This is a genomic window from Halorussus salinisoli, assembly GCA_005239435.1.
Classification (GTDB): domain Archaea; phylum Halobacteriota; class Halobacteria; order Halobacteriales; family Haladaptataceae; genus Halorussus; species Halorussus salinisoli.
This window is the reverse complement of sequence record SZNP01000010.1, coordinates 111619-220344: the sequence shown is the minus strand read 5'-3', so window position 1 is coordinate 220344 and position 108726 is coordinate 111619. Positions and strand designations below refer to the sequence as shown.

The window sequence follows — 108726 nt, the reverse complement described above, 5'->3', positions numbered from 1 at the left end:
AGGCGGCCAGAGCGGCGGGGCGACACCCGTACCCATCCCGAACACGGAAGTTAAGCCCGCCTGCGTTTCGGCCAGTACTGGAGTGCGCGAGCCTCTGGAAACCCCGATTCGCCGCCTCCCACTCATACACCGGCCCGCTGCAGCACCGTGCTGCAGTGGGCCGTTTTCATTTCGAACGGGACCCTCACAGTCGCTAGCGACGGCCACGGTCGTCGAGCCGTCCGACAAAACCACCACCAACGCAACGTTCATGCCTCGCCCGTCCGTCAACGAGACGATGACAGTCGCACGCACGGTCGAACTGGAAGGACACGTCATCGACTCGGGGATGATGCAGCAGTGTTTCGGCGTGGTGATGGACCTCGGCGGCAACTTCGACGTCGAGGTCTTCGACGTAGGCAAGCACAAAGACGAGGAGTCGTACTGCCGGATGACGGTGACGGCCGACGACGAGGAGAACCTCCGCGAGATTTTGCACGAGCTCCACCAGAACGGCGCGCACCTCCCCGATCCACCGAACGCGACGCTGAAGCCCGCCCCGGCAGACCGGGTGGTACCCCATGGCTTCTACTCGACTACGAACCATCCCACACAGGTCAGGTTCGAAGGCGAGTGGCTTCCGGTGCAGAACGTCGAGATGGACTGTGCTGTCGTCGTGGAACCGGACGCCGAGGGCGGCCCGCGAGCCTACACGAAGGTACTGAACGCCATCGAAGAAGACGACTTGGTGGTCACGGACGAGGCGGGCGTCCGCGTCGATCCGCCCGAGCGTCCGCGCGGGTCGGGAAGCCCCTTCGGGTTCATGCAGGGCGGCGTCTCGGCCGAGCGCCCGTCGGAGTCGCTCATCCGCGAAATCGCCGACGCCATCGAAGAGACGAAAGCCGACGGCGGGTCGGTGCTGGCAGTCGCCGGGCCTGCGCTCGTCCACTCGGGCGCGGGCGACGCCTTCGCGCGACTCGTCCGCGAGGGCTACGTCGACATGCTCTCGGCGGGCAACGGCTTCGCGGTTCACGACCTCGAACGCGGCCAGTACGGCACCTCGCTCGGGATGGACGTGGAGACGCTCGAAAACCCCCGGAAGGGACACAAACACCACATCTACACAATCAGCGAGATTATCCGCGCGGGCGGTATCGAGCAAGCGGTCGAACAGGGACTCGTCGAAGACGGCGTGATGTACGAGTGCGTCGACAACGACGTGCCCTACGTCCTCGCGGGGTCCATTCGGGACGACGGCCCGCTCCCGGACACGATTACCGACTCGGTCGAAGCCCAGAACGCCATCCGCGAGCAGGCCCACGAGGCGGACCTCGTCCTGATGCTCGCCACGCTCCTCCACTCGGTCGCGGTCGGCAACTGCCTGTCCTCGACGACGCGCGTCGTCTGCGTCGACATCAACCCCGCGACGGTGACGCAACTGCTCGACCGCGGAAGCGCACAAGCCATCGGCATGGTGACGGACGTGGGAACCTTCGTGCCGACGCTCGCGGACCAGATTTTGGACGAGTCGTAACCGGCCGTTACCGCCATCCCTCCGACAGCGCCTCCCGATACCGACCGACGAGCGACGCGCCCAACCGTCGCTCGACCTGCGTGAACCCCAGTAACTGAAGCGACTTAGCGTACGCCAACAGCCCTGCCGCGCTCCCGGTCACCGGAGCGACGGCCCCCGGCACCGCGACTTTGACGCCCAGCGCGACCAGCGCGAGCGGCACCGCCGCTATCAGCGGTTTCGCGTGGAGGCGCGTGAACGGCTGTAGCCCCTCGAGATAGTACAGCACCGCGACTTCGAGACCGTTGTTCACGGTGAGCATCAGCACGTAGCTGATTACCAGTCCTGGAAGTCCGAACTGGGTCGTTAGCGGAATCGCGGTCACGGCCAAGAACGCGGTAATCACCACGTTGACCACGAGGAGCGCCCGCTGGTTGTCTGTCATCGTCAGGAGGATGCCGACGCTCCCCGCGGCGCACGCGGCGTACTGCGCGACGATGAACCCCGGCAGGAGCGGCGCGTACTCCACGAACGTCGGCCCGAACAGCCTCATTACGGACTCTCGATACACCACGACTGGAATCGAGAGCGCCGTGACCCCGACCAGCACTAGCCTGCTGGTGACGTGGTAGAGTCGTCGCAGGGCCTCGCGGTGGCCCTCCTCGTTGAGCGCGGCCGCGACCGGCGGGATGAACTGGTTGATACCCATCAGCGGCAACCGGACCAGCGTGCCCAGCAGGACCCCGACCGCGAACACGCCGCCGGCCACGCTCGACAGGAACACCGCGATGAGCGGGTAGAACCCGAGTCGCTGGGTCGTCGTGGCGAACCCACCGACGAACAGCGGGAGCGTGAATCGCAGATACTTCCGGCGGAGTCGACCCGCGTCGACGCCGCGAAGCCGAGGTCGGAACCCGCGCTCGCGCGCCAGCCACCCCGCGGCGGCGACTCCGGTCAGCCCCATGACGAGCATCACGCCCACGGCCGCCAGCGCGAGGTCGTGGAAGAGATAGGCGGCGACCGCACCGACGGCCAGTTGTGCGGTCGGGAAGCCGACCCGGAGCGTGAGATTCAGCGGGCCGACCGCTTCGATGCCCCGAAGAATCTCGGTGACGGTGAACAGCCACACGCCCGCGGGCAGGCCGACCGCGAAAACTTGCAGAAACAGCCGGAACTGCTCGCCTTCGTCGGCCAACTCAGTCACGAGCGGCGCGGCCGCGAACAGCACGACCCCGAACGCCGTGGCGACCCCGACCAACAGCAGACTCGCGAACGTGGCGAGGGCGTCCCGCTCCTCGGCCGACTCCGCGTTGGGCAGAAACCTGCTCAGTCCGCTCCGGAACCCCAGCGCGAGTCGGAGGAGAAACCGCTGGAGTCGTCGCGCCAGCGCGAACGCACCGTAGGAACTCGCGGCGAACCCGTTCGTCAGGATGGCGGTGAACGCCAGCGTGAATCCCCGCTGGAGCAAGATGGCCGGAACCGAGACGGTCGCACCGTGGGCGACTCGTTCCAAGGCGTCTTCGAGGCGGGCTTCCACCGGGTCGGGAGACGAGTCACTCTCGGCAGACGACTCACGGTTCTCGGTGGACGACCCACTGCTCTCGACCGACGTTCCCGGTTCGGAGACCACGGACGAGTTTGCTCCAACTGGTGGATAAATCCGCTGGTGTCGAGCGATTACTCGTCGGTTTCTCGGCTCTCCTCGGCGTCCCGAATCGCGCGCCACACCGTCTCGTCGGTCAGTGGCATGTCGAGGTGCCGGACGCCGAGCGGTGCGAGTGCGTCGACGACCGCGTTCACCAGCGCGGGCGGCGCACCGATAGTTCCGGCCTCGCCGACGCCCTTCACGCCGAGTTCGTTCCGCGGCGAGGGCGTCACCGTCTCGCGGGTCTCCATCTCCGGGACGTCGAACGCCCGGGGGACGGCGTACTCCTGCATCGAATCCGTCACCAGCGTCCCGTCGTCGTCGTAGACGGTCTGCTCGTATCGGGCCTGTCCGATTCCCTGTGCGACCCCGCCGTGAATCTGTCCTTCCACGATGGTCGGGTTGATTCGCTCGCCGCAGTCGTCGGCCGCCACGTAGCGCGGAACGTCTATTTCGCCCGTGTCGGGGTCCACCGCCACGACCGCGACGTGGGTGCCGTGGGGGTAGGTCGTCCCGTCGGCCTCGTAGAACGTGGTGGCTTCGAGCCCCGGCGAGAGGTCCTCGGGGAGACCCGGCCGGTAGGCCGCCGCGGCGACCTCGGCGAAGTTACGCGTTTCCGTCGCTCCGGCGACTCGGAACTCGCTGTCTTCGAGCGCGACCGCCTCCGGGTCGGCGTCGAGCAGGGTGGCCGCGATTCGGCGGGCCTTCTCCCGGACGTCGCGGGCGCTCGCTGCGACCGCGTTGCCGCCCGCGATGGTGCTTCGACTGGCGAAGGTACCGGTCCCCTGCGGAATCTCGTCGGTGTCGCCCTCCGAGACCGTCACGTCGTCGTAACTCACGCCGAGTTCGTCGGCCACGATCTGTGCGTAGGTCGTCTCGTGGCCCTGTCCGTGGGAGTGGGTTCCGGCGGAGACCCGGACGCTACCTTCGGGGTCCACGCGGACGACGCCGCTCTCGACGCCGAAACCGGTCGATTCTACGAGGCACGCCACACCGACGCCGACGTAGCGTCCCTCGTCGTCGCGTTCGGTCGCGCGCAGGCCCTCGTAGTCGATGGCGTCGAGCGCCTCGTCCATCGTTGCCTCGTAGTCGCCGCTGTCGTAGGACGCCCCGACCGCGGTCTCGTGCGGCAAGTCCTCGGGTGCGAGTTGGTTCCGGCGGCGGAGTTCCACGGGGTCGGTCGCGAGTTCGCGGGCCGCGGCGTCCACCAGTCGCTCCGTGACGTAGATGGCTTCGGGCCGGCCGGCCCCCCGGTAGGAGTGGACCGGCGCGGTGTTGGTGAACGCCACGGTGGTCTCGCAGTAGATGGCCGGAACGTCGTACTGACTGGCGAGTAGCGTCCCGTAACTTCCGGGCATCGCCGGACCGACGCCGAGTCCGTACCCGCCCGTGTTCGCCCACGTTTCGACCCGAATCCCTCGAATCTCCCCGTCGTCGTCCACCGCGATTTCGGCGCTGGTCCGGTGGTCCCGGCCGTGGTTGCCCGCGAGGTAGTTGCCTCGCCGGGTCGCGGTCCACTTGACCGGGCGGCCGAGTTCCATCGCGGCCCACCCGGCCATCGCCTCGCCGGGGTAGGGCGTGTTCTTGTGGCCGAATCCGCCGCCGACTCGGGGCACCGAGACTCGGACGTCCCGCTCGGGCAGGCCGAGCGAGTGCGAGAGCTTTCGACGCTGGCTGTGAGGCCCCTGCGCGGTCATCTCGACGGTCAACCGCTCGTCGCTCGCCGACCACCGCGCGAGCGCGGCCCGGGGTTCCATCGCGGTCGGCATGAGCCGATTGTTCTCCGAGTCGAGCGAGACGACGCGGTCGGCCTCGGCGAACGCCGCGTCGGTCGCGTCTTCGTCGCCCAGTTCGGTCGTGACTGCCACGTTGTCGGGCGCGTCCTCGAAGAGAGTCGGCGCGCCCTCCTCGGTCGCCGCCACGGGGTCCACCACCGCGTCGAGGGGGTCGTACTCGACTTCGACCGCGCGGGCCGCGTCGGCCGCGGCGTAGCGGTCCTCGGCCACCACCGCGGCGATTGGCTGGCCCTGATACCGGACTCGTTCGCGGGCCAGCACGGGGTGGCCCGGCGGGTCGCAGTCGAGCGGTCCCGTGGTGATGGGAAGGACGCCGGGCGCGTCGGAGGCCGCCACGTCGTCCCAGGTGAACACCGCGACCACGTCGTCGCGCTCGGCCACCTCTTCGGCGTCGACGCCCGCGACTCGGGCGTGACCGCGCTCGCTCCGGACGAACTGCAGATAGGCCATCCCCGGCGCGCGCAGGTCGTCGGTGAACTCGGCCGTTCCCCGGAGCAGGGCGTCGTCTTCCCGGCGCGAGACTCCTTCCCCGACAAGTTTCTCGTCGGCCACCTCGGCGCGCTCACCGGCCCCGTCAGCGTCGCGCTGGTCCGCGTCGCGCTTATCCGCGTCCCGTTGACCCGCCTCGTCGGGCGCGCTCGTCGCGTCACTCATCGGTCGCCACCTCCGAGTCGGCGCGCTCTGCACGCACCCGACTGGACGCGGTCGAGCGCCGTGCTCAGCGCGCGCTCGGCGTAGGACTCCAGCAGGTGGAGTCGGAACTCCCCGGAGGCTGCCACGTCCGAGCGAACCTCGGCCGGGTCGAGGGTCTCACCCGCGCGCTCAGCCGCGGCGGCGAGTGCGTCCCGATCGGGGTCGCCACCGACGAGAACGTCTTCGGCCGCGAGCGACTCCTCGACTGCGGTCAGTCGTACTGGACCGTCGGCCACGCCGCTGGCCGCGAGGCGCGCGTCGGTCACGGTTCGGTCCGCGATTCGGAGCGAGGCTGCGACCCCGACGAGCGCGTACCCCGTGGCCGGGTGAGTCTTCTTCGCGTACGCGCCACCCGCGGCGGGTACGGCGTCTCCGTCGTCCGCCTCGGTTCCCGGAACCCGAATATCGGTCAGGAGTTCCCGGTCGCCGAGGTCGGTCCCGCCCGCGTCCTGGAAGAACTGGTCGGCCGGAACTTCGCGCTCGCCGTCTCGCCCGCGGACGACGAGGGTGGCGTCCGCGGCGATCATCGCTGCCGGGAGATCGGCGGCCGGGTCGGCCTCCGCGAGGTTTCCGCCGATGGTTCCGCGGTTGCGCACCTGCACGTCGCCGACCTCCCCCGCGGCCTCGGCGAGAACCGGAGCCACGGCCGCCACCGCGTCCGACTCCGAGACAGTGACGTGAGTCGTGAGTGCGCCGATCGCGACTGGACTGACCGCTTGGCCCGAGTCGTCCGAGTCGCCGGCTTTGGCCGAGTCGAACGACTCGGCCTTCTCGACCCCGCGGAGCGCGTCGATTCCGGCGATGTCGATTGCGACCTCCGGGGCCGCCTCCCCGGTCTTCGCGTCGGGAAGCAGGCCGTGGCCGCCGGCGAGGAGCGCCGAGTCCACGTCGGCGTGGGTTTCGAGCAGTTCGAGGGCCTCCTCGACGCTGGTTGCTCGGTAGTAGTCGAACTCCGGCGGGAACATCAGTTTCCGCCTCCCGGTGGGTTCTCGGTGGGCGTTTCGACAGTGTTCGGGTCGCGCAGGTCCTCGGCGGCCGACTCGACCGCATCGACGATGTTCTGATAGCCCGTGCATCGACAGACGTTCCCCTTGAGCGCGGTCCGAATCTCGTCGCGGTCGGGGTCGGACTCCGTTTCGAGCAGGTCGGTCGCGGTCATCACCATGCCGGGCGTGCAGTAGCCACACTGGAGACCGTGTTCCTCGCGGAACGCCTGCTGGATCGGGTGGAGGTCGTCGCCTTCCGCCAGTCCCGCGGCCGTGGTGACTTCCGAGCCGTCGGCCTGGACTGCGAGGACGGTGCAGGACTTCACGGCTTCGCCGTCGAGGTGGACGGTGCAGGCCCCGCACTTGCCGGACTCGCATCCGACGTTGGGGGCGGTGTAGCCGAGTTCGTCCCGAAGCGCGTGGACGAGCAGGGTCCGGGCTTCGACGATCAGTTCCTCGTCGGTCCCGTCGACGGTCAGGTTGATGTCGTGGCTCGTCATGTCGGTCGGTGGGTCACGGAGTCGGTTCGTCCGCCTGCCGTGCCGGTCGATTCGATGCTCATTACATCGAGTTGCCAGGTATACTCACTAATACTTTTGCTGAACGCGATTGGTGTAGAGAAGCAGTCACTTTCTCGCTCGCTACCGGATTGCCCCGTCTGCTCTCCCTCGAACTATATTATTCGTTTTATCGATGGGTATATTCACATATTGACCTCTGACGATACCACGACCGGTTCGGGCGACTGCTTGGGCTACACGAAGTACGAGTACGCCGACGACGCGGACGCGACCGACACCGACTCGGTGACGATTTCGGTCGGTGGCGGGAGCTGCGAGGGCTACTGCGGCACCACCGACAACTACACGGACGTCCAGAACGGCCGGGCGTGGACCGACGGCAGGACAACACGCCTTCCTTTTAGACACATATTCGATTATTAGACACTGATAGATACTTCCTTCAGAACGACTTCGATGGCCCCGTTGGAACCGGAGGTTTCGACCGACCGCGACCGCACAGCACCCCACGGCGACCGCGAACCTCACGGCTCCGCACGCGTCCGGTCAGAAACTCAATCGAGTGATTCGACAGGACCCCCATCGCACGAAACTTCAAGTAAGAAAACGGGACGAACTCGACCCGTGACCTGAATCGGGCCGGGACGCGTCTGCGGTCGCGCGGCGCGCGGCGTTCCGGAGTCGACCGCACGCGCACCGCCTGTTAGCCACCTCCGGCGAGAGTCATCAGTAGCCAGTCGAGTCGTGGCGGTCAGTCGTCGGCGGTCACGGCCGACCGCTCGACATCGATCTCGCCGGCGTCGAGTTCCTGCTCGACCTCGCGCGCGGCGCGCACGAGGTTCGCCATCTTCTCGTACGCCACCTCGCGCGGGAGGAGTTTCAGCCCGCAGTCCGGACTGACTGTCAGTTGTTCGGGCGGGACGACTTCCAGTCCCTTCTGGATGTTCTCCTTTATTTCGGGTACCGACTCCACGTCGGCGACGTGGGCGTCGACGACGCCGAGCGCGAGGTCCGCCGTGAACTCGGGGTCCTTGAACACGTCCAACTGCTCGTAGTCGCCGTTGGCGAGTTCGAGGTCGAACTCGTCGACCGGGAACTCCAGAATCTCCGGATAGATGCGCGAGTAGTCGCCGTAACAGACGTGGAGACCGACGCGCACGTCGTCCGGAATCCCGTCCACGATGCGTTCGAGACAGTCGCCGACGATGGCGTGGTCGTCGGGCGTCGTGGCCAGCGCAGGCTCGTCGATCTGGACGTAGCGAGCGCCCGCCTCGACCAGTTTCTCGACCTCCTCGTTCACGAGGTCCGCGAGGTCGTTGGCCAGCGCCTCGGTATCCTCGTAGGCCTCGTTGAAGCTCCAGTTCGCCAGCGTGTAGGGGCCCGTAATCGGCACCTTGACCGGCCGGTCCGAGACGCTCGCGGTGAACTCGTACTCGTCCACGAGCCACGTCTCGTCGTACTCTACGTCCGAGACGACCGAGGGCTTGTCGAAGGTGTTGTGGCCCCACACCTTCACCGGCCCGTTGAACTCGTAACCGTCGATGCGGTGGGCGAAGTACTCGACCATCTCGTTGCGGCGCATCTCGCCGTCCACCACCACGTCGAGTCCGGCGCGCTCGTGTTCGCCGGTGATGAGTCGCGCGGCGTCGTCCTTGGCCTCCTGCCAAGCAGCATCGTCGAAGTCGGCGTCCTCGTCCTCGTGGAGGTCGCGGGCGCGGTCTACCCACTTGGGCTTCGGGTAGCTTCCGACGACGGTCGTCAGCAGGAAGTGGTCGTTCGGGTGATTCGCGGGGCGGAACTGGTCGCGGTTCTGGCTCATGCTTTCACCTCTGCGATGTCGGTCGCCTCGCCGAGCGCGGCGAGTTTCTCCTCGAACGTCGAGTAGGGCAGGTAGAACAGTTCGGTGTTGGGCGTCAGGTAGATGGTCTCGAAGTCGGCCGCGGGCGTGTTCTCTTCGAGCCAGTCGGCGCGTTCGGCGATCTGCTCTGGCTCTTCGACCAGCGTGTTCTGGCCGTCGACGACTCCCGCGGCGATGGAGTCTTTGGTGCCGTACTCGTTGATGTTGTAGAGGTTGTCTTCGTGGTTCGCCACGAAGTCGTAGCCGAGCGCGTCGAAGTCGGCGTCCAACAGGTGAGCGTGGACCTTCTCGTCGAGCGCACCCCAGTAGGTCTGAACCACTACGTCGGTGTCGTCCGGGGCGGCAGTGGTCACTGCGTCGATGGCCTCACTGGCGCGTTCGTCTTCGCTTTCACCCGGCGCGTTCTCGACCAGCGACGGTTCGAGGACGAACAGCGTCTCGACCTCGGGGAACGCCGATACTTCACCAGCGAGGAAGTCGGCGATGGCGTCCAGGAACTCGGCGTCGTCGCCGTAGTACTCGTCGGTGGCGAGGTCGGCCAGCGAGTACGGACCGGGCACGACCGCCTGGAGGGAGTCCGAATCCGCGAACTCGCTCGCGGCCTCTAACTCTCCGGCGACGTCGCCGTCGAAGGTCAGGTCGTCGGTCACGACCGGGTCCCGGTAGAAGTTGTTGTTGTCGTAGTACCGGACGATGCCGCGGGTCTCGACCGCGTCGTGGACCGCGAGAGGATGTGCGAGCATGTCGTCCCATCGGAGTTGCCCCTCGACCACGCGGTCGAGTCCGACGTCCTGCTGTCGGCCGATCACTTCTTCGCGGGCCTGCTCGTAGACCGAGGTTATCTCCTCGCCCTCGTCACCGTCGACGAGGTCGTGTTTCTGATGGCCCTTCAGGTCGGCCAAGTCTTCCTTCGCCCAGTCCGGAAGTGGATACACTCCCGGTGTCGTCGCGACGCGTTCTGTCATGTACCCCGACCTACGCAATGCCGATGCTTAATATTTTCCACTCGGGAAATTACCGACGTTCATAGTTGGGTGGTACCACGACTCACGAACCGAGGAGAAAGTACTTCGGTCGCGTCGCAGACGTGTAAACGATGAGAAACTTCATCACTGCAATCGTCGCCGCGTTCGCTTTCGGACTCGTCGTCGGTGCGATAGGATGGGCCGGGTTCGGGAGCCCGGTCGGACAGGCAGACCCCGGACCGGACCCCGAATCGCCGCCCTTCTCGGTGAGCGAGTCAGGCGGAACCTGCCTCGAAACACGCGCTCACGCCGGATGGGCCCACGAGGTCGCAGTCGGCCACTCGTTCGCCGTGACGCTAAACGCCACCGTGGTCCAAGACCGGGGGCAGACCGTCTCGGCGAACGTGAGTCGGACAGCGCCAGAAACCTACCGAATCGACCTCGAAACCGCGCCCGACGAAACCGAAACGTCGGACGAGGGCAAACGGAAATCCGCTCCCGAAGACTGTCGGGTAGCGACCGACGTGCGCCTCGCGACGAGTCTGCCGACCGAGTACCAGGAGTTCGAGGTCGCGGTGAACGGCCGCACACTCCGGACCATCGAGAACCGAGACACCACCGGAAACCTCTACCAGTTACCGAACCCGATAAATGCGACCACCTCAGCGAACTAGCTTCAGCACCGTCAGCGTCTCGAAGGGGAACGACTCGTCCCGGAGCGCCACCGCCGAGAACCCCTCGGCGGCGGCCAGTTCGACCACCTCGTCGACGCCCGTGAGACTGCTCACTAACAGGTAGACAGCGCCCTCCGGCGCGAGGACCCGGCCCACGGACCCGAGGAACGGTTCGATGACCTCCCGGCCGTCCTCGCCGCCCGAGAGCGCGACCTCCATCCAGTCGTCTCGCTCGTCGTCGGGGTCGGTCGGCAGGTAGGGCGCGTTGAAGAGGACGGCCTCGAAGACGCCCGACCGGAAGGGTTCGAGCAGGTCGGCCCGGACCGCCTCCACGCCGCGCTCGCGGGTCTGCGCGCAGGCGTGAGGATTCAGGTCCGACCCGAGGACGCGCGCACCGGTCTCGTCCGCGACTCGCTGTGCGACGTACCCCGACCCGGTGCCGACCTCCAGCGCAAGCGACGGCGGGTGGGCCTGGAGGTCGGCGATGGCGGCGTCGGCCAGAAGGTGGGAGTCCTCGGCGGGTTGGTACACCTCGGTTTCGGCGTCCCGGCGGTCGGCGAGGTCGGTCACTCGTCGTTCACCTCGCTCGCCTCGCGCGGTTCCGACGCGTCGTCGGTCACGCCTCCGTCGGCGGTGGTCTCCGGTACGTCGGACTCACTACCTACCCGGAAACCGCCCGACTCCTCGCGGCCGGTGAGTTCGCGCTGGGGGAACGGAATCTTGACGTCCTCGTCGTCGAAGGCCGACTTGACCGACTCGATGACCGCGGTGCGGGCGCGCCACTGCCTGCGGGCGCTCGGCTTGTCTATCCAGAAGCGCAGGACGAGCGTGACCGCGGAGTCGCCGAACTCCTTGAGGACTACCTTCGGGGTCGGCACGGTCAGCACTTCGTCCAAGTCCTTTATCGTCTCCTGTGCGAGGTCGGCCGCGCGCTCGACGTCGGCCTCGTAGTCGACGCCGACCTCGACTTCGATTCGGAGTCGGCCCTTCCGACTCTTGTTGACGATTTTGGTTCCGCTAACGATGTCGTTGGGTATCATCACGTACTCGCCAGCGAACGTCTGGATGCGGGTGTTGACGATGGAGATGTCGGTCACGATGCCCTCCTCGTCGTCGATTTCTACCCAATCGCCGATTTCGAAGGGCCGGGAGAACATCAACACGAACCCCGCGAGCAGCGCGCCGAGGGTCTGGCGGGCGGCCATACCGACCACGATACCGAGGAACCCGGCCCCGACCAGCAGGCCGCTGAGGTCCACGTTCCAGAGGCCGAGGATGATGGCGACTGCCGAGACGTACACGGTGAGTTGCGACACTCGGTAGACGATTTCGCTCTGGTGCTGGCTGATGGTCTCGTGGCCCTCTACGAATCGGTCGATGGCCTTCTTCACGAACCCGGTCACGATGTAGGCACTCGCCAGCACCGCTAGCGCGACGAGTATCTTGACGCCCTTCCCGGCGGTGTTGTTGATCTGGTCGAGCGCGTTGGCGGTAGTCGTGGCTTGCTCCCAGAGGACGAGCAGACTGACTACCGCCGCCAGCAGAAGCGTCCCGAAGGCCGCGAGCAACATCACGTTGCCGACGTGCCGGGGAAACCGTCGCCGAAGCTTCGGTTGGACGTACCGGGCGGCCCAGACCGCGGCGACGAGACCGAGGAGGATACCGACGGTCGCCGCGACCTGCTGGGTCTCCGTGAAGGTCGCCAACTGGTCGATGGTCGAGAGGATTCCAGCTACGAGGCCGCTCACGGTCGGTCACCGCCTCGCCCGTACTCGTCGGCGACCGTCGCCAGCGCCGCGAACGTCGCTGGCGGAATCTTGCCCGCGCGCTTGCTCAGCACGTCGGGGTCGAGGTCGGTCTCCCCCTCGGCGATGGCCTCGACCGGAGCGTCGGCGTCGTCAAGCCCCGAGATGTGGCCGGTGTTCCGAATCGCGTTCCGGAGGGTCTTGCGGCGCTGGGTGAAGACGGCCTTCACGAACCGGAGGAAGAACGCCTCGTCCCCGACCTCGTAGTCGGGGGCGCGCGGCGTGGTCCGGACGACGGCGCTCTCGACCTCCGGCGGCGGCGAGAACGCCTCCTTCGGCACGGGTTCGACGACCTCCACCTCGGCGTAGTGCTGGGCCGAGACCGAGAGGCGGCCGTAGTCGTCGGTGCCCACGCCGGCCGCCATGCGCTCGGCGAACTCCTTCTGGAACATGAGGACCGTGGGTTCGCCCCGCGGGAGCAGTCGGAAGGTAATCTCGCTGGAGACGCCGTAGGGGAGGTTCGAGACGGAAGCGGTGAAATCTGGGAGTTCGACCTCCAGCGCGTCGCCCTCCACGACCGTCAGGCGTCCGGCCGCGATTTCGTCGGCGAACTCCTCGCGCAGGAACGCCGCGAGGTTGGGGTCACGCTCGACTGCGGTCACTTCGTCGGCGACTCCGAGCAGGCGGTCGGTCAGCGCGCCGTTGCCCGGCCCGATTTCGAGGACGTGCGACAGGTCGAACCCGGCTTCCTCCGCGTATCCGGGTAGACGGTCGAGAACGCGGTCGTCCACGAGGAAGTGCTGGTCTCGGTCGGGATTGCCGCGGACGCCCGCCCGTCTGAGCAAGGCGTCGGGGTCTCGGGGGGAAGCCCCCGAATCGCGTGCGTCGGTCATGTTGTCTCGGGGTAGATACCGAACGTGGGTAAACCCACCGAGTTTGTCGGAACGTGTCAGAAATCGAGTTGGGCGGCCGTGTCGCTTTAAACCATACACAGAGCCGCTAAAAGCGTATATGGATGGTTTTAAGCAAGTTATTTAATTGTGTAGATTCGAATAATCCACATCCGGCGAGTGCTGGCGCGGTGTTGTGCGTGTGCGGTAGCTCCGTGGCTCGAGGAGTAGCTAGCTCCTACCAGTCCCTCACGCCCACAGTCGCAGTGCGGTGCTGGGCAGTTGCGGTCTAAGAGACTCACGGAGTCGCTAGCTTCTCCGTCACGTCTGTCCATCGACAGCGGAATCCCGTCGTGTTCGCGTCCCGAACCCCGACTAAACCCGAAAAGAGGCCGCTTACTGCTGTTGTTCTTCGACGCGCACGAACGTCCGATACTTCAGGTCCTCCTCGCGGAGTTCCTCCAAGATGCGCTCGACCAGCACCTCTTTCGGGTCGTGAAGTCCGGACACCCGTTCCTCCAAGTCGCCGAAACTCTCGAAGGGCTTTCGCTTTCGCTCCTCTAGAATGTTGTTCCGGAGTTTCTTCCCGATGCCGGGCAAGAGATTCAACTGGTGGAGTCGTAGCGTGATCGGTTGGGCGTCGTTGTAGAAGTCCACGAATCGGCGGTCGTTCGACTCCACCACGTCCCGGATGGCGTGTTCGAGTTCCGACTGGGCCGCCCCGGAGAGGTCCTCGTATTCGATTTCCCGCACGCTCGCGACGAGGTCGTTCGACCGGTCGGCGTCGAGTCGGTCGGTGATGGTGAAACTCACGTCCTCTTCGAGCGTGACCTCGAACAGTCGGAACTCCTCGATTCCGAGCGCGTAGGTCAGCGCGGATTTCTGATGCTGTGGTCTATCGTCGTCGGCGCGACCGTGTGGGAGATAGTCCAGCACGACTGCTGGCACCCGCTTCTCGTCGTGATTCTGTTCGCTCATTGTCATGGAATACGGCGACGAACTACTTAAAGAGTTGGTGGCAATCAGTCGTATTTGGCGACGACGTTCAGGATGTCGTCGAGTTCGTCACCCGAGAGAGTGTAGCGCTCTTGGGCGTACACCGCGCGGAGTTCGTCCCGGTCTTTCGGCAGGATGTCGGTGATTTTGTACGCCGTCGGCTCGTCCACCTTGTCGAGTTCGAGCAGTTCCTCTACGAGTTCGCGGGACTCCTCGGCGTCGAGCGTGGCGAATCGGTTGACGTGTTCGATGGCGCGGGCCAACTCGTAGCGCATCTCCCGGTCCTCGTCGAGCGCGCGCTCCTCCTCGACGCCCGCGAGGAGTTCTTTGGCCTCCGCCGTGGTCAGGTGCTCCTCGTGGACCTTCTCCTTGAATATCGTCATGCTATTCCTGCGCTTTCAGGTGCGCGGGGGTGACGATGAGGGTCTTGTCCTTGCCGCGGTCGTTGATACCGACCTTGTAGGCCGCGCCCTGCTTACCGACGACTTCGCCGGTCTGGCCGTCGAAGCGCGGGTGGAATCGGCCCTTCTCGACGCTCGGGTCGATTTTGAGGTGGACCTTCTGGCCCTCCTCGTACTGCTGGACGGCGCGCTGAGGCGGGGAGGTACCGCGCTCTCGGTGGTCGTTCGAGAGTTTATCACGAGTGCTGTGGTAGGGTCCGTTCGAACTCGGCATAGTCGTACCTTCCTCTTGTTCTGTCTCCGTTATAAATGGCACGTTCCGCGTTCTTCGGACTCGAACGTCGCGCCGAGCGCGCCGGAAGGACAAGAGTAACCTGCCGCCCGGTCCTCGGTTTCCACATGGCCGACGACGAGGAGTTCAGATTCGAGACGCGGTCGATTCACGCCGGACAGGAACCCGACGAGGAGACCGGAGCGCTGATGACCCCCATCTACGCCAACTCCACCTACGAACAGGACGCGCCGGGCGAACACCGCGGCTACGAGTACTCCCGGACGGGCAACCCCACGCGCACGGACCTCGAGGCCAACGTCGCCAGCCTCGAAGGCGGCGAGTACGGCCGCGCCTTTTCGAGCGGGATGGGCGCGATAAACACGGTTCTGAACCTGCTCGAGTCCGGCGACCACGTCGTCGCCAGCGAGGACGTGTACGGCGGTACCCACCGAATCTTCACGCAGGTCTACGACCAGTACGACCTCGAATTCGACTTCGTGGACATGACCGACCTCGGCGAGACCGAGGCAGCCATGCGCGATTCGACCGAGTTGGTCTGGGTCGAGACGCCGACCAATCCCCTGCTCAATATCGTGGACATCGAGGGCACCGCGGAAATCGCAGACGAGTACGACGCGCTCTCGGTCGTGGACAACACCTTCGCCACGCCGTATCTCCAGCGCCCGCTCGACCTCGGCGCGGACGCGGTGACGCACTCGCTCACCAAGTACATGGGCGGCCACTCCGACGTGGTCGGCGGGGCCCTGGTGACCGACGACGAGGAACTTGACGACCAGTTCGGCTTCTACCAGAACAGCGTCGGTGCGACTCCCGGTCCCCACGACTGCTTCCTCGTTCTCCGCGGGACCAAGACCCTCCCGGTCCGGATGGACCGCCACTGCGACAACGCCCGCGCGCTCGCCGAGTGGCTAGAGTCTCACGACGACGTAGACCGTGTCTACTACCCCGGACTGGAGTCCCACCCGGACCACGACCTCGCCGCCGAACAGATGGACGACTTCGGCGGCATGGTCAGTTTCGAGATGGACGCCTCGCTCGAAGAGACCGCCGACGTAGTGAGCGAGACCGAGGTCTTCACGCTCGCCGAGAGTCTGGGCGGCGTCGAGAGCCTCATCGAACAGCCAGCGACGATGACCCACGCCGCGATTCCGAAGGAGGAGCGAGTGGCGGCCGGGCTTCGTGACGGTCTGATTCGGGCGAGCATCGGCATCGAGAACGTCGAGGACCTGAAGGCCGACCTCCAGCAGGCGTTCGACGCGGCGCTCGAATAGCACCCGAGGGACTCGTTTTCGAAAGGTGCGTCTCGTCTCGGTGACGCGAGTGTTACCTGAAACCTATTATCTCGGAGCGACTACCGGGACGCATGCCAGACCGACGCCGACCCGCAGACGACTTCGAGATCTCCGCCGACCCGCCGGACAGTCCGATGCACACCACCGGAACCGACCACGTCACTCTCGTCGGAAGCAACGCCGAGGACACCATCGAGTTCTACCGGGACATCCTCGGGATGCCGCTGGTCCTCCGGCAACCGAATCTCGACGACCCCTCCCAGACTCACCTCTTCTTCGACTCGGGCGACGGACGCATCGTCACCTTCTTCGTGAGCGACGACCGCGATTCGGACCCTCGGCCCCAGCGCACGGGCGTCGGCGGGGTCCACCACCTCTCGTTCAGTATCGACCCCGAGAAGTTCGTGGAGGTGCGCGAGGCCCTCGAAGACGCCGGGCGAGGCTACAACGAGTTCGACCGCGGCATCTTCCACTCGCTCTACACGCAGGACCACAACGGACTCGTCATCGAACTCTCGACCGACAAGTGGGCGATTCCCGACGACCGACGCGGCGAAGTGCTGGCGACCGCCCAGCGCATCCGCGAGGAGGACGGCGCCGACTTCGCCGAGGAGCGCCACCTCGAGGCCGCGCTGGACGAACTCGACATCGACGCGGAGAAGTTCGACCTGCCGGACGCCTCGACGGGCACTGGCGTCTGAGGAGCGAGTTCGACCCGCCGGAGCGCCGCCCCGAGTCGGGTCGAACGACGGGCAGTTTGGGGAACCGTTTTCACGCACCCCTTTCTCGGGAAGACCGACACGTGACCGACGAGACGGCCTCCGTCGTCCAGCACGTTCCGTTACTCGGGTATCTCGTGGCGTTCGTCCTGTTGGGCCTCGCCCTTATCACGAGAAGTAACGCGGTCGCGGCGCTCAGTCTCTTCGTTCTCGCTCTTGCGGTCGGTGCCAAGACCGTGTACGTTGCCAGGAACCGACAGCAGGCGCTCGATACCGGAGTCTACTTCCGGCGATACCTACAGTCGGGCGAACCGCCCGAGACCGCGGCCGAGGTCCAGAAGGAGGTCTGGGTTGGAACAGTCGAAACGACTGCCTTCCTCGTGACTGCGGTCGTGATTGCAGTCGCGTAGCTGTTCGGTTGCGGACGACCGGGAAAAACGAATCGAGTAAAAACCGCTTATATTCGACCGACGTTCTGGACTTCGACGCTCTCGACGTTCTCGACGTTCGAGAAGTTCTCTTCGACGGCCTCGGTGCCACCGGTGTCGTCGGGAACGATGACCGTCGGCAGGAGGGCGACGAGACCGAACGCGACTTCGTCGCGCTCGAAGCCGTTGATTTTGGCTCCTTCGGGGAGCGAGCTTTCGAGACGCTCCTGAAGGTCGTCGAGGTCGATTTCGGGGCTCTCCGGCATGACCTTGATTTTAGCGGCTACCTTTCCCATGATTACGGTCCCATGAACCCGCAGTCGGGGCACTCGTAGAGGTTGCTCTGCTTGCGACACTTGGCACAGCGGTAAATCTGCTGCCCGCAGTCGGGGCACTTGAACGACGCCGCGTTCGTCCCGGAGATGTTGATCCCGCAGGAGACGCACCGTCGCGCCTGCTTCTGTTTCGACTGACTCATACCTCCCTGTACCCGACCACGACTTTAAATCGTTTCGATAGGGCGCAACTCCCCATCACTCGCCAGCGAATCGGCCGAGATTGCTCCGAGCCGAGGTGAGGAACGGCCGACCGAAACGAAAACCGGTCGACCGAGACGAACAGCGAGTGACGAGTACCGAAATTCCATCCGACGGGGATTCGAATCGCCTGCAGTCGCGGTGACAGACCGGCGAATCCCTCCGCGGAGGCCCCCGTAACCGCCCGCGGTCCGAAACGTGATTCTTAAGGGGGGAACGAGCGACGTTTCGGGTATGAGTGAAGAACAAGAGGCCGACGTGGCCGACGACGAAGAACAAACGGAAGTCGAAGACGAGGCCACTGAGGGACTCCAGCGAGGGGACTTCATCCGCCTCGACTACACTGCGCGCACCGTAGAGGACGGCAACGTCGTAGACACCACCGACCCCGAGGTCGCCGAAGAAGAGGGTCTCGACGAGGAAGAGCGCGAGTTCGAACCGCGCACTATCGTCCTCGGCGAGGGCCACATCTTCGAGAACGTCGAAGAGGACATCATCGGCGAGGAGATCGGCCACTCCGGAAGCACGACCATCCCCGCCGGAGAGGCCTTCGGCGAGTACGACCCCGACGAGGTCAAGACCGTCAGCGCCGACAAGATTCCGGAAGACGAGCGTTACCCCGGCGCGCACGTCAACGTGGACGGCGACCACGGCCACGTCGAGACCATCATCGGCGGCCGCGCCCGCGTGGACTTCAACCACCCGCTGGCCGGTGAGGAGATCGAGTACGACTACGAAATCGTCGGCGAGGTCGAGGACCGCGTCGAGCAGGCTCAGGGCCTCATCTCGATGTTCCTCGACGCCGACCTCGAGATGTGGATCCAGACCGACGAGGTCGAAGAAGAGACGGTCGTCGAACCCGACGAAGACGACGAGGACGCCGAGCCGGAAACCGAGACCGAGACGGTCGAGAAGGAGACGCTCTACATCGAGAGCACGCCGCAGTTGGCGATGAACCAGCAGTGGATGTTCCAGAAGCAGCAGATCGCCCAGAACGTCATGGACCAACTGGGTCTCGACCGCGTCATCATCCAGGAGACCATCGAGGGCGGCGGCATGGGCCCGATGGGCGGCATGATGGGCGGCGGCATGGGCGGCGCTGACCTCGAAGAGGCGCTCGAAGACGCCGACGTGGACGAAGACGAAATCGTCGAAGAACTCGAAGAAACCGAAGGCGACGCCGAGGAGTAATCCCGACCAGTTCCTGCTTTCTTTTTCGCCGATAGCGCCGCGTCCGTCGAACTGGCACAGACGGAACGTATCTTCTCCCGTAGTGATTGGTGTGAACCGATGGCGTCGCCGAACTCGTGGTGAGACGACCTCGTAACGCGGGTTGCCGTCTTCTGGGCGGGAATCGGACTCGCCCCGACGGTAGTCGGTCTCTACGACGTGACCACGTACTCGTGCGAATCGTCGGCGACGAGCGGATGCGGTGACTCGTTCGAGTTCGTCCTCGTACTCTGGGGACTCCCGATTCTGGTTTTGGCGGTCGGGTCCGTCGGTCGTCGTCTGGCGATCCGGAACTCGAAACGTAGTGAGTCGGGCGATGGAAGGCCGAGAGCGCCAGTGGGGGAGCGGCAATCGCGGTAGACCGAGCGGAGCGATGTGAACCTCGTCAATGGTCCGCATGGCGACGTTTCGTGTTCGATGGGTCCTCGCCGGGCCTCGAACTCTCGGCATCGGCGTCCGGGATACAGGCGTGAAGGAGTCGAGCGACGAAACGGGACCAAAGCAGGTTAGAAAGAGCCCCCGGGTCGGTTGGTCGGCGAGGCGGAATCCGAGGACTGGTCGGCACGCTATCGCGTCGCCGAACACCACGCGAAGCGCTCGGCGGAGGAGGAGTCAGAAGTCCGGTCTCACGCGATGTCCCGACTCGTGTCGATGCGGACCGATTCGGCGAGTTCCAGTTTGATGGTCTCGGGGAGCGCCCGGCCGCCGCGGAACTTGGGCACCGCGAGACGGGTCTCGACCGTGTCGCCGGAGTACTCCGTGTGGAGTTGGAACACCACGTCGGCGACGTGTTCGGTCACGTCGCGGGTGTCCGGCACCGACCGGCCGTCCAGACAGTGGAGAATCGCCACCCCCTCCGTGTTGTGGAGGTGGTTCTGGAGGTCGTTGAGGAAGTTCCGATATCGGCCCTCGTCTTGCTTCTCCAGCAGGTCCACGGGGTCGACGATGAGATTCGAGTCCTCGGGAAGTCGGCGAAAGAGGCGCTGAGAGTGGTCCAGCGGGGCGTCGCCCGGGACGCGTCGCACGTCGGGCGACCCCGTGTGGCCGGGTGCGCGCTCCAGCGCCTTGGTCACGGCGGCCTCGTCGCGGTCTGTCGAGAGGTAGAGCGTCTGGCGGGCCGAAGTGAACTCGTAGAGCAGTAGCTCTGCCTGACTCGCCGGCGGGGCCGAGAGCGAAACGATGCTCCCTTTCGGTAGCCCTCCGTCGAGTTCTCTGTCTAACACGTCGATGCCCGTCGAGAGACGCCGTGCCACGTATTTGCACGATTAAGCGACGTTGTTTCATAAGTATTTGGGCTGAAGTTCTGACACGAGGCTGTCGTATGCGGCCCGTATCCTGTCGCTTGCGAGCGGTTTTCCGCCTCGCAGAACCTCGGCGTCGTTCGAGTCGATTCCAGCGTCGGGGACGACGCCCACGACCGGGCAGTCGAACAGGCGATCGACCCCCTCCGGCGGGTCGTCGGCCCGCGAGACGACCGCACCCGCGACCGGAGTGTCGAGTTCGCGGGCCATCGCGGCGGTCTTGGACGCGTCACGCAGGCAGGCGGGGTCGGTGGTGGTCACGACCAACGCGGCGTCGGCGGCCCGGAGCGGCGCGACCGCGTCCGGTCCCGCACCTGCCGGGCAGTCGAGGAGGACGGCGTCGGCGCATCCCCGGACGCGCGCCAGCGGCCTGGGTACGGCGGAACGGGAGTTCTCGACTGCCGGAGGCCCACTCGCGGCGGGAAGAACCTCGACGCCGGGCGTCGGCGTATCGGCGGTTGCGGCGACCATCCGCGGCGACCACCCTGCGGCCACGGCGTCGAGTCCGGGGTCGCGCGACACGCCAGCCATCGCGTGTAGGTCGGGCATCTCCCTGTCGGCATCGACCGCGACGACGGTCCTTCGCTGGCGGACGAGGGCCCCCGCGAGTGCGAGCGTCGTGGTCGTCTTCCCTGCTCCGCCCTTTCCTCCGGCGACTGCTAACATATCTCCGGTTCGTCGCCCGCTCGGATTTGAACGTTCGGGTGCGACCCCGGTAACGTGGAGGACCAGACAAGAGAGTACCGTTCTCAGGACGCTCTATACATCCTTAGGAAACATTTTCAATCGCTATGAAAACGAAATTCTTGCTGAGAGAGGTGTGGTTCTTACCGAACACCGGGGGTTTCGGGGCGACTCTTCGAGTCGCTCGCCGGTGCTACCCCCGAATCGGCTGATACGCGCCGTTGATGTCCCACTCGTGGATGCAGAAGGGGTCTCCCGCGCGCGAATCGTCCTGTATTCGCCAGTTCCGTACCTCGTCGTCCCATACGTCGCGTCGGCCGCACCGCTGGCACTCGCGTTCTCTCGGCGGGTCCAGTTGGATCATTGCGTGAGAAGAAGACGCACGGGTTGATAAACCACTCCCCTACATCAGAGTTTGCCGGAGTTGGTTCGAAATCCCCACCACGCACCGCAGAAATCGTAGAACTAGTGTCGGTTTAAAAAGCCTCCGCGAGCGCGCGGCCCCTTTCAGTCCCACCCGAGACGGTCGGTCGGCGAGGCGGAATCCGTGGTTCGGTCGGCCTGCTATCGCCTGTTGGTCGGTCTGCCTTCGCGTGTTCGGACGTCGCCGGTCTCGGAGGGAGGAGACCTGTGGCTGGAGTAACTATTTCCGGACCGGCGTAGAAGCACGGTCACATGCGCAGACGCACGCTTCTGCGCTCGGCCGCGGTGGCCGCGACGATTGGGGGGACGACAGTGCTGACGGCGAGTGGGAACCGCGGTGGGCAAGAGACGACGACCGAGGTACAGGAAACGACTCCTCGAACCGGAGCGGAGTTCACCATCGCCACCGAGGCGTGGGAGAACGGCGAGGCCATCCCGACGCAGTACACCTGCGAGGGGGAGAACGTCTCGCCGCCGTTCACCATCTCGAACCCGCCCGAGGGGACCGAAGCGTTCGCGCTGGTGATGGACGACCCCGACGCGCCGAACCCGCCGTTCGTCCACTGGTTGCTCTGGAACGTCCCGGCCGACGCGACCGAGATTCCGGAGAACGTCCCGACGAGCGAGACTGTAGACGACCTCGGCGGCGCAGTACAGGGCGCGAACGACACCGGCGAACTCGGCTACGTCGGCCCGTGTCCGCCGGAGGGCGACCCGCAGCACACCTACCTGTTCAGCCTCTACGCGCTCGAATCGCCGCTGGACCTCGACCCCGGTGCGGAGTACCCGCAGGTGGTCGAAGCCGTCGTGCAGAACGCGCTGAACCGGGCGCAGTACGTGGGGCAGTACGAGCGGAGCGCCGAGACCACGGCCGACGGCGAGCGGACGACCACCCCGGCGGGTGGCGAGACGGTGGACGTGGCAGTCGGACCGGAGGGCAACTACCTAAACTTCGTCCCCGAAGAGGTCGAGATCTCGGTCGGCGACACGGTTCGATGGACCTTCGAGAGCGAAGGTCACAACGTGACCGCCAAACCCGAGGCTTCGACCAAGGTCCAACTCCCCGAGGGCGCGGAACCGTTCGCCACCTACGAGGGGAATCGCTCGTTCATGGTGGTGGAAGTCGGCGAGATGTTCGAGCACACCTTCAGTGTGCCCGGCACTTACGTCTACGTCTGCGCTCCCCACGCGGACCAGGGGATGGTCGGCCGGGTGGTCGTAGAGGGGTAGGTACTCGGCCGACAGCGTGGGGAAGCGGGCGCTCGACCAACGGAATACTTCGGAGCGCGCGCGAGTTCGATTAAGCCGCGTCAAAATTCCACCTCAGAGGGAGGTTTATGATGATAGGTATCACCAAACAGTACGCATGTCCGGGGGACAAGGGGACGACACGGACGGCGAGACACCGCGGCGTCGGTATCTCGACCGGCGTCGGTTTCTGATGGCGAGTGGCACACTCGCGGGAGTTGGCGTGCTAGCGGGCAACGTCGGGGGACAGGACGGCGAAACTACGACCGAGGGCGGACAGGAGACCACGACACGGCAACCAGAGGAGCCGAGTCTGGAGGAGCAGTATCCGGGATTACGCATCCTCTCGGCCGACCCAGAGAACGCCGAGGCGGCCTCACGGACGACCTACGAGAGTTTCATCACACCGCGAGAGGAACACTACATCCGGAACCACTATCTGTCGCCCGACATCGACGCCGACGAGTGGACCGTCTCACTGACCGGCATGGTCGACGAGGAGGTCGAACTCTCGATGGATGAGATTCGCAACGGCTACTCGACCGAAACCGTCACCCACACGATGCAGTGTTCGGGCAACGGCCGGTCGTACTTCGAACCGCAAGTCGGGGGCAATCAGTGGACGTTCGGCGCGGTCGGCAACACCGTCTGGACCGGCACGCCCGTCAGCGAGATTCTGGAGCAGTACGGCGCGAACACCGACGAGGGAGCGTGGCTGTCTGTCATGGGGGGTGACGCACCCGAGGGCGAGGACATCTTCACGCGCTCGATTCCGATGTCGAAGGTGATGGACGACTGCCTGCTGGCCTACGAGATGAACGGGAGTCCGATGAACGCGGAACACGGCTTCCCGGTCCGACTACTGGTTCCCGGGTGGTTCGGTAACAACAACGTCAAGTGGGTCGACCGGATGCACGTCATGGACCGGATGGTCTTCGGCGACGAGTGGGAGACCGAAGACCAGCGACTCTACACCCACTGGCAGCAGTACTCCTACCGACTCATTCCGATAGACGAGGAGGTCAACCAGCAACCCAGCATCTCCATCTTCGACACGCAGGACCAGATGGACTCCGACGAGATTCGCCACCCCTACCTGTACGACCAGATGGTGAAGTCGCTGGTCGGTTACCCGCCCGAAGACGCCACGGTCAGGCCGGGACCGGGCGGAACCGTCGAAATCGTCGGGGTCGCGTGGGCGGGCGACGACGAGGTGTCGATGGTCGAAGTCTCGACCGACGGCGGCGAGACGTGGAACGAGGCCGAGTTCTTCGGTCCGGTGATGGGTCCCGCCTCGTGGCGGCAGTTCCGATACGTCTGGGACCCCGAACCCGGCGACCACACGGTCATGTCGAGAGCCACCGACGAGCAGGACCGGACTCAGCCCGCGACCATCTCCAATCCCGACGAGAAACTGCTCGGTATCGAGGACGACAAGTACCCGTGGAACACGGGTGGCTACGGCGCGACCGCCTACGAACCACTCGCGGTCGAGGTCACGGTCGAAGCGACCGAGGGCGAGACGCCCGGCGGCGAGACGACGACCGATGGCAACGAGACGACGACCGAAGCTGCCGGGACCACGACGACCTCTTCGTAGCGAAGTCCGAGCCGGTTCGGTTCAGTTTTTCAGTCGTCGGCGTACACGTCGAGGAGTTTCACGTCGAACTCGACAGGTAGTCCCGCGAGTTCGTGGTTGAAGTCCACCGTGGCGGTCTCGTCGTCCACCTCGGTTATCCACCCGGTGTCGCCGGTCTCGGACCGGACGAGTTCGCCGGGTTCGGCGTCCACGTCGCTTCGCGCTTCGAGGTCCGCTCGCGGTACCTCGATTACTCGATCGTCGTCGCGCTCGCCGAAGGCGGCCTCGGGGTCGACCCGTACGGTTCGCTCCTCGCCAACTTCCATCTCCCGGACCACCTCGTCGAGTCCCGGTACGACCTTCTGTTCGCCCACGCGGAACTCCAGTGGCTTGTAGTCGCGGTTCCCGTGGTAGATTCCCGACTCGAGTGCCACGTCCACGTCGGTCGTGTCGAAGACCTCCCCGGCGTCCTCGCCCTCGGCGACCCGGCCCGTGTAGTGTACGACCGCTATGTTACCTCGAGAGGCCATAAGCTACCACTCGACGTTCCCCCTCTTGAATCCGGGGGAGTGTTCAGTGGCTCGGGACCGGATACGCGAGTGTAACTCCGAATACGCGGAGACTACGCGACACGCGCTAGATACTACACGTTCACGTCGCCGACCTCCACCCTCCGCCCCGTCTCGGCCGACTCGTAAATCGCCTCGACCGTCTCCACGTCGGCCACGCTGTCGCGGCCGTCCGGTTCCGGAGTCGCGTCGGCCAGCACGCAGTGGGCGAAGTAATCGAACTCCTCGGCGACCTCGTTGACGTACGGGCCGGTGTACTCGACGCGCTCGTCGCCGCACTCGACCGTGAGCGTCGGGTGACTCTCGGAGTCGAACGCCGGATTCAGGACCGCCTGCCCCTCGGTGCCGACGAGTCGGAGTCGGTCGTCGGCCTGCGCGCGGTAGCTCGCGGAGCAGGAGGCGGTCACGGCGTCGGGGAACTCCAACTGGAAGGCGACGTGTTCGTCCACGCCAGTGAACTCGTCGTCGGGCGAGTGGGTCGTGGCTCGGGCCGCGACGGGGTCGGCGTCGAGCAGGAACCGGACCGCGTTCAGGGGGTAGACGCCCACGTCCATCAGCGCGCCGCCGCCCGCCATCTCGGGGTCGAGTCGCCACTGGTCGGGACCGGCCTGCCGGAGGATGTGGCCCGAAAACCAACCGTGGAACGCCACCGGATCGCCGAGAATCCCGTCCCGGACCATCTCCCGAAGGCGGCGCATCGCGGGTTCGACCTGCGGCCGGTAGGCCACCATCAGCGTCACGCCCGCGTCCTCGCAGGCCCGGACCATCTCGCGGGCGCGGTCGGCGTTCACCTCGATGGGTTTCTCGCAGAGGACGTGCTTGCCGTGGCCGGCTGCAGTCCGTGCGTAGTCGAGGTGGAGCGCGTTCGGCCCCGCGACGTAGACTGCGTCGAAGGCATCGACGCCCTCGCCGGCCTCGAACTGGTCGTAGTCGAGAATCGTGTCGACGCCGTACTCGTCGGCGACCGATTCGGCCTTCTCCCGAGAGCCACTCACGAGCGCCGTGACCTCGCAGAGGTCGGTGCGGTCGGTCGTGCCGTCGCTCCTTGCCCCGCCCGCCAGCGCGGGCAGGACGTGTTCGCGGGCGAATCCGCCGAGACCGACGAGGGCTACCCGAACCGTCCCCTCGTCGACGGTCTGCCAGTCTCGGGCCGCGAACTCCTCGAAGTAGGCGTCGAGGTTCATGTCCGTCCTCTCGGTCCGAACGCCGGAAAGCCTACCGGCGTCCGTCGGGCGAGCGACTGGCGCGGGTCCGCCCCGGCAGGCGTCGGCCGGGCGTTTCTTCCCGGCCGACCGAGAACGTCGCGCCGTGGTAGGTCTCGGAATCTGGTACGCGACGCTCTCGGCGCTCGTCTGGGGAGGGTATCTGTTCGGACTGAAACGGTACTTCTCGGGGTATCCGCCCGCGGTGGTCATCGTCGCCGCCAACGCGGCCGGAGTCGCGTGGTATCTCCCGGTTACCCTTCTCTCGCCAGCCGACGGTCCGGTTTCGGGTGAACTGTCCCTCTCGGCGCTCGCGCTCGTCGGCTTCGTACTCGTCGCCAGTGCTGTGGCCTACCTCGCGCTCCTCTACGCACTGTCGGCCGGGGACGTGTCCTACGTCGCGCCGCTCGGGAAACTGGTCCCCGCGTTCACCCTGCCGCTGGAGGTCCTGTTCGTCGGCGAGCATCTCACGCCGTCGCAGGTCGTCGGCGTCGGTTTCGCCACGCTCGCGGTCTACCTCGCCAACTACCAGCACACTGGCCTGCTCGCTCCGATTCGTCGGGCCGCGACGAATCGGCCCGCCCAACTCGCGCTCGGGAGCGCCGCCCTCTACGGCGCGGTGGACGTGGGGACGCGCGTGCTGTTGCAGGGCGTCGGCGTCCGCTCGGACGTGTGGGTCCTCGTCTACACCGGCGGTGTCGCGGTCGTCCTCCTGCCCGTCGCGGTGCGCCAGTGGCCCGACGAGTTCGCCTCGGCCGTGCCGAAGTTCGCCGCGCTGGGCGCGGTCGTCGCGGTGGCGACCCACACGATGACCAAAGCCTTCGCGGTGCTCCCGGCGAGCGTGGTCTCGCCGATTCTCAACACGCAGGCCATCGTCGCGGTCGTCCTCGGCGGTCTCCTGCTCGGCGAGGACCGATTCGCGCTCCGACTGGTGGCCGGTGCGGTCGCAATCGTGGGCATCTCGCTCATCGCGCTCGGCTGAGGCCGCGGTCGGCCGACGGCAAGATTCGGTCGAATCCAAAGGGAAAACTGTTTGAAATCGCTGGCCGCAGTCCCCTACATGAAAGTCCGTATCAGCGACGAGGCGACCGACGAGGAAGCCTCTGCCATCGCGGAGGCGCTCGCCCAGCACGTCCGCGACGAGGTAGAGGTGTTCGTGGGCGACGCCGACTCGCCCGCAGTAGTGCACGAGGCACCCGTAGCCGCCGGGTCGGGGTCCGCCACCGCGGGGTCGGCGGACGCTACTGAGACGGCCGACGACGACCTCGGCCCGACCGACCGAGAGCGCGCCCTCTGGGACGAAATCGAGGACATCGAGTTGGGTGGCCCCGAGAAGTACAAGCAACGCCTCGAAGAGCAGGGCAAACTGTTCGTGCGCGACCGCCTCGACCTCTGGTTCGGGGAAGACGGTATGCTGTTCGAGGACGGCAAGTTCGCCAACTTCGACGCGTGGCATCCCGACAGTCCGGAAGTCGAGGAAGGAAACGACGATAGATTGCCGGGCGACGGACTACTCACGGGCGCGGCCGAGTTCGAGGGCCGCGAGTTGCACTTCATGGCCAACGACTTCACCGTCAAGGCCGGGTCGATGGCCGAGAAGGGCGTCGAGAAGTTCCTCCGGATGCAACAGCGCGCGCTGAAGAACGGCAAGCCCGTCCTCTACCTGATGGACTCGTCGGGCGGTCGTATCGACCAGCAGACCGGTTTCTTCGCCAACCGCGAGGGCATCGGCAAGTACTACTACAACCACTCGATGCTCTCGGGCCGGGTCCCCCAGATCTGCGTCCTCTACGGTCCCTGCATCGCCGGCGCGGCCTACACCCCCGTCTTCGCCGACTTCACCATCATGGTCCGGGGCATGTCCGCGATGGCCATCGCCTCCCCGCGGATGGTCCAGATGGTCACGGGCGAGGACATCGAGATGGAGGACCTCGGCGGCCCGGACGTTCACGCCCAGTATTCGGGGAGCGCAGACCTCGTGGCGGACGACGAGGAGCACGCCCGCGAACTCGTCGCCGATTTGATTTCGTATCTGCCCGACAGCGCCGACGAGAAGCCTCCGAAGGCCGAGAGCAAGCCCCCGGTCAAGTCCCCGGAGGGAATCGACTCCATCGTCCCGCAGGAGCCGAACAAGGGCTACGACATGACCGACGTCATCGACCGCGTGGTCGACGAGGACTCCTACTTCGAACTCAAGTCCGAGTACGGCAAGGAGATACTCACTGCGTTCGCCCGCATCGACGGCCGACCGGTCGGCATCGTCGCCAACCAACCGGCGCAGCGCGCCGGGGCCATCTTCCCCGACGCCGCCGAGAAGGCGGCGGAGTTCATCTGGACCTGCGACGCCTACGAGATTCCCCTGCTCTACCTGTGCGACACGCCCGGCTTCATGGCCGGGTCGCAGGTCGAGAAGGACGCCATCCTGGAGAAGGGCAAGAAGTTCATCTACGCTACGTCCTCGGCCACGGTGCCCAAGCAGACCGTCGTCGTCCGGAAGGCCTACGGTGCGGGCATCTACGCGATGGGCGGCCCGGCCTACGACCCCGAGAGCGTCATCGGTCTCCCCTCGGGCGAGATCGCCATCATGGGTCCGGAGGCCGCGATCAACGCTGTCTACGCCCGCAAGCTCTCGGAGATCGACGACGAGGAGGAGCGAGCGAAGAAGGAGCAGGAACTCCGCGAGGAGTACCGCGAGGACATAGACGTGCATCGGATGGCCAGCGAGGTCGTCATCGACGACATCGTGCCGCCGAGTACGCTCCGGACCGAACTCGAAAACCGGTTCGCCTTCTACGAGGACGTCGAGAAGGAACTACCGGACAAGAAGCACGGGACGGTTCTGTAGTCGCCGGTACTCCGTCCTTCATCCGGACTCGACCCCGCGTACCGCGTCCACGAACACGCCGAGTGCCAGCCCTGCCAATCCGATATCTCGGGCGATTACGTCCCCGAACCGACCCGTGGTCGCCCAGACTATCAGGAGGTAGCCGACCGTCGCCGAGAGCGAGGCGGCCGCGACTGCGGCGGCGATCGCCGTGTACCGGTCGGCCAGCAACGCGACTCCGAAGCCGATTTCGAGCCACCCGTTGAGGAGCATGAAAACGACGGGCGAGACGACCAGAAGCGGCGCGAGCCAGTCGGTGACGTACACCGTCCACGCGCCGGGGTCGAGCAGTTTGTGGACGCCCGCCGCGACCAGCATCGCTCCGAGTCCCCCGCGCGTCAGGACGGCCGACGAGGGAAGTCGGGACGCCGCCCGGCCGAACGTCGATTCGAGGGGCCGTCTCGCGTCGCTATCGGACATGCGTCGGAGTAGGAAGTCGGCGGCCGAAAACCCCCCGTTCGGGCGGCCGGACGACCGTCGGCGAACGTGACGGCCGGACGGGTGAGACCCACCGCGTAATAGCGACCTGCCTCGCCGTAGTGACCCGATAACCCGTATTTCGGGAGGACTGGACGGTGAGTAGCTCGTTCTGCCGCGCTCGTCGGGCCGTCGGTAACTCCGCGACTGACCCGGTTAACGCCGCGTGTCAGGAGCTAAGGAGACGTATAACAATGGACCGTCTCGTCGTTCGTCAGTCCGTCACGAGGCGCGTAACGCGCCGGACTTTCATCATGAGCTCTGACGGACGCCATTGGCCGACGCTGACCCGCACGGGAGACGGACGCCTGACCGCTCCGCTGGCGGGAATCGACGGGTGGGAGCGCACGCTCTGGATACTCGTGGGGGTCGCACTCGTGGGCGACCTGCTCACGACCTACTACGGTCTCCGAATCGGCCTCTCGGAGTCGAACCCGGTCGCCCGCACCGCGATAGACCAGTTCGGCTTCTCGGCGATGGTCGGGATGAAACTGTTCGCCGTCGGCGTCGGCGTGGTCTGTCGCCAGCTTTTGCCGGACCGTCACGGCCTGCTCGTACCCGCCGGGTTGGCGGTGCCGTGGACCGCTGCGGTCGTCATCAACCTCTCGCTGTACGCTATCGTGCTGTAGCACCTGTTGTCCGTCTGTTCTCCACGCCGGCGACCGATGGTGCGGTCGTCGTTGCCGTACTCGTGTCCCGCAGAAGCCGTGACAAACGAAGCAGAGAAATATATACATTTCCAATAGAACCAAAAATATTTCTTCTATAACGGTATTTGAGTCCCTCGCGTGGCCACGGAACCCCGAGAACGCCACCCGCGCTCGCTCGGTCACTGCGTTCCCTCGCTCGCCGACCGACTGGCGACCGGAGGCTACTGCTCGTCCTTCTTCAGCGACAGCACCGTCCGGTCGAACTCGCAGACCAGCGTCTCGTCGCCGCTTCCGTCCTCGCCGTCGTCTGCGTTCACCTTGAACGCCTCGACGTGCATCGTCACGACGCCGCGTTCGCCGTCGCTGGTCTCGCGCTTGTCGGTCACGGTCGATTGGGCGCGGATGGTGTCGCCGTGGAACACCGGATTGGGATGCTCCACCTCGTCGTACGAGAGGTTGGCGACGATGGTGCCGTCGGTGGTGTCGGGAATCGAGAGTCCCACCGCGAGGCTCATCGTGTAGAGTCCGTTGACCAACCGCTCGCCGAACTGAGTATCCGCGGCGAAGTCGGCGTCGAGGTGGAGCGGTTGCTGGTTCATCGTCATGTCGCAGAACTGCTGGTTGTCGCTCTCGCTGACGGTGCGGCGCTTCTCGTGTTCGATGGTCTGGCCGACCTCGAACTCCTCGTAGTAGAGACCGCTCATGGGCGAACGGTCGGTACGTCCCGGCAAAAACCCCGCCGATTTCGGTCGGCGACGCACCGTCGCCCGGTCTCAGGCCGCGCCTGAAACCCGGTAACGAGGCCATAACAAAGGATAAGACGCGAATAAATCGGGTCGCAGTCAGTCACAGTCGAGGCTCACCATGTCTGAAGACGCAAGCCGGTTCGAGTGGGCGCGACCACGAACAGGGGACGAACGCGCTGGCTCTACCACCGGACCCGAAGCGGTGCGAGGGACGCCGCGGGGCGCGACGCCCTCGGCCGGTGAGTCGGACGCACGCGAAGCGAGGCGCACACAGCGCCAGCGTGCGCGTCCGACCGAGGCTACGCGAGACCCGCGCGTGACCGACGCGGACGACCGGGTCTCGACTTCGGAGCGGTCGCGGGTTCGTTTCCGGTTTCGGGCCACCGGCCCGGCCGAAACCGCGCCCGTGGTCCGCGACGGGACGGTGTTTCTCGGCTGTGCGAACGGCTGCACGCACGCGTTCGACGCCGACGACGGAACCGAACGCTGGTCGTTCCGAGTGGCCGGCCGAGTCACCGCGCCCGCTGTCGCGGACGGAGTCGTGTACTCCGGAACGAACGGCGGTACGGTCCTCGCACTCGACGCTGCGACGGGCGACCGTCGGTGGGAGTTCGCGGCCGACGGAGCCGTACAGGCGGCCCCGGCGGTCGCCGACAGAACGGTGTTCGTCGCGGCCGAGGACGGACGAGTCGCGGCCCTCCACGCCGCGGACGGCTCCCGACTCGGGGCGTTTCGGAACGCCGCGCGGGCGCTCTGTGCGCTCGCAGTGGACGGCGAGCGACTCCTCCTCGCGAGCCTCGACGGCGGTGCGTACGCCCACGACCTGACCGACGGCCGCGAACACTGGCGCTTCGAGCCCTCCCTCGCGGTCCGAGACGCGCCCGCAGTCGCGGACGGCGTCGCCTATCTCGGGACGGTAGACGACGGCCGCGTGTACGCCCTCTCGGCGGTCACCGGGCGCGAGCAGTGGAGAGCCGAGACGGGAGCGGGCGTGTGGGCGTCGCCGACAATCGCCGACGGGACCGTCTTCGTGGGAAGTGGAGACGGGACCGTCTACGCGCTCGACGCCGACGACGGGACGGTCGCGTGGCGCACCGACGTCGGTGCGCGAATCTGGGCGTCGCCGACGGTCGCCGACGAGGCGGTCATCGTCGGAACCGACGCAGGGGACGTGTACGCGATAGCCAGGGAGGAAGGGACGGTGCTGTGGTGGTACCGGGCGGACGACGCCGTGGTCGCACCCGTGACCGTCGCCGACAAGACGGCGTACGTGGCCGACCGCGGCGGGGCCGTCACTGCGCTTTCTCTTACCGAGGACTCCGTCTGAAGTGACCGCACTGGAGTCGCGCTCCTGCGAGCTATTCCACGAGGTTGAAAGCCCGTGGCGTCGTTTCTACGCACATGCCACGACGAAGCGTGCTGTTCACGCCGGGCGACCGCCCGGAGATGATGCGCAAAGCGCCGACTGCCGGGGCCGACGTAATCGTCTTCGACCTGGAGGACGCGGTCGCTCCCCGGCGCAAGGAGGAGGCGCGCGAGGCGGTCCGGGCGGTCCTCGCCGACCCCGACTTCTCGCCGGACTGCGAGGTCTGCGTCCGGGTGAACCCCACGGGCATCGCCGCTGACGACGACCTCCGAGGCGTCCTCGGCGACAGCGGCGACGCAGTAGCGACCCTCGACGCCGTGATGGCCCCGAAGACCGAAGACCCAGACGACGCAGAGACGCTGGCCGATTTGCTCGCCGAGCGAGACGCCGACGTGCCGATTCTCGCGCTGGTCGAGACGGCCGCCGGGATTCTGACCGCCGAGGAGATTGCGACGGTTCCCGAAGTGGACGCCCTCGTCTTCGGCGCGGAAGACCTCGCGGCCGACCTCGGTGCGACCCGGACCGACGAGGGAACCGAAGTCCTCCACGCGCGCGAGCAGGTCGTCCTCGCGGCCACCGCCGCCGACGTCGACGCCATCGACACGGTGTACACCGATATCGAGGACGTCGAGGGTCTGGCCGAGGAGACCGAGTTCGCCGTCCAGTTGGGCTACGACGGCAAGATGGCGATTCACCCCGCGCAGGTCGCCCCGATCAACGAGTCGTTCACGCCCGCCCCCGAGCGCGTCGAGTGGGCCGAGCGCGTGCTGGAAGCGAAGGAGGAGGCCGACGCCGAGGGTCGCGGCGTCTTCCGCGTGGACGGCGAGATGATAGACGCACCCCTGATTGCACAGGCCGAGCGCGTGGTGGCGTACGCCGAGGCGGCCGACGAGAAGTAGACGAAAACGCGCGATTCAGGACCTCAGGGCCAGAGACCGCGGGTCGTCTTGGCCTCGGCGATGCGCGAGAGGGCGACGACGTAGGCGGCGTCGCGCCAACTCACGTCCCGCGCTTCGACTTCGGTTCGCACGTCGTTCCACGCCGAGAGCATGTGCTTTTCGAGTTCGTCGTTGACGCGTTCGAGCGACCACTGGCGGCGGTTGATGTCCTGCAACCACTCGAAGTACGACACGGTGACCCCGCCCGCGTTGGCGAGGATGTCCGGGATGACCTCGACGCCTCGCTCTTCGAGGATGGCGTCGGCGGCGAAGGTGGTCGGGCCGTTCGCGCCCTCGACCACGACGTCGGCCTGCACGTCGTTGGCGTTGTCCGCGGTGATGACGTTCCCGATGGCGGCCGGAACCAACACGTCTACGTCGAGTTCGAGAATCTTCTCGTTCGAGAGTTTCTCGGGGGCGTCGTGGTTCATGACGGCCTCGGGTTGCTCCTCGTGGGAGGGGACCGCGTGGGTGTCGAGTCCGTCGGGGTCGTAGATGGCCCCGTTCACGTCGCTGACGGCGACCACGTTCGCGCCCCAGTCGTCGAGCAGTCGGGCGGCGTTCGCGCCGACGCTCCCGAACCCCTGGACGGCGACCGTGGTGTCTTCGAGGTCGTAGTCGTAGTAGTCGGCGGCTTCGCGGGCGACGATGGCGACCGAGCGACCCGGCGCTTCCTGGCGACCCTCGCTTCCACCGACGACAGGGGGCTTGCCGGTGACGACGCCGGGGATGGTCTCGCCCTCCTGCATCGAGTAGGCGTCCATGAACCACGCCATCGTCTGGGCGTCGGTCCCCATGTCCGGCGCGGGGATGTCCTTCTTCGGCCCGACGAACTTCCGGAGTTCCTCGGCGAATCGTCGGGTCAGGCGCTCTTTCTCGTCTTCGCTCAGGTCTTTCGGGTCCACGACGATGCCGCCTTTCCCGCCGCCGAACGGGAGGTCCATGACCGCGCACTTCCACGTCATCCACATCGAGAGACCGACGCACTCCTGTTCGCTCACGTGGGGATGAAAGCGCAGACCGCCCTTGTAGGGGCCGCGCACGTCGTCGTGCTGAGACCGATACCCCGTGAACACCTCGACCGACCCGTCGTCGCGTTCGAGTGGCACCGCGACGCGATGTACCGTCGTCGGGTGCTTGAGGCGCTCGATGACGCCGTCGTCCACGTCGAGATGGGCCGCGGCGTGTTCGAGTTGTCGCCGGGCCGTTTCGAGCGCGGACTCCGGTTCTTCGATCTCTTCGTCGTTACCCGGCTGTTCCGTAGTTTCGACAGTTCCTGAAGGCATGGTGTGGTCGTCACGTCGTCTGTTCGACTCGCACGTCCTGTTGGACCGGTCGAGTCCTCCCAGTCTGAGGCGAGTCGTCGAGACGACGCATCGTAGGCGTAGATTCCCGTAGGCGAATAAAATATTAATGCTATGGTGTTGTCTTAGGACCTTATATACACACTTACACCGTCACTGGGATTGGGAAGTGGTTAGTTCAATCGCCCTCCCGCGTCCGGACGATGCCCCGAACGCCTGTTCCAGTTCCGGAAACTGTATGAATGGCTATCGTGAACTTATAACGCGACGCCAGAATTTACCACCCATGTCCGAGCAAGCAAATCCCTTCGAGAGCCTACAGGAACAGATAGACGACGCCACGGAGTACATGAGCGTCTCCGGTGACGTGGTCGAGCGACTCAAACACCCCGAGCGCGTACTGGAGACGAACCTCTCGGTCGAGATGGACGACGGCGACGTCGAGGTGTTCAAGGCGTTCCGGTCGGAGTTCAACGGTGACCGAGGCCCGTACAAGGGCGGTATCCGCTACCACCCGGGCGTCTCCCGCGACGAGGTGAAGGCGCTCTCCGGATGGATGGTCTACAAGTGCGCGGTCGTGGACATCCCCTACGGCGGCGGCAAGGGTGGCATCATCATCGACCCGGACGAGTACAGCGAGAGCGAACTCGAACGCATCACCCGGTCGTTCGCCAAGGAACTGCGCCCGTTCATCGGCGTGGACAAGGACATCCCCGCCCCGGACGTGAACACCGGCCAGCGCGAGATGAACTGGATCAAGGACACTTACGAGACGCTGGAGAACACGACCGAACCCGGCGTCATCACCGGCAAGTCTCCCGACAGCGGCGGGAGCGCGGGCCGCGTCGAGGCGACCGGTCGCTCGACCATGCTCACCGCCCGCGAGGCGTTCGACTACCTAGACCGGGACATCGAGGGTGCGAGCGTCGCCGTACAGGGCTACGGCAACGCCGGTTGGATCGCGGCCAAACTCATCGACGAACTCGGCGCGAACGTGGTCGCCGTCTCGGACTCCAGCGGTGCTATCCACAACGAAGCAGGTTTCGACCCCGTGGACGTGAAGAGCCACAAGAACGAGACCGGAAGCGTCGCGGGCTACCACGGCGCGGACGAGGAGTTCTCCAACGACGACCTGCTCACGCTCGACGTGGACTTGCTCGTACCCGCGGCGCTCGAAAACGCCATCGACGGCGACCTCGCCAAAGAGGTGCAGGCCGACGTCATCGTGGAGGCCGCGAACGGACCGCTCACGCCGGACGCCGACGACGTACTGCGTGACGCGGACACCTACGTCTTCCCGGACATCCTCGCCAACGCGGGCGGGGTCACCGTCTCGTACTTCGAGTGGGTCCAGAACCGCCAGCGGTTCCACTGGACCGAGGAGAAGGTCAACGAGGAACTCGAACGCATCATCACCGACGCCTTCGACAATCTGGTCGAGACCTACGAGGAGACGGACGCGCCGAACATGCGCACGGCCGCCTACGTGGTCGCTATCCAGCGAGTCGTGGACGCCTACCAAGAGAGCGGCAACTGGCCCTGACGCGACGTCCGGGCCGTGGGCACGTCCGGACCCGTTTTCTTCCGAGGTAACGCACTTTACGGATATTTTATAGTCGTTCGGAGAAAAGGCGTGAGGGCGGCCCTGAAGCATCTTATCCGGCGTTCCGTTCCATTTTTATTCGTGATAATGTAATCGGGGATTTATGTGCTACGTCCGAGAACGGTTCTCCAGAAGAGAATCATGTTCGACATCGAAGACGGGCGGGTCGACCGGGCACAGGTCGGCATCGGCACCCTCATCGTGTTCATCGCGATGGTGCTGGTCGCCGCCATCACGGCGGGCGTCCTGATCAACACCGCGGGCTTCCTCCAGACCAAGTCCGAGCAGACCGGAGAGGAGTCGACCGCGCAAGTAACGAACCGCGTACACGTCGTCAGTACGGTCGGAACAGTCGGTAACGACGACTCGATTCACGACGTGAACCTGACCGTGATGAAGAGTTCGGGTTCCGGAGACGTGAACCTCTCGACTGCGACGGTCGAGTGGCTCGGTCCCGACGGTGCCGCGATTCTGACGAAGGGGCACGAGGCGAACGCTACCAACTACAGCGTGTCACCCATCAAGGACGTCGACGATACGTCGCCGGTCCTCGTACATCAGGGCGACCGGTTCCGGTTCACGATCGACGCCAAGGCCCTGACGGAGAACTCTCACGGTCTCAAGGAGAGCGAGGAGTTCACCATCAAAATCGTCACGTCGGCGGGCGCAGTGACCTATCACCACAGCGTCCCGCAGACGCTGACCAATCAGGACGCCGTCCAGTTGTAGGCCGCGACGTCTCTCCCGACGTTTTGTTCTCCCGCTTTACGTCTGTCCGACCGGCGGCGTGGGACGACGCTCGAAACGCTTCTACGTTTCTTTGGGAATCGAGAAGGTTGCTCGAAGAGCGAACTAGTTCGTCGCCGAGGGCTCTTCGTGTCTACCCGGGAATCAAAGTCCGAGTTCGCGCCCGATGACGAGATGCTGAATCTCGCTGGTTCCCTCGCCGATTTCCATCAGTTTCGCGTCGCGGAAGAACCGCTGGGGTGCGAAGTCCTCGGTGTACCCGTAGCCGCCGAGGGTCTGTACGGCCTCCTCGGAGACCTCGCGGGCGGCCTCGCTGGCGTCGAGTTTGGCGAGGGCGCTCTCGTGGCTCACCGACTCGCCCTGGTCGTACTTCCAGGCCGCCTTGTGGGTCAGCAGGCGGGCGCGCTCTATCTTCCGGTCCATCGCAACCACCTTGTTCCGGATGGCGTCGAACTTCGAGATGGGTTGGCCGAACTGCTCGCGCTCTTTGCTGTACTCCTTGGCGGCCTCGTACGCGCCCTGTGCGAGACCGGTCGAGAGCGCCGCGATGGAGATGCGGCCGCCGTCGAGCGTCTTCTTGGTCTGGTCCCAGCCGTCGCCCTCCTCGCCGAGCAGGCGGTCCTCGGGGAGGCGCACGTCCGTGAGCTTGATTTCGCAGGTCGGCGAGGCGTTCAGGCCCATCTTGTCCCAGACGGTCGTGACCTCGAAGCCGTCGTCCTCCTCGGGGTCCACGATGAACGTCGAGATGCCGTCGTAGCCCGCGCCGGGGTCAGTGACGGCCTTGACGAGGACCGACCCGGCGACGTTGGCGTTGGTGATGAACTGCTTAGTTCCGTTCAGGACCCACTCGTCGCCCTCTTTTTCCGCCATCGTGTCCATGTCGCTGGCGTCCGACCCGCTACCGGGTTCGGTCAGCGCCCACGACCCGAGGTACTCGCCCTCCGCGAGGGGCCGAAGCCAGCGTTCCTTCTGCTCGTCGGTGCCGAACAGTTCGATGGGCTTGGAGGCCAGCGAGACGTGAGCCGCGTAGGAGAGACCGATAGAGCCAGAGACCCGGCCGAGTTCCTCGGTAACCAGCGCGTACATCAACTGGTCGCCGCCGAGTCCGCCGTACTCTTCGCCGACGGGCACGCCCATCATGTCGAGGTCGGCGAGCTGGTCGAAGATTTCCTCCGGGAATCGGTGCTCGTCCTCGATGTCCTGAGCGATGGGCTCGATCTCCTCGTCGCAGAACTCTCGGACGGTGTCCCGAATCATCCGATGCTCGTCGGGAAGGCTGAAATCCATACGCAAATTTTGCGCGAGTGGTAGTATAAAGTCTCCGCAACCGGATTCGACCGGTCCGTCGGCCGTCGAAACGCGGTCAACGAAATCGGTTGTCGTCCCGAAGCGCGAATCGCCGCACGACCCGACCGGGCAAGTGGCTTTTTGAGTGCCGGACGCTTAGTCGGCGCTGATGAGCATCCGTCGGCTGGTACGTGGCACTATCGAGTGGGAGCGACTCGAAGCGGTGTTCGAGCAGATGGCTCGACGCTACGACCAGTCGGAACTCCGAGTCGAATTTCTGGACGCGGACAACTGGCTCTCGACGCCCGCCGTCGTGAACGACCAGTGGTTCGTCAAAATCGTGACCGGCCAGAACTCGCTGGTTCACGCCCTCTTCACCGGAGCGCGCAACCTCGGAGCCTTCTCGTCGGGCACCGAGGGGTTTTTCGAACACTTCGCCGACCCGATGGAGATGTGCGAACACGAACTGGAGGCGACCCGCCGGATGCGCGAAATCGGCCTGAACGTCCCCGCTCCGGTCGAGGCGTTCGAGGTGGACGGCATGGGCGTCCTCGTGATGGAGTACCTGCCGGAGTTCCGGATTCTGGACGACCTGACCGCCGACGAAGTCGAACGCTTCGCTCCCGACGTGTTCGCGGCGCTGTCGGTGATGCACGACAACCAACTCGCCCACGGTGACCTCAGAGGCGAGAACGTCCTGGTACAGGACGACGAGGTGTTCTTCATCGACGCGACCAGCGTCCGGGAAGACGCCATCGAGGAGGCCCGGTCGTACGACCTCGCGTGCGCGCTCGCGGCGCTCGAACCGCGCATCGGCGCGAGAACCGCGGTCACGGCCGCGGCCGAACACTACTCGACCGATCAACTGCTGGGTGCCCGCGAGTTTCTGGACTTCGTGAACATCCGGCCCGACCACGACTTCGACGCCGTGAGCGTCAAGGGCGAAATCGAGAAACTGGCCGACTCGAACGGAGAGTGACGCCGCGCAGACGCGTCGTTGGTCGCTGGATTCCCGGCGCGTTCGGGCGTGACGGGCGCCCGAGGTTTCGGGCGAGTGACCCGAATTGGGAGACTTTTTATCCGTGCCCGTTCCAATTTTTGCCAGAGTATGAGCCAGCAAGCCAGCGAGCAGACCTACGAGCACTACATCGGCGGTGAGTGGACGGAAGGGCACGGCGACGAGACGTTCGAGAGCGTCGACCCGTCGAACCAGGAGGTCCTCGGGGAGTTCCACCGCGGGACCGAAGAGGACGTACACGCCGCACTCGCGGCAGCGAAGGAGGCAGAGGACGAGTGGGCCAGCCTCTCGTACATCGACCGCGCGGAGTACCTCTGGGACGTCTACCACGAACTCCGCGAGCGCACCGACGAACTCGGCGAAATCGTGACCAAGGAGTGCGGCAAGGAGATTTCGGAGGGGAAGGCCGACGTGGTCGAGGCCGCGCACATGGTCGAGTGGGCCGCGGGCAACGCCCGCCACCCGCACGGCGACGTGGTTCCGAGCGAAATCGGGAGCAAGGACGCCTACATGCGGCGCAAGCCCCGCGGGGTCGTCGGCTGTATCACGCCGTGGAACTTCCCGGTCGCCATCCCGTTCTGGCACATGGCGCTCGCGCTGGTCGAGGGCAACACCGTCGTCTGGAAGCCCGCCGAGCAGACGCCGTGGTGCGGCCAGATCATCGCCGAGATGCTCGAAGACGCGGGCGTCCCCGAGGGCGTCTTCAACATGGTGCAGGGCTTCGGCGACGCCGGGAACGCTATCGTAGAGGACGACCGCGTGGACACCGTGCTGTTCACCGGTAGCAGCGAAGTCGGTCACAAAATCGCGGGCAAGGTCGGCGGCGAACCCGGTAAACTCGCGGCCTGCGAGATGGGCGGCAAGAACGGCATCGTCATCACGGAAGAGGCCGACCTCGACATCGCGGTCCACTCGGCCATCATGTCCTCGTTCAAGACGACGGGCCAGCGCTGCGTCTCCAGCGAGCGCCTCATCGTCCACGAGGACGTGTACGACGAGTTCAAGGAGCGCTACGTCGAACTCGCCGAGAACGTCTCGGTCGGCGACCCCCTCGACGAGGACACCTTCATGGGTCCGATGGTCAACGAGGAGCAGGTCGAGAAGTTCGGCAAGTACAACGACCTCGCCCGCAAGGAGGGGGCGAACGTCCTCGTGGACCGCGAGGAACTCGACGACGAGGAGATTCCCGAGGGCCACGAGGACGGCTACTGGGTCGGCCCGTTCGTCTACGAAGTCGATTACGACGAGGACCTCCGGTGCATCAAGGAGGAGGTCTTCGGTCCCCACGTCGCGCTCATCGAGTACTCGGGCGACATGGACCGCGCGATGGAGATTCACAACGACACGCCATACGGACTCGCCGGGGCGGTCATCTCCGAGGACTACCGCCAGATCAACCAGTTCCGCGACGAGGCGGAACTCGGACTCGCCTACGCCAACCTCCCGTGCATCGGCGCGGAGGTCCAACTGCCGTTCGGCGGCGTCAAGAAGTCGGGCAACGGCTACCCGAGCGCCCGCGAGGCCATCGAGGCCGTCACCGAGCGCACGGCGTGGACGATGAACAACTCGAAGGACATCGAGATGGCGCAGGGCCTTAGCGCCGACATCAAGACCGAGAGTGACGACTGAGCTGTGAGGCCCTCGTGGCCGAACACACTCGGTCTCACTCTCGTAGAATCCGACGACTGAACTCCGGGACTCCCACGTGGAGTCGAGGACATTGGTCTCGGATTCGTAGAGCGACGACCGAACCGCGCGAATTTCACTTTTTCACCCCGGCGCGTGCTGGCGCGACTTCGAACGACGAAGGCGCGCCTACTCCGTGTGAGGGCCGAGGACTGCAGGCGGTTGGAGAGGTGTGAACCCCGTGGACGCGGTGCGGTTCTGTACGGATGCGGTACGCCGTGGCTCACGGAGTAGCTAGCTCTCTCGACGCTTTCGACGGTGAATCAGCGGACACCGCGACGTTCTCGACACAGATACGGAGTGCTGACAACCAGCTCGCCGTGCCTATTTCGGAAATACAAATATTGCTAAGGAAAACGGATACCTGGTAAAGGAGAGCAGAAAAGAGTGAGAGATAAGGGTGAACTTAGTTCCCGAGGCGCAACAGCTTCGGCCCCTCGACGGCCATCACGAACGAGACGCTGAGCATCATGAACACCACCGTAAGCAGGCCGTAGAGGTCCCTCGTCCCGAGGTGGGTCGCAGGGGCCGTGCCGAGCCAGTTGCCCGCGATGGCGGCGCTTCCGACGACGGCGGTCCAGAGGAAGTAGCGACTCCACTGGTAGGAGGAACCGCTGTGTGATTCCTCCACGTCGAGGAACCGGTGGAGTCGCTCCGTGTCGCCGGTCAATCGGACTCGACGGTCGTCGGCGTCGTACGCCACGATGTCGTGTTCGCTCAGACGTGGGATGTGAGTCTGGTAGAGCGAGGAGTAGACTTGCTTTCGTTGGCGCGAGGAGAGGTCGGTAACGGCGACGTCGTTCTCCCACGCCGCGATGCGTGCGCTCAGGTCGGTCAGAGTGATCTCGCGCTCCTCCAGGAGGTGACGGAGGACTCGGCGACGGCGCGAGTTGCCGAGTAGGTCGAACATCACCTCCCTCGAGGGGTCGGTCTCCCCACCCGCGTTCGGAGCGGGAGAGCCAGTCGTCGCTTCAGCCATTTGTTTGTTAATGTATACACTATTCCGATACGTAATTAATATTGGGGTTTTTACTCTTGTGGCCGTCTGACGCGAGTCAGACGGGGAGAATCGGATCGTACAGACTTCCGTCATTTCGACCACCGATCTGCTGTCGAGCGATTGGAAACTATCACCGAGCACCGAGTAACCGACAGCAGTCACGGAACGACCGAAAGAGGTCACCGGACGACTGCGGAACGGCGACTCACCCGGAGACCTCGTTCGGGAGTTCGTGGACGCGGAGTCGGACGTACTCGTCGACGCAGTTCTCCCCTCCCGTCGACCGATACCCTTCGTCGGTCGGTAGCCGACCTGCCGAGGCGGGCGCGAAGATTCGCGTCGCAACTATCGCACCGACGTTGCCGCGGAGGGTGTCCGGAAGGTCCACCTCGCCGCCGAGGACGTCGCGGAGGCGCTCGATAGCCTCGTCGTCGCCGAACAACTGGAACGCCTCGGTCGCGTCGACCAACACCCCGTCGTACGCGTTCGTCCCCCGTCCGAACTGGTCTTCCACCTGCGCTTCGGCCGTGTCGAAGCACCCGTTGAACCGGTTCTCGTCGGCCTGTCCCCTGAACTCCGTCACGAAGAGGAACGTATTCACGAAGTCCGACCCGATAATCCCGCGGTCCGGAACGACGAAGTCGTAGTACTGCACGCCGGATTCCTCTTGCGCTCGGACTCCGGACGCCCCTCGAACGCCGACGCCGAATCCGACCCCCGCGGACGCGACGGCGCTTCGCTTGATGAACGTCCGGCGGTCCGTCGAATCGTCGCTCTCGAAGTGTTCTCGTCTCGTCATTCTCTCCCCTCCGTCTCGGGATAGCCGACCCACGCGAAAAACGATTTTCGTCGGCAGAACGAAGGGACCGGAATCCACACGAAGCGGTTCGGCGAGACGCTACGTCCGCCGGTCGTACCACGCCGGGAACTCCTCGCGGACCGCCTCGACTCGGTTCAGATCCACGTCGGTCACGACGAGGGCCGGGTCGTCGCCCGTACTCGCCAGCGTCGTCCCCCACGGGTCGTACACCGTCGAGCGACCGAGGAGTTCGGCGTCGTCGTACGCTCCCGACCCGTTTATGGTGGCGACGAACAACTGGTTCTCGACCGCGCGAGCGCGCGGCAGGAGTTTCCAGTGTTCGACGCGGGGGTACGGCCACGCGCTCGGGACCAAAATCAGGTCCGCGCCCTCGGCCGCGATTCCGCGGTAGAGTTCCGGAAATCGGAGGTCGTAGCAGGTCGTCATCCCGACGGTTGCGCCCTCGAACTCGGCGATTCCGAGCGTCTCGCCGGGGACGAGCATCTGGGCTTCCGCCGACTCGTAGCCGAAGAGGTGGTGCTTTCTGTAGACCGCGAGCCGGTTCCCGTCGCGGTCGAACAAGACGGAGGTGTTGGCGAGTCCCTCGTCCGCCGGAGTCTCGACGCTCTCGGTCTCGGCGAGGTCCTCGACGATGCTCCCCGCGAGTACGCCCACGTCGTGCTCGCGCGCGGCGTCCGCGATGCGGGTGAGCGTGGGGCCTTCGACGGGTTCGGCCTCGCGCTGATAGCTGTCGAACGCGAAGTAGCCGACGTTGAAAATCTCCGGGAGCGCCACGAGGTCCGCGCCGCGGTCGGCGGCCTCGGCGATGGCCGCCTCGGCGCGCTCTCGGTTGGTCTCGACCGCACTGGCTTCGACGTCGAGTTGGGCGAGTGCTAGTCTCACGCCGTGGCCTCCTCTCTGAGCGCGGTTTCGAGGTTGTCGAGTTCCTGGTCGAGATTCTTCTTGAAGTAGCGTTCGACGCCCGGAACCCGCCCCTCGACGGTGAACCGATTGACGAGCCGAGACCCGTCTTCGGTTTCCTGAACCTCGTGTTCGCCCGTCACCCGGAGCGCGGACGACCGACCGACGAACTTCACGTATCGAGGCGGGTCACGCTCTACGTCCTCGGTCTCGACGGGAACCGTCGTGTCGAGAAACGGAATCGGAAGCGTGATGTGCCAGATAGAGGTGTTCTCGCCCGTCTGCTCGTAGTCGGCGACGACGCTGATGACGCTCGCCCGCTTCTCCGGGTCCGCGATGAAATTCCACACGTTCTCCGGCGGGACCGCGAGATCGAAGGTTCGCTCCACCCGGACAGTCATACCGGCGTTTCGGGCCGGGATGTCAAAAACCCGCCGGACCTCCCGCCGGTTACACAGTGGTCGTTCGCCCGTCCCCCTGCCCGTCGAGTTATCCCGGCGTGACCTTCCACGTCGTGGAACGCGCACGCCCCCACTTCTCGATGTCCACTTCCTCACTCTTTTCCGCGAGTTCCGGAAGTCTGACACCGACCTGCTTCGAAGAGAGGCCGAGTTGCTCGGCGATGTTCTTCGAGCGGAAGTAACGCTCACCCTTAGAGACGCTCTCGCGGAGATATGCGAGGATGCGCCGTTCCTCGTCGGTGTAATCAGTCATCCTCAACAGTTGTTAGGGCGTTGTGACCCTTAACGATTTCCCGCGAGAAATCGCTCACTTCGCAGACCTGTCTCGGGTCGGTGACGACCCGGACGGTTCGGGGGACTACCAGTAGAGGTGAACGGCGGCGACGGCGAGTACGCCAGCGGTCACGGCGGCGGCGAAGCCCCACGCCGCGAGTTCGGTGCCCGGCGCGACGAACATCGCCACCGTCGCTCCGGCCGCAAGCAGCGTGAACAGCGTAGTGAGTCCGATACCCTTGTCGCTCGCGACAGTCTCGTGTTCGGCCATGAGTAGCGGTTCTGTCGGCCGGGCCTTAGTTCATTCTACTCGTCGGTCGGTGTCGGTGGGTTTTACGGGGTGGAGTGTGGCCCACGGAGTATGAGCGGGACGCTAAAGACGGTGTTACTGGGGAGTAAGCTCCGAGTATCGTTCACGCTGATACTTACGCTGGGCGTCGTCGTCGCGGGCGGACTCTCGCTGGGCGTCCTCGGCGCGCCGAGCGTCGCCGGCGTCCAGAACAGTTTCGGCAACGTCTCCGAGGAGACGACCGAGGTTCGGACCGACCTCGTGGTCCGGAACCCGAACCCCGTCGGCGTCAGTCTCGGCGGCGTGGCGGTGTCCTACGACGTGACGATGAACGACGTGGCGATGGCCAACGGAACCAAAGACGGCGTCTCCGTCGGCACCGGAAACAGCACGGTCGGGTTCAGCACCCAGATGGACAACGACCGAATTCCGGCGTGGTGGTCCAGCCACGTCCGAAACGGCGAGCAGACCGAGCTCCGGGTAGACGCCTCGGTTCGCTCGGGAACGCTCGGTCGGACCGTCGAAGCCCCACCGGTGAAGCGCCAGATTTCGACCGACGTCATCTCGCAGTTCAACTCCTCCGAGAGTCGCCCCATCGACGCCGATCAGCCGTTCGTCTCGGACCCCGTCGCGTACGTCAACGAGACCAGCGCGCAGTGGGGCGAGGTGACGAAGTCCGAGACGCCCATCGACATGCGCTTCGAGGTGTACAACGCCAAGACGCTCCCGATGGCCGTCACGGAAATCGGTTACACCATCACGATGAACGACCACACGGTCGGGAACGGTACGAGCGAGGACTCCCACGTCATCGAGGGTCACACCTCCGAGACCATCGAGACGAAGACTGCCATCCGGAACGAGAAACTCGACGAGTGGTGGGTCTCACACCTCGAAAACGACCAAGTGACGCGACTCCGCATCGACTTCTACGCCAAGATGGAACTCGGCGGCGAGACGTTCCGGGTCCCGCTTGACGAGATGACCTACACGAGAACCATCGAGACCGACATCTTCGGGACGAAAGGCGAGTCCGACGACGCAGGCGACGCCGACGGGACGACTTCCGGCGACGACTCGGCGACGACCTCCGGAAGCGACACCGCGACCACTTCCGGCGGGAGCGACACCCAGACCTCCGGCGACGACACTGCGACCACGCCGAACGAGACGACGACCGACTCCGACGAGAGCGAGACCTCGTCCTCCGGCGGCGAGACGACGACCACCGACGACGGTCTCCTCGAACTCTCGGACTCCGAAATTCGGTGACGCGGTGACTGAATCCTTCGGAAGCGCGCTAGCCGACCGGTCCACCGTGGGCGAACGAGGTCATCACTGCGCTCCCGACTCCTTCGGTGCGTAGAGTAACTCGAACGAAAATACGTGAACTAAGGATGCCACTTCTCGAAGAAAGGTGCAGAAATTCGTAGTCGTCGGTAGAACTTTATACTCAGCGCCGGGAGATAGAAACACATGACACGGAGTGTAGACGCTCCTGATCGAGTTCTTCTCGGGCGATGAGACAGCCGTTTCGGTGCAGAGAGACGGGGAATCGATAGTTCTGGCGGTCGACGGCCGCGACTACGAACTGAGCAGAGACGAAGCCACCGACCTGCAGGAGGCGGTCGGCGACGCCCTGACCCAACGCCGGGAGTTCTTCCGGACCGCGGGCGTCCACCGCGAGGACGGCACCTACGAGGTCGCCCGCCGAGGTGCGGACTCGTCGGGCAACTCGAAGGTGTTCGAGAGCTTCGAAGTCCTGCGCCGGATGTTCGACCGTCTGCCCGGGGAGTTCACGGCCGACGACGTCGGCCGGACGGGTATCACGGGGTCGCGCCGCCACATGCTGGTGCGCCACTTCGCCGAGCATCCTGCCTTCGACTGCGGAATCACGCGCCGGAACCCCCTGACCGCCGAGAAGACGAACGAGGAACAGTCCTGCGAAGAACCCGTCGCTGGCGACGAGAGCGAGGTGGCCAGCGCGGACTGAGCGTTCGCGTTCCGAACCTCGACGCTCTCGTCGCGTCGCGCGGCTGAGCCAATTCTGTACAGTTTCTTCGAACGGATATAGGGTTGTTTAAGAAATAATATTGTTTCTCAAGAGATTAGAGAACAACCTCTAACAGAGGAGAGTACTGTAGAATTCCGGAACACTGCTCGACCGTGGCGGGCCGACTCCCGAGATGCGGCGTCTCGGGAGGGCGATTCAGTTGATGGTCGTGTGTTCGCTCTCCTCGTTCAACGCGAGGTTCGCCGCGATTTCGGCGTTTCGCATGGCGTACTGGGCGGTCTGCTGGAGGCTGACCAGCACCTCGCGGACCGCCAGTAGCGAGTCGTTGTCCATCTCGGGCAGGTCCGACAGAATCTCGCTCTCGCGGTCGCCGATCTCATGGAACAGCGCCCGGACTTCGAGGGTCTTGTCGTAGTCGCGCTCGACCGCGGATTGGACCGCCTTCGCGGTGATTTCGTCCACTTGGTCGGTGAACTCCCGAATTCGGCGCATAGTCTGACTGTCCACGTCGAGGGTGTGGCCCTCGGCGTCGAGCGCGATTTCCGCGATGTCCTCGGCGTTGTCCGCGGTGAGTTCGAGGTTCTTGGCGATGGACCGGTAGCCGATGAGCGGGAACCCGCTGTCGAGGTCCACCGCACGCGCGAGCGTCGGGTTCTGATAGGCCGTGAAGATGAGGCGCAGGAGCAGAACGAATATCTTGTTGGCCTGTCGCTCCCGATTCAGCGCGCGCTGAGCGAGGTCCGGGTTGCCGTGCGCGAGTGCCTTGACCGCCTCGCCGCGCATGGTCGACCCGGTGTTCTCGAGTCGTTCGAGCAAGTTGTCGAGGTTGAAGTCCTCGGGGTCCACCGAACACCGGATGGCGATGCTGTTGGGCGTCTCCTCGACCACGCCGAGTCCCATCAGTTGGGTCTCGGCCTTGTACACCGCGTTGATGTGGGCGCTCTCCAGGGTTTCCTCGCTCTCGACGTGGATGACCCGTCGCCCGAGGACGTACTGGGCGACGATGGCTCGTTCGACGGCATCGGCGTCCAGATTCTCGGCGTGGATGACCGCCTCCGACTCCTCGGTGTGTGCCGACTCCGGCAGCACCGTCAGCGTTCCCTTGCCGCCCATCCGAAGCGACACCTCGTCACCCTTCTCGACGTTGTTCTCCGACGCCCACTCCGCTGGCAGGGTCATCGCCAGCGTCGAGGGTCCCAACCGCTGAACCTTTCGCGTTTCCATGTGGAGACCCTCGGCACCCTAAGACCTTAAACTTCACTAGTAGACAATTATTGTTCCTTAAACGACCTTCATCATCCGACGCTCGAACCGGCCGACTCGGACCTTCCGCCACCCGCGCAGGGAGTCGTCCACCTCGTCGTCGCCGGTATCGACCCGGAGGACGCCGATTCCGTCGAGTTTCGGCTTCGACGCGACCACTTCGACCTCGGACCTGCGAATCACGTCGGGGGAAATCTGGTCGTTGCCACGGCCGAAGACGAACCCCTGTCCGCCGATGGGAGACACCACGACGACGTTTTTGTCGCCGAGATTCGCCAGAATCTCGTCGGCGGTGACGTCCTCGACCAGCACTTCGCCGTCCCGCCAGAGGTCGACCCCGAGCGGCGACCCCTCGTGGCCGAGTTCCGACTGAATCGCGCCGACGGTGCTTCCCGGACCGAGAACGTAGGTCGTGGCCTCGCTCGACCGGATTTCGTCGGCCACTCCGGCCGCCAGACTCTCGACGGTTCCTCCGCCGACCTGCTTGCTCGACTGGAGGTCATCGGCGACCGGCACCTCGGCGAGTGCCTTCAGTTCGGCCCGGACCTCGCCCTCCCGGTAGGCCTCCTCGTCGATGTCGTTGACTTCGCGGGTCTCGGTCCGGTCGAATGCCGCGGCGACTCGGCCCGCGGCCTCGGGCGTGACGGCGAACACCGCCGAATACACCTTCACCCCCGCGGGAACGCCCAGGATTGGAATCTCGGCCCCTCGTTCGTCCAGCGTCTCGGCCACGTCCACCGCGGTCCCGTCGCCGCCGACGAACAGGACGAGGTCTACCCCTTCGGCGGCGAACCGCCGGACCGCCTCGCGGGTGTCCTCGGCGGTCGTTCGGACGGCCACTGCGTTCGTCTCGGCAGTCGTGGCTTCGTCGGCCGTGGCTTCGTCGCTCGCAGGACCGCCGACCACGTTCGGGTCGAACCCCGCCTCCCGGGCCTCGCGCTCGCCCATCTCGCCGCCGTAGGTCAGAATCTCGGCGTCCGGGTTGCGCTCCGCCAGCGCGCGCAGGGCCGCCACTGCTCGGTCGGGCGCGCGCGCCTCCGCGCCGCGCTCGCGTGCCTCCTCGACCTTCCCGTCGGTGCCTTTCAGGCCTACTCGGCCACCCATTCCGGCGATGGGATTGACGACGACGCCGATGGTTCGCATGGACGTGGCTACGTGAGTCGGGCGCAAAAACGGTCCGATGCGACGCTCCGCCGGGACGAAAAAGAGTGCTGCCGACGCAGTGGCAGGGGCTATTCAGTAGGACTGCGTGCCCTGAAACTGTCCGCCTTGTGGCTGTTGGAACGACTGGCCCTGCGGTTGCTGGCCCTGCGGTTGCTGGCCCATCGACTGTTGACCCATCGGCTGCTGGCCCTGCGCGCCCTGAACCTGCTCGCGGATGCCCATCGTCGGACTCTGCTGGCCGCCGCTGATGGAGTCGAGCAACCTGTTCGTCGAGTCGAGGGCCTGCTGGACCGCCTGGTACGTCTCCTGGACGTGTGGCTGTTGGTACTGCTGTAGAATCGGCAGTCCCTGCTGGGCCACCTTCAGGAACGCTTCGGCGACCTCCGGTCCGTTGATAGAGTCGCGTGCGATGAGTTTCTCGTTCAGCGACGCGAGGTCGGAGAGGTCCTCACAGAGTCGAGCGCACTCGGCCATCTGCGGACCGCTCTCGATGCACTTGTCGGCGCACCACTCTGCGATTTCGACCACGCGGTCGAAGGATTCGAGCGCCTCGTTGAGTTCGTTGGTCATCTCCGCCTCGAACTGCTGGCCGACGCGCTCGTGGGTCATCCGGTGGCTCTGACCGGCCTGTTGACCACCCATCTGCTGGCCACCCATCTGCTGGCCTGTCTGACCCGTTTGCATCGGCTGCTGGCCCATCTGTTGCTGGCCCGTCTGACCGTACGTCTGCTGTCCCATACTCCCCGTCGGCTGTTGATACTGTTCTGACATTATTTCTCACCCCCACGTGGGCGTCGTTCTCCAGTTCGAGGATGACGCCCCTCGTGGGCAAGCGAGGATTCGACGGAAATACAGATAAACCGGTCCGACCGTTACTGATTGTTTAACCGGACAACGGTGTATTTCCGGACTTTCGGCGTCGAAAAAACCGGTTTTTGCGGAGAAAGAAACGTCAAGTTACGCCGAGGTTTCCGAACCGTTCGCCGCGTCAACGACGGGTTTCCCCCGACGAAATCGGGACTCCCCGACGGGGTTGACAAGCGTTAAGGGAACTCACCCGGAATCGTCGGTCATGTTCGTACTCGCAGAATCGGCGACCGTTCCGGCTAACGCCGCAGGTATCGTCACTGGCGTTCTTGGAATCCTGATCACGGCCGCGTGGCTGGCGTACCTCTACCGATAGCTCCAGTCACCCCGGGTCGAAAAACCGGAGCGACGACGTCGCGCGTACGGTCTCCGGACCTCGGCCGCGTTACAGATCAGTCACTCGTTCGGTTCGACGCGCTCGCGGAGCCACGCCGCCGCGCGTTCGAGTTCGTCCTCGTCTGTACTCTGTAACTTGATTCGGACGTGGTCGCCGGGGTAGCTTCCGATGGTCACGTCGAATCGGTCGCGTAGCTCTGCCATTCGTTCGACGAGCGCGCTCTCGGGTTCGTCGGCCTCGACGGTCCGGACGTGGCGGTACTCGCCCGAGAACTCGTCGGCGACCGACTCGAACATCGCTTCCATCTCGTCGGGGACGCCCGGCAGGACGTAGATGCCCTCGATGACGCACCCCGGAGCCACGCCCGCTGGATTCGGGAGCATCCGCGACCCCTTCGGGAGGTGGGTCGTCCCGTCCACGAGGTCGGCGTGTTCGTAGTCGGTGTGGTCGGTAATCCACGCCACGGCCTCGTCGTGTTCTTCGACCGGGACGCCGACCGCGGCCGCGACCGCCTCCATCGTCAGGTCGTCGTGGGTCGGCCCGAGACCGCCGGTGACGAGGACGGCGTCGTACTCGGCCCGCAACTCGTTGATGACGCGGGCGATGTCGGCCACTCGGTCGGGGACGACCACGACGCGTTCGACGCTCGCGCCGCGGTCGGCGAGGCGTTCGCCCAGCCACGCGGCGTTGGTGTTCACGGTGTCGCCCGCCAGCAGTTCGTCGCCGACGGTGACGAGGGCTACCTGCATGGAATCCGGTAGGGGTTCCGCAGATAAAAAGAGGACGCTACCCCATCCCCGGCGGCGGGCCTTGGTCGAACTCGTCGTCGCTGGTGTCGACGTTCAGGCCCATCTCCTCGCGCTCGCGTTCGAGTTGCCGAATCTGGAGGCGGAAGTAGGCTAACCCGAGCAGCGCGAGCAGAATACCGGCGGCGATGATTCCCGTGAAGATGGTGAGGTCGCGCGCGAGGTAGTAGCGTACGACGACGTTGTCCGCCGTCACCTCGGCCCAACTGAGGTGGACCCGACCGTCGATTTGTGACCTGTCGTCGGCGTTCGGCCGGACCTGACTCAGAATCGGTGTCCCGACCCGCATCCCCGCCGGGAGGATGACCTCGTACGAGCCTTCGACGTACGTCGGCGTGCTGAACGACTTGCCGCGGTGCGGTGCGGTGTAGGCGAGTTTCCCGTCCTCGGCGGGGAGCAGGAAGACCGTCCGGGAGTCTTTCTTCTGAACGCGCTCCTGTCCGAGGGTGACGACCGTCCCGTTCGGGTACTGGAACCTGACCGTGCCGACTTCGACGGGGGTCTTCTCGCCGAGCGACTCGCGCTCGAAGATGCTGAGTTCAGACCGGTTCTCGAAGTCGTACACCGCCTGATACTCGCCGCCGGTGATGTTGAGCGTCACCGCGGCGGAGTTGTTCCACTCGTAGGTCGCGTTGCCGTCGCCTTCGAGACGCTTCTCGCTTATCTGGTCGCCGCCGAAGATACCCGCGCATCCGGCGCTGAGGGCGAGGAGCGCGACCGACGCGAACGCGAGTAGGAGTCGCCGATTCATGCTGTGGTTACGGAATTACGCACCGAATTTCCGCTGGCAGGTAGTCGCCGATAGCCGCGAGCAGGCCCGGCGGGTCGGTTTCGTCCTTGCAGACGATGCTCTGCTCTAGGAGACCGAGACGCTCTACCGTCACGATGTCGCGGGCGTGGCCCGCGCGGTTGACCGTCGCGCGCACCTCGCCGCGGGTCGCGCTGTTGACGTTGACGCGGCCCGCGCCGCGAGTCCAGTCGTAGAGACGGTCGCGCTCGGCGTCGGCGAGACGGTGGCTCTCGCCGTCTTCGGCGAAGACGAACCGGAGCGGCATGTGCTGGACGAGTCCGAACCGCTCGACGATTTGGACCGGCGTCCCCTGTCCGAGACCGAGTTCGCTCGCGGGGACGCGAACCTCCTCGCCCGCGTCGAGGACGAAGCCGTCCTCGTCCCACGCTTCGAGCGTGCCGACGTAGGTCTCGCCTGCCTCGAAGTCGGGGGTGATTTCGCCGAACTCCTCGCGCAGGATGTTGCGCGCGACGACCTCGTCGTCTCCTTCGATGGTGACGACTGCGAACTCGTCGCGGCGTACGCCCACGGTGTACTCCACGTCCAAATCTTCGATTTCGTTGCCGACGAGCGACCGGAGCGCGTCGAGCGAGCGTTCGCGGGCGTCGCCCTGCACGTACACCTTCGTTGCGAGTACGACCATCTATGCCTCGGCCTCTTCGAGTTGCTCGACGTTGAGTTCGCCGCGGAGGTCCTCGATTCGCTGTTCCATCGCGTCGATGAGCCGACTGTTCTCCATGGATTCGAGCGGCGACCCGCACTCGGGGCACTCGAAGCCGAAGTCCATCGCCTCGCCGAACTCGAATCGAATCGAGCAGACTTCACACAAATAGAACTCGTGCTGGTACTCGTACTCCTGACGCTGTTCGAGTGCGTCGAGCAGGCGGTACATCTCTTCTTCGAGGTTGTCCGGTATGTTCTCGTACTGGAACGTCCAGAGGTACGTCAGCCATCCCGAGTCCTCGTCGCGCAGGCGGCGGTACGTAGCGAGGTCGTTCTCGTAGAGGATGAACAGTGCGCGCCGAACGTCGTTGAGTTCGAGGTCCAACTCCTCGGCGAGTTCCTCGTCGGTCACTTCCCCGTCTGGCGGGGCCGCGGCGACCGGCATTCCCTTCGGACCGACCAGTTCGTGAAGATATTTCTGAATTACTGGGTCCTCCAGTAAGTCCTCAAAAGCCATTATCGTGTACTGGGGCGTTGGAGCGTTTAAAACCATCGGAGAGGCCCCTCCGTTTCGGGGACACAGATTTCGAATCGGGCGAGCAGTGAGAAAACTCCGAACGTCACTATTACTTGCCCGACCCGCGACAGTTCGGATAGATGACGCTCCGCGTCCTCCACTACTCGGACATCGAGAACGCGTACGACGACCCCGAACGCGTGGGTCGCCTCGCCGGAACCATCGAGGCGCTTCGGGACGACCGTACCGTCGTCGTCGGGACGGGCGACGACACCGCGCCGGGCGTCCTCGCGCTCAGGACCGACGGCCGGCAGGCGCTGGACTTCTTCCGCGCGGTGGACCCCGACTTCGAGACGTTCGGCAACCACGACTTCGACTTCGGGACGGAGTCGCTCCGAGAGATCGTTCGAGAATCTCCACAACGCTGGCTCAGCGCGAACGTCTACGACGAGGACGGCACCGACCAGTTCTCCGACGCCTCTCCCACGGGGGTCGTCGAGCGGGGTGGCGAGCGCGTGGGTTTCGTCGGCGTGACCGACCCACGGACGCCCGACATCGCGGCCGGCGCGACCGAACTCACCGCGACCGACCCGGTAGCGGAGGTACGGCAGGTACTTCCGCCGCTCCGGGATCGAGCGGACCACGTCGTCGTCCTCGCTCACCTCCGGGACGAGACCGAACGCGCCATCGCCGAGTTCGACGGGGTGGACGCCATCCTCGGCGGCCACGTCCACAGCGAGCGCCGCGACCGGTCCGACGGAACCCTGCTCCTGCGGCCGGGTGCGAACGGCCGGGTCGTCTGGGAGGTCGAACTGGGCGACAGAGCGACTGCGACCCGCCACGAAGTCGCTGACGGTCGGCGCGACGAGGCGGTCGCCGAGGCGCTCCGGGACCGGATGGACGCCACGGGACTGACCGAAGTAGTCGGCACCGTCACGGAACCGATGCCCCGCGAGCGCGACCGGCGCTACGGCGGGGAGTGCCGCGTCGCCAACCTCGTCACCGACGCTTACCGGTGGGCGACCGGCGCGGACGTGGGATACACCCAGACGGGCGGCCTCCGCGACGGCGACCCGCTGGCGGGCGAGGTGACGGTGGCCGACCTCGTCGGCGTCTCCCCGTTCGGCGGGCGACTCCAGACCGCCGTCGTCTCTGGCGAGCAACTCCGGGAACTGGTCGAGGCCGTCTTCCTGCCCGACGACGAGGAGGGCCGAATCTGGTGGGGTCACTTCTCCGGCCTCGAAATCGACTACGACCCCGACGAGGGGTGCGTCCGCGAGGTCCGGTTCGACGGCGACCCCGTTGACCCCGAGACGGAGTACTCGGTCGCCACGAACGCCTACGTCGTCGAGTTCGGCTCCGAACCGATTTCGCCGACGGACGTGACCGAGTCGTTCGGCGTTCAGTACGACGCCATCGTGGATTACGCCCGCGAGGAGGGACTCGACGTGCGCCTCGACGGTCGGATTCGGAGCGCATAGCGGTCGCTTGGAGAAACGAACACCTACGTTTAAGACGTATTTATATTTCTCTTAGTAATTCAAAGATATATCTTTACGTACCGATAGCACTCGGCGAACCACCCGAACTCGGCGCACGCTGGGTCTCGAACCGCGAGACTGCGCTAACCGTGTGAGGTCGTCTAGTGCGAAGTCTCGCTGAGCGAAGCGAGGCTCGGAAGACGCGGTTCGTCTTCCGGTGCGACCGACTGTTCGGAGGACGCGGGTCGTCCTCTGGTGGACGACTGAGCGACCGGAGAGAGCGAAGGAGGTGGAGGAAGTTGAGGAGGTCCGAGGCTTTCGCTCGGCGACGCACTATACGGGGATGCGCTCGACCAACTAACTGCCGAGGCGGCCCCTACTATCTGTTCTCGGTGGTGATTCTACTACAAACTCCATCTCGTAGTGAGCGCAGGGCTTTCGAGGATGAAAGGCGGAGTTCCGTCTCCCCCCGAGCGTCGCAGTCGTTACTCTACGTCGCCCCGGTCGCTACTCCTCGTCGGCGGGAACGACCTTCTTCCCGGTCGCTTTCGGCACGACGGTCTGGTCGGCGTCCTCCCACTCGCGGTCCAGTTCGCGCCCTTCGAACAGTCGGTCGAGGAACACCGCCAGTCCCGCGACCTCCGAGTGGGGTTGGTTCGTCACGCCGACGTTCCAGTCGGCGGCCTCGTACACGTCGAACGAGACCTTCTGGGACCCGACGACGGCGAGGATGGGGTTCCCGGCTTCCGCGTGGGACTCCCGAATCTCGTCCTCCACGTCCTGCACGCGCTCGCCGTACATCGTCAGGTGGACGATTCGACCGTCCCAGTTCCGAATGACGGCCTTCGGACTCTCGGTCAGTTCCACCTCGAAGGGACCGCCGAAGCGGTCGGTGATGTCCTCGACCGTACCCTGTGACTTGCTCGCGTCGCCGCCCAGAATCGCGCGGTCGGCGCCCAGCGCCCGCGCGGTCAGGCCGACGTGGGTCGTCATTCGCTCGTCGCGGCCCGGCCGATGGCCCAATCGGAGGACCGCCACCTCGGGTTCGCCTTGCATGGCAGAATGTCGGTGGTCGGCGGGTTAGGGGGTTTCGGAACGAGGCAGACGACGCGCCGAGTCCACGAGTGGGTTTCGTGTAGCTAGCTACTCCGTGAGCCACGAAATCTCGTCTTAGTCTGTCGGTTTGAGCAAATCGTCGGAGCTAGCTGCTCCTTGAGCCAAGGAGTTTCCGCAACCGCACCGCTCCGCCCCGCGACCGCGGGCCACACGCCTCCCCAACCTCGGCGGCCGCATCCGCGGCCGCCGTCCCTCGCGCGGTTGGCGCGGCGCTCGTGAGCGCCGCGCCAGCGCGCGCCGAGAGTCGTCTGCCAGAGCTGAGAGAGAATACGTCTCTCAGCGCCGAGGAGAGGGGAGAATCACGCCGGGCCGTACTCGACGCCGAACTCCGATTCGAGCAGGTCGTACCACTCCTCCACATCGACTTCGCGCTCGTGTCGGTCGCCGCGCTCCGAGCGACTGAACGTCTCGGGCGAGAGCTTCAGGTGCCCGCGCTCGGACGCAATCGAGACGGTCGGGTCGCCCGTGAACGACGACTCGGGGGCGGTAGCGAGGTGGTCGCAGGTCGCCTCGAAGTAACTGAGCTTCCGCGGCGTGGCGTCGAAGACGTAGCGGTCGGCCCACTCGTCGTCGCCGGGACTCCGACACTGGGTCAGATAGGCCGCGTCCGGTCGGTCGCTCTCGACCACGCGCCACTCGACGCCCGCAGTGTCGGCCCGGACGCTCCCATCGAGCGGGAGCGGTCGTCGCATCGTCGGAATCCCACAGCCGACGTCAACGACGTACGGCCGGTCGAGCGACACGAGGTGGGCGTGGTGGTTCGCGGGCGGCCGGGGGTCGCCGTCGTCGCTCAACATCTGCGCGGCGATGCGGTCGGCGTCGAAGCCGAGTTCCGCCAACAACCACCCGAAGAGCCCGTTCAACTCGAAGCAGAAACCCCCTCGCTCGCGCTCGACGACCTTCTCGTAGAGGTGAGGCAGGGTCAGGGTCACGCCCTCGCCGTCCCGAGAGCCGAAGGGGTCGCCCGTCACGGCGAGCGTCTCGAACGGTACCGCGGTGACGTGGGCGCGCTGGAGCGATTCGAGCGTTTCGAGGCCCGGCGGTTCGACTGCCGACGGGTCCAGACCGATGCGCGCGAGGTAGGCTTCGGGGTCGGTAGCGGCCATCGTCGTCTCTCCGGTAGTCGTTCGGGAAGGGACGACTTCAAAACTCGCTGAAACTCGGTTTGGTAGAATTTCAGACAGGTTCGCCCGGGGAATCTACACCGAGAAGTCGGCCCGGGCCTCCGCGTCGTCGTCGGTCGTGTTCAGGGTAGCGACGACCGTGTAGTCGCCGGGCGAGGGGTCGTCCCACTCGCCGGGGAAGGTCTCGCCGTCGCCCGCGTCGATGGTCTCGTTCTGGATCATCTGGGCGAACATCTGGCCCTCGCTGGCCCGCCAGACCTCCTCGCCGTCTTCGAGGACGGCGAAGTCGGCGGTCTGGGCGCTTCGGAACGTCAGTTCGGCGGGGTCGTTGCCGACGTTCTCGACGACGTACTCGAACACGACGCGGTCGGCTTCGACCGTGGCGGTGACAGAACTCCGTAGCGTCATAATTTCTACTGCGAGACCGAGCGCTGAAAACTTTTCGTGAGTCCAGTCGTCGCTCGAATCCGGCCCCGTCTCTGCGGCCGCGACGAGCGTGACGCCTCGGCTGTCGGCAGACTCGACGGCGTCCCTGACCGCGTTGGACGTGCTACCACCGAGCGAAGCGACCCGACGTGCCAGTTCGAATCCGAGTGTCGAAAGGAGGAGTTCGCTTCGGGGGAGTCGACGAGTTACGTATCGTCGCTGGAGTCGTAGCCGAGCGCCGCGGCGGCGTCGAGCAGACCCGAGCCGGACTCGTTGCTGGCCAGACCGATGTCCTCGGCCGTGGACTTCAGCTGGCTGCGAGTATCGCTGTTGGTGTAACCGTCGGCCATCAGCTGGCCGCCCGCGCCCGCAACGTGCGGACAGGCCATCGAGGTGCCCGAGTAGGTGTCGTAGCCGCCGTTGGCGACCGACGAGTAGATGTCGGTACCGGGCGCGGCGATCTCGACTTCCGGACCCTGCGAGGAGAAGTCCGAGAGGCTGTCGTCGCTCGCCGTCGAACTGACCGCCATCACTTCGCTGTAGGCGGCGGGGTAGCCCACACAGTCGGTACACGGTCCGTCGTTACCAGCGGCCGCCACCAGGAACACGCCGTTGTCGGTGGCGTACTGGACCGCGTCCTTGAGCGCCGAGGATCCCGAATCGCCACCGAGCGACATGGAACCGACGTCCCAGCCCTGGTCGGCGACGTACTCGATGCCCGCCGCGATGTCCGAGTACGAGCCGCTACCACACTTGTCGAGGACTTTCACGGCGTGGAGCGTGATGTCCGGTCCGACGCCGATGACGCCCTCGCTGTTGTCGTCGCCGGCCGCGATACCGGCGCAGTGGGTGCCGTGATTGTTGTCGTCGGTCCACGCGTAGTTACACGTGTTGTCCGCCGGCTTCGCACCGAAGCGACAGCCACCGGACGTGTCGCAGGAGACGAAGGCCTTGCCCTTGCCGAGGTGGTCGGTCAGGTCGGGATGGTCGTCGTCGATTCCCGTGTCGATGATGGCCACGTCGGCACCGGAGCCGAGTTCGCCGTTGGCGTGGAGTACGTCGGAGTCGACGCGGTCCTGGCCCCACGGCAGGGTCTCGGCGAGCGCCTCCATCGTCCCGTTCTCCTCGACGTAGCGCACGTTCGGGTTGCTTTCGAGCGCCGAGACGGACTTCTTCACCGCACGGATGGTCACGATGTCCAGCGAGTTGAAGTCACGGACGACTTCGTCGGCCGCACTTAGCGCCTTCTGGCGGCCACGCTCGGACTCGAAGCCGACGTTGACCTCCACCGTGTCACCGGGCTTCGCTGCTGCGAGGCCGCTGGCAGCCGCGGTCGCCACGGATGCACCGGCCATCTTGAGAACGTTTCGCCTCGAAGTACCATTGTCGTTACCTAGCATGGCATGTGAAAATAGCGCGTAGATAGATAATAAGTTTTTCTCAATAACGTCAATAAATTAATCTAGATGAAGGGATTGCTCCGCATGTTGGTTATAAATATTTGCTCTATCGAAATATAGACTTCAATTCTTCACCTGAAGTAGAATTTAAATAGGGGGTGCACGGAGTGAGCAGGTACCCGAAACCGCGACGAGCGGAAGACTGGAAACCCGCCGAAAAATAGGATACCGACTGGAAAAACGGGGTGCAACTGCTGATGTAGCGATTACGTGCTATCGCTGGAGTCGTAGCCGAGCGCCGCGGCGGCGTCGAGCAGACCCGAGCCGGACTCGTTGCTGGTAAGACCGATGTCCTCGGCCGTGGACTTCAGCTGGCTCCGGGCATCGCCGTTGGTGTAGCCGTTCGACATCAGCTGACCGCCCGCACCCGAAACGTGCGGACAGGCCATCGAGGTGCCCGAGAAGGTGTCGTAGCCGCCGGGCACGGTCGAGTAGATGTCGGTACCGGGCGCGGCGATCTCGACTTCCGGACCCTGCGAGGAGAAGTCCGAGAGGCTGTCGTCGCTCGCCGTCGAACTGACCGCCATCACTTCGCTGTAGGCGGCGGGGTAGCCCACACAGTCGGTACAGGAACCATCGTTGCCCGCCGCGGCGACGAGCAGCACGCCGTTGTCAGTGGCGTACTGGACCGCGTCCTTGAGCGCCGAGGAACCCGAGTCGCCGCCGAGCGAGAGTGACCCGACGTCCCAGCCCTGGTCGGCGACGTACTCGATGCCCGCCGCGATGTCCGAGTAGGTACCGCTGCCACCACAGTCCAGCACCTTGACGGCGTGGAGGGTGGCTTCCGTCGAGACGCCTACCACACCCTCGCTGTTGTTCACGGCGTCGGCGATACCGGCGCAGTGGGTACCGTGGTCGTTGTCGTCGGACCACTCGTAATTACACGAGTTACTGTTGCCCGAGAACGAACAGCTACCGGTCCAGCCACCGGTACCACAGGAGACGAAGGCCTTGCCCTCGCCGAGGTTGTTCTGGAGGTCGGGGTGGTCGTCGTCAATGCCCGTGTCGATGATGGCGACGTCCGCGCCGTTGCCGGTCTCGCCGTTCGCGTGGAGGACTTCCGCATCCACGCGGTCGACACCCCACGGCAGGGTCTGGGCGAGTGCCTGCATCGTCCCGTTCTGCTCGACGTATCGGACGTTCGGATTCTGTTCGAGACTCGTGGCTGCCTGCTTGGGCATCTTGGCGGTCACGATGTCGAGAGAGTCGAACTCCCGAACGACCTCGCTCGCCTCGGCAACCGCCGCGTCCCGGCCGCGCTGGGACGAGAAACCGACGTTGACTTCGACCGTATCGCTGGGCTTTGCCGCCGCCAGACCGCTTCCCGCCGCGGTCGCGACAGACGCGCCAGCTACTTTGAGCACGTTACGCCGTGACACACCTTCGTTGCTGTCTCGCATACATCACACGAATAAAACCCCCACAGCAATAAAATGTTTCTAGTATTATAGAGAAATAAAAGGAGTTAGCTTGCGGAAGTCGAGTGGAAAACTCGCGTTCGCGCGTCTTTCCTTCGATTTGGTTTCGGGACGACGTGACGAACGGCACGCCTTTAGGAACCGAACCCGTAGCCGCGAGCGTGCAAATCGTCGGGTACGAGACCGAAAGCGACGAGCGCCACCCCGCGATACTCGTCGCCGACGCGGGGACAGTGGACCGAGAGCCGCTGGAAACTGGCCGGAGCCTCGGCTACTCGCTCGGCGAACGTCGGTGTGCCGGAACGCTCGATGGGACGATTCACTACGACTGCCAACACGAGCGTGCGCCCTACTGTGACCAACATACCAGCACGTGGGTCTGCGCCCGGTGTACCGGCACCTGTCTCAAGGACGAGATGGACTGCTACGACGACCACGCCATCTACCTCGCGGCGTTCGCACCCGCGACGTTCAAGGTCGGCGTGACCCGCGAGTGGCGACTCCCGACCCGCCTGCGCGAGCAAGGCGCGGACCGGGCGGCCCACCTCCGAACGGTCGAGAACGGCCGCGTCGCCCGCGAAATCGAGGCTCAGATAGCCGAGGAGTTCACCGACCGCGTGCGCGTGCCTGCGAAGATTTCGGGTATCCATCGAGACGTGGACGTCGAGCGGTGGCGCGCGACCCTCGCAGAGTTCGACCCAATCGAGACCTTCGACTTCGACTACGGACTCGAACTGGACGCCGCGCCGGTCCCAGAAACCGTGCTGACCGGCGAGATTCTGGGAGTACAGGGCCGGGTGCTGGTGCTGGAGCGCGGCGGGACCACCTATGCGGTGGACCTGCGGGAGTTGGTCGGCTACGAAATTCGAGAGGAACAATCGGATAGGGAGTTGCAGTCGAGTCTGGCGGCGTTCTAGGGCGGGTTTTGGAGACTGGGAAGTCAAGTGATTGGAGCGTCTGTCGAGTTATTCGGAGTGAAAACGAGTAGGAGCTAACTTCGGGCTCGAGCAAAGGAGTCACCGCACAGCACCGCGAGAGCCTCGAACCTCCCCGACCACTTGCGGTCCTCGGCCGTCGGCTTGCGGTCCTCGTCCACCGGAAGACAACCCTCGTCTTCCGAGTCTGCGGTCACGTCCGTTCCCGACGACCCCGCGCGGTTGAGCGCCGCGCTAGTAGTGGCGCGCCACCACGCGCCAGATGGTTCGTCGGGCTTAGAGACATACGTAGATATGTTAAACATATATTTATAATATTATACAAATTATATGGGTTGCTAGAGGAGCAAAGAATCGAGATTATCACCTACCCGGAACCACCTCGGCCACCGGCCGAGACTTAATAAACAAGACCGGGACCAACCAATAGCGTGCCGACCGAACCGACCGCTCAGTTCAGTTCCAGTCCGCGAATCGCCACCGCGTCGCCCTCCCGCACTTCGCCGATGACGCGGCCGTCCGTCTCTGCCGCGAGCGACCCGGCGTCGTCCTCGGGGAGCGCGACCACGAAGCCGGTGCCCATGTTGAACGTCCGGTGCATCTCCTCGTCGCCGACGCTGCCCTCGCTCTGCACGAATTCGAAGACCGGTTGGGCGTCGAACGGGTCGGTAATCTCGTACCGGTGGTCGCCCATCCGCGAGAGATTGGTCCATCCGCCGCCCGTGACGTGGGCCGCGGCGTGGACCTCGCGTTCGCGGAGGTGGTCGAGTAGGTAGGTGTAGATGCGCGTGGGTTCCAGCAGGACCTCGCCGATCGACCGTTCTGCGTCGGTCCCGTCGGCGTCGAGCGGGAAGGGGTCGACGTAGTCGTGATTGCGAGTCGCGGCCTCCCGAGCGAGGGTGAGACCGTTCGAGTGGATGCCGCTGGAGCGGAACCCGACCAGCGCGTCGCCGACCTCGGCCTCGCCGGGGAAGACGGCGTCCTTCGGCGTGAGTCCGACGCACGCGCCCGCGAGATCCAACCCCTTGATGACCTCGGGCATCACCGCGGTCTCGCCGCCGACCAGCGCCACACCGGCCTCCTCCGCCCCGCGCGAGAGACCCTCGCCGACCTGCTCGGAGAACTCCTCGCTGGGTTCGTCCACTGCGAGGTAGTCGACGAAGGCGACGGGTTCGACGCCCGACGCCACGAGGTCGTTGGCGTTCATGGCGATGCAGTCGATGCCGACGGTGGAGTAGTCGCCGAGAGCCTCGGCCACGAGCAGTTTCGTCCCCACGCCGTCGGTCGCCAGCGCGAGGTAGCGGTCGCCGATGTCGAGCAGGCCCGCGTACTCGCTCTCGTCGATGTCGCCGACTGCGCCGACCAGTGCCGAGGTGGCAGCCTCGCTGGCCTCGATGTCCACCCCTGCGTCCGCGTAGGTGAGTTCCTCGTCGTCGCTCATGGTCGAACCGGCGCGACGCGCGAGTAAAGTTCCACCGTTTGCGTTCGGACTCCGAGAGGGATTCGCCGAACGAACCCCTAACGTTTTGCCAACCGCGGGAAAGGTTGCTTTCATGGTCGGTGTCGTGGACGTACTCGACGAAGCGGTCCGAACCTTCCGGAGCCTGCCGGGAGCTAATTTCATCACGGCCACGCTGATACTCGTGGTCGCGTGGTACGGCAGTCAACTCCTCATCCGGTTTCTCGGCCGCCCCGTCGCGCGCCGGTTCCAGCGGCCGAGTCTGACCAAGACCGTCCTCGGCGGGATTCGAGCCATCGTGATGGTCCTCGCGGCCTCGGTCGCCGCCAGCCAACTCGGGTTCAAGCCTGGGGACATCCTGCTGTCGGTCACCGTCTTCTCCGCCGTCCTCGGTCTGGTCCTCGCGCCCATCATCGGGAGCGTCATCAACGGCCTGTTCCTGCTGGCCGACCAGCCGTACGAAATCGGCGACATGATAGAACTCGTGGACCGCGGCAAGCGAGGCTACGTCGAGGACATCACGCTCCGGTACACCAAGATTTTCACCCTCGAAAACACCTTCCTCGTGATTCCCAACTCCAACATGCGCGACCGGGACGTCATCAACTACTCGGCGGAAGACACCCGGTCTCGGCTCTCGCTCGAACTCCTCGTGACCTACGAGGGCGACGTGGACGAGGCCCGCGCCATCATGGAGCGGGCGGCCCGCGAGACCCAGGAGGTGGTGGAGGGCGGTCCCGACATCCGAATCGGGAGCGCGCGCTACCCCTCCGCTCCCGTCTCGTACATCAAGGACTTCGCCGACCACGGCGTCCTGCTGGACCTCCGTTACTGGGTCAAAGACCCCTACTACATGCCCCGGGTCCAGTCGAAGATTCAGGAACGGGTCTGGAGCGAACTCGCCGACGCCGACGTGGAAATCGCGTACCCCCACCAGCATCACGTGTTCGACGAGACCAGCGGCACCGCCCGCGTCGAAGTCGAAGACGCCGAACGCCAGCCACGCCCCGAGGAGTTCGACACGCCGGACTGAGCGTCCGCAGCGCGTCTCCAGCGAACTACTCGTTTCCGACCGTGATTATTTCGGCGTCGAGCTTTCCCCGAAGATACCCCTCGATGTCCGGGTCGGAGGTCAGTTTTCGGAGCATGCGCCGCCAGCGTCCGGCCTGCTTGTGGCCGATGACCGCCACGTCGGCCTCCTCGGCCGCGACCTCTTCGAGGATGGTCTCCTCGACCAGGAACCCTTCGCGGACGACGTACCGGGCGCGATTCACCCGGCCGAACTCGGCTTCGACCGCGCGCTTGAGTTCCGCGCGCGACACCTCCCGACCCTGCTGATAGAGATTGACGTGCAGGACGGTCAGCGCCGCGCGGCGCTCCTCGGCGACGCGAATCGCCTCTGCGAGCGTTCGTTTGGAGTGGTCGGTCAGCGGGTAGCGGACCGGAACGACGACGCGAGTCACGTCTCGGACGAAGTCGTCCTGACTCTTTTACCTCTCGGTCGTCTGCTCATGCGCTCGGATATCGACTATCCGTCTCTCGATTTCGGGGGTGACTCCCGTCTCGCGAGCGTATTCGACCAGCACCTCGTACTGGATTCCGGCCACCGAGATCCGGTGGTCCTCCCGGAGCGAGGGGAACTCGTCGTCGGTGTGGAGGACGTAGTCCGACAGCGCGACCGAGTACGTCCGGTCGGGGTCGATGGGGTCGCCGCCGACCCGAACCGACTCGACCGCGTGCGTCTCGGAGTCCCACGCGACTCGCGCGCCGCTGACGTGCGCGTGCCACCAACCCGACTCCGCGAACCCGAGGTCCGGACTGGCCGCCCACTCGAAGGCGGCCCGAAGTTCCGCGCCCGAGACTTCCGCGACGGCCACCTGTTCCTCGAACGGCGTGACGCTCACGAGGTCGGCGGCCGTGACCTCACCCGCCACGGCGTCGCCGGTCCGGACCCCACCGCTGTTCTGGAGTCCAACGTCCGCGCCCGTCTCCCATCGGTAGGCGTCGGCCACGAGGTTGCCGAGTCTACACTCGCCGCCGAACAGCGTGGACTCGGCCCGGTCGATGGGTTCCTCGACGGTGGCGACCACGTCGTTCAGGCCTGTCTCGGCGAGTCGGTCGCGCATGGCCTCGGCGACTCCCTCGTGGACCGGCGCGTCGGCGACTCGGTGGCGAGTCACGTCGCCAGCGAGGTCCACCTCCACGACCACCGACCCACCGTCGCCGGGTCGGGTGAGCAGGGTGCCGTCGATTCGGTCCCTGCGCTCGGTCGGGACGTGGCCGCCGAGGATGGCGTCGGCTTCGACTTCCCGGGCGAGTTGCTCGTCGCCCCGTCCGAGGTGCGAGAGGACGACCGCGTAGTCCGTATCGAGGTCCGCGAGCGCGTCGCGGGCCGCGGCGACGGGGTCGGTGAACTCGAGGGCCGTGGCGTCGGGGTTTATCGAGGCGGTTCGCTCTGTCGTGACGCCGACGAACCCGACGTCCGCGCCGTCGGTCTCCACGACGGTCGTGGCGACGACTCCGGCGTCCGTGGCGAATCGCTCTCCGCGTTCCCGGTCGCTCCAGACGTTGGCGCTGACCCATGTCTGCGGCGAGTCGGCGACGAGTCGGCGCAGCGAGTCGAACCCGTGGTCGAACTCGTGGTTGCCGAACGTCTCCACGTCGGGTTCGACCGCCTCGAAGAAGTCGAGGGCCTGCGCGCCGTCCTCGACCAGCGAGAGGACACCCGGCGAGGTGTTGTCGCCCGACCCCGCGAGAATCACCTCTTCGTCGCGTTCGTCGCGCAGTTTCCGGAGGAGTCCCGCGAGGCGACCGACGCGCTCGGGGGAGTCGTAGACGTTCTCCACGTCGGAGTAGTGGACGAGACGGGGAGCCATTTGTTCGGGGTTTCGAGGCGGAGGATTTGACTCCTTCGAGACCGACCGAGGATTCTAAACCCCTCGGGAGACTACTCGGAGGCGATGGACGCGACCACGACGACCGAGGGTCAGACGGTGTACGTCTCCCGCGAGGAGGGAGACACAGGCTCGAAAGGCCCCTTCTTCGTCGTCTACAGCGACGAGGACCACGAGAACCGATTCGGCTACCTCTGCGGAAACTGCGAGCGCGTCGACAACGCGATGGACACGATGGGTCGCATCGAGTGCAACGTCTGCGGAAACGTCCGGAAACCGACCGAGTGGGACGCGGCCCACGAGTGAGACGGCCACGCTACTTTTGCCCGGGATTCCCGAACGTCTCACCATGACCGAGATACGCGAGGAGGTGGTCGAGGAACTCGACAGCCACAGCGAGACGATAACGCTCCAGGAGTTCGTCAGAATCGTCGAGACCCATCACGGCGTAGCCGGACGCGGCGTCGACCGCGACCTACTGGCGGCGTACGCCGACGCGGTGTACTACGACGTGGACCTCGACGCGTTAGACGAGCGCACGACCGACAGCGACGAGTGGCGAGAAGGCGGCCGGTTCTACGAGGTCGGCGAGGGGCGACTCAGCGTCTACCCGCCAAGTTGGCACGAGACCATGGCCAGCACCGACGACATCCGTGACGTCATCGAACTCATTCAGAGCGAAGTCACCGAAGCCGAGGGCGACACGTGGCAAGCAGTCACCGAGGAGCGAGGCGTCCCCGAAGAGAAGGTGCTCCACGTCGGCGAAGTCGTCGCGGGCATCGACCGACAGGACGCCCGCGACCGAATCAAGGAGTTGCGCCAAAACGGCGACGTCGAGGAGTTCGCCTCTCAGCATCGGAACCCGTCCCTCCGACTCTCGTAATTCGCAAGAAAGTTTATTACCTGTTCCGTGGTAGCCTCACGTGGATGGCCACTGTTAGCACACCGCCCATCGATCAAGCCAAGACGATTTTTGCCGACTTGGGCTACACCGTCTCCGGCGACGGTGAAGAGTTCCGGGCCGAACGAAAGTGGCGAGTCGTCCGCGTCACTGCGGTAACTGATTCGGAGGAGACGCCGGACGACGGCGACCTCCGCTGTTTCGTTACGTGGAACGAGTACGCGTCGGAACTCCGTAACCAACTTCGACAGACCGACCCCGAGTACGAGTGGGCGATAATCGGCGTTCGAGACGGCGGCGACTACGAAGTCCTTCGTGCGCCACCGAGCGTACAGACCGCAGTTTGAGTTTCTGCGCCGGGCGGTCCGGCGCACCGTTTCGTTCGACTTTCTGCCCGCCGACCGATGGCGAGTTACTGCTCACCTAACTTCCGGGCACTCGCGGCGAGACCCGCTTCCACGTCCACGTCTGCGCCCTGCTCGGAGAGCGCGTCGCCGAGCGCAGCCATCAGGTACGAGACCGTCTCGGCGCGGGCCGAGTAACCCATGCAACCGATGCGGAAGATGTCGCCTTCCAGGTCGCCCAGGCCGGTAGCGATTTCGAGGTCGTACTGGTCTATCAGGTAGCCGGTCACGTCCGAGTCGGTGACGCCCGCGGGCACCCGGACGGCGTTGAGACTCGGGAGCCAGTAGTCGTCGGGCGCGTTCATCTCGAGTCCCATCGCCTCGACGCCCGCCTTGAGCGCGCCCGCCATCTCGCGGTGACGCTCCCAGCGGTCCTCGATGCTCTCCTCGGCGACGAGACGGAGGGCTTCCCGAAGCGCGTAGACGTTCGTGATGGGTGCGGTGTGGTGGTACGACCGTTCGTCTCCCCAGTAGCCTTCGAGCAGCGAGAGGTCGAGGTACCACGACCGGGCCTCCTCCTCGCGGGAGAGGACCTTCTCCATCGCGCGGTCGTTGAGCGTGAGCGGGGCCGCGCCCGGCGGGCACGAGAGGCACTTCTGCGGGCCGGAGTAGGCCACGTCGATGCCCCAGTCGTCCACCTTCAACTCGACGCCGCCCAGTGAAGTCACGGTGTCCGCAATGACGAGGGCGTCGTGGTCGTGGGCCACGTCGGTCAGTTCCGGGACCTGCGGCTGGAGGACGCCGGTACTCGTCTCGGCGTGGACGAAGCCGAACACGTCGGGTTGGTGTTCGTCCATCGCGTCGGCCACGTCGGCGGGGTCCAGCGGTTCGCCCCACGGGGCGTCGACGTGGACGACTTCGCCACCGGCGCGGGTCGCCATCTCCTCCATCCGGCCGCCGAAGTAGCCGTTGGTCGGGACAAGCATCGTGTCGCCCGGTTCGACGACGTTGCCGATGGCGGCCTCCATCGCGGCAGAACCGGTTCCGGACACCGGAATCGTCCACTGATTGTCGGTCCGGAAGGTGTACCGCAGGAGATCCTGGACCTCGTTCATGATTTCGATGAACGAGGGGTCGAGGTGGCCGACCAGCGGCGTACTCATCGCACGAAGCACTCGCGGGTGGACCTCGCTCGGTCCGGGACCCATGAGCGTTCTGTCCGGCGGTGTCAACTCGCCAACGTCCGGTTTCTCCACCATGTGACGTGGTATCTACCCGGGATGACTTAAAAAGTTCCACCCGAAGACGCGCGTTATTGGAGCGTTGTCGGCGTCCGGCGCAGTCGTAACGCGGCGTTGACCCACTCAGAGACTCTGGGTGACGGGGAAACACGCCGTTGGAGGGCCTGAACGGACGAAACGGTCGCACCGGTTTATTCCACTGTCCGACGAACGAGAGAACGCCCCGACGGACGCGACGGGGGCGCGTTCGACGGGCGAGAATTTCGAAAACGGCACGACCGGACCCGCGGGGACCACTACCGCGGGAGCGACCGACGGATGGCTGCGAGTGCGCGTACGAGGGCCGAACTAAACGGGGGAGGTTGGTTCGGCCCCGTACGGGCACAGTGCAACGCTCTAGAGACGAGGGGGCCAATCCACCGGTCGTTACCGCTTGCGCGGCGTCCCGAGCCGTCTTTTGCGACGGTTCCGGCGGGCGGCGATTCCGCCCCGCCGGACCGCATCGTTCTCAGGCTACGATAGCGCCGCTTCGGAAAGACATCTAAATTGACCCAATAGAATCCTATATCTACTTCTAATATACAAATTTATTCCTTTACAATATATGAATACACCTCCCCCCAGTATATAGATTTCCAGATGTACCACTCGATTCGACGTTCTACAGGACGCGCTCGGCGCAACGTACAACCGGAACCGCTCGTCGAATCGCCGACAGGGGGAACGAAAGGGGTCGTCCGGTCGCGGGGCTGCGTCCCCGCGACCGGGCGGGGGCTTTCGAAACCGACGTTTCGGATTTTACCGACTCCGACGTTGTAGACGAGTCAGAACGAGCCAACGTCGTCTCACATCCCGTCCCCGCCGTATCTGCTATTGAGAGCCGTTCTCAGGGGAAGAAGCTTATAGCTCCCGAGTGCCAACGATCGTATCCATGATGGTCGGGCACGCGATGTTGGCGTTTGCCGTCGCTACCGCCGTGACGGCGCGGTGGTGGTCCCGCGAGCGCGCGCTGACGTTCGGCATCGCTGCGGCCGCGTTCGCCGCGGTTCCCGACGTGGACATGCTCTATGCGGTGTTCGGACTGGTGCAGGTCGGCTTCGCTGGCGTCTGGACCATGACCGACGCGTTCTGGGAGAGTTCCCACGTCGTCCACCGGGCCGTGACCCACTCGCTCGTCGTCGGCGTAATCGCGGCGGTGGCCTTCGCCGCGAGCGTCGTCGACCGCGACCACGCCACCGGCAGGTGGTCGTGGCTCGTCGCCGCCTCGCTCGTGGCCGGACTCACCGCCGTCGCGTTCTTCGAGAGCGGCCTACTCGGCGGCATGGTCATGCTCGCGTTCCTCGTAGCCGGCGTCGGCGTCGCAGTCGTCGCTTCGCGCTCGACCGACCTCGGACCGCGCAAACTGCTCGCCGCGGCGCTTGTCGGTCTTCTCAGCCATCCGTTCGGCGACGTGTTCACGGGCGGACCGCCACAGTTTCTCTACCCGTTGGACTTCCAGCTTCTGACCGAGCGCGTCGTCCTCCTGTCGGACCCGACGCTCAACCTGCTGGCGGTCTTCGGCGTCGAACTAGCGACGATTTGGCTCGCGGGGTCCGTCTACCTCCACGCCACTGACAGACGGATTCTCTCGCACGTGGACACGCGCGCGGCGTTCGGAGTCGCCTACGCCATCGCGGCGGTGGCGATGCCCGCGCCGACGATGGAGGTATCCTATCACTTCGTGTTCTCGATTCTGGCGGTCGCGGTGGTCGGCGTCGCGCCGAATCTGCTCCCCTCCCGGTCGGTGCTGTCGGCGGAGTGGGGCGACGCCGTGACGTGGGTGATGACTGGCCTCTCGGCCGTCAGCATCGCCGCGCTGACCTACACGCTGGTCTACGTGCTCTCTCCGTTCCCGTGAACCGTTCTGTGACGGAGACTTCGATTCCGTGACGGAGCAGACGACGTGAGGCTAGCTACTGCTCGAACCGCCGAGTTCCAGCGCCGCACCGCACGACGCTGTACTGCACCGCACGACGCTACACTGCAACTGCACCGATGGCACTGTACCGCCATCGCACCGACACAACACTACACCGCCACCGCACGGCAACCCCACCGCCTACCGCACTGCGCCCCCGTACCTCCATCGGGTCCCGTAATCGGTGTAGTTTCACTACCCGAACCTTTCTTATCCCCGGTTGTTTACGCCACGTCATGGCAAGTCGCGCGGGCAAACTCGACCGGGTCGTGGAAGACGAGCGCGTGAACGCCGGACTCGGATGGGCGTTGATCGCGTTTCTCGCGCTCGTGGCGGCCGAGGAGGTACTCGACGGTCATCTGCTGTGGGCCGGGTTCTCGACGTTCGTCGCGGCGCTGGCGCTGGTTCCGGCTATCTCCCACCGCGACTGGACCGTCATGCTCCCGTGGGAAGTGCTGGCCGTCTCGGCGCTTCCGATACTCGGTCGGGCGCTGGCGACACTGACGTACACCTCTCGGGTGACGACCTACCTCTCGGTGGCGGCGCTGGCGCTCGTCGTCGCCGTAGAGTTGCACGTCTTCACGCCCGTCGAGATGAATCACTGGTTCGCAGTGCTGTTCGTCGTCGTCGCCACGATAGCGACAGCGGGCATCTGGGCGGTCGTCCAGTGGCTCTCGGACCTCTATCTCGGCACGGCGTTCATCCACAGCGAGGAACGCCTCATGTGGGACTTCGTGGCCGCCACCGTCATCGGCGGCATGGCGGGCGTCGTCTTCGAGTGGTACTTCCGTCGGTTCGCACGCGTCGAGACCCGCCTCCCCGACCAACTCGGTGAGAACCTGTGAGAGTACGCGACCGTCTCGGAATCTCCGGGCGACGACAGAAGCAGGTGACTCGGGCGATGGAGTTGGGACTCGTCGTCATCCTCGCCATCGGTCTCTACGACGGTAACGTCGGCGTCGTGGTAAACTCGGCCATCGCGCTCGCCATCACGTTCCTCCCGGCGATCCTGGAGCGCGACTACGACATCCCGATGGACGCCGGACTCACGCTCTGGATTACGACCGCGGTGTTCCTCCACGCCCTCGGAACTATCGGGCCGTACCGCAATCCGACGCTCTGGTGGTGGGACCACGTGACCCACGCGCTCTCGTCGTCGTTGGTCGCGGCCATCGGCTACGCGACGACGCGCGCGCTCGACGAACACACAGAGGACGTCTACTTCCCGCCGCGGTTCACCTTCGTCTTCATCCTCCTGTTCGTCGTGGCGTTCGGCGTCGTCTGGGAGGTCATCGAGTTCGGAGTCGGCGGACTCGCCAGTCTACTCGGGAGCGACAAGATACTCACCCAGTTCGGACTCGACGACACGATGAAAGACCTCATGTTCGACACGGTCGGCGGCGTTCTCGTCGCGGTCTGGGGCACGGCCTACCTCTCGGACGTGGTCGGCGCGCTCACCGACCGCCTCGACGGGCGAACGCGCGGGGCCGACTGACCGCCAGGTGTCGAACAGGGTACGCGGGCATGTCGTCGAGTCAAGTGTTGGCCGGGTGGCTTTAAGCGTCTCTGCGTGGTACCGAAACGGGCCATGGTGTTCAAGAAGATAACCCTCATCGGTACGAGTAGCGAGAGCTTCGACGCCGCCGCGGACGACGCCATCGAACGCGCCGAGCAGACGCTCCAGAACGTCAAGTGGGTCGAGGTAGACGAACTCGGCGTAGAAGTCGCGAACGCTCCTGACCGCGAGTATCAGGCAGAGGTCACGGTGGCCTTCGAGTTAGAAGAACCGCAGAGCTAACGCTGGCCACTGCATTCTGTCGGGGCTCAGCCCTCTCGGGTTAGTCGGACTGGCGGTCCCCGGACTCGTTGTCGACGTCGGTCCGGGCGACCGCACGAGACGTCCGGGCGAGATTCGTTCCGGCTTCGCTTATAAACTCTCGCCCGAAGGCGTTCGCGTATCAGCGTCAGCATTAACACCTCGGACGCGAAACTATGTAGATATGAGTACCGACGCCGCATCCGACGCCGACCCAACGCCCGAAATCGAGGTGACGGAACACGCCGCCGACGAAGCCCTTGCTCTGCTCGAGGGCGAGGAGTTGGACACCGACATCGCGGGTCTCCGGCTGTTCGTCCAGCAGGGCGGTTGTGCGGGCCTCTCCTACGGGATGCGCTTCGACGAGGAACCGGAAGACGACGACACGGTGTACGAACACTACGGTCTCCGAGTGTTCGTGGATCCCGCCAGTATGAACTACATCGAGGGGAGCGTCGTGGATTACGAGGACGGCTTGCAGGGCGCGGGCTTCCACGTCGACAATCCGAACGTCGTCAGCGAGTGCGGGTGCGGCGAGAGCTTCCGGACGTAGGCCGCCGCGGTCGGGGGACCGAGTCGGGAGGGTCATTCTTATCACATCGAGAACGCTACGTGTGAGTATGATACGTCACGAAGCCGTCGCGCCCGTCGCGGATAGCACGGCGCGCGACGGTTCGTTCGAGTGGGGACAGCGAGGTTCGACCGGACCGCCGCGGAGGGCCGGATGGTAGACCTCGCGTTCTCGGTCGGACGAGTCCTGCTCGCGCTACTGCTGGTCGTGTTGAACGGCTTCTTCGTCGCCACGGAGTTCGCCTTCGTGCGAATCAGATCGACGACCGTCGAGACGCTCGTCGAGGAGGGGAAACCGGGCGCGAACACGCTACAGACGGCGATGGAGAGCCTCGACGACTACCTCGCGGTGACCCAGCTCGGCATCACTATCTCCTCGCTGGGCCTCGGGTGGATCGGCGAACCGGCGGTGGCGGCGCTCATCGAACCGGTTCTGGGGTCGCTGCTCCCGTCGAACCTCGTCCACCTCGTCGCCTTCGCGGTCGGATTCGGCTTCATCACGTTCCTCCACGTCGTCTTCGGCGAACTCGCGCCGAAGACGATAGCCATCGCGAGGGCCGAGCGCGTCTCGTTGCTGGCTGCGCCGCCGATGAAGTTCTTCTACTACCTGTTCATCCCCGGTATCGTCGTGTTCAACGGCACCGCGAACGCCTTCACGCGACTCATCGGCGTCCCGCCCGTGACCGAGAGCGAGGAGAGCCTCGAAGAGGAGGAACTCCTCATGGTGCTGACGCGCTCGGGTAGGCAGGGTCACATCGACAAGGACGAGGTCGACATGATAGAGCGCGTGTTCGACCTCGACGACGTCACCGTCCGCGAGGTCATGGTTCCGCGCCCGGACGTGGTGAGCGCACCCACGGACCTCTCGCTGTCGGATCTCCGCAAACTCATAATCGACGAGGGACACACGCGCTACCCCGTCGTGGAGGCCGACGACGCCGACCAAGTCGTCGGGTTCGTCGACGCGAAGGACGTCCTTCGGGCGGGCGAATCCGGCGACGAAGCGGGCGAGTCCACCACCGCCGGGGACCTCGCGCGCGACCTGCCCGTCGTTCCGGAGACCGGTCGGGTCAACGACCTCCTCGCCGAGTTTCAGGACGAGCAGAGCCAGATGGCCGCGGTCATCGACGAGTGGGGGTCGTTCGAGGGCATCGTGACGGTCGAAGACCTCGTGGAGGTAGTTGTCGGCGACATCCGCGACGAGTTCGACGTGGACCAGCGAGAACCGTCCATCGACCGGCGAAGCGACGGAACGTACACCGTGGACGGCGGCGTCGCCGTCTCGGACGTCAACGAGGCGCTGGACACCGACTTCGAGGTAGAGGACTTCGGCACCATCGGCGGCCTGGTGCTCGAACGACTCGGGCGTGCGCCGGAGGTCGGCGACCGTATCGAGACCGACGGCTATCGCCTCGACGTGGCAGAGGTCGACGGCGCTCGGATCTCCACGGTCGTCGTTCGAGAGAAAGACGAGCGGGGAGAAAGCAGCGAGGCGACGGAAGAAGGACACCGAGCGGAACCGCCGGAAGACGAGTAGTCGAGCGAAGCGGTCTCAGTCCTCGAATCGCTTCCGGACGCTCTCGGCGTGGGCTTCCAGTCCCTCGGCCTCGGCGAGGGTCGTAATCGTCTCCGAGAGGTCGCCCAGCGCCTCCCGGTCGAGTCGCTGGACCGTGGTCTCCCGCAGGAAGGTGTCCACCGACAGGCCGCCGGTGAGTTTCGCCAGTCCGGTGGTCGGCAGGACGTGGTTGGTCCCGCTGGCGTAATCGCCCGCCGCGACCGGTGTGTACGGACCGAGGAAGACGCTTCCGGCGCTGTCGATCCGGTCCAGGATCTCTTCGTCGTCGTCGGCCTGAATCGAGAGGTGTTCGGCGGCGTACTCCTCGGCGAACAGGACGGCCTCGCTCGGCGACCGGGCGAGGAAAACCCCGCTGTCGTCGCCGTCGAGCGCCTCCCGGGCGACGTCGGCGCGCTCGCGGTCGGCGACCTGCGACTCCACTTCGTCTGCGATCGCCTCGGCGGTCTCCTCGTCGTGGGTCACCGCCACGACCGACGCCTCGGAGTCGTGTTCGGCCTGCGCCACGAGGTCGGCCGCGGCGAACTCCGGGTTCGCCGTCTCGTCGGCTATCACCAGCACTTCGCTCGGCCCGGCGAGGAAGTCGATGGCCACGTCGCCCTGCACCTCGGCCTTGGCGGCCGTGACCCACTTGTTGCCGGGACCGACGATTTTCTGCACCCGGTCTATCTGCTCGGTGCCGTACGAGAGCGCGGCGACGGCCTGCGCACCGCCGACGTTGAACACGCGGTCCGCACCCGCGACGTGGATGGCCGCCAGCGTCACCGGGTTCATCTCCTCGGCGGGCGGGGTCGCCACCGCGACCTGTTCGACGCCCGCGACCTTCGCCGGAATCACGCCCATCAGCGCGCTGGAGGGGTAGGCCGCGGCCCCGCCGGGGACGTAGACGCCGACGCGTTCGAGCGGTCGGAAGCGCCGACCCAACTCGCGGCCGTCGGAGAACTCCCGGCGCCAGTCGTCGGGGAGTTGGGCCTCGTGGAACTCCCGGACGTTCTCGGCCGCTGTCTCGATGGCCTCGCGGACCTCGTCGTCTATCTCCTCGTAGGCGCGCTCGACCTCGTCGGTCACGTCGAGGTTACCGACCGAGACCCCGTCGAACTCCTCGCAGAACTCCCGGACGGCCACGTCGCCCTCCTCGCGGACGCGAGCGATGATGTCGCGCACGTCGTCGCGTACCGCCTCGATGCCAGCGTCGCGGTGGAAGAGCGCCTGCCGGTCGTCGGGCCGGAGGTCCGCCACGTTTCGCACGTTCATGGGGAGGAGTTCGGAGCGCGGGCGAAAAACGGTTTCCTTCCGGCGAAGGGTCGATTACTCGTCCTCCAAGTCTCGCCCGTCGGCTCCGAATGCATCCAGAAAGACGAGAAATCCTGCCTTCGAGAATCGAAATTCAGTGTCAAAGAATCGTAGATGTTTCCGAATCTCAGACCGCACCCCGAATCAGCGACCCGAGCGCCGACAGGCCGACCGGAATCCCGACACTCAAGTAGAGCAGTCGCCCCGTCGCGGCGTACTCTTCGAGTCCGCCGTTCGCGGCCACCAGTCCGGCGAAGACGGCCCACGCGAGCAGGCCGAACCCGATTCCCGCCGCGAGGCCGCGCTCGAGGTCCTTCGAGACCAGTCCGACCAGCAGACCTCCGAGGAGGAACCCGTACCAGTGGACCCACGCCGCGGCGAGTCCGACGGCGACTCCGGCCGCCAGTCCGAACCAGCGCGCTCGGTGGTCCGCTCGAATCTCCGTCAGCCACGCGCGAGCGACGCTCATCGGTCGCCCTCCCCGTCGGTGGTCTCGAACTCGATGGCGGTCTCTCCCCGAATTTCCCGGCTCATCGACTTGTACTTCCCGTCGGCCCAGAGTCGGAGTTGGTCGTCGTAGTGGTCCGAGAAGTACTCCCCGGAGTTGCCGCCCGGCAGGATGCAAACCGAATGCTCGCGGTCGGCCATCGGACAGACCATCCGCCAACTGCTCCCGACCGCAGACTCCTTCCGGTAGTTGTTCAGGGTGTAGGCCGACCCGTCGGTCGGATACGCGGGGTAGTTCAGGAACGACTGGTCGAAGGGGTGCGTGACGGTCTCGGTAGTGTTGTAGTCGCCGTAGGTCGCGCCCTCGTCGATTTCGCCGAGGGCGTTTTCGAGCGCCCGGGCCATCACCGCCTCGCGGCCCTCGTCGCCGAACCAGCGACTGTCCTCGGGCAGCGTCGCCAGCACCCAGTCGTTGGGGTAGTACTCCTCGCCGAGGTCCTCCGCGTCGAACTCGTCGGCGAACGTCTCCCGGCGGAACTGCTCGAACCACCGGACGAACAGGAGCGCGGCCCGCGAGTCCCGACTCATCCGGGCGTCCCAGTTCCGGAGCGTCTCGGTGGCATCTCCGAGTCCGTCGCGGCCTTCCGCGGCCGAAACCAGTTCTTCGAGCGACTGCTCGGCCCGGGCCGACTTCGCGTCGCGCTGGATTCGTCGCACGAACTGTGGGTCCATCGGCTTCTCCGACTCGGCGCGCTCGTCGAGCAGTTCGTAGAGCCGCTGACCCCGGTAGGGCGTGGCGTATCGCTCGCCGACGTAGTGTTCGGGGTCGTCCTCGATGCGCTGGTTCGCGGTGCCGAGGTAGTCCGGGTCGACGACGTGGGGTTTCTCCTCGAACGGAACGAACCCCTCCCACGACGAGACGCCGAAGGGTTCGAAGCCCTCCCACTCGGCCTCGCCCGCAGAGCCGTCGAAGACACGGGTGCCCCGGACCTCCTCGCCGTCTACCGTGCGAATCGGAATCTTCCCCGTCACGTAGTAGAGGGTGTTGCCCTCCCGGTCGGCGTAGACGACGTTCTGGGTCGGCAGGTCCATCTTCCGGGTCGCGTCAAGGAAGTCGTCCATCCCTTCGGACTGACTGTAGAGGTGGATGGCGCGCGAAGTCCTGGTCGCGGTGTGGCCGGTCCACGAGACGCCGACCTGCTGGCCCTCGCGTTCGAGGACCGGACCGTGGACAGTCTTCCGGACCGTAACCGTCCGGTCCTCGCCGTCGCTGACCTCGATGGTGCGCTCCTGGGTGTCGAACTCTCGCCACTCGCCCTCGTACCGATACCGGTCGCCCGAGTCGTCGGTCTCGTAGCTGTAGAAGTCGATAACGTCGGCCCCGGCGTTGGTGAACCCCCACGCGCCGGAATCGTTCTCTCCGATGACGACGAACGGGACGCCCGGAAAGGTCACGCCGCGAACGCTCACGTCGTCGGTCCGGAGGTTCGTCTCGTACCAGACGGGCGGAGCCATCAGCGAGAGGTGCGGGTCGTTGGCCACGATGGGGTGCCCGCTCTCGGTCTGGTCGCCGGAGACGACCCAACTGTTCGACCCGACGCCGGGCGGACGCTCGAACTCGCCGAGCCAGTCGAGCAGGTCGGCGTCCTCGAAGTTCCCCGAAGGGGTGACTCGCGTTCGGTCCGTAGCGCTACTCTCCTCCCGGATTATCGGCGCGTCGTGGTCCATCCGGGAGGGGTAGAGTCGTTCGACCGTCCCTTCGCCGAACGTCCGAGCCAGTAGTTCGCGCCGGAGCGTCCAGAAACTCCCAGTCAGCCCCCACGAAATCTGTTGCTCCATCAGCATCGTGTCGGCGGGGGTCCACGGGTCGGGTTCGTAGTCGAGCAGGCCGAATTCGAGCGGGAGGGCCTCCTGGTCTCGGCAGGCGTTGACGCCCTCGCAGAACGCCTCGACCGCCTCTCCGGTCGGCGTCTCCCCGAGGAGATCGAGGTTGGCCTCCGCGCCGCCAACGAAGTCCATCCGGACGTGGAACTCGTCGGAGTCGAGGGCCGCCTCGCCGACCACCTCCGAGAGTCGCCCGCGCATCACCCGGCGCTGGAGGTCCATCTGAAAGAGTCGGTCGGCGGCCTGCGCGTACCCCACCGCGAAGTAGAGCGCCTTCTCGTCTCGCGCCTCGCTCTCGACGTGGGCGGTCCCGTAGTCGTCGTAGCGTACCTCCGCTCGGCCGTAAGGACTCTCGACCTTCCGATTCGTCCGGTCGGTCGCGTCCCGCCACGCCGACCCCGAGAAGGGGGCGAACCGGTCCAGATACCCCCGGACCGGCGAGAGCGAACCCCCGACCGCTCCGCCGCCGACGATGGCGGCGACAAGAGCGCGTCGCGCGGAGTCGATGTCCATATTCGGATGTCACGTCGCTCACGTAAAACGACTGTTCCACGAGTCGTGAGTTGTCCGGCGTTGTTCCGGACGACGTTCCATGTAAAAATACGGTCGAAAACGTCTACAGACTGCGTTTGTATACTCTAGACGTCAAAAACAGGGGGCAGTTCCGAAAGGATAAAATACGATGTTTGATTAGGATTCCATCGTCAATGCCTGCCATGAGTACGATTGACTGGATCGGATTAGCCGGACCGTACGTCGTATTTTTCGTGTTGTTGATAGTGTACTACGTCTGGGAGGGCAAGCGCGAACAGCGCCTCCGCGAGCGCTACGACGAGGTGGACCATGCAGAGTAGCGGCATCGCGGGAGACGCCGGTATCTGGGTTCTCGGCACGTTCGGCGTCTACCTGCTGGCCCTGCTCGGCATCGGTCTCTACTCCTCGCAGTTCATGGACTCTGTGGGCGACTACGTCATCGGAGGCCGGGAGATCGGACCCGTAGTGACCGGGTTCTCCGAGCGCGCGTCCGAGATGAGCGGGTGGCTCACCCTCGGGGTGCCCGCCGACGCCTACGGCACCGGTATCATGGCGTTCCTCAACGGTCTCGGGATGATTCCCGCCGACCTGTTCGCGTGGGCGGGTATCGCCAAGCGCCTCCGGAAGTACACCGAACTCGTCCAGTCGGTGACGCTCCCGACGTTCTTCGCCACCCGACTCGGCGACGACACCGGCGCGGTCAAGGGTATCTCGGCCGTCGTCCTCATGCTGTTCGAGGGCGGCTACGTCGGTGCCCAAATCGTCGCGGCCGGGACCCTGCTCCAGATTCTGACCGGCATCGAACCGTGGGTCGGCATCGTGGTCGGCGGCGTCATCGTCATCGGCTACACCTTCCTCGGTGGATACTTCGCCGTGGCGTGGTCCGACTACTTCCAGGGGGCCATCATCCTCGGAGCGTTCATCCTCCTGCCCGTCATCGCGTTCACCAACATGGGCCTCCCGTTCGAGGAGGTGGCGTCCACCGCGGGGTCGTCGATGACCAGCATCACGGCCGGAACCGCTGGCTGGGCCGCCGTCTTCGGCGTCATCAGTTACGCCGCAATCGGTCTCGGAGTACCGGGGAATCCCCACATCATGGTTCGGTTCATGGGCATCGACCGGGTGAAGAACGTCCGCCTCGCGGCGCTCGTCGCCCAGTTGTTCATGTTCGTCGCGTACGTCGGCGCGGCGCTGGTCGGCCTGTACGCCATCGCCATGTTCGGTGACGGCGCTCTCGCCAACCCCGACAACGCGATGCCTCGCCTGACGCTCGACCTCCTGCCCGGCGCAGTCGCCGGCATCGTCCTCGCGGCGGCGCTCGCGGCGATGATGTCGAGCGCGGACTCACAACTCCTCGTCGCCACGAGCGCGGTCGTGGAGGACGTCTACCACGGCTTCATCAACGAAGACGCCACCGAGCAGGAACTGGTGAAGTACTCGCGGTACGTGACCTTCGGCCTCGGTGCCGCCAGCGTCGCGTTCGCGTACCTCGCCAAGAGCACGCCCATCTACACGCTCGTCCTCGACTACGCGTGGGGCGGTCTCGGGGCGGCCATCGGCCCGACGGTCATCGCCACGCTCTGGTGGAAGCGCGTGACCGCGAAGGGGTCGGCCGCCAGCATGGTGGTCGGCACGTCCACGATGATTCTGTGGACCCAACTCCCGACCGTCCTCGAAGCCGTCGGCATGATGCCCGCGGAGTCGGCCGCGTTCTGGTACGGTTTCGTCACCGTCTACGGCCTGTTCCCGGCGTTCATATTGTCGGCGACCACGCTGGTCGTCGTCTCGCTGCTCACCACGCCGCCGGGCGACGTCGACGACCACTTCGACGTGTTCGACAAGCCGCTGTCGGCGGTCATCTCCTCCTCGGAGGGCGACGGCGTGCCCGACTACGCCACCGACGGTGGAAGCGCCGCAGACACCTCGCCGAAGGTCGTGACCGAAGGCGACAACATCCGCGGCCACGTCGCCGCGTCGGGCTACTGGTCCGACGATGAGTGAGGTCGCCGACGCCACCGGCTTCGGGTCGGACGCCACCGACTCCGAATCCGACGCCGAGCGAGCGTCCGGACGCGAGCGCCCGGACGCGAGCGAGCGCACAGGCACGGGTGGACGTACAGACACGGGTGGGCGCACAGACGCGGACGAGCGACCGGACCCGAGCCAACACCCGATGGCCGGCCAACACCACGACGAGGTCGAACTCGCGGTGTTCCCGCCCGCGATCGCCCGCGAGGACGTGGAATCGACGGGCCGGGTCGGCGCGGTGGCCTACCCCTACCGGGTGTACGAGACCGAAGTCGAGGTGGACCGACCGCTGCTGTCACCCCGCCGGGACCGCCGAATCGTCAGCGTAGACTGCTCGCGGCGACTCGCGCTCCGGGCCGACACCGTCCCGGAGTTCGAGACCCGGACAATCGAGGACGCGCTGGTCCTGCCCAGCGAACTCGCGCCCGAGCAGGCCGACGAGAAGGCCCGCGACGCGGTGTTCAAGTGGACGCTCCGCACGTCGATACTCGGCGACGTCCCCGACGTGGAGTTCGCCCGGGTCGCCGACGCCTACAAGTTGTTCTGGCTGGCCGAGCGACCGGACGGAGACGTGATCATCGACAGCGTCAACGGAGACGAACGGCCACTGGACGGATAGAACGAGACGCGGGACTCGGCGACTACCGCAGGCCGTGGCCGTCTTCTCGACGGTCAGTCGGCTTCCGACTCATCTTCTCGGGACTGGCTGCCTTCGATGGACTCGTCGATGGTCTGCTGGTCGGCCGCCTCTCGGGGATGCGTATGGTACTCGCCGCGGACGAGGTCCGCACCGGTCGGGTCGAGTTGCTCGAACAGCCACGAGAAGGCGGGTTCGCCCTCGGGCGGGACCCAGAGCTTGCACCCCTCGGGGGTGGACGTGTTCGCCGCCGCCGAAGCGGTCGCCCTTCCGACCGACGACGTGGCACAAATCGTTAGTGGCGGGCGGGGGCACCGCCGTCAGATCGGTCGCGTCGCAATCACGCCGTCCACGCCGCGCCGCTCGAGAACCCGCGCCAGCAGGCGCGACCCGACCGGCCACGCGTGGACCTCCATCCCCGCGTCGTGGGCGCTCTCGACGAGGCCGGTGACGAAGCACAGCGACCAGTGGGGATTGGCGTACTCGCACCCGATGGTTTCGGCGGTGAGGAAGTTGGCGTCCGGACGCACGCCGAAGTTGAACGCCAGCGGCACCGTCTCGTCGAGCATCCGGGTGCGCCAGAGCGGGTCGGGGTGGAGCGACGAGACGACCACGTCGTTTGCGACGCCCTCCAGCGCGGCGAGCAGGTCTGCGACGACGCCGGTCTCCTTGATTTCGGCGTTGATGCCCACGCTCGGCGGAATCACCTCCAGCACCTCGGACAGGAGCGGGATGCCGTAGTCCGACCCGTCGACCCCGAGGTCGGCGAGTTCGCCGGCCGAGAGGTCGGCCACGTCGCCTTCGCCGTCGGTGACCCACTCCACGCTCTCCCAGTGGGAGACGACGAGTTCGCCGGTCCCGCATCGCCGCACGTCGATTTCGACCGCGTCAGCGACTTTCGCGGCCTCGCGGGCGGCACAGACAGTGTTCTCCGGGTACTCGTCGCCGAACCCTCGATGGGCGGTGACGTGCACGCTACCGACTACTGGGCGGTATCGAAAGAGACTGACGGCGCCCGAACGGAGTCGAGCGACCGCCCGCCACGGACCGACCGCACTCGGCCACCCGCTCTCGCCGAGCCCCACTGCGAGTCGGACGCCAGCGGCGACTCCGAGTGCCCCGGAGCGGACGCGCGAGGACGACTGCGCCGAACACCCCGACGGCGGTTCCGAGGGCGTACGCGGCCGCCAGCGCGAGCAGTCCTCTCGACGCGGTCGCGTTCACCCTTCGCGGCGGTCCAAGGGGGTCACTTCCACGGGTTCGATACGAGCTCCGTCTGCACGTCCACGCCCACTTCGACCCGGCAGTCGGCGCGCGGTTCGGCGATACACAGCAGCACGTATCCGGCGTCGAGGTGGCGGTCCTTCAGGGCTCGCGGAGGCCGCGCATGTTCGACCCGGCCCGCGAGCAGGCGACCGGTACAGGTCGCGCACGCGCCGGTCCGGCACCCGAACGGGAGGCTCAGGTTCGCCCGCTCGGCGGCCGAGAGTACGGTCTCATCTGCGGACACACGGATGCTCGCCCGGTCTCCGTCCCGCCAGACGAGCGCGACCTCGTAGGCCCCCGGTTCGGTCTCGGACTCGTCGGTCGCCGGTTCGGGGTCGCCTGTCACTGCCACACGTCGCTGGTGCAGTCGCCGTCGGGCCAGCGGATTTCGTGGGCGCGGGCCGGTCCCGTCGGCACCTGTCCGAAGTCCACGAGGAATTCCTCGTCGAGCGTCAGGGTCCCTCTCCGGGGGTTCACGTCGGCCTTCAGCATGACAGACCCCTTCTCGGCCTCCTCCGGGAAGAACTCGTTGTCCCACGTCGAGTAAAGGGACGTGGTCCAGTAGAGTCGCTCGCCGTCGAGGCTGAGTTGGAGCATCTGGGGTCCGCCGACGACGTCCCTGCCCTGCACCTGCCGAACCTCGCCGAACAGGCCACCCACCGAGAGCGTGTCGGCCTCCCGGGGGTTCCTGGGGTCGCTCACGTCGTACATGTACACCTCGCCGTGAATCCAGTTCCCGCCGAAGAGGTAGCGGTCGTCCATCGAAATCAGGATGTCGGTCGGAAGCGCGGGGACGGGCATGTCCCAGTCGTCGTGGTCCCGGCTCTCGAAGTCGATGACCTTTTCGGCGCGGTACTCACCGGTCTCGCGGTCCTCCCAGAAGTGGAACACGTTCGAGGAGAGGGCGGCGTTGACGAACCCGTGGGTGGACTCGGGCGTGTGGAGGAACCGGACCTCCAGGGGAATCATCCCCTCCTCGCCGAGGTCGAGGGTCTGTTCGACCGTGCGATTCTCCCAATCCCAGAAGTGGAGTCGCTGCCCGTAGTTGCCCGCCTCCACGTCGGCCATGTCGAATCCCGGTTGGTAGACGTTCGGGGCCGCCCACTCCGAAGAGACCATCACGTTCTGGCGCGGTTGGTACCAGAAGTCGTAGTTCATCTCGATCTCCCCCGGCGGGTCCCACCGCCCCTCGATCTCGAAGTCGTCGTTGAGTTCGAGGAAGCCGCCCGGGAGTTCGCCGTCGGCGTCCCCGAGCATGCTGACGAGGATTTCCCCGTCCGGGATGCAGTGGACCGTGTGCGGGGCCGAGAGGTCCTGCTCGTGGACCGCCTCGGGTTCGATGACGTCTACGATTTCCGGATTCTCGCGGTTCTTCGTGTCTACGACGTGGAGTCGCGAGGAGCGATTCCCCGGAACGACGAGATGCCGTCGCTCCAGCCCTTCGACGTGGCACGACGACGAGCAGGCGTTCCAGCCGAAGTGGTGGAGTTCGTCACCCTTGTTCGGCATCTCGACGCGGTCGATTATCTCGCAGTAGGTGTCCGAGTCCGGATTCACGTCCACGACCGACAGGAAATCGGGCGCGTCCACGTCGGTACCGACGTAGAGGCTCACCACGTAGGCAACCTCCTCGCGCTCCGACTCCTCGATAGCGGCCTGCGGCGTGGCGTAGCCCGGACCTTCGACGCCGTGGTGGTGTTCGTGGTGTTCGTGCGCGCTGGCTTCCGCATCGTCGGTTGACTCTGTCTCGCTCATTGTCCCATTCCCAACTGTGGACTACTCCGTGAGGGGTGGTCACGGGGCCCATCCGGGCAATTATTTCCTTAACTCTTCTTAATATACTCCCAATCAGTAACGATGTGGCGAGATTCGGGATCGCGGTCAGCGAGTCTGTTATCAAAAGCGTGACTGTAGTCAGAGGGTCGGCGTTCCGGCAGTAACCGACGGAACTGCCGCTCCGCTCGGGGAGTCGCTACCCATCGTCGAAAGAATCTGTGGTCGAGTCCGAAAATGCGGAAAACGAACCGAAAACCGAACGTTACCTTACTCGTACAGCCACGTCTCGTCGATGCGCTCGTAATCGACCAGTTCCTCGTCGTCGAAGAACAGGTCGATCTCGCGCTCGTTCGCGCCGGGGTCTTCGTGGTCCGACCCGTGGATGACGTTGCGGCCGAGGTCGAGTCCGAAATCGCCGCGGATGGTACCGGGCGCGGACTCGGCGGGGTCGGTCTGACCCATCATCTTGCGGACCTGTCGGGTCGCGTCCTGGCCCTCCCAGACCATGGCGAAGACGGGACCGGACGTGATGAAGTCCACGAGGCCCTCGAAGAACGGCTTGCCTTCGTGCTCGCCGTAGTGTTCGTGGGCGAGGTCCTCGTCTATCTGCATGAACTTGCCGGCGACCATCTTCAGACCGCGCTCCTCGAATCGGGAGACGACCTCACCGATGAGGCCGCGCTGGACGCCGTCGGGCTTGACCATCACGAAGGTTCGCTCGGTCTCGCTCACTGTTCACCCTCCTCGGCTCCGCCGTCCTCGGTCCATTCGAGGTCGCGGGGTTCGCGGCCGAGGTCGGCGTTCTTTTCGCACTTCGCCGAGCAGAAGTGGACCGTACTTCCGTCGGTACGGACGAACATCGTGCCCGTGCCGGGCTCGATGTCATCGCCACAGAAGTCACAAACTCGGGATTTGGGCATTGATTACTGACCTCCGATGGAGTCGGCTTCGCGGGCGGTCTCGCGCAGTTGCAGCACGTCGCCCTCTCGGACGGGGCCGAGGCAGTTCCGCGTGATGATGCGGCCCTGATTCTCGCCCTCACGGATGCGGCACTTGACCTGCATGGCCTCGCCGTGCATCCCCGTCTTGCCGACGATCTCTATCACTTCGGCGGGCGTGGAGCTTTCTTCTTCAGTTTCCTCTGCACTCATGACTCAACCACCTCAGCGAAGTTCCTCGACCTTGTCGGCGATGTCCTCTACGTCGTCTTCCGCCTCACCGGAGTCGGTGATGGCCGCGGCGGCACTGCCGACTTCCAGACCGGCGGCGTGACCGATGTCGTCCTGAGTCTCGACGAAGATGAAGGAGATGCCCTTCTCGTCGGCGAGTTCCGGGAGATGCATCACGATCTCTTCCGGCTGGACGTCTTCGGCGATGTAGACGAGGTCGGCGTTACCGCGCTCGACCGCCTTGGTCGTCTCGTTGGTTCCTTTCTTTACGGTACCTGTGTCTCGGGCGACCTCGAGCGCCTCGACGGCGCGGTCCTGGAGGTCGGCTGGGACGTCGAAGTTTACGTACACTGGCATAGGTTGTTCACCTCCCTGCACGTCGGCTCAGGCTCCCCTGCCGGGCGTATCCTGTGCGGCTAGGAGCATCATCAACCGCGCGCAGGTCGTACCCTTGCGTAGTTCGTCACCCCTTAAAAGCGCTTTCAAATGCTACGGCGGCTTGCGAAACGAACGCACGGGAAGCGGGGTCATCCAGCAGACGCTACTCACCGTCGTTCCACTCCTCGCGCAGGAGACCGTAAATCAGCACGTCCCGATACTCGCCGTCGAGGTACTCGTGGTCGCGCAGGCGACCCTCTTCGGTGAAGCCGAGTCGTTTCAGCAGGCCGCGGGACCTCTCGTTGAAATCGACCACGCGGGCGAACACGCGACGGAGACCTCGCGTCTCGAAGGCGTAGTCCAGCAGCAGGGAGACCGCTTCGGTCGCGTACCCTTCTCCGCGACCTTCGGGCAGGAGCCAGTAAGCTATCTCGGCGTGGTCGCTCTCGACTCGAAAGAGATCGACCTCGCCGAGGGGGTCCTCGCGGCCGTCGACGCAGAGTAGAAAGTTCGCGTCGCCGTTGTCGGACGAAATCGTGTTCTCGTAGAACTCCTCGACCTGCTCGCGGGTCTGGGGTTCGGTGAAGGTCAACGGCGTCCGCAGTTCCGGGTCGGTCCGGGCGCGCTGGAGGAACTCAACGTCTTCTCGCTCGGTAATTCGGAGGTCTACTCGGTCGCTGGAGAGGTAGACTGGTCCGGGCATACGTCGCCAGACGGAGGAGGCCGGCAAATACCTTCGGAATCTGAAATAGTCGCTGCCTCGTGACTGCGAGCGAATCGAGCGTGCATCTCGAACCCTTCGTCAGCGAGGCAAACGAAGCAATCGAACCTCGAAGCTTCTCCCCGTCGCCGAAGGAAAACGCCCTTCTCCCGCCCGGTCCAACGGCGAGCATGGACGTATCCGGGGTCGTGACTGGCCTGCGGGCCGAGGCCCGCCGCACGAACGAGCGCCGACTGCTCGTCGTCGCTGGCGAGCGAGACGCCTGCTACGAGGTGGCTGACCGGACGCTCGACGCCGCCGACGTCGACCGCGAGGCGACCACGCTCGTCGGAACCGGGAGCCTCGGGTGCGAGCGCGTCGGGGCGAAGCGCGCCGACCGACTGCTCGGGACGACCCGCGAGTGCGTGGTTCTGGACTGTCACGCCGACTTCCGGCCGAACGCGATGGGACGAGTCGTCGGCGCGGTGGACGGCGGCGGTCTGTTCGTCCTCCTGACCCCACCGCTCGACGAGTGGCCCGACCGACGGACCGACTTCGACCGGACCTTGGCGGTACCGCCCGCCGACGCCGACGACGTGACGGGTCACTTCCGGCGGCGGTTCGCCGAGACCCTGCGCGCCCATCCCGGAATCGCCATCCTCGACGTGGATTCCGGCGGCCAGTCCGACGAGGAATCCGACGTGAACGCTGACGAGCAGTCCGACGCGGACGCCGACCTCGGCGTCCGCGTCGAGCGCGACGGCCTGACCCATCCCGCGCCGCGGGTTTCGACCGCCGACGAACCTCCGGAACGCCCCGCCGACCGGACCTTCCCCGACGCGGCCTACGACGCCTGTCTCACGGGCGACCAGATGACGGTGGTGCGGGAGTTGGAAGTCCTCCGACCGGGCGACGACTCGGAAAGCGATGACGACGGTCCGGGCGAAACTGCGGTGGTCGTGGAAGCCGACCGCGGCAGGGGCAAGTCCAGCGCGGCGGGCATCGCGGCCGGGAGTCTCGCCGCCGAAGGCGACGACGTGCTGGTCACGGCCCCGGAGTACCGGAGTTCGCGCGAGGTGTTCGTCCGGGCCGAAGCCCTGCTGGAAACGCTCGGCTACGAAGTCGAGACCGACCGCGACCCGCCGCGCGAGATTCGGGTCGCGGGCGAACGAGAAGGTAAGCGAGGGGACGAACGAGCGGGCGAGCAGGACGGCGGCCGGGTCCGATTCGAGACGCCGACCGACGCCGCCGATTTGCCGGGGAACCCGGACGCGGTCTTCGTGGACGAGGCGGCCGCGCTCTCGGTTCGCCTGCTCGAACGGTTCCTGGCGGCCGAGAGAGTCGCGTTCACCACGACGATTCACGGCTACGAGGGCGCGGGCCGGGGGTTCTCGGTCCGGTTCCGCGACCGACTCGCCGAGAGCGACCACGAGGTTCTGGAGACCCGGCTGGACGAACCCATCCGGTACGCCGCGGGCGACCCCGTGGAGGTCTGGGCCTTCCGCGCGCTCCTGTTGGACGCCAGGCCGCCCGTCGAGGAGGTGGTTCGGGACGCGGACCCTTCGTCGGTCGAGTATCGGGCGCTTTCGCCCGCCGACCTGCTCGCCGACGAGACCCTGCTCCGGGAGGTGTTCGGCCTGCTCGTGCTGGCCCACTACCGGACCGAACCCGACGACCTCGCTCGATTGCTGGACGCGCCGAATCTGACGGTCAGGGCGCTCTGCTTCGAAGGTCACGTCGTCGGGGTCGCGCTGCTGGCCCGCGAAGGGAATCTCTCCGCGGGCGTGCGCGAACACATGTACGAGGGCGGGCGCGTGCGGGGAAACATGCTCCCGGACGTGCTGACCTCCCAACTCCGGGACGAGCGCGCCGGGATTCCGGAGGGGATGCGGGTGATGCGCATCGCCACCCACCACGCCGTGCGCTCGCGAGGACTGGGGTCGCGCCTGCTCGCCGACGTGCGCGCGGAGTTCGAGAGCGAACTCGACTGGCTCGGGGTCGGTTACGGTGCGACGCCGGAACTCCTCCGGTTCTGGCGCGAGAACGGCTACTGCGCGGTTCAGCTTTCGACCACTCGCAACGACACCAGCGGGGAGTACTCGGCGCTCATGCTCGACCCCCTCTCCCCCGCGGGGCGGGACCTCCACGACCGCCACGCTCGGTGGTTCGCCTCCCGGGTCGCGTCGATGCTGGCCGACCCCCTGCGCGACGCCGACCCCGACGTAATGCGTGAACTTCTACGGTCGGTCGAAGCCCCCGTGACCCTCGACCTCTCGGAGTGGGACTGGCGAACCGTCGCGTCGAGCGCGTACGGACCCGGACTGTACGACGCCGCGCCGCGACCGTTCCGCCGCGTGGCGCTCAAGCACTTCGTGGACTCCGACGATGGAGGCGGAGTGGCGGAGTCCGACGCGCTCTCGGCCCGCGAGGAGCGCCTGCTGGTTCTGAAAGTCCTCCAGGGCCGCCCGTGGCTCGACGTGGCCGACGAACTCGGATTCCACTCTGCGGGCCAGTGCATGCGCGCGCTCGGCGACGCCTACGAACCGCTGGTGGACCGGTACGGCGACGAGGCGGCGAGCGAAGAGAAACGGCGATACGTCGAGTGAGCGACGACGAGAGTAGGGCGATAACCGACGACAGAGGTCCTTCGACCGACGACCTCAGTCGTTCACGTCCACGCGCACGTCGCCGGTTCCCAGCAGCGTCACCGTACAGCCACCGTACTCGAACACGATGCGTCCGCCTTCGCGGGCGGGCCCGGTTATCGTGTCGGCGAAGAGACCGTCCAGCGCGTCGGGGTCTATCGTGTCGTTCAACGGCGGCAAGTCGGTCGGCTCGCAGTCGCGGGCCGCGGCCACGGCGTTGACGACGGCTTCGGTCGGAGACTCGTCGCCGACGTGGCGTTTCCGAGTCGGGTCGTCGGATATCGCTGGGTCGTCGGACATAAAGTTCCTATCGGCCGTAGCTGGGTGAATCGACGGGTTGATTGGTAAGGATACTTTTAAAGGCGACAGTGGGATGTTGTTAGAAGACGAACGCCCCGACGATGAAATGTGCCGAGTCGGGGTGTTCCGAACCGGCAACCGTTAGACTCCACGTCCCGTGGGACGAGAACCGAATCGTCTGTGCGGGCCACGCCCGCGCGCTGGCCCAACAGGACGGCGTGGTCGCGGACCCGCTGGAAGAGGCCGACGAGTGGTCCTGACGGGTCAGTTCGACTCCTCGCCCATCGACGCTTTCACCACGACGGGATTGATGGGTGCGCCGGTCGCGCGCTCGATGTTGAGCGGCGCACCGGCGAACAGGAAGTCGTAGACGCCGTCGCTCGCGCAACTCTCCGCGAGGTCTTCGAGCCACAACACTTCGGCGAACGGAACCCCGAGGTTCCGGTGGAACGCGCCGTGGAGCGGTACGAGATACTCCTCGCCGTCTATCGTCTGGACGTTCTTCTCGACGCTCAGGGTGTCACCGCCGACGACGGGAAACTCCATCTCGTGGACCCACTCCACGAGGTCCTCGCTGTAGCACAGCCCCGGTTCTTCGAGCGGCGCCCACTCGTGTTCGGGGTCGTCGTCGCGGACGCGCGCGGCCGACCCGGTTCGAACAAGTGGCACGTCACGCTTCCGGAGGACAACGTCCTGCTGGTAGGCGGTCCGTCGCAGGTCCGAGAGCGAGATGCAGGCGTTCGGCTCCAGTCGGTCGTTCTCCCCGCCCATCGCCCGCCCCACGTCGAGCAGGACGCCCCGGCCGACGATGCCGTGGTCGGCGACGTGAGAGATGTCCGCTCTACCCATCCCTCGCGTCTCGTCTACCGGGTCGCCGCCACAGCTTTCGAGCGGCTCGTCGAACTCCTTGGTGGCCGCGGTCGTGCTGGCGTCGAACCCGTTGTAAATCTGGTCGCCGTACCACGCGTGGCCCGGCGCATCCACGTGTGTCGTCCCCTGCGTGTAGAGTTGGTTGACGAAGCGGTCGTCGGTGAACTTCAGCCCCCCGGCCGACGGTTCGGCCTCGCCCTCCTCGTACGATTGCTCGTCCTGAGTATTGGTACGTCGCGCGACTGTTCTCGTCGGAAAGATGGGGTCGTTTGCGACCTCCCCGGTCATCGAGAGTTGGAGCGTGAACGTCTCGGCCCCGGTCGCCTCATCTCTGGTGACGGCCTCCATCCCGGCCAGCGCCTCCTCGCTTCCGAGGAAGTTGAACGCCCCGAGTTCGTCGTCGTCTCCCCACCGCCCCCAGTTCCGCGGCGCGTCTTCGAGCAGGGCCTCGAGATCGCCCTCCGGTTGGTCGGACTGTGCGGCGACTTCGGACGGGGCGACCCCGGCGGCCGCGAACGCCAGCAGCGCGCCCGACTCCCGAAGGAACTCCCGTCGGTCGAAGTCGCTGTTGGTGCAGTCGCAGGTCGATTCTGATTTCCGTTCGCTCATGGATTCCCCCAGCATTCTCCCGTAGCTACGCCCCCGATGGGTGTTCAGCGTCACCCGGCGAGTTCTTCTCTCTTCGTTGTGGAATGCCACCCGTACCGACTTCGCCGACACCTATGATTTTTGGATAGGGTGAACCGAGTGGACCGGGACGGAGCGCGAAGACTGCGAGGGGCCGCCTGGCGCTAAATAAGAACAAAAACGTTGTCTTAGGAATCATATTCGTTTCTTTAAGGAGTGGAGATATTTCTCGTAGGGCGTCGAGTGAATCGAGGCGGTCCGTGCGAGAGACAGCGCGTGTTCATCAGATTTCGGCCGCCCGCCGTTTCGCCACGTCAACCACGGTCAGGTCGTCGTCGACGGTCAGCGTGAGGGTATCGCCGTCGATATTGAACGTGAACTGGACTCCGAACGGCTCCGTCGAGCGAACGACCTCGTCGGGTGCCAGCGTCGTGGGTTCGCCCTCGTACGTCATGTGTTTGTACACCCCTATTTTCCATGTAGAAACTCCGAATAGTCGGTTTCTCGACTCGATAGTCGTTGAGACACTCGACTGACCAAAACATCGTTCAGAAAACACTTTCGTGGCTGTGGGTTCACGTGAGTAACGGTGCTCTCCACTACGACCCAGCACTGCGCTGGACGACATGGAGAGAGTCGGTGGAGACGAGTAGCGGAACGGCCGTCGACCGAGGCAAACCGACCGGAGCATACACCTATGTACGGACTGAAACCGACGAACCGGCGACCAGTACTGAAAACGATCACCGCAACAGTCGTCGGGGTGTCGTAACGGGTACGGCGAGTGCTACACCCGAGGACTTACGAGTTGGTTCGGCGACGTGTCGTCCAGCGGTGGTGTCGGCTTGACCTCGGGCCACACGACTTCGAGGACGACCGTGAATCTGGAGTCGGGCAAGTACATCGTGGAACGATACGTGAACAACGACGAAGGGGAGTTCCACTCGTACCTCGGAACGATAGACCTACTCACCGTGACGGACAGTCCGCGGCGGAGCCGAAGGCGACCCCGAACCTCTCGCTCTCGACCGACGGAATCGACGCCGAGGAGAACGTCAGCCCCGGCCAGCACACGGTGGCAGTTCGGGTCGAGAATCAACAGATGTACGACAACCTCGTCGGGCACGACGTTCACCTGATTCGCTTCGACGACGACACGGACGTCGCCGACGTGAACGGCTGGACGAACTGGACGGACCCGAACCACTCGTGTCGGACGGGAACGAACCGGGGACGTTCGTGGGCGGGATGCAGACGATCAACAGTCCGGAACTGCTCGATGGGGTGGAACGCGAAAATGCGTGCTTCCACGTGGACCTGAACCCGGGGGCTTACGCTCGGGTCTCCGAAGTACCCGAACCTGCCGAGAAAGGTCTACTGAAATCGTTCGTCGTCCCGTTCGAATAGAGCCCACGATGGCACTACGCGTCCGATGCAGTCGTGTTCGATTCGGAGACGGCTACTCGTGGGCGAAGTACACGACCGTCTCGTCGTCTGCCTCGTGTCTATCGACCCGCACGAAGCCGACGCGCTCGAACTGGACCATCTCGTCGGAGTCGGTCTCGCGGAAGCCCGGTTCCGCGTAGCCCATCACGTCGCCGCGGACGGTCCGCATCCGGGTCAGGGTCGCGCTGTCGGCCGGGACCCAGTGAATCACGTCCACGCCCTCCTCTCGGACCGCCGAGATGTCGTCGCCGACGTACTCGAACTCGTCGTCGTCGCGCCGGAAACAGCCGAACCCTTTGAGCCAGATTCGGTCGCCGTCGGCGGGCACGTCGGACTTTTCGATGCGGACGCGGGTTCCGGCGTCGATGTCGCGGGTGCCCCGGTCGTCGTGTTCGGGGTGGACCGGCGGGTGTGCTGCGTCCGGGTAGTCACCCGCGAGCGTGAAGTCCACGTGGTCCTCGCGCACGAAGAAGTAGCGGTCGGCGTCGTCGTCGATGAGTTCGCGGTTGTTCGAGTAGACCGTACTCATCGCCAGATCGACGTTGCTGGTGGAGGTTCCGAGTCCGACCATCGCGTCCACGATGGCCTCGCCGCGAATCCCCCGCCTGCGGACGCTCGGGATGGTGGGCGCGCGCGGGTCGTCCCAGCCGTCGAGTTCGCCGTCCTCGATGAGTTCCCGGATGGTCGAGGTGGACATCTTCACGTCGTACTCGTCCACCTGGACGTGGCCCCAGTGGATGACCTCGGGGTACTCCCAGTCGAAGTAGTCGTAGACGAACTGCTGGCGCTTGGCCGAGTCCTGTAGGTCGATGCCCCGGATGATGTGGGTGACGCCGGTAAGATGGTCGTCCACGCCAGACTGGAAGTCGAGCATCGGCCAGCATCGGTACTCTTCGGCCTCCTCGCGGGGGTGTGGCGTGTCGATGATGCGGAAGCCCACCCAGTCGCGCAGGGCCGGGTTCTTGTGTTCGATGTCGGTCTTGACCCGGAGGACCATCTCGCCCGACTCGTACTCGCCAGCGACCATGGCCTCGAACTCGTCCATCGTGGTCTCGGCGTCCTTGTCGCGGTGAGGGCAGGCCTCCGCGGAGTTCTTCAGGTCCGAGAACTCGTCGCCGGAACACGAGCAGGTGTAGGCTCCGCCCTTCTCGATGAGGTCACGGGCGTAGTCGTAGTAGGTTTCGAGGCGGTCGCTCGCCCGGTAGACCTCGGCGGGTTCGAAGCCGAGATACTCGACTTCCTCCAGAATCTCGTCGTAGGCCCACAGCAGCGGTCGCTTGGTCTCGGGGTCGGTGTCGTCGAACCGGACGATGAACTCGCCGTCGTACTCCTCGGCGTAGGTACCGATGACCGCGGGCATCCGAGCGTGGCCGACGTGCCACGGGCCGTTGGGGTTGGGCGCGAGGCGCATCCGAACGTCGTCGTACTCGTCGGCGTTCGGGAGGTCGGGCAGCATTGTGTCCTCGCCCTCGTCCTCGCTCTCGATCTCCTCCAACCAGTCGGGCGCGAGTTCGGCGAGTCGCTCGCGTCGCTCCTCGGCGCTCGATTCGTTGACCCGCGAGACCACCGGCGCGATGACACCGGGAATCTCGTCGCCGTGCTGGCGGAAGTCGGGATTCTCGCCCATCAGCGGTCCCATGACCGCGCCCACGTCGGCCTCGCTCTCGTGCTTGACCGCGTTGACGAGGGCGTGTTTCTCTGCCTCCGTCTCGATCTGCTCGCGGAGTTCGTCGTTCATTATCCACCGGTTGGAGCGTCTTCGGGAAAACTCGTCCGGATTCGATTCACCCCGGACGTCTTCGCACGCTAACCAAGACCCTTACGTTCACGGGGGCGTAGCAACGGTCAGTAGTGACCTCCGAACGACCAACTCTCGAACGGGCGATGCCCGACCGAGCGACTTACGACCCCGCGATGAAGACGGTCGAGGTCCTCTACGTGGACACCGCCGACCCGCCGCCTTCGCTCTCGGACGCCGACGACGTGTCGCTCTCGACCGTCTCGACCGCCGCGGCCGCGCGCGACCGACTCGCCACCGACGGGAGCGTCGATTGCGTCGTCAGCGAGTACGACCTGCCCGAGAGCGACGGACTGGCCCTGCTCGAACACGTCCGCCACGACCATCCGAACCTGCCGTTCGTCATTTTCACGGGGTCCGGGAGCGAGGAAGTCGCCAGCGAGGCCGTCGGAATGGGCGTGACCGACTACCTGCCCAAGGACGCGGGCGGCGAACGACTCCGAGAGCGAGTCGGTCGTGCCGTCGCCGCGATCAGCGTCGAAATCGAGTCGGGTCTCTCGGGCGACCGCCTCAGGGAGTTGACCAACGCCTTCCCCGACGTGGCGTTCATCATCGACGAGAACGGTCGGTACCTGGAGGTGATGTCCGGGCCGGGTACGGAGGATCTCCGGACGGTCGAACAGGAGAAACTCGTCGGGAGACAGCTCCACGACGCGTTCCCCGGACCGCAGGCCGACCGGTTTCTCGACCTCATCCGGACCACCCTCGAAACCGGCGGAGTCGAGACCATAGAGTACCGAGTCGAGACCGCCGGCGGCGTCCGGTGGTACGAGGGCCGGACTGCCCCGCTGGGCGACACCATCGACGGCCGCGAGGCGGTGGTCTGGGTGGCCCGCGACGTGACCGACCGTCGGGAGAACGAACACCAACTCGCCGAGAGTCGCGACGCGCTGACCCGACTCAACCGCATCAACGGCCTGATTCACAGCATCGTCCAGTCGCTGGTCGCGTCGGCGACACGCGAGGAGGTAGAGCAGATCGTCTGCGAGGAGTTGGCCAACTCGGAGTTCTACGAGTTCGCGTGGGTCGGCGGACCGTGGGTGAAAGACGAGCGGAGAGGGCCGAGCGTCGTCGCCGGCGTCGAGCGCGACGAGATCGAACGCCTCGTCGAGGCGACCAGCACGCGCTCCGACGACGAGAACTCCCTCGCGCGAGTCATCGGCGAGGGCGTGTCCGTCGTCGTCCCCGACGTGACGGACTCGGAGATACTCTCCGACCGCGAGAGCGAGATAATGCGCGAGTTGGAGATGTCTTCGGCGGTCCTCGTTCCGCTGACGTACGCCAACACGAACTACGGCGTCCTCGGTATCAGCGGGGCGTGTACTGGTGCGTACAGCGACCGGGAACGCACTGCGCTCGAAACGCTCGGCGAGATGGTCGCCTTCGCCATCAACGCGGTCAAGAACCGGAACCTACTCTTGTCGGACAACGCAATCGAACTGGAGCTACGGGTCGAGAGTCCGAGGTCGAGTTTCGGCCGACTCTCGACCGAACTCGACTGTCGGTTCACGCTCGAAGGGGTCGTCCCTATCGCCGAGGACCGACTCCTCGAATACGTCGCCGTCGAGGGCGCGTCGGCGTCCGCTGTCATCGACTCGTTGGACGAGATGGACGTCATCGATGCCGCTCGGGTAGTCACCGAAGACGACGAGGAGTGTCTGCTCGAACTCGACCCCGCGTGGTCCGGCGTCGACCAACTCGTCAAAGCCGGAACCGTGGTCAAGTCGGCGGTCGCCGAGGACGGCGTGGTACGGTACGTCGTCGAGGCGTCCTCGAACGTGAACGTCCGGAGCGTCGTGGACAGTTTCCGGACGACCTACCCTAGTGCCGAACTCGTGAGCAAGCAAGAGACGGACCGGCCGGTCGACACCTCGCCCGAGTTCCGACAGACGCTCGGCGAAGACCTGACCGACAAACAGCGAACTGCACTTCAGGCCGCCTACTTCGCCGGCTACTACGAGTATCCCCGCGAGAGTACCGGCCAGGAAGTGGCCGAGTCGCTGGGCGTCTCGTCACCGACGCTCCACCAGCACTTGCAGGCGGCCCACCGCAAACTCGTCGGTACCTTCCTCGACAAATAGCGGTCAGTCGCACGGTCGTTCGACCGCGAACAGTTGGCTGAGTGAACGTTCGTTCTACCTCTAAAACGGTTGATATTCGACGTTTGACACTCTCTACCTTCCGTACCTTATTGTTGAGGCATGGGTTTGTTGTCCCCTCTGGATAAATACTTGGGTGGAGGTCAGCCGCCATGAATAACGATTCAATTCGGTCGGGTATCGAGGGCAACGACGCCTTCCAGAACGGTCGCGCAGTCAGAACGCCCTCCTTCGACACGCTCTTCGGCCTCCTGGCGGAGAGCCGTCGCCGATACGCACTCTACGCACTCATCGGAACGCAGGACGGTCTGGCCGACGTGGAAGCGTTGGCCGACGAAGTAGCGATGTGGGAAGCCCGCACCGAGGACGAGAGGATTACGGACGCTGCTCGGCAGGAAGTCGCCGACGAACTCCGAGAGACCCATCTCCCGAAGCTCGCCGAGGCCGACATCGTGGAGTTCGACGCTCGGAGCGACGTGGTACGCTACTGGCGACAACCGACGCTCGAGGAGTATCTCGAACACACCCATTACAAGGAGTTCCCGGACGAGTAGGTGGTCCCGATACCCGCCGACTCGTCTCCCCTCGCTAGCGTCTGTAAACCTCGTCCGTCCCCCTGACGCTCCCCTCCCCGTCGTTTCGCTCCCCTGTTTTCACCTCGAAGCTATTCACGCGAGGCTCACGAGTGAATCGAGCTGTGTGATTTCTCTCGAACGTCGAAGTAGCCAGTAGCGTCTCTACTCGGGAGCGAGCGACGACCGGAGAACGCTGCGCGGCGTCAGTGGCCGCGCTCGATGAGATAATCCGCGATACCTTCGAGGAGGTCGCGGGCCTCGTTTTCCGGCAGGACCGACAGTCGGCCCTTGCCGCGCGTGACCAACTCTTGGGCCTTCTCCTTCGCGTAGTCGATGCTTCCGGCGTCTTCGAGTCGGGCGACCGCTTCGTCGATTTCGGTCTCGGTCACCGCGTCCACGTCGTCGGTTTCGACCAGTTCGTCCACGTCCACGCCCTGCTCGCGGGCGTGGAGCGTGATGATGGTCTGCTTGCCCTCGACGAGGTCGCTCCCGCGCTGTTTGCCGAGTTCCTCGCTGGGCACCGTCAGGTCGAGCACGTCGTCCTGAATCTGGAACGCACGACCCGTGTCGATACCGAACCGGTACAGTTCCTCGACGGTTTCGTCGTCCGCGCCGAGCAGGATGGCCGGGATGGTCGCCGCCGCACCGTACAGCACGGCGGTCTTGTCCTCTATCATCTCGAGGTACTCCTCGGGGAGTACGTCGGTCCGGCTCTCGAAGGCGATGTCTCGGGCCTGCCCCTCGCAGATGTTGGTGCAGGTCGTCGCCAACACGTCGATCGCGTCGGTCACGCGGTCGGCGGGCGCGTCGGCGTTCACCAGAATCTCGAACGCCTTGGAGTAGAGCGTGTCACCCGCCAGAATCGCGGTTTCGGTGTCGTAGGCCCGATGGACTGCGGGCACGCCGCGGCGCAGGTCGTCGTCGTCCATGATGTCGTCGTGGATGAGCGTGAACGACTGGATGACCTCGATGCTGACCGCGGCGGCCATCACGTCCACGTCGCCGCCGTGGAGGTCAGGGAACGTCCGGTAATCGACGTTCTCGGGGTCGTCATCTACGTCCGCGAGCGCTTCGGCGACGAGCATCAACACTGTCGGCCGCAGGCGCTTCCCGCCAGCGTCGAGTAGGTGGCGAACGGCCTCGTAGAGGCGCTCCGGTTCTTCGACCGGGAGGTCCTCGCCGATGGCCTCGTTGACGGTCTCGCGTCGCTGTTCGACCGCACTCAGTACCCGCTCTTCCAATGTCTCGGCGCTCGCGTCTGTCATGTTACTCTGCGAGTTGGATGAGGTTGCCGTTGCTCGTCACGTGGAGGTCGCGGCCCAGTTTGTAGCCCTGACTCTCGCACAGGCTCACGTACGGGGCGAACCCTTTCATGTCCTGGTGGGCCGGGATGACGTTCTGGGGCTGGAGCGCGTCCAGCATCTCGTAGTGGCCCTCCTCGCGGAGGTGGCCCGAGACGTGGATGTCGTCGTAAATGCGCGCGCCCTGCATCTTCAGGAGGCGTTCGGACTGGTAGCGCTGGCCCTCGTTGGTCGGCTCCGGAATCACGCGGGCCGAGAAGATGACCTTGTCGCCGTCTTCCAGTTCGTAGGGCGTCTCGCCGCGGCCCATCCGGGTCAGCATCGCGCGTGGTTCGCCCTGATGGCCGGTGACGATGGGCAGGTAGTTCTCCTTGCCCTCCTTCATGATTCGCTTGAACGTCCGGTCCACGGACTTGCGGTGGCCGAACATCCCCATCTCTTCGGGGAAGTCCACGAAGTCGAGTCGCTCTGCGGTTCCCGAGTACTTCTCCATCGACCGACCGAGCAGGACGGGTTCGCGGCCGATGTCCTGAGCGAACTCCACGAGGCTCTTGACGCGGGCGATGTGGCTGGAGAACGTCGTCGCCACGATACCGCCGTCGTAGTCCTCGATGGAGGTCATGACGTCCTTGAGGTGACGCCGTGCGACAGATTCGCTCGCCGTTCGTCCCTTCCGGCCCGCGTTGGTACAGTCCTCGATGTAGGCCAGTACGCCCTCGCCCTCGCGGCCGATTTCGCGGAACCGCTTCATGTCGATGGGGTCGCCCAGCACCGGCGTGTGGTCCATCCGCTTGTCGAGGCCGTAGACGACGGCCCCTTCGGGCGTGTGAAGCACCGGGTTGATGGCGTCGATGATGGAGTGAGTCACGTTGACGAACTCCAACTCGACCTGTCCGGAGTCGCCGATGGACATGGTGCTTCCGGCTTCCATCTTCACGAGGTCGTTCTCGACGCCGAACTTCTCTTCGCCCTGAATCTGCTGTTTCACCAGTTCGATGGTGTAGGGCGAGGCCACGACCGGCGCGTTGTATCGGTGAGCCAACTTCGAGATGGCTCCGATGTGGTCCAGGTGGCCGTGGGTCGGCACGATGGCCTGCACGTCGCCTTCGAGGTCCGACATGACGCGGTCGTCCGGAATGGCCCCCATGTCGATGAGGTCCAGGCTATGCAGTTTCTCGGTCTCGACGTTGTCGTGGAGAAGAACCTTCGAGAGGTTCAATCCCATGTCGAAGATGACAACGTCCTCGCCTGCGCGGACAGCAGTACACTGCCGTCCGACTTCTTCGTAACCGCCGATGGTTGCAATTTCGATTTCCATAGTTTCACCTTGTGTACGCAAAGCCACGCCTCGTTTCCGTGGCAGAGCCACACTGCATTTCCGTGGCAGAGCCACACTGCATTTCCGTGGCAGAGCCACGCCACGTGGCATCCGTACGTACGTAAACCTGCTCGTGGCGACGAGGCCCCGGCCGCGGCGTCTTACAACCGTCGGTGGGACCTCGCGGTGGCGAGGCCACGTACCCCCGAGCTATCGGTCTATGGGGGCGTTACGCGCCCCGGTAATAAAAACTGACGGGATTGGCCGAATGCAACTCGTCGGTCGGTCACGCCCGACTCGTCGGTCAGTTCCGTGCCGGTCCGTCACTGTCCGTCGATTCGCGTGCCGGGGTCCTCGCCCGCGAGGAACGCCCGGAGGTCGTCGGGACCGAAAATCGTGGCTGGCGCGCCGAGGGCGAGGAGCGCCCGGACCTTTCCGGCCATCCCACCGGTTACGTCGATCGCGTCGCTTTCGCCGAGGTAGTCGGCCACCTCGTCGTAGGACCGGATCTCCGAAATTACTGCGTCGTCGGCGTCGAGGACTCCGGGGACGGTCGAACAGAATCCGACTCGGTCGGCGTCGATGCCCTCCGCGACGGCCGTGACCACTTCGTCGCCGCTGAGGATTGTGACGCCCTCGCCCGCGTGGGCCACCACGTCGCCGTGGAGGACCGGCACGAACCCCTCCCCGAGCATCGTCTCGACCTGTTCGGTCATCAGCGTCAGGTCTGCCTCCTCGTCGCGGCAGGCCGCCGAGAAGGGGTGGACCGGTACCGCGGGCACGTCGCGGTCGTGGAGGCGCGCGAGAACGAAGTCGTCGAGCGTCTTCATCGCGCCGTGAATCTCGACTGCGGCGGTGGCGTCTCCGGACCCCTCGGTCTTCGAGACGCCGTGTTCGCTGGCGTGATGATGGCCGAAGCTTCCGCCGCCGTGGACCACCACGAGGTCCGACACGTCGCCCCCGGCCAGCGCCTCGGCGATGGCGTCTGCGGCCGCGTCGAGCGCCGGACCGTCGAGCGCCTCGGGTCGGTCCTTGTCGGTGACGACGCTACCGCCGAGTTTGAGGACGGTCGTCTCGCTGCCCGCCATCTACTCGGCCTCCGCGCGCACGCCGTCGGTGTCGAGTTCGGCCCGGAACGCGTCCTCGCACCCCGGCGTGTAGTCGAGCGCGGTCTCGGTGCTGTCGGTCGGGTCGAGCGCGACGATGCACCCGCCGCCACCCGCGCCCGTAAGCTTGGCCCCGAGTGCGCCCGCGTCGCGCGCGGCCCAGACCATCTGGTCGAGCGAGCGCGACGAGACGCCGAGGGCTTCGAGCAGGCCGTGGTTGAAGCTCATGAGTTCGCCGAGTTCTTCCACGTCTCCCGCGGTGAGGGCCTGCTCACCGCGGCGCACGAGGTCGCCGATGCTTTCGATGGTGTCGGCCGCGAAGTCGTACTCCTCGCGGAGCGCCCGGACGCCCGCGACGAGTTGGCCCGTGTCGCCCGCGCCGCCGTCGAAGCCGATGACGAACGGGAGGTCCGGGGCGTCGATGGCCCGGCAATCGTCGCCCTCGACCCGGACCGCCCCGCCCGTCGCCGAGCAGAAGGTGTCGGCGCGAGAGGCCTCGCCGTTCTGCACTTCGAGTTCGGCGCGGTAGGCACGTTCGGCGACCTCCGCGGCGGAGAGTTCGACGCCCAACTCGCGGGTCCCGGCGTCGATACCCGCGGTCGTGACCGCGGCCGACGAGCCGAGACCCGCGCCCAGCGGAATCTCGCTCTCGACGGTGATGTCGAACCCGGCGTCGGGTTCGCCCGCGGCCTCGCGCGCCTGCTCGACCGCGGCGTCGATGTACCCGATTCCGGCCTGGACCAGCGATTCCGACACGTCCACGTCGGGCGCGTCGTCGCTTCCGTCGCTGTACTCCACGGTGAACCCGTTCAGACTCAGGTCCTCCGCGTGGACTCGGATGCGGTCGTCGTCGCGCGCTTCGACGGTGACTCGCGCCCGGCGCTCGATGGCGCACGGCACCGCCGGTTCGCCGTAGACGACCGCGTGTTCTCCGAACAAGTAGACCTTGCCCGGAGCGCTCGAAACGACCATGCGAGAAGATTCCGTTCCGGGGGTTAATTCGTTTGCGAAGGCGATTTCCCACTGGCCGCACAGCACCGCGAGGGCCTCGCGTCTCCGCACTCGCCTGCGTTGCTCACGTCGTTGCGCTACTCGGCCACCGTCAGAGGTACGCTCTGACGAGCCTGCGGTCCTGTCCATTCTCGCAGACACCGGAGGACAAACGACGTCCTCCGAGCCTGCGGTCACGTCCGTTCCCGCAGACACCGTCGGAGGCACGTTCCGCCGAGCAATCGCGCCGTCGGCGCGACGACGCCAGTGCTCGCCGTGCGAAACGGCGAGAGGAATGAAAATAATTCTAAAACAATCATAGAGGGATTTCTAGAAACCGTAGATATGTGCGAAGCTGTGAAACTTCCGGGTTGCCCGCTCCCCGAAATTTATGTAGGATACCGTGACCAGAGTGGAGTACGCCCGACCTGTCCGAGACCGGGGAGACGACGACCGTCGAGCCCGCGAACCGGAGTCCGCCGCCGACCTCGTGGTCACGGGCCGCGTGACCGACTTCGACATCACCGGTCCGGCGACCGTCGCCGAGCGACTCGGTTCCGGGTGACTCGTCGCCGAGCGACTCCGGATTCGGAAAACCCCGGCACAACGGCTAACTTTCCCGACGCTGAATATTCGGATATGAAGTTACGAAACGTGGTAGCTGGAGTCGCGGGCGGACTCGGTGCCGCCACGCTCGGCAACCGACTGCTGGCGTGGAAAGCGGGCGACCTCGAACCCGCGCTGGAGGGCCGACAGAAGACGTACCGCTGGCGGGGGTTCGACGTGGCCTACACCGAGGCGGGCGACCCGGACGACCCGGACGTGCTCCTGCTGCACGGGGTCCACGCCGCGGCCTCCAACAAGGAGTTCGACCAGATATTCGACCAACTCGCCAAGACCCACCACGTCGTCGCTCCCGACCTGCCCGGGTTCGGGCGCTCGGACCGGCCGCCGCTGACCTACTCGGCCGCGCTGTACACCGCCTTCGTAACCGACTTCGCAGAGGACCTGACCGACGATGCGGCCTGCGTGGCCACGTCGCTGTCGGGGGCCTACGCCGTCTTGGCACAGCAACAGTCCGGCGTCTTCTCGCGGTTGGTTCTCGTCGCGCCGACCGGCGACACCGGAACCCGGCGGACGTGGCTCCGGTCGGCGTTCCGGTCGCCAGTGGTCGGGCAAGCGCTGTTCAACCTTCTGACCAGCAAGCGGTCGCTCCACTTCTTCGACAACCGCGAGGCGTACTCGACCGAGGCCTCCTACACCGAGCGCGACGTGGACTACCAGTGGCAGACCGCCCACCAACCCGGCGCGCGGTTCGCGCCCGCCTCGTTCGTCTCGGGCTATCTCGACCCCGACGTGGACCTCGGCGAGGAGTTAGCCGGTCTGGACGTCCCCGTCACCATCGTCTGGGGTCGGGACGCGACGGTTTCGCCGCTGGAAGAGGGCGAAGAACTGGCCGAGCGGGCCGACACGAAACTGGTGGTGTTCGACGAGGCGAAGTTGCTTCCCCACGCCGAGCATCCCGGTCCGTTCCTCGACGTGCTGCTGGACGAGTTGACCGAGAAGGAGATGGAAGCCTGAAGAGTCGGTCCGGGTCGGAGACAGTCGCGTCGAAACGACCCTCAGCGCGCCCGGAAGACCAGCACGCGCTCGTCGGCGGTCTCGGTCCCGCCCACCTCGGGCGTGACCTCGGTGCCGACGTCGATCTCTTCCGAGTCGATGCCCCGGACGATTCCCGTCAAGCGAACGCCGTCGAACGCCGCGACCGCCGTGACGTAGGGCGCGTCGTCGGCGAACTCCGGGGACGCGACGTGAACCGTGGTGAACGTCTCGATTTCACCGGTCTCTGGCAGGGCGACTTCTTCGAGGTCGGTCGCGCCGCAGTGGGGGCAGACCCGCCGCGGCGGGAGCGACCCGTGACCTTCGGGGCAGTCGAGGTAGAAGCCCTCGCCCGACTCGATGGCGTCGAGGAAGTCGTCGAAGCCCTCGTCGCGGACGCGTTCGGCCTCGTTTCCGGTTTCGTCGCTCATTCTTCCACCTCCAAGACGTGAACTGTGGTGCTCGCGACCGTGCCACCCGCGTTGTGGGTGACGCCGATCTCACCCGGCACGGCGTCGCTGTTCGGGTGGTCGCCGCGGAGCAGTCGCGTCATCTCGACCACTTGACTCGTCCCCGTCGCGCCGACCGGGTGGCCCTTGGCTTTGAGTCCTCCGGAGAGGTTGACCGGCCGGTCGCCGTCGCGGGTGGTCTCGCCGCGGGCCGCCGCGCCAATTCCCTCGCCGGGCGCGTAGAAGTCGAGGGCTTCGAGCGCGAGGACTTCCGCGATGGTGAAGCAGTCGTGGACCTCCGCGACCGACACGTCCTGCGGGCCGATTCCGGCGTCGTCGTAGGCCTCCTCGGCGGCGCGCTCGGCCGCGGGCGTACGCGCGAGGAACTGTCTGTCTTGCAGGGCCATCTTGTCGCCGCCCTGCCCGGTGCCGGTGATGGAGACCGGCGCGTCGAGGTCGTGTTCCTCGGCGTACTCGTCGCTCACGAGGACCGCCGCGCTCGCCCCGTCGGTGATGGGGCAGGCGTCGTAGAGACCCAGCGGGTCGGCTATCATCGGGGCGTCGAGGGCGTCCTCGACCGAGATGGCCTTCTGGAACTGGGCGTACTCGTTTTCGAGGGCGTTGTCGTGGTTCTTGACCGCGATTCCGGCGAGGTCCTCCTTGCTCCCGCCGTACTGGTCGAAGTAGGCTTTCGCCATCAGCGCGTAGGCCGCCGGGAACGTCATGCCCGCCCGGACCTCGTAGAGGTCGTCGGCCGCGATCGCGAGGGCTTCGGTCGTCCCCGCGGTCCCGAGGTTGTTCATGCGCTCGGCCCCGCCGACGAGCATCACGTCGGCCTCGCCGTTGCGCACGTCCTTGACGGCCTCGCGGACGGCCACGCCCGAGGAGGCGCACGCGCTCTCGTAGCGCGTGGCGGGCGCGGTCAGTCCCGCGGCCTCGGCCATCAGCGGGCCCTGGTGGCCCTGATGCTCGGCCAGTTCGCCCATGAAGTTGCCGTAGTTGAGTTGTTCTACGTCCGCGCGGTCCACGCCCGCGTCGGTGAGCGCGCGCTGACTCGCTTCCGCGAAGAGGTCCCGGCCCGTCCGCTCGGGATGCTTGCCGAAGTGGGTGAGACCGACCCCTGCGACTCGTACGCCTGTCATACATCTATCTTCGTGATGGACAGTTAAGAAAGGCACCGGTTGTCGGTGATGTGGAAGGTTCGATTCGCGGACGTGCCGGGGGCGCTCGGTCTACCGGGACGCTCGGTCGGACGGCGGTGGTCAGTCGGGACTCGCGCTCACGGTTTCGCTCATGGCTACAGAGGGAATGCCGTTGGTGGTTGTGTGCGTTCTGGCCGCCGCTCCGAGACCGTTTGCACCATCTCGAAGCGGGCCTAAGGATATCTGAATCACGACCTAGGAACATTTTACATTTGTTATGAGTGGCTGTATACACGTCACACGCCTCTAAGATTGTCTCGGACTGACGCTTCACGTCTCGGCAAGATGCTTCGTCTCCGTTCGGCCGGAAGCCGTCGCTCTCGGTCCGTTCGTCGTCCTCGGTTCGGCCGTCGCTCTCGGTGAACCGACCGCTCGACCACCGACCCGAACCCTTGGAATTCCGAGTAGTGAGTTTTTCATTGCGGGAGCCAGAACCCACACCTATGGGCGTGAGGCCACCATCGTCGGACTCGGACGACGGACCCGACGTCATCGAGTTCGGTATCGCCGAAGTAGCGGCCGAACTCGACGACGGCGATCTCTCGTTCCCGGCGACCGGCACGGAAGTCGTTGAGTCGCTGTCGGACCCTCGCATCAAGTACGACGCCAGCGGCCACACGGTAGCGCTCTCGGAGGCCATCTCGGAGGTCGAACGTGAGCGGTTCGACGACAAACAGGAGTTTCTGAACGCGCTCCACCCCGTGTTCGAGAAGTATCGCCACTCTCGGACGCCGGGCGTCATCGAACGCGTTCGGTCCGCGCTACCGCTTTGAGGGGGCTTCTAGTCGGGTTCTCCGTCTCTCCTGCGTGATTCGGTTCGTCGTAGTCGGGAGTAGTCCCGGCTGTAACGTCGTCCCGGCTATAATGGCATCCGGGCTGTAGTCGTGAACGGGAGAGAGAAGCTAGCTACTCCGTGAGCCACGGAGTCATCGCACAGCACCACACTACCGCGCACCGCCACGGCCACACACCTCTCCAACCGCCTGCGTTGCTCGGCCACGGGCCTGCGCTACTCGTCCATCGTCGGTGGAAACTCCGACGAGCCTGCACTCGCTTCGCTCGCGCAGACACCGGAAGACGACTCGCGTCTTCCGAACTGCGGTCACGTCCGTTCTCGGGGACCTCGCGCGCACGGGCGCGATTCGAAAAAAAAAAGCACGAAGTCGTACCGGCGGACGACCCGCGTCGCCGAGCAATCGCGCCGACGGCGCGACGACGCCAGCGCGGGCCGGGGAGAGGAGTAAATCAGCGCGCGCAGAGTTTTACTGTCGAAAGAACAGATTCCGACGAACCTCGCTCACTCCCGCTCGACTTCGGCCTCTTCTTGGGCGTCGTCCTGCAGTTCCGTCCGGCGAATCTTCCCCGTCACCGTCTTCGGGAGGTCGTCCACGAACTCGATTTCGCGGGGGTACTCGTGGGCAGATAGTTCGTCGCGGACGTAGGACTTGACGTCCTCTGCGAGGTCGTCGGAGGCGTCGGCGTCGTCGCTCGGGACGACGTAGGCCTTCACGATGTTGCCGCGCTCGCGGTCGGGTTTGGGAACGACCGCGGCCTCCGCGACTGCGGGGTGTTCGCCGAGCGAACTCTCGACCTCGAACGGGCCGATGCGGTAGCCCGACGAGATGATGACGTCGTCGGCCCGGCCCTCGAACCAGAAGTAGCCGTCTTCGTCTTTTCTGGCGAGGTCGCCCGAAAGGTACCATTCGCCCTCCGGCCCCTCTACGAAGCACGCGGCCGTCTTCTCGGGCTTCTGCCAGTATCCGGCGAAGAAGCAGGGGTAGTCGCCGCGCTGGGCGATTTCGCCGGTCTCGCCCGGCGGCATGGGTTCGCCGGTCTCGGGGTCCACCACTTCGGATTCGATTCCGGGCAGGGGCTTGCCCATGCTCCCCGGCTTCAGTTCCATCGTCGGGTAGTTGTTGATAATCATGTTCCCGGTCTCTGTCTGGCCGTAGGTGTCGTGGATGGTGACGCCCAGCGTCTCCTCGCCCCAGTCCACGACCCCGGCCGAGAGCGGTTCCCCGATGGAGAGGGCGTGGCGGAGGTTGACGTTCACGCCCTCCAGAATCTCCTCCTTCTCGCGGAGCATCCGGTAGGCCGTTGGCACGCTGAACAGGACCGAAATCGGGTACTCGTCGAGCAGGTCGGACCACGTCTCGGGGTCGAACTCGCCCTCGTAGGTGAACAGTGACGCGCCCCAGAACCACGCCCCGAGAGTGTTGATAGGTCCGGTGAGCCACCCGAGGTCGGCGGTAGACCAGTAGAGGTCACCGGGTTGGAGGTCCACGGCGTACTTCTGTGTCGCCGCCACCCCGGCGACCCACCGCTGTTTGTGCCGGACGCCCTTCGCCGGGCCGGTCGTCCCGCTGGTGTAGTAGAGGAGCGCGTCGTCCTCGCCACTGGTCCGAGCGGGCTCGTACTCCCTGCTCGCGCCGTCGAGTGCCTCCGCGAAGCCGACGTCGTCGGTCTGTGCAGCGTCGAACTCCCCGCCGTCGCTCCGGTCTACGACGAGGACGTGTTCGACCGAGGGTGCGTCTTCGAGCGCCTTCCCGACCGTCTCCCGGTTGTCGCTCGTCGTCACGACCACCGAGGCGTCGCAGTCGTCGAGTCGGTAGGAGATGCCGTCCGGCCCGAATCGCTCGTTGACCCCGCCGAACACCGCGCCGCGCTTGAGCGTCCCGACGAGCGCGACGTAGTGTTCCGGAATCCGGGGCATGTACGAGAACACCCGGTCGCCCTTCTCGACGCCCAACTCTTCGAGGACGTTGGCGAACTGGCCGGAGCGGTCGGCTAACTCCCGGAACGTCGTCTTCGTGAGGTCGCCGTCCTCGCTCACCTGGTAGAGCGCGACCTTCTCGCCTCCCGACTCCGCCGCTCGATCTTCCGAGGCGCGTTTCGCCTCACCGTTCCGGGCGTGGCGGTCGCAGACCTCGTGGCCGACGTTGAGTTCGTCGGGCGCGTCCCAGTCTGCCTCGGCGTAGATGTCGTCCCACGAGAACGATTCGCGTACCTCGTCGTAGTCGTGAAGATTGTGACCTTCTACCATACGTAACTACCTACTCGAGTGGCAAAAATAACAGTACCGCCAGTTTTCGATATCTCGAAACCGGAACGAAAGTTGGTCAGTCGAGACGACGCATCTGTTCCCGATGCAGGGTTACGATGAGGTCCGAGAGCACGCCGAACATCAACAGCTGCACGCCGAACAGGATGGCGAACGCTGAGACGAGAGCGAGTACTTCGTGGGACGTACGCGGCGGCACGAACCACTCGTAACCGACGTACGCGCCGATAGCGACGCCGAACAGTCCACTCAGCAGGCCAACGCTTCCGAAGTAGAACAGCGGGTTGCTCGTCTTTGCTAACTGGTAGAGCGTGAGGAGGATGACCCCGCCGTCCCGAACCGGGTGGAGGTTGGTGTCCGACTCGTCGGGGCGGGCCTCGTACCTGATGGGGACCACCGTCGTCGGAACCCCCTGTTTGACGCACTCGACGGCCATCTCGGTTTCGACCCCGAACCCGTCGGCGTCGAGATAGAAGTCCTCGACCGATTCGCGGGTGAACGCCCGGTAGCCACTCAGGATATCCTCGAAGTTCTTGCCGTGGATGTGGCGGAACACCCAGTTGAACATCCCGTTGCCGAACTCGTTGAGGCGACTCATCGCACCGTCCTCCATGTCGGCGAAGCGGTCGCCGATGACGTGTTCGTAGTCGCCGTTCAGTAGGGGTTCGAGCATGTCGTCGGCGTCTTCCGGGCGGTAGGTTCCGTCGCCGTCGAGCATCAGGACGTACTCGGCGTCGATGTGCTGCACCGCCTCCCGAATCGCCTGTCCCTTGCCGGTCCCGGACTGTTGCATCACTCTCGCGCCGTGTTCGCGGGCGGTGTCGGACGTCCCATCGGTGGAGTTACCGTCGATGACGAGGACGTTCTCGAACCCGCGACGCGTGAACCCGTCGATGACCTCGCCGATGGTCTCGCCCTCGTTCAACGTCGGGATTAGTACGCATACGTCCTCGCGGTCGGCCATTGAGAGTGAGTGGTCACCACGAGCGCAAAAGGCTTTCCAACCTATTGTTACGTGACCATTTACGCCGTCGTCGTTCGTTTGTCGCGTCTCTGCCTGTCCAGTCGAATCTTCGTTCGTCTATCTGCGCCTTCACTCGTCTATCTGCGTCTGTAATCTCGGCCGTGGAGAACCGCGTGAGCGGCGGCCTAAATTCCATTCGCTTAATATGTCCGTATTTCGTCGCGCTTGCTCGCGCCGGATCGAACCGCCACTGTACGACTTACTGCGGTTATACTCTTGACAAATCCGGAGCCAATTATCACTCCTGAAAATGGACGAACATTATATATATCCCTGGTGGCAGTTCCTCGTTGGGAAAGTTCCCGAATATAATACGGTCCGAATAATGATAAGAAATGGTCTCTCAGCGGTAAAAGATAGAATCGAGGGCGCGGTCAACGACCGCGGTCAGGTGGGTATCGGTACGCTCATCGTGTTCATCGCGATGGTGCTGGTCGCCGCTATCGCAGCA

General features: G+C 65.4%; 112 protein-coding genes and 1 rRNA gene (1 of these 113 only partly in view). 45 read left to right on the top strand and 68 right to left on the bottom strand.

Annotation, left to right across the window (positions count from 1 at the left end):
- Both rrf and E2484_RS23415 read left to right on the top strand, forming a co-directional pair.
- Window positions 1-120 (top strand): 5S ribosomal RNA (gene rrf / locus E2484_RS23420); the annotation flags it as partial.
- A gap of 157 nt (window positions 121-277) precedes the next feature.
- Complete coding sequence (locus E2484_RS23415) at window positions 278-1513, top strand: ornithine cyclodeaminase, nickel-pincer nucleotide-dependent (RefSeq protein ID WP_137287611.1); 1236 nt, start codon at window positions 278-280, stop codon at window positions 1511-1513.
- Between the two features lie 7 nt (window positions 1514-1520).
- On the opposite strand, the gene E2484_RS23410 is transcribed toward E2484_RS23415, so the two are convergent.
- The 4 genes from E2484_RS23410 to E2484_RS23395 are packed head-to-tail and all read right to left on the bottom strand — an operon-like array spanning window position 1521 to window position 7112.
- Window positions 1521-3122: a lipopolysaccharide biosynthesis protein gene (locus E2484_RS23410; protein ID WP_137287610.1), complete on the bottom strand. Its 1602-nt coding sequence runs from the start codon at window positions 3120-3122 to the stop codon at window positions 1521-1523.
- A gap of 47 nt (window positions 3123-3169) precedes the next feature.
- A complete protein-coding gene (locus E2484_RS23405) occupies window positions 3170-5587 on the bottom strand; it encodes a xanthine dehydrogenase family protein molybdopterin-binding subunit (protein WP_137287609.1) in 2418 nt (805 codons plus the stop codon).
- A complete protein-coding gene (locus E2484_RS23400; protein WP_137287608.1) occupies window positions 5584-6591 on the bottom strand; it encodes an FAD binding domain-containing protein in 1008 nt (335 codons plus the stop codon). Before E2484_RS23400 ends, E2484_RS23405 begins: the two co-directional genes overlap by 4 nt.
- Entirely contained in the window at window positions 6591-7112 is a 522-nt protein-coding gene (locus E2484_RS23395; RefSeq protein ID WP_137287607.1) for a (2Fe-2S)-binding protein, read from the bottom strand. The genes E2484_RS23400 and E2484_RS23395 overlap by 1 nt, the downstream gene beginning before the upstream one ends.
- Window positions 7113-7322: 210 nt before the next feature.
- On the opposite strand from E2484_RS23395, the gene E2484_RS23390 reads away from it, so the two are divergent.
- Window positions 7323-7556 carry a hypothetical protein gene (locus E2484_RS23390; protein ID WP_137287606.1) on the top strand — a complete coding sequence of 78 codons (234 nt, stop codon included), beginning with the start codon at window positions 7323-7325 and terminating at the stop codon, window positions 7554-7556.
- 328 nt (window positions 7557-7884) lie between these two features.
- On the opposite strand, the gene E2484_RS23385 is transcribed toward E2484_RS23390, so the two are convergent.
- Together E2484_RS23385 and E2484_RS23380 are read right to left on the bottom strand one after the other, a co-directional pair.
- Window positions 7885-8952: a methionine synthase gene (locus tag E2484_RS23385; protein ID WP_137287605.1), complete on the bottom strand. Its 1068-nt coding sequence runs from the start codon at window positions 8950-8952 to the stop codon at window positions 7885-7887.
- Window positions 8949-9956 (bottom strand): 5-methyltetrahydropteroyltriglutamate--homocysteine methyltransferase, encoded by a 1008-nt coding sequence (locus E2484_RS23380; protein ID WP_137287604.1) that lies wholly within the window; start codon window positions 9954-9956, stop codon window positions 8949-8951. Before E2484_RS23380 ends, E2484_RS23385 begins: the two co-directional genes overlap by 4 nt.
- A 131-nt stretch (window positions 9957-10087) precedes the next feature.
- Between E2484_RS23380 and E2484_RS23375 the strand changes: the two genes are divergently transcribed.
- Window positions 10088-10630 carry a hypothetical protein gene (locus E2484_RS23375; protein ID WP_137287603.1) on the top strand — a complete coding sequence of 181 codons (543 nt, stop codon included), beginning with the start codon at window positions 10088-10090 and terminating at the stop codon, window positions 10628-10630.
- On the opposite strand, the gene E2484_RS23370 is transcribed toward E2484_RS23375, so the two are convergent.
- The 6 genes from E2484_RS23370 to E2484_RS23345 all read right to left on the bottom strand — a co-directional run bounded on the left by E2484_RS23370 (window position 10619) and on the right by E2484_RS23345 (window position 14936).
- Window positions 10619-11200 carry a HemK2/MTQ2 family protein methyltransferase gene (locus E2484_RS23370; RefSeq protein WP_137287602.1) on the bottom strand — a complete coding sequence of 194 codons (582 nt, stop codon included), beginning with the start codon at window positions 11198-11200 and terminating at the stop codon, window positions 10619-10621. The two genes, E2484_RS23375 and E2484_RS23370, sit on opposite strands and share 12 nt — an antisense overlap.
- Window positions 11197-12378 (bottom strand): mechanosensitive ion channel family protein, encoded by a 1182-nt coding sequence (locus E2484_RS23365; RefSeq protein ID WP_321113045.1) that lies wholly within the window; start codon window positions 12376-12378, stop codon window positions 11197-11199. The genes E2484_RS23370 and E2484_RS23365 overlap by 4 nt, the downstream gene beginning before the upstream one ends.
- Window positions 12375-13268, bottom strand: a complete 894-nt coding sequence (locus E2484_RS23360; protein WP_137287601.1) for a 16S ribosomal RNA methyltransferase A — start codon at window positions 13266-13268, stop codon at window positions 12375-12377. Before E2484_RS23360 ends, E2484_RS23365 begins: the two co-directional genes overlap by 4 nt.
- A 393-nt stretch (window positions 13269-13661) precedes the next feature.
- Window positions 13662-14243 (bottom strand): DUF655 domain-containing protein, encoded by a 582-nt coding sequence (locus E2484_RS23355; RefSeq protein ID WP_137287600.1) that lies wholly within the window; start codon window positions 14241-14243, stop codon window positions 13662-13664.
- 44 nt (window positions 14244-14287) lie between these two features.
- Window positions 14288-14644, bottom strand: a complete 357-nt coding sequence (locus E2484_RS23350) for an RNA polymerase Rpb4 family protein (protein ID WP_137287599.1) — start codon at window positions 14642-14644, stop codon at window positions 14288-14290.
- Between the two features lies 1 nt (window position 14645).
- The gene (locus E2484_RS23345) at window positions 14646-14936 is read right to left on the bottom strand and encodes a 50S ribosomal protein L21e (protein WP_137287598.1); all 291 of its coding nucleotides are present in this window, start codon (window positions 14934-14936) and stop codon (window positions 14646-14648) included.
- Between the two features lie 125 nt (window positions 14937-15061).
- Here E2484_RS23345 and E2484_RS23340 point away from each other — a divergent pair, with 125 nt between their 5' ends.
- The 3 genes from E2484_RS23340 to E2484_RS23330 all read left to right on the top strand — a co-directional run bounded on the left by E2484_RS23340 (window position 15062) and on the right by E2484_RS23330 (window position 17378).
- The gene (locus E2484_RS23340) at window positions 15062-16228 is read left to right on the top strand and encodes a cystathionine gamma-synthase (protein WP_137287597.1); all 1167 of its coding nucleotides are present in this window, start codon (window positions 15062-15064) and stop codon (window positions 16226-16228) included.
- Between the two features lie 92 nt (window positions 16229-16320).
- Window positions 16321-16950, top strand: a complete 630-nt coding sequence (locus E2484_RS23335) for a VOC family protein (RefSeq protein ID WP_137287596.1) — start codon at window positions 16321-16323, stop codon at window positions 16948-16950.
- Between the two features lie 101 nt (window positions 16951-17051).
- Entirely contained in the window at window positions 17052-17378 is a 327-nt protein-coding gene (locus tag E2484_RS23330) for a hypothetical protein (RefSeq protein WP_137287595.1), read from the top strand.
- A 47-nt stretch (window positions 17379-17425) separates the two neighbouring features.
- Here the strand turns inward: E2484_RS23330 and E2484_RS23325 are convergent, their stop codons facing one another.
- On the bottom strand, window positions 17426-17692 hold the full coding sequence (locus E2484_RS23325) for an elongation factor 1-beta (RefSeq protein WP_137287594.1): 267 nt from the start codon (window positions 17690-17692) through the stop codon (window positions 17426-17428).
- 2 nt (window positions 17693-17694) lie between these two features.
- On the bottom strand, window positions 17695-17874 hold the full coding sequence (locus E2484_RS23320; protein WP_128478397.1) for an HVO_2753 family zinc finger protein: 180 nt from the start codon (window positions 17872-17874) through the stop codon (window positions 17695-17697).
- Between the two features lie 292 nt (window positions 17875-18166).
- Between E2484_RS23320 and E2484_RS23315 the strand changes: the two genes are divergently transcribed.
- A complete protein-coding gene (locus tag E2484_RS23315) occupies window positions 18167-19123 on the top strand; it encodes an FKBP-type peptidyl-prolyl cis-trans isomerase (RefSeq protein ID WP_137287593.1) in 957 nt (318 codons plus the stop codon).
- A 665-nt stretch (window positions 19124-19788) separates the two neighbouring features.
- On the opposite strand, the gene E2484_RS23310 is transcribed toward E2484_RS23315, so the two are convergent.
- The 3 genes from E2484_RS23310 to E2484_RS25320 all read right to left on the bottom strand — a co-directional run bounded on the left by E2484_RS23310 (window position 19789) and on the right by E2484_RS25320 (window position 21511).
- Window positions 19789-20415, bottom strand: coding sequence for an RAD55 family ATPase (locus tag E2484_RS23310; RefSeq protein ID WP_137287592.1), 627 nt, complete (start codon window positions 20413-20415; stop codon window positions 19789-19791).
- A 27-nt stretch (window positions 20416-20442) separates the two neighbouring features.
- A complete protein-coding gene (locus E2484_RS23305) occupies window positions 20443-21129 on the bottom strand; it encodes a MinD/ParA family ATP-binding protein (protein ID WP_137287591.1) in 687 nt (228 codons plus the stop codon).
- 211 nt (window positions 21130-21340) lie between these two features.
- Window positions 21341-21511: an HEWD family protein gene (locus E2484_RS25320; RefSeq protein ID WP_170977473.1), complete on the bottom strand. Its 171-nt coding sequence runs from the start codon at window positions 21509-21511 to the stop codon at window positions 21341-21343.
- A gap of 311 nt (window positions 21512-21822) precedes the next feature.
- Here E2484_RS25320 and E2484_RS23300 point away from each other — a divergent pair, with 311 nt between their 5' ends.
- Both E2484_RS23300 and E2484_RS23295 read left to right on the top strand, forming a co-directional pair.
- A complete protein-coding gene (locus E2484_RS23300; RefSeq protein WP_137287590.1) occupies window positions 21823-22800 on the top strand; it encodes a YbhB/YbcL family Raf kinase inhibitor-like protein in 978 nt (325 codons plus the stop codon).
- Window positions 22801-22936: 136 nt separating this feature from the next.
- Window positions 22937-24418, top strand: coding sequence for a sulfite oxidase (locus E2484_RS23295; protein ID WP_137287589.1), 1482 nt, complete (start codon window positions 22937-22939; stop codon window positions 24416-24418).
- Window positions 24419-24447: 29 nt separating this feature from the next.
- Here the strand turns inward: E2484_RS23295 and E2484_RS23290 are convergent, their stop codons facing one another.
- Window positions 24448-24927 carry an FKBP-type peptidyl-prolyl cis-trans isomerase gene (locus E2484_RS23290; RefSeq protein ID WP_137287588.1) on the bottom strand — a complete coding sequence of 160 codons (480 nt, stop codon included), beginning with the start codon at window positions 24925-24927 and terminating at the stop codon, window positions 24448-24450.
- A 113-nt stretch (window positions 24928-25040) separates the two neighbouring features.
- Entirely contained in the window at window positions 25041-26150 is a 1110-nt protein-coding gene (gfo6, locus tag E2484_RS23285; RefSeq protein WP_137287587.1) for a D-xylose 1-dehydrogenase Gfo6, read from the bottom strand.
- Here gfo6 and E2484_RS23280 point away from each other — a divergent pair.
- Both E2484_RS23280 and E2484_RS23275 read left to right on the top strand, forming a co-directional pair.
- Complete coding sequence (locus E2484_RS23280) at window positions 26149-27150, top strand: EamA family transporter (protein ID WP_137287586.1); 1002 nt, start codon at window positions 26149-26151, stop codon at window positions 27148-27150. The genes gfo6 and E2484_RS23280 overlap by 2 nt on opposite strands.
- 78 nt (window positions 27151-27228) lie before the next feature.
- Window positions 27229-29013 carry an acyl-CoA carboxylase subunit beta gene (locus E2484_RS23275; RefSeq protein WP_137287585.1) on the top strand — a complete coding sequence of 595 codons (1785 nt, stop codon included), beginning with the start codon at window positions 27229-27231 and terminating at the stop codon, window positions 29011-29013.
- 18 nt (window positions 29014-29031) lie between these two features.
- Here the strand turns inward: E2484_RS23275 and E2484_RS23270 are convergent, their stop codons facing one another.
- Window positions 29032-29472, bottom strand: coding sequence for a DoxX family membrane protein (locus tag E2484_RS23270; RefSeq protein ID WP_137287584.1), 441 nt, complete (start codon window positions 29470-29472; stop codon window positions 29032-29034).
- Window positions 29473-29783: 311 nt separating this feature from the next.
- On the opposite strand from E2484_RS23270, the gene E2484_RS23265 reads away from it, so the two are divergent.
- Window positions 29784-30158 carry a DUF5658 family protein gene (locus tag E2484_RS23265; RefSeq protein ID WP_321113035.1) on the top strand — a complete coding sequence of 125 codons (375 nt, stop codon included), beginning with the start codon at window positions 29784-29786 and terminating at the stop codon, window positions 30156-30158.
- A 242-nt stretch (window positions 30159-30400) separates the two neighbouring features.
- Here E2484_RS23265 and E2484_RS23260 read toward each other — a convergent pair whose 3' ends face one another.
- Window positions 30401-30883 carry a MaoC family dehydratase gene (locus tag E2484_RS23260; protein ID WP_137287583.1) on the bottom strand — a complete coding sequence of 161 codons (483 nt, stop codon included), beginning with the start codon at window positions 30881-30883 and terminating at the stop codon, window positions 30401-30403.
- 160 nt (window positions 30884-31043) lie between these two features.
- On the opposite strand from E2484_RS23260, the gene E2484_RS23255 reads away from it, so the two are divergent.
- Together E2484_RS23255 and E2484_RS23250 are read left to right on the top strand one after the other, a co-directional pair.
- Window positions 31044-32252, top strand: a complete 1209-nt coding sequence (locus tag E2484_RS23255; RefSeq protein WP_137287582.1) for an outer membrane protein assembly factor BamB family protein — start codon at window positions 31044-31046, stop codon at window positions 32250-32252.
- A 74-nt stretch (window positions 32253-32326) separates the two neighbouring features.
- A complete protein-coding gene (locus E2484_RS23250; RefSeq protein ID WP_137287581.1) occupies window positions 32327-33190 on the top strand; it encodes an HpcH/HpaI aldolase/citrate lyase family protein in 864 nt (287 codons plus the stop codon).
- A 23-nt stretch (window positions 33191-33213) separates the two neighbouring features.
- Here E2484_RS23250 and gdhB read toward each other — a convergent pair whose 3' ends face one another.
- Window positions 33214-34515, bottom strand: coding sequence for a glutamate dehydrogenase GdhB (gdhB, locus tag E2484_RS23245; protein WP_137287580.1), 1302 nt, complete (start codon window positions 34513-34515; stop codon window positions 33214-33216).
- A gap of 304 nt (window positions 34516-34819) precedes the next feature.
- Here gdhB and E2484_RS23240 point away from each other — a divergent pair, with 304 nt between their 5' ends.
- Entirely contained in the window at window positions 34820-36076 is a 1257-nt protein-coding gene (locus tag E2484_RS23240) for a Glu/Leu/Phe/Val family dehydrogenase (RefSeq protein ID WP_137287579.1), read from the top strand.
- Between the two features lie 201 nt (window positions 36077-36277).
- Window positions 36278-36865 (top strand): archaellin/type IV pilin N-terminal domain-containing protein, encoded by a 588-nt coding sequence (locus E2484_RS23235; RefSeq protein ID WP_137287578.1) that lies wholly within the window; start codon window positions 36278-36280, stop codon window positions 36863-36865.
- A gap of 162 nt (window positions 36866-37027) precedes the next feature.
- Here the strand turns inward: E2484_RS23235 and E2484_RS23230 are convergent, their stop codons facing one another.
- A complete protein-coding gene (locus E2484_RS23230; RefSeq protein ID WP_137287577.1) occupies window positions 37028-38170 on the bottom strand; it encodes an acyl-CoA dehydrogenase family protein in 1143 nt (380 codons plus the stop codon).
- A 169-nt stretch (window positions 38171-38339) separates the two neighbouring features.
- Between E2484_RS23230 and E2484_RS23225 the strand changes: the two genes are divergently transcribed.
- Window positions 38340-39149 (top strand): RIO1 family regulatory kinase/ATPase domain-containing protein, encoded by an 810-nt coding sequence (locus tag E2484_RS23225; RefSeq protein WP_137287576.1) that lies wholly within the window; start codon window positions 38340-38342, stop codon window positions 39147-39149.
- Between the two features lie 129 nt (window positions 39150-39278).
- A complete protein-coding gene (locus E2484_RS23220; RefSeq protein WP_137287575.1) occupies window positions 39279-40817 on the top strand; it encodes an aldehyde dehydrogenase family protein in 1539 nt (512 codons plus the stop codon).
- A 463-nt stretch (window positions 40818-41280) separates the two neighbouring features.
- Here the strand turns inward: E2484_RS23220 and E2484_RS23215 are convergent, their stop codons facing one another.
- The 6 genes from E2484_RS23215 to E2484_RS23190 form a co-directional block, all read right to left on the bottom strand.
- On the bottom strand, window positions 41281-41784 hold the full coding sequence (locus E2484_RS23215) for a DUF7344 domain-containing protein (RefSeq protein WP_137287574.1): 504 nt from the start codon (window positions 41782-41784) through the stop codon (window positions 41281-41283).
- 295 nt (window positions 41785-42079) lie between these two features.
- Window positions 42080-42673: a twin-arginine translocation signal domain-containing protein gene (locus E2484_RS23210; protein ID WP_137287573.1), complete on the bottom strand. Its 594-nt coding sequence runs from the start codon at window positions 42671-42673 to the stop codon at window positions 42080-42082.
- 99 nt (window positions 42674-42772) lie between these two features.
- Window positions 42773-43576, bottom strand: a complete 804-nt coding sequence (locus tag E2484_RS23205) for a nitrilase-related carbon-nitrogen hydrolase (RefSeq protein ID WP_137287572.1) — start codon at window positions 43574-43576, stop codon at window positions 42773-42775.
- Window positions 43573-43995 (bottom strand): CoxG family protein, encoded by a 423-nt coding sequence (locus E2484_RS23200; RefSeq protein WP_137287571.1) that lies wholly within the window; start codon window positions 43993-43995, stop codon window positions 43573-43575. Before E2484_RS23200 ends, E2484_RS23205 begins: the two co-directional genes overlap by 4 nt.
- A gap of 88 nt (window positions 43996-44083) precedes the next feature.
- The gene (locus E2484_RS23195; RefSeq protein ID WP_137287570.1) at window positions 44084-44308 is read right to left on the bottom strand and encodes a DUF7123 family protein; all 225 of its coding nucleotides are present in this window, start codon (window positions 44306-44308) and stop codon (window positions 44084-44086) included.
- A gap of 105 nt (window positions 44309-44413) precedes the next feature.
- Complete coding sequence (locus E2484_RS23190; protein WP_137287569.1) at window positions 44414-44599, bottom strand: DUF7525 family protein; 186 nt, start codon at window positions 44597-44599, stop codon at window positions 44414-44416.
- A gap of 90 nt (window positions 44600-44689) precedes the next feature.
- Between E2484_RS23190 and E2484_RS23185 the strand changes: the two genes are divergently transcribed.
- The gene (locus tag E2484_RS23185) at window positions 44690-45889 is read left to right on the top strand and encodes an LEA/WHy family protein (protein WP_137287568.1); all 1200 of its coding nucleotides are present in this window, start codon (window positions 44690-44692) and stop codon (window positions 45887-45889) included.
- A 319-nt stretch (window positions 45890-46208) separates the two neighbouring features.
- Window positions 46209-46610, top strand: coding sequence for a DUF7528 family protein (locus E2484_RS23180; RefSeq protein WP_137287624.1), 402 nt, complete (start codon window positions 46209-46211; stop codon window positions 46608-46610).
- A gap of 216 nt (window positions 46611-46826) precedes the next feature.
- Here E2484_RS23180 and E2484_RS23175 read toward each other — a convergent pair whose 3' ends face one another.
- The 7 genes from E2484_RS23175 to E2484_RS23145 all read right to left on the bottom strand — a co-directional run bounded on the left by E2484_RS23175 (window position 46827) and on the right by E2484_RS23145 (window position 53038).
- Window positions 46827-47855, bottom strand: a complete 1029-nt coding sequence (locus E2484_RS23175; protein ID WP_137287567.1) for a PhoU domain-containing protein — start codon at window positions 47853-47855, stop codon at window positions 46827-46829.
- Window positions 47856-47912: 57 nt separating this feature from the next.
- Window positions 47913-49037: an ATP-NAD kinase family protein gene (locus E2484_RS23170; protein WP_137287566.1), complete on the bottom strand. Its 1125-nt coding sequence runs from the start codon at window positions 49035-49037 to the stop codon at window positions 47913-47915.
- A 93-nt stretch (window positions 49038-49130) separates the two neighbouring features.
- Window positions 49131-49829, bottom strand: coding sequence for a hypothetical protein (locus E2484_RS23165; RefSeq protein ID WP_321113026.1), 699 nt, complete (start codon window positions 49827-49829; stop codon window positions 49131-49133).
- A 492-nt stretch (window positions 49830-50321) separates the two neighbouring features.
- Complete coding sequence (locus tag E2484_RS23160) at window positions 50322-51011, bottom strand: competence/damage-inducible protein A (protein WP_137287565.1); 690 nt, start codon at window positions 51009-51011, stop codon at window positions 50322-50324.
- A gap of 37 nt (window positions 51012-51048) precedes the next feature.
- A complete protein-coding gene (locus E2484_RS23155) occupies window positions 51049-51819 on the bottom strand; it encodes a DUF5803 family protein (RefSeq protein WP_137287564.1) in 771 nt (256 codons plus the stop codon).
- Between the two features lie 7 nt (window positions 51820-51826).
- Window positions 51827-52501, bottom strand: a complete 675-nt coding sequence (locus E2484_RS23150; RefSeq protein WP_137287563.1) for a DUF2110 family protein — start codon at window positions 52499-52501, stop codon at window positions 51827-51829.
- Window positions 52502-53038: a transcription factor gene (locus E2484_RS23145; protein WP_137287562.1), complete on the bottom strand. Its 537-nt coding sequence runs from the start codon at window positions 53036-53038 to the stop codon at window positions 52502-52504.
- Window positions 53039-53178: 140 nt separating this feature from the next.
- On the opposite strand from E2484_RS23145, the gene E2484_RS23140 reads away from it, so the two are divergent.
- On the top strand, window positions 53179-54519 hold the full coding sequence (locus E2484_RS23140; RefSeq protein WP_137287561.1) for a bifunctional metallophosphatase/5'-nucleotidase: 1341 nt from the start codon (window positions 53179-53181) through the stop codon (window positions 54517-54519).
- A 507-nt stretch (window positions 54520-55026) separates the two neighbouring features.
- Here the strand turns inward: E2484_RS23140 and E2484_RS23135 are convergent.
- The 5 genes from E2484_RS23135 to E2484_RS23115 all read right to left on the bottom strand — a co-directional run bounded on the left by E2484_RS23135 (window position 55027) and on the right by E2484_RS23115 (window position 60045).
- Window positions 55027-55575, bottom strand: a complete 549-nt coding sequence (locus E2484_RS23135; protein WP_137287560.1) for a tRNA (cytidine(56)-2'-O)-methyltransferase — start codon at window positions 55573-55575, stop codon at window positions 55027-55029.
- 359 nt (window positions 55576-55934) lie between these two features.
- Window positions 55935-56741 carry an arylamine N-acetyltransferase family protein gene (locus tag E2484_RS23130; protein ID WP_137287559.1) on the bottom strand — a complete coding sequence of 269 codons (807 nt, stop codon included), beginning with the start codon at window positions 56739-56741 and terminating at the stop codon, window positions 55935-55937.
- A 93-nt stretch (window positions 56742-56834) separates the two neighbouring features.
- Window positions 56835-57167, bottom strand: coding sequence for a BsuPI-related putative proteinase inhibitor (locus E2484_RS23125; protein ID WP_137287558.1), 333 nt, complete (start codon window positions 57165-57167; stop codon window positions 56835-56837).
- 224 nt (window positions 57168-57391) lie between these two features.
- Complete coding sequence (locus E2484_RS23120) at window positions 57392-58540, bottom strand: S8 family peptidase (protein WP_321113022.1); 1149 nt, start codon at window positions 58538-58540, stop codon at window positions 57392-57394.
- 311 nt (window positions 58541-58851) lie between these two features.
- Window positions 58852-60045: a S8 family peptidase gene (locus E2484_RS23115; protein ID WP_137287556.1), complete on the bottom strand. Its 1194-nt coding sequence runs from the start codon at window positions 60043-60045 to the stop codon at window positions 58852-58854.
- A gap of 179 nt (window positions 60046-60224) precedes the next feature.
- On the opposite strand from E2484_RS23115, the gene E2484_RS23110 reads away from it, so the two are divergent.
- Window positions 60225-60980, top strand: a complete 756-nt coding sequence (locus E2484_RS23110) for a DUF2797 domain-containing protein (RefSeq protein WP_137287555.1) — start codon at window positions 60225-60227, stop codon at window positions 60978-60980.
- A 469-nt stretch (window positions 60981-61449) separates the two neighbouring features.
- Here E2484_RS23110 and purM read toward each other — a convergent pair whose 3' ends face one another.
- On the bottom strand, window positions 61450-62439 hold the full coding sequence (gene purM / locus E2484_RS23105; protein ID WP_137287554.1) for a phosphoribosylformylglycinamidine cyclo-ligase: 990 nt from the start codon (window positions 62437-62439) through the stop codon (window positions 61450-61452).
- Between the two features lie 112 nt (window positions 62440-62551).
- Between purM and E2484_RS23100 the strand changes: the two genes are divergently transcribed.
- Window positions 62552-63490: a mechanosensitive ion channel family protein gene (locus E2484_RS23100; protein ID WP_137287553.1), complete on the top strand. Its 939-nt coding sequence runs from the start codon at window positions 62552-62554 to the stop codon at window positions 63488-63490.
- A 25-nt stretch (window positions 63491-63515) separates the two neighbouring features.
- Here E2484_RS23100 and E2484_RS23095 read toward each other — a convergent pair whose 3' ends face one another.
- Window positions 63516-63920 (bottom strand): universal stress protein, encoded by a 405-nt coding sequence (locus E2484_RS23095; protein ID WP_137287552.1) that lies wholly within the window; start codon window positions 63918-63920, stop codon window positions 63516-63518.
- Window positions 63921-63947: 27 nt separating this feature from the next.
- Window positions 63948-65333 (bottom strand): bifunctional metallophosphatase/5'-nucleotidase, encoded by a 1386-nt coding sequence (locus tag E2484_RS23090; protein ID WP_137287551.1) that lies wholly within the window; start codon window positions 65331-65333, stop codon window positions 63948-63950.
- Window positions 65334-65417: 84 nt separating this feature from the next.
- Here E2484_RS23090 and E2484_RS23085 point away from each other — a divergent pair, with 84 nt between their 5' ends.
- From E2484_RS23085 to E2484_RS23075, 3 genes are read left to right on the top strand one after another with little or no spacing between them, the layout of a single operon-like run.
- Complete coding sequence (locus E2484_RS23085) at window positions 65418-65657, top strand: DUF5816 domain-containing protein (protein ID WP_137287550.1); 240 nt, start codon at window positions 65418-65420, stop codon at window positions 65655-65657.
- 43 nt (window positions 65658-65700) lie between these two features.
- Window positions 65701-66234: a hypothetical protein gene (locus E2484_RS23080; protein WP_137287549.1), complete on the top strand. Its 534-nt coding sequence runs from the start codon at window positions 65701-65703 to the stop codon at window positions 66232-66234.
- Window positions 66235-66278: 44 nt separating this feature from the next.
- Entirely contained in the window at window positions 66279-66599 is a 321-nt protein-coding gene (locus tag E2484_RS23075) for a DUF7116 family protein (protein ID WP_137287548.1), read from the top strand.
- A 65-nt stretch (window positions 66600-66664) separates the two neighbouring features.
- On the opposite strand, the gene E2484_RS23070 is transcribed toward E2484_RS23075, so the two are convergent.
- Window positions 66665-67855: a pyridoxal-phosphate-dependent aminotransferase family protein gene (locus E2484_RS23070; protein ID WP_170977472.1), complete on the bottom strand. Its 1191-nt coding sequence runs from the start codon at window positions 67853-67855 to the stop codon at window positions 66665-66667.
- A gap of 913 nt (window positions 67856-68768) precedes the next feature.
- Between E2484_RS23070 and E2484_RS23065 the strand changes: the two genes are divergently transcribed.
- The 6 genes from E2484_RS23065 (at window position 68769) to E2484_RS23040 (ending at window position 73717) form a co-directional block, all read left to right on the top strand.
- Window positions 68769-69734, top strand: coding sequence for a metal-dependent hydrolase (locus E2484_RS23065; RefSeq protein ID WP_137287547.1), 966 nt, complete (start codon window positions 68769-68771; stop codon window positions 69732-69734).
- A gap of 296 nt (window positions 69735-70030) precedes the next feature.
- Window positions 70031-70639, top strand: a complete 609-nt coding sequence (locus E2484_RS23060) for a hypothetical protein (RefSeq protein ID WP_137287546.1) — start codon at window positions 70031-70033, stop codon at window positions 70637-70639.
- Window positions 70636-71289: a hypothetical protein gene (locus E2484_RS23055; protein ID WP_137287545.1), complete on the top strand. Its 654-nt coding sequence runs from the start codon at window positions 70636-70638 to the stop codon at window positions 71287-71289. Before E2484_RS23060 ends, E2484_RS23055 begins: the two co-directional genes overlap by 4 nt.
- A 93-nt stretch (window positions 71290-71382) precedes the next feature.
- Entirely contained in the window at window positions 71383-71592 is a 210-nt protein-coding gene (locus E2484_RS23050) for a dodecin (RefSeq protein ID WP_137287621.1), read from the top strand.
- 202 nt (window positions 71593-71794) lie between these two features.
- Entirely contained in the window at window positions 71795-72163 is a 369-nt protein-coding gene (locus E2484_RS23045) for a HesB/IscA family protein (protein WP_137287544.1), read from the top strand.
- A gap of 171 nt (window positions 72164-72334) precedes the next feature.
- On the top strand, window positions 72335-73717 hold the full coding sequence (locus E2484_RS23040) for a hemolysin family protein (protein ID WP_137287620.1): 1383 nt from the start codon (window positions 72335-72337) through the stop codon (window positions 73715-73717).
- 15 nt (window positions 73718-73732) lie between these two features.
- Here E2484_RS23040 and hisD read toward each other — a convergent pair whose 3' ends face one another.
- The 3 genes from hisD to E2484_RS23025 form a co-directional block, all read right to left on the bottom strand.
- A complete protein-coding gene (hisD, locus tag E2484_RS23035; protein ID WP_137287543.1) occupies window positions 73733-75007 on the bottom strand; it encodes a histidinol dehydrogenase in 1275 nt (424 codons plus the stop codon).
- 166 nt (window positions 75008-75173) lie between these two features.
- Window positions 75174-75515 (bottom strand): hypothetical protein, encoded by a 342-nt coding sequence (locus tag E2484_RS23030; protein WP_137287542.1) that lies wholly within the window; start codon window positions 75513-75515, stop codon window positions 75174-75176.
- On the bottom strand, window positions 75512-77890 hold the full coding sequence (locus E2484_RS23025) for a penicillin acylase family protein (protein ID WP_137287541.1): 2379 nt from the start codon (window positions 77888-77890) through the stop codon (window positions 75512-75514). The genes E2484_RS23030 and E2484_RS23025 overlap by 4 nt, the downstream gene beginning before the upstream one ends.
- A 203-nt stretch (window positions 77891-78093) precedes the next feature.
- On the opposite strand from E2484_RS23025, the gene E2484_RS25315 reads away from it, so the two are divergent.
- From E2484_RS25315 to E2484_RS23015, 3 genes are read left to right on the top strand one after another with little or no spacing between them, the layout of a single operon-like run.
- Window positions 78094-78231, top strand: coding sequence for a hypothetical protein (locus E2484_RS25315; protein WP_170977462.1), 138 nt, complete (start codon window positions 78094-78096; stop codon window positions 78229-78231).
- Window positions 78221-79912 (top strand): sodium/proline symporter, encoded by a 1692-nt coding sequence (locus tag E2484_RS23020; protein ID WP_137287540.1) that lies wholly within the window; start codon window positions 78221-78223, stop codon window positions 79910-79912. The genes E2484_RS25315 and E2484_RS23020 overlap by 11 nt, the downstream gene beginning before the upstream one ends.
- On the top strand, window positions 79905-80558 hold the full coding sequence (locus E2484_RS23015) for a hypothetical protein (RefSeq protein WP_321113016.1): 654 nt from the start codon (window positions 79905-79907) through the stop codon (window positions 80556-80558). The genes E2484_RS23020 and E2484_RS23015 overlap by 8 nt, the downstream gene beginning before the upstream one ends.
- A 338-nt stretch (window positions 80559-80896) precedes the next feature.
- Here E2484_RS23015 and E2484_RS23010 read toward each other — a convergent pair whose 3' ends face one another.
- The 8 genes from E2484_RS23010 to E2484_RS22975 all read right to left on the bottom strand — a co-directional run bounded on the left by E2484_RS23010 (window position 80897) and on the right by E2484_RS22975 (window position 85868).
- A complete protein-coding gene (locus E2484_RS23010) occupies window positions 80897-81550 on the bottom strand; it encodes a glycerophosphodiester phosphodiesterase (protein ID WP_170977471.1) in 654 nt (217 codons plus the stop codon).
- 272 nt (window positions 81551-81822) lie between these two features.
- On the bottom strand, window positions 81823-82188 hold the full coding sequence (locus tag E2484_RS23005) for a 2Fe-2S iron-sulfur cluster-binding protein (protein ID WP_137287538.1): 366 nt from the start codon (window positions 82186-82188) through the stop codon (window positions 81823-81825).
- Window positions 82185-83597 carry a selenium-binding protein SBP56-related protein gene (locus E2484_RS23000; protein ID WP_137287537.1) on the bottom strand — a complete coding sequence of 471 codons (1413 nt, stop codon included), beginning with the start codon at window positions 83595-83597 and terminating at the stop codon, window positions 82185-82187. Before E2484_RS23000 ends, E2484_RS23005 begins: the two co-directional genes overlap by 4 nt.
- 288 nt (window positions 83598-83885) lie before the next feature.
- Window positions 83886-84350, bottom strand: a complete 465-nt coding sequence (ndk, locus tag E2484_RS22995) for a nucleoside-diphosphate kinase (protein ID WP_137287536.1) — start codon at window positions 84348-84350, stop codon at window positions 83886-83888.
- Entirely contained in the window at window positions 84347-84538 is a 192-nt protein-coding gene (locus tag E2484_RS22990) for a 50S ribosomal protein L24e (RefSeq protein ID WP_137287535.1), read from the bottom strand. Before E2484_RS22990 ends, ndk begins: the two co-directional genes overlap by 4 nt.
- A gap of 3 nt (window positions 84539-84541) precedes the next feature.
- Window positions 84542-84769: a 30S ribosomal protein S28e gene (locus E2484_RS22985; RefSeq protein WP_137287534.1), complete on the bottom strand. Its 228-nt coding sequence runs from the start codon at window positions 84767-84769 to the stop codon at window positions 84542-84544.
- 12 nt (window positions 84770-84781) lie between these two features.
- Window positions 84782-85144: a 50S ribosomal protein L7Ae gene (gene rpl7ae, locus E2484_RS22980; protein ID WP_137287533.1), complete on the bottom strand. Its 363-nt coding sequence runs from the start codon at window positions 85142-85144 to the stop codon at window positions 84782-84784.
- Between the two features lie 184 nt (window positions 85145-85328).
- Complete coding sequence (locus tag E2484_RS22975) at window positions 85329-85868, bottom strand: GNAT family N-acetyltransferase (protein WP_137287532.1); 540 nt, start codon at window positions 85866-85868, stop codon at window positions 85329-85331.
- Between the two features lie 188 nt (window positions 85869-86056).
- Between E2484_RS22975 and tmcA the strand changes: the two genes are divergently transcribed.
- Window positions 86057-88471 (top strand): tRNA(Met) cytidine acetyltransferase TmcA, encoded by a 2415-nt coding sequence (gene tmcA / locus E2484_RS22970; protein ID WP_137287531.1) that lies wholly within the window; start codon window positions 86057-86059, stop codon window positions 88469-88471.
- A gap of 54 nt (window positions 88472-88525) precedes the next feature.
- On the opposite strand, the gene E2484_RS22965 is transcribed toward tmcA, so the two are convergent.
- The gene (locus E2484_RS22965) at window positions 88526-88810 is read right to left on the bottom strand and encodes a HalOD1 output domain-containing protein (protein WP_170977470.1); all 285 of its coding nucleotides are present in this window, start codon (window positions 88808-88810) and stop codon (window positions 88526-88528) included.
- 101 nt (window positions 88811-88911) lie between these two features.
- Between E2484_RS22965 and E2484_RS25310 the strand changes: the two genes are divergently transcribed.
- Entirely contained in the window at window positions 88912-89070 is a 159-nt protein-coding gene (locus E2484_RS25310) for a hypothetical protein (protein WP_170977469.1), read from the top strand.
- Window positions 89071-89074: 4 nt separating this feature from the next.
- Here the strand turns inward: E2484_RS25310 and E2484_RS22960 are convergent, their stop codons facing one another.
- A complete protein-coding gene (locus tag E2484_RS22960; RefSeq protein ID WP_137287530.1) occupies window positions 89075-90289 on the bottom strand; it encodes a cyclase family protein in 1215 nt (404 codons plus the stop codon).
- A gap of 301 nt (window positions 90290-90590) precedes the next feature.
- Complete coding sequence (locus tag E2484_RS25305; RefSeq protein WP_170977468.1) at window positions 90591-90761, bottom strand: hypothetical protein; 171 nt, start codon at window positions 90759-90761, stop codon at window positions 90591-90593.
- 354 nt (window positions 90762-91115) lie between these two features.
- Here E2484_RS25305 and E2484_RS22955 point away from each other — a divergent pair, with 354 nt between their 5' ends.
- Window positions 91116-91628 carry a hypothetical protein gene (locus E2484_RS22955; RefSeq protein WP_137287529.1) on the top strand — a complete coding sequence of 171 codons (513 nt, stop codon included), beginning with the start codon at window positions 91116-91118 and terminating at the stop codon, window positions 91626-91628.
- 138 nt (window positions 91629-91766) lie between these two features.
- On the opposite strand, the gene E2484_RS22950 is transcribed toward E2484_RS22955, so the two are convergent.
- Window positions 91767-93491 (bottom strand): glutamate--tRNA ligase, encoded by a 1725-nt coding sequence (locus E2484_RS22950; protein ID WP_137287528.1) that lies wholly within the window; start codon window positions 93489-93491, stop codon window positions 91767-91769.
- A gap of 113 nt (window positions 93492-93604) precedes the next feature.
- Between E2484_RS22950 and E2484_RS22945 the strand changes: the two genes are divergently transcribed.
- Together E2484_RS22945 and E2484_RS22940 are read left to right on the top strand one after the other, a co-directional pair.
- Window positions 93605-95632, top strand: coding sequence for a bacterio-opsin activator domain-containing protein (locus tag E2484_RS22945; protein WP_137287527.1), 2028 nt, complete (start codon window positions 93605-93607; stop codon window positions 95630-95632).
- Window positions 95633-95802: 170 nt separating this feature from the next.
- Entirely contained in the window at window positions 95803-96204 is a 402-nt protein-coding gene (locus tag E2484_RS22940) for a DUF7344 domain-containing protein (RefSeq protein WP_321113007.1), read from the top strand.
- 224 nt (window positions 96205-96428) lie between these two features.
- Here E2484_RS22940 and idsA3 read toward each other — a convergent pair whose 3' ends face one another.
- From idsA3 to mvk, 4 genes are all read right to left on the bottom strand, one after another.
- Window positions 96429-97490: a geranylfarnesyl diphosphate synthase gene (gene idsA3 / locus E2484_RS22935; protein WP_137287526.1), complete on the bottom strand. Its 1062-nt coding sequence runs from the start codon at window positions 97488-97490 to the stop codon at window positions 96429-96431.
- Between the two features lies 1 nt (window position 97491).
- A complete protein-coding gene (locus tag E2484_RS22930; protein WP_137287525.1) occupies window positions 97492-98844 on the bottom strand; it encodes an RNase J family beta-CASP ribonuclease in 1353 nt (450 codons plus the stop codon).
- A 323-nt stretch (window positions 98845-99167) separates the two neighbouring features.
- Window positions 99168-99932 (bottom strand): isopentenyl phosphate kinase, encoded by a 765-nt coding sequence (locus E2484_RS22925; protein ID WP_137287524.1) that lies wholly within the window; start codon window positions 99930-99932, stop codon window positions 99168-99170.
- A complete protein-coding gene (mvk, locus tag E2484_RS22920; protein ID WP_137287523.1) occupies window positions 99933-100922 on the bottom strand; it encodes a mevalonate kinase in 990 nt (329 codons plus the stop codon).
- A 421-nt stretch (window positions 100923-101343) separates the two neighbouring features.
- Here mvk and E2484_RS25300 point away from each other — a divergent pair, with 421 nt between their 5' ends.
- A complete protein-coding gene (locus E2484_RS25300; RefSeq protein ID WP_170977467.1) occupies window positions 101344-101505 on the top strand; it encodes a hypothetical protein in 162 nt (53 codons plus the stop codon).
- Between the two features lie 74 nt (window positions 101506-101579).
- Window positions 101580-102521, top strand: a complete 942-nt coding sequence (locus tag E2484_RS22915) for an alpha/beta fold hydrolase (RefSeq protein ID WP_137287522.1) — start codon at window positions 101580-101582, stop codon at window positions 102519-102521.
- Between the two features lie 41 nt (window positions 102522-102562).
- Here the strand turns inward: E2484_RS22915 and E2484_RS22910 are convergent, their stop codons facing one another.
- Window positions 102563-102970 (bottom strand): Zn-ribbon domain-containing OB-fold protein, encoded by a 408-nt coding sequence (locus E2484_RS22910; protein WP_137287521.1) that lies wholly within the window; start codon window positions 102968-102970, stop codon window positions 102563-102565.
- Complete coding sequence (locus E2484_RS22905) at window positions 102967-104130, bottom strand: thiolase C-terminal domain-containing protein (RefSeq protein ID WP_137287520.1); 1164 nt, start codon at window positions 104128-104130, stop codon at window positions 102967-102969. The genes E2484_RS22910 and E2484_RS22905 overlap by 4 nt, the downstream gene beginning before the upstream one ends.
- Window positions 104131-104633: 503 nt before the next feature.
- On the opposite strand from E2484_RS22905, the gene E2484_RS22900 reads away from it, so the two are divergent.
- The gene (locus tag E2484_RS22900) at window positions 104634-104963 is read left to right on the top strand and encodes a DUF5789 family protein (RefSeq protein ID WP_137287519.1); all 330 of its coding nucleotides are present in this window, start codon (window positions 104634-104636) and stop codon (window positions 104961-104963) included.
- A 524-nt stretch (window positions 104964-105487) separates the two neighbouring features.
- Here E2484_RS22900 and E2484_RS22895 read toward each other — a convergent pair.
- On the bottom strand, window positions 105488-107233 hold the full coding sequence (locus E2484_RS22895) for an acyl-CoA synthetase (RefSeq protein WP_137287518.1): 1746 nt from the start codon (window positions 107231-107233) through the stop codon (window positions 105488-105490).
- Between the two features lie 76 nt (window positions 107234-107309).
- Complete coding sequence (gene aglJ / locus E2484_RS22890; protein WP_137287517.1) at window positions 107310-108215, bottom strand: S-layer glycoprotein N-glycosyltransferase AglJ; 906 nt, start codon at window positions 108213-108215, stop codon at window positions 107310-107312.
- A 385-nt stretch (window positions 108216-108600) separates the two neighbouring features.
- Here aglJ and E2484_RS22885 point away from each other — a divergent pair, with 385 nt between their 5' ends.
- A protein-coding gene (locus tag E2484_RS22885; protein WP_137287516.1) for an archaellin/type IV pilin N-terminal domain-containing protein crosses the window boundary here: on the top strand, window positions 108601-108726 show its beginning. The gene runs 483 nt beyond the window's last position; only the first 126 of its 609 coding nucleotides appear in the window; it begins with the start codon at window positions 108601-108603; its stop codon lies off the right edge, out of view.

Excerpts from the sequence above, each read along its gene's own strand:
- E2484_RS23235 (WP_137287578.1), top strand. The coding sequence starts at position 36,278 with ATGTTCGACATCGAAGACGGGCGGGTCGACCGGGCACAGGTCGGCATC.
- E2484_RS23255 (WP_137287582.1), top strand. The coding sequence starts at position 31,044 with ATGTCTGAAGACGCAAGCCGGTTCGAGTGGGCGCGACCACGAACAGGG.
- gdhB (WP_137287580.1), bottom strand. The coding sequence starts at position 34,515 with ATGCCTTCAGGAACTGTCGAAACTACGGAACAGCCGGGTAACGACGAA.
- E2484_RS23160 (WP_137287565.1), bottom strand. The coding sequence starts at position 51,011 with ATGCAGGTAGCCCTCGTCACCGTCGGCGACGAACTGCTGGCGGGCGAC.
- E2484_RS25305 (WP_170977468.1), bottom strand. The coding sequence starts at position 90,761 with ATGACGTACGAGGGCGAACCCACGACGCTGGCACCCGACGAGGTCGTT.
- E2484_RS23315 (WP_137287593.1), top strand. The coding sequence starts at position 18,167 with ATGAGTGAAGAACAAGAGGCCGACGTGGCCGACGACGAAGAACAAACG.
- E2484_RS23270 (WP_137287584.1), bottom strand. The coding sequence starts at position 29,472 with ATGTCCGATAGCGACGCGAGACGGCCCCTCGAATCGACGTTCGGCCGG.
- E2484_RS23350 (WP_137287599.1), bottom strand. The coding sequence starts at position 14,644 with ATGACGATATTCAAGGAGAAGGTCCACGAGGAGCACCTGACCACGGCG.
- E2484_RS23075 (WP_137287548.1), top strand. The coding sequence starts at position 66,279 with ATGGCCACTGTTAGCACACCGCCCATCGATCAAGCCAAGACGATTTTT.
- E2484_RS23145 (WP_137287562.1), bottom strand. The coding sequence starts at position 53,038 with ATGGCTTTTGAGGACTTACTGGAGGACCCAGTAATTCAGAAATATCTT.
- E2484_RS23275 (WP_137287585.1), top strand. The coding sequence starts at position 27,229 with ATGAAAGTCCGTATCAGCGACGAGGCGACCGACGAGGAAGCCTCTGCC.
- E2484_RS23200 (WP_137287571.1), bottom strand. The coding sequence starts at position 43,995 with ATGACTGTCCGGGTGGAGCGAACCTTCGATCTCGCGGTCCCGCCGGAG.
- E2484_RS22915 (WP_137287522.1), top strand. The coding sequence starts at position 101,580 with ATGAAGTTACGAAACGTGGTAGCTGGAGTCGCGGGCGGACTCGGTGCC.
- E2484_RS23240 (WP_137287579.1), top strand. The coding sequence starts at position 34,820 with ATGTCCGAGCAAGCAAATCCCTTCGAGAGCCTACAGGAACAGATAGAC.
- E2484_RS23295 (WP_137287589.1), top strand. The coding sequence starts at position 22,937 with ATGTCCGGGGGACAAGGGGACGACACGGACGGCGAGACACCGCGGCGT.
- E2484_RS23230 (WP_137287577.1), bottom strand. The coding sequence starts at position 38,170 with ATGGATTTCAGCCTTCCCGACGAGCATCGGATGATTCGGGACACCGTC.
- E2484_RS23125 (WP_137287558.1), bottom strand. The coding sequence starts at position 57,167 with ATGACGCTACGGAGTTCTGTCACCGCCACGGTCGAAGCCGACCGCGTC.
- E2484_RS23140 (WP_137287561.1), top strand. The coding sequence starts at position 53,179 with ATGACGCTCCGCGTCCTCCACTACTCGGACATCGAGAACGCGTACGAC.
- E2484_RS23210 (WP_137287573.1), bottom strand. The coding sequence starts at position 42,673 with ATGACGAGACGAGAACACTTCGAGAGCGACGATTCGACGGACCGCCGG.
- E2484_RS23130 (WP_137287559.1), bottom strand. The coding sequence starts at position 56,741 with ATGGCCGCTACCGACCCCGAAGCCTACCTCGCGCGCATCGGTCTGGAC.
- E2484_RS25310 (WP_170977469.1), top strand. The coding sequence starts at position 88,912 with ATGAAATGTGCCGAGTCGGGGTGTTCCGAACCGGCAACCGTTAGACTC.
- rpl7ae (WP_137287533.1), bottom strand. The coding sequence starts at position 85,144 with ATGCCAGTGTACGTAAACTTCGACGTCCCAGCCGACCTCCAGGACCGC.
- hisD (WP_137287543.1), bottom strand. The coding sequence starts at position 75,007 with ATGAACGTGCGAAACGTGGCGGACCTCCGGCCCGACGACCGGCAGGCG.
- E2484_RS23060 (WP_137287546.1), top strand. The coding sequence starts at position 70,031 with ATGGCAAGTCGCGCGGGCAAACTCGACCGGGTCGTGGAAGACGAGCGC.
- E2484_RS22940 (WP_321113007.1), top strand. The coding sequence starts at position 95,803 with ATGAATAACGATTCAATTCGGTCGGGTATCGAGGGCAACGACGCCTTC.
- E2484_RS23025 (WP_137287541.1), bottom strand. The coding sequence starts at position 77,890 with ATGGACATCGACTCCGCGCGACGCGCTCTTGTCGCCGCCATCGTCGGC.
- E2484_RS22925 (WP_137287524.1), bottom strand. The coding sequence starts at position 99,932 with ATGGCGGGCAGCGAGACGACCGTCCTCAAACTCGGCGGTAGCGTCGTC.
- E2484_RS23340 (WP_137287597.1), top strand. The coding sequence starts at position 15,062 with ATGGCCGACGACGAGGAGTTCAGATTCGAGACGCGGTCGATTCACGCC.
- E2484_RS22975 (WP_137287532.1), bottom strand. The coding sequence starts at position 85,868 with ATGCCCGGACCAGTCTACCTCTCCAGCGACCGAGTAGACCTCCGAATT.
- E2484_RS23030 (WP_137287542.1), bottom strand. The coding sequence starts at position 75,515 with ATGAGCGTCGCTCGCGCGTGGCTGACGGAGATTCGAGCGGACCACCGA.
- E2484_RS23155 (WP_137287564.1), bottom strand. The coding sequence starts at position 51,819 with ATGAATCGGCGACTCCTACTCGCGTTCGCGTCGGTCGCGCTCCTCGCC.
- E2484_RS22960 (WP_137287530.1), bottom strand. The coding sequence starts at position 90,289 with ATGAGCGAACGGAAATCAGAATCGACCTGCGACTGCACCAACAGCGAC.
- E2484_RS23250 (WP_137287581.1), top strand. The coding sequence starts at position 32,327 with ATGCCACGACGAAGCGTGCTGTTCACGCCGGGCGACCGCCCGGAGATG.
- E2484_RS23325 (WP_137287594.1), bottom strand. The coding sequence starts at position 17,692 with ATGGGAAAGGTAGCCGCTAAAATCAAGGTCATGCCGGAGAGCCCCGAA.
- E2484_RS23085 (WP_137287550.1), top strand. The coding sequence starts at position 65,418 with ATGGACGCGACCACGACGACCGAGGGTCAGACGGTGTACGTCTCCCGC.
- E2484_RS23260 (WP_137287583.1), bottom strand. The coding sequence starts at position 30,883 with ATGAGCGGTCTCTACTACGAGGAGTTCGAGGTCGGCCAGACCATCGAA.
- E2484_RS23215 (WP_137287574.1), bottom strand. The coding sequence starts at position 41,784 with ATGTTCGACCTACTCGGCAACTCGCGCCGTCGCCGAGTCCTCCGTCAC.
- E2484_RS23115 (WP_137287556.1), bottom strand. The coding sequence starts at position 60,045 with ATGCGAGACAGCAACGAAGGTGTGTCACGGCGTAACGTGCTCAAAGTA.
- E2484_RS25320 (WP_170977473.1), bottom strand. The coding sequence starts at position 21,511 with ATGATCCAACTGGACCCGCCGAGAGAACGCGAGTGCCAGCGGTGCGGC.
- E2484_RS23360 (WP_137287601.1), bottom strand. The coding sequence starts at position 13,268 with ATGACCGACGCACGCGATTCGGGGGCTTCCCCCCGAGACCCCGACGCC.
- E2484_RS23335 (WP_137287596.1), top strand. The coding sequence starts at position 16,321 with ATGCCAGACCGACGCCGACCCGCAGACGACTTCGAGATCTCCGCCGAC.
- gfo6 (WP_137287587.1), bottom strand. The coding sequence starts at position 26,150 with ATGAACCTCGACGCCTACTTCGAGGAGTTCGCGGCCCGAGACTGGCAG.
- E2484_RS23305 (WP_137287591.1), bottom strand. The coding sequence starts at position 21,129 with ATGTTAGCAGTCGCCGGAGGAAAGGGCGGAGCAGGGAAGACGACCACG.
- E2484_RS23045 (WP_137287544.1), top strand. The coding sequence starts at position 71,795 with ATGAGTACCGACGCCGCATCCGACGCCGACCCAACGCCCGAAATCGAG.
- E2484_RS23280 (WP_137287586.1), top strand. The coding sequence starts at position 26,149 with ATGTCCGTCCTCTCGGTCCGAACGCCGGAAAGCCTACCGGCGTCCGTC.
- mvk (WP_137287523.1), bottom strand. The coding sequence starts at position 100,922 with ATGGTCGTTTCGAGCGCTCCGGGCAAGGTCTACTTGTTCGGAGAACAC.
- E2484_RS23070 (WP_170977472.1), bottom strand. The coding sequence starts at position 67,855 with ATGGTGGAGAAACCGGACGTTGGCGAGTTGACACCGCCGGACAGAACG.
- E2484_RS22990 (WP_137287535.1), bottom strand. The coding sequence starts at position 84,538 with ATGCCCAAATCCCGAGTTTGTGACTTCTGTGGCGATGACATCGAGCCC.
- E2484_RS23175 (WP_137287567.1), bottom strand. The coding sequence starts at position 47,855 with ATGGAAACGCGAAAGGTTCAGCGGTTGGGACCCTCGACGCTGGCGATG.
- E2484_RS23345 (WP_137287598.1), bottom strand. The coding sequence starts at position 14,936 with ATGCCGAGTTCGAACGGACCCTACCACAGCACTCGTGATAAACTCTCG.
- E2484_RS23400 (WP_137287608.1), bottom strand. The coding sequence starts at position 6,591 with ATGTTCCCGCCGGAGTTCGACTACTACCGAGCAACCAGCGTCGAGGAG.
- E2484_RS23225 (WP_137287576.1), top strand. The coding sequence starts at position 38,340 with ATGAGCATCCGTCGGCTGGTACGTGGCACTATCGAGTGGGAGCGACTC.
- E2484_RS23290 (WP_137287588.1), bottom strand. The coding sequence starts at position 24,927 with ATGGCCTCTCGAGGTAACATAGCGGTCGTACACTACACGGGCCGGGTC.
- E2484_RS25315 (WP_170977462.1), top strand. The coding sequence starts at position 78,094 with ATGAGTACGATTGACTGGATCGGATTAGCCGGACCGTACGTCGTATTT.
- E2484_RS23165 (WP_321113026.1), bottom strand. The coding sequence starts at position 49,829 with ATGTCAGAACAGTATCAACAGCCGACGGGGAGTATGGGACAGCAGACG.
- E2484_RS23220 (WP_137287575.1), top strand. The coding sequence starts at position 39,279 with ATGAGCCAGCAAGCCAGCGAGCAGACCTACGAGCACTACATCGGCGGT.
- E2484_RS23375 (WP_137287603.1), top strand. The coding sequence starts at position 10,088 with ATGAGAAACTTCATCACTGCAATCGTCGCCGCGTTCGCTTTCGGACTC.
- purM (WP_137287554.1), bottom strand. The coding sequence starts at position 62,439 with ATGAGCGACGACGAGGAACTCACCTACGCGGACGCAGGGGTGGACATC.
- E2484_RS22895 (WP_137287518.1), bottom strand. The coding sequence starts at position 107,233 with ATGGTAGAAGGTCACAATCTTCACGACTACGACGAGGTACGCGAATCG.
- E2484_RS23385 (WP_137287605.1), bottom strand. The coding sequence starts at position 8,952 with ATGAGCCAGAACCGCGACCAGTTCCGCCCCGCGAATCACCCGAACGAC.
- E2484_RS23050 (WP_137287621.1), top strand. The coding sequence starts at position 71,383 with ATGGTGTTCAAGAAGATAACCCTCATCGGTACGAGTAGCGAGAGCTTC.
- E2484_RS23405 (WP_137287609.1), bottom strand. The coding sequence starts at position 5,587 with ATGAGTGACGCGACGAGCGCGCCCGACGAGGCGGGTCAACGGGACGCG.
- E2484_RS23355 (WP_137287600.1), bottom strand. The coding sequence starts at position 14,243 with ATGAGCGAACAGAATCACGACGAGAAGCGGGTGCCAGCAGTCGTGCTG.
- E2484_RS23415 (WP_137287611.1), top strand. The coding sequence starts at position 278 with ATGACAGTCGCACGCACGGTCGAACTGGAAGGACACGTCATCGACTCG.
- tmcA (WP_137287531.1), top strand. The coding sequence starts at position 86,057 with ATGGACGTATCCGGGGTCGTGACTGGCCTGCGGGCCGAGGCCCGCCGC.
- E2484_RS23120 (WP_321113022.1), bottom strand. The coding sequence starts at position 58,540 with ATGGCCGGTGCATCCGTGGCGACCGCGGCTGCCAGCGGCCTCGCAGCA.
- E2484_RS23065 (WP_137287547.1), top strand. The coding sequence starts at position 68,769 with ATGATGGTCGGGCACGCGATGTTGGCGTTTGCCGTCGCTACCGCCGTG.
- E2484_RS22965 (WP_170977470.1), bottom strand. The coding sequence starts at position 88,810 with ATGTCCGACGACCCAGCGATATCCGACGACCCGACTCGGAAACGCCAC.
- E2484_RS23320 (WP_128478397.1), bottom strand. The coding sequence starts at position 17,874 with ATGAGTCAGTCGAAACAGAAGCAGGCGCGACGGTGCGTCTCCTGCGGG.
- E2484_RS22905 (WP_137287520.1), bottom strand. The coding sequence starts at position 104,130 with ATGACAGGCGTACGAGTCGCAGGGGTCGGTCTCACCCACTTCGGCAAG.
- E2484_RS23020 (WP_137287540.1), top strand. The coding sequence starts at position 78,221 with ATGCAGAGTAGCGGCATCGCGGGAGACGCCGGTATCTGGGTTCTCGGC.
- E2484_RS23040 (WP_137287620.1), top strand. The coding sequence starts at position 72,335 with ATGGTAGACCTCGCGTTCTCGGTCGGACGAGTCCTGCTCGCGCTACTG.
- E2484_RS23190 (WP_137287569.1), bottom strand. The coding sequence starts at position 44,599 with ATGGCCGAACACGAGACTGTCGCGAGCGACAAGGGTATCGGACTCACT.
- E2484_RS23135 (WP_137287560.1), bottom strand. The coding sequence starts at position 55,575 with ATGCAAGGCGAACCCGAGGTGGCGGTCCTCCGATTGGGCCATCGGCCG.
- E2484_RS23150 (WP_137287563.1), bottom strand. The coding sequence starts at position 52,501 with ATGGTCGTACTCGCAACGAAGGTGTACGTGCAGGGCGACGCCCGCGAA.
- E2484_RS23395 (WP_137287607.1), bottom strand. The coding sequence starts at position 7,112 with ATGACGAGCCACGACATCAACCTGACCGTCGACGGGACCGACGAGGAA.
- E2484_RS23300 (WP_137287590.1), top strand. The coding sequence starts at position 21,823 with ATGCGCAGACGCACGCTTCTGCGCTCGGCCGCGGTGGCCGCGACGATT.
- E2484_RS23000 (WP_137287537.1), bottom strand. The coding sequence starts at position 83,597 with ATGAGCGAGACAGAGTCAACCGACGATGCGGAAGCCAGCGCGCACGAA.
- idsA3 (WP_137287526.1), bottom strand. The coding sequence starts at position 97,490 with ATGACAGACGCGAGCGCCGAGACATTGGAAGAGCGGGTACTGAGTGCG.
- E2484_RS23015 (WP_321113016.1), top strand. The coding sequence starts at position 79,905 with ATGAGTGAGGTCGCCGACGCCACCGGCTTCGGGTCGGACGCCACCGAC.
- E2484_RS22910 (WP_137287521.1), bottom strand. The coding sequence starts at position 102,970 with ATGAGCGACGAAACCGGAAACGAGGCCGAACGCGTCCGCGACGAGGGC.
- aglJ (WP_137287517.1), bottom strand. The coding sequence starts at position 108,215 with ATGGCCGACCGCGAGGACGTATGCGTACTAATCCCGACGTTGAACGAG.
- E2484_RS22930 (WP_137287525.1), bottom strand. The coding sequence starts at position 98,844 with ATGGAAATCGAAATTGCAACCATCGGCGGTTACGAAGAAGTCGGACGG.
- E2484_RS23185 (WP_137287568.1), top strand. The coding sequence starts at position 44,690 with ATGAGCGGGACGCTAAAGACGGTGTTACTGGGGAGTAAGCTCCGAGTA.
- E2484_RS23090 (WP_137287551.1), bottom strand. The coding sequence starts at position 65,333 with ATGGCTCCCCGTCTCGTCCACTACTCCGACGTGGAGAACGTCTACGAC.
- E2484_RS23080 (WP_137287549.1), top strand. The coding sequence starts at position 65,701 with ATGACCGAGATACGCGAGGAGGTGGTCGAGGAACTCGACAGCCACAGC.
- E2484_RS22900 (WP_137287519.1), top strand. The coding sequence starts at position 104,634 with ATGGGCGTGAGGCCACCATCGTCGGACTCGGACGACGGACCCGACGTC.
- E2484_RS23265 (WP_321113035.1), top strand. The coding sequence starts at position 29,784 with ATGAGCTCTGACGGACGCCATTGGCCGACGCTGACCCGCACGGGAGAC.
- E2484_RS23380 (WP_137287604.1), bottom strand. The coding sequence starts at position 9,956 with ATGACAGAACGCGTCGCGACGACACCGGGAGTGTATCCACTTCCGGAC.
- E2484_RS22950 (WP_137287528.1), bottom strand. The coding sequence starts at position 93,491 with ATGAACGACGAACTCCGCGAGCAGATCGAGACGGAGGCAGAGAAACAC.
- E2484_RS23195 (WP_137287570.1), bottom strand. The coding sequence starts at position 44,308 with ATGACTGATTACACCGACGAGGAACGGCGCATCCTCGCATATCTCCGC.
- E2484_RS22985 (WP_137287534.1), bottom strand. The coding sequence starts at position 84,769 with ATGAGTGCAGAGGAAACTGAAGAAGAAAGCTCCACGCCCGCCGAAGTG.
- E2484_RS23170 (WP_137287566.1), bottom strand. The coding sequence starts at position 49,037 with ATGCGAACCATCGGCGTCGTCGTCAATCCCATCGCCGGAATGGGTGGC.
- E2484_RS23100 (WP_137287553.1), top strand. The coding sequence starts at position 62,552 with ATGGTCGGTGTCGTGGACGTACTCGACGAAGCGGTCCGAACCTTCCGG.